108 protein-coding genes, 1 tRNA gene and 1 pseudogene (2 of these 110 only partly in view) are annotated in these 109,478 nt (G+C 72.6%); 62 read left to right on the top strand and 48 right to left on the bottom strand.

Features of this window, described 5'->3' with window-relative positions:
* The 3 genes in view from hda to LUTJ29_RS16845 are tightly spaced (at most 21 nt apart) and all read right to left on the bottom strand, a layout consistent with a single transcriptional unit that may run on beyond the window.
* Positions 1 to 642 carry the 5' portion of a DnaA regulatory inactivator Hda gene (gene hda, locus LUTJ29_RS0108830; RefSeq protein WP_027072205.1) on the bottom strand. It extends 69 nt beyond the left edge of the window, so 642 of the gene's 711 nt are visible here — the first part of the coding sequence; it begins with the start codon at positions 640 to 642; the stop codon falls past the left edge of the window.
* A 4-nt stretch (positions 643 to 646) separates the two neighbouring features.
* A complete protein-coding gene (locus LUTJ29_RS16850) occupies positions 647 to 1,858 on the bottom strand; it encodes an AI-2E family transporter (protein ID WP_051322860.1) in 1,212 nt (403 codons plus the stop codon).
* A gap of 21 nt (positions 1,859 to 1,879) precedes the next feature.
* Positions 1,880 to 2,899: a DUF2066 domain-containing protein gene (locus LUTJ29_RS16845; protein ID WP_343122688.1), complete on the bottom strand. Its 1,020-nt coding sequence runs from the start codon at positions 2,897 to 2,899 to the stop codon at positions 1,880 to 1,882.
* Positions 2,900 to 3,092: 193 nt separating this feature from the next.
* On the opposite strand from LUTJ29_RS16845, the gene purM reads away from it, so the two are divergent.
* The 4 genes from purM to LUTJ29_RS0108800 are packed head-to-tail and all read left to right on the top strand — an operon-like array spanning position 3,093 to position 6,369.
* Positions 3,093 to 4,148, top strand: a complete 1,056-nt coding sequence (purM, locus tag LUTJ29_RS0108815) for a phosphoribosylformylglycinamidine cyclo-ligase (RefSeq protein WP_027072204.1) — start codon at positions 3,093 to 3,095, stop codon at positions 4,146 to 4,148.
* Between the two features lie 11 nt (positions 4,149 to 4,159).
* The gene (gene purN / locus LUTJ29_RS0108810; protein ID WP_027072203.1) at positions 4,160 to 4,819 is read left to right on the top strand and encodes a phosphoribosylglycinamide formyltransferase; all 660 of its coding nucleotides are present in this window, start codon (positions 4,160 to 4,162) and stop codon (positions 4,817 to 4,819) included.
* Positions 4,820 to 4,828: 9 nt separating this feature from the next.
* Complete coding sequence (locus tag LUTJ29_RS0108805; protein WP_027072202.1) at positions 4,829 to 5,647, top strand: DUF3108 domain-containing protein; 819 nt, start codon at positions 4,829 to 4,831, stop codon at positions 5,645 to 5,647.
* 23 nt (positions 5,648 to 5,670) lie between these two features.
* Positions 5,671 to 6,369: a DUF3108 domain-containing protein gene (locus tag LUTJ29_RS0108800; protein ID WP_043740898.1), complete on the top strand. Its 699-nt coding sequence runs from the start codon at positions 5,671 to 5,673 to the stop codon at positions 6,367 to 6,369.
* A gap of 15 nt (positions 6,370 to 6,384) precedes the next feature.
* On the opposite strand, the gene LUTJ29_RS0108795 is transcribed toward LUTJ29_RS0108800, so the two are convergent.
* Genes LUTJ29_RS0108795 through LUTJ29_RS0108785 form a run of 3 tightly spaced genes read right to left on the bottom strand, consistent with a single transcriptional unit; the run spans position 6,385 to position 8,206 of the window.
* Positions 6,385 to 6,708: a hypothetical protein gene (locus LUTJ29_RS0108795; RefSeq protein WP_027072200.1), complete on the bottom strand. Its 324-nt coding sequence runs from the start codon at positions 6,706 to 6,708 to the stop codon at positions 6,385 to 6,387.
* On the bottom strand, positions 6,705 to 7,967 hold the full coding sequence (murA, locus tag LUTJ29_RS0108790; protein WP_027072199.1) for a UDP-N-acetylglucosamine 1-carboxyvinyltransferase: 1,263 nt from the start codon (positions 7,965 to 7,967) through the stop codon (positions 6,705 to 6,707). Before murA ends, LUTJ29_RS0108795 begins: the two co-directional genes overlap by 4 nt.
* Positions 7,967 to 8,206 (bottom strand): BolA/IbaG family iron-sulfur metabolism protein, encoded by a 240-nt coding sequence (locus tag LUTJ29_RS0108785; RefSeq protein WP_027072198.1) that lies wholly within the window; start codon positions 8,204 to 8,206, stop codon positions 7,967 to 7,969. Before LUTJ29_RS0108785 ends, murA begins: the two co-directional genes overlap by 1 nt.
* Before the next feature lie 123 nt (positions 8,207 to 8,329).
* On the opposite strand from LUTJ29_RS0108785, the gene LUTJ29_RS0108780 reads away from it, so the two are divergent.
* The 15 genes from LUTJ29_RS0108780 to LUTJ29_RS0108710 all read left to right on the top strand — a co-directional run bounded on the left by LUTJ29_RS0108780 (position 8,330) and on the right by LUTJ29_RS0108710 (position 20,912).
* Entirely contained in the window at positions 8,330 to 9,337 is a 1,008-nt protein-coding gene (locus tag LUTJ29_RS0108780; protein ID WP_027072197.1) for a KpsF/GutQ family sugar-phosphate isomerase, read from the top strand.
* Between the two features lie 47 nt (positions 9,338 to 9,384).
* Positions 9,385 to 9,930, top strand: coding sequence for an HAD family hydrolase (locus LUTJ29_RS0108775; protein WP_027072196.1), 546 nt, complete (start codon positions 9,385 to 9,387; stop codon positions 9,928 to 9,930).
* Positions 9,927 to 10,487, top strand: coding sequence for an LPS export ABC transporter periplasmic protein LptC (gene lptC, locus LUTJ29_RS0108770; protein WP_027072195.1), 561 nt, complete (start codon positions 9,927 to 9,929; stop codon positions 10,485 to 10,487). The genes LUTJ29_RS0108775 and lptC overlap by 4 nt, the downstream gene beginning before the upstream one ends.
* Positions 10,468 to 11,013, top strand: coding sequence for a lipopolysaccharide transport periplasmic protein LptA (lptA, locus tag LUTJ29_RS0108765; RefSeq protein WP_027072194.1), 546 nt, complete (start codon positions 10,468 to 10,470; stop codon positions 11,011 to 11,013). Before lptC ends, lptA begins: the two co-directional genes overlap by 20 nt.
* On the top strand, positions 11,013 to 11,732 hold the full coding sequence (gene lptB / locus LUTJ29_RS0108760; protein ID WP_027072193.1) for an LPS export ABC transporter ATP-binding protein: 720 nt from the start codon (positions 11,013 to 11,015) through the stop codon (positions 11,730 to 11,732). The genes lptA and lptB overlap by 1 nt, the downstream gene beginning before the upstream one ends.
* A 32-nt stretch (positions 11,733 to 11,764) precedes the next feature.
* A complete protein-coding gene (locus LUTJ29_RS0108755; protein WP_027072192.1) occupies positions 11,765 to 13,213 on the top strand; it encodes an RNA polymerase factor sigma-54 in 1,449 nt (482 codons plus the stop codon).
* A gap of 127 nt (positions 13,214 to 13,340) precedes the next feature.
* The gene (raiA, locus tag LUTJ29_RS0108750; RefSeq protein ID WP_027072191.1) at positions 13,341 to 13,667 is read left to right on the top strand and encodes a ribosome-associated translation inhibitor RaiA; all 327 of its coding nucleotides are present in this window, start codon (positions 13,341 to 13,343) and stop codon (positions 13,665 to 13,667) included.
* 15 nt (positions 13,668 to 13,682) lie between these two features.
* Positions 13,683 to 14,150: a PTS sugar transporter subunit IIA gene (locus LUTJ29_RS0108745; protein ID WP_027072190.1), complete on the top strand. Its 468-nt coding sequence runs from the start codon at positions 13,683 to 13,685 to the stop codon at positions 14,148 to 14,150.
* Positions 14,151 to 14,155: 5 nt separating this feature from the next.
* Positions 14,156 to 15,124, top strand: a complete 969-nt coding sequence (gene hprK / locus LUTJ29_RS0108740) for an HPr(Ser) kinase/phosphatase (RefSeq protein WP_027072189.1) — start codon at positions 14,156 to 14,158, stop codon at positions 15,122 to 15,124.
* Positions 15,121 to 16,020, top strand: coding sequence for an RNase adapter RapZ (gene rapZ / locus LUTJ29_RS0108735; protein ID WP_255327205.1), 900 nt, complete (start codon positions 15,121 to 15,123; stop codon positions 16,018 to 16,020). Before hprK ends, rapZ begins: the two co-directional genes overlap by 4 nt.
* 110 nt (positions 16,021 to 16,130) lie before the next feature.
* Positions 16,131 to 16,526: a PTS fructose IIA component family protein gene (locus LUTJ29_RS0108730; RefSeq protein ID WP_027072187.1), complete on the top strand. Its 396-nt coding sequence runs from the start codon at positions 16,131 to 16,133 to the stop codon at positions 16,524 to 16,526.
* 8 nt (positions 16,527 to 16,534) lie between these two features.
* Complete coding sequence (locus tag LUTJ29_RS0108725) at positions 16,535 to 16,804, top strand: HPr family phosphocarrier protein (RefSeq protein ID WP_027072186.1); 270 nt, start codon at positions 16,535 to 16,537, stop codon at positions 16,802 to 16,804.
* The gene (ptsP, locus tag LUTJ29_RS0108720; protein WP_027072185.1) at positions 16,804 to 18,531 is read left to right on the top strand and encodes a phosphoenolpyruvate--protein phosphotransferase; all 1,728 of its coding nucleotides are present in this window, start codon (positions 16,804 to 16,806) and stop codon (positions 18,529 to 18,531) included. Before LUTJ29_RS0108725 ends, ptsP begins: the two co-directional genes overlap by 1 nt.
* 141 nt (positions 18,532 to 18,672) lie before the next feature.
* The gene (mgtE, locus tag LUTJ29_RS0108715) at positions 18,673 to 20,034 is read left to right on the top strand and encodes a magnesium transporter (RefSeq protein WP_027072184.1); all 1,362 of its coding nucleotides are present in this window, start codon (positions 18,673 to 18,675) and stop codon (positions 20,032 to 20,034) included.
* Between the two features lie 77 nt (positions 20,035 to 20,111).
* Positions 20,112 to 20,912 carry an alpha/beta hydrolase-fold protein gene (locus tag LUTJ29_RS0108710; protein ID WP_027072183.1) on the top strand — a complete coding sequence of 267 codons (801 nt, stop codon included), beginning with the start codon at positions 20,112 to 20,114 and terminating at the stop codon, positions 20,910 to 20,912.
* A 49-nt stretch (positions 20,913 to 20,961) separates the two neighbouring features.
* Here LUTJ29_RS0108710 and LUTJ29_RS0108705 read toward each other — a convergent pair whose 3' ends face one another.
* From LUTJ29_RS0108705 to LUTJ29_RS0108685, 5 genes are all read right to left on the bottom strand, one after another.
* The gene (locus LUTJ29_RS0108705) at positions 20,962 to 21,900 is read right to left on the bottom strand and encodes an aspartate carbamoyltransferase catalytic subunit (RefSeq protein WP_027072182.1); all 939 of its coding nucleotides are present in this window, start codon (positions 21,898 to 21,900) and stop codon (positions 20,962 to 20,964) included.
* A 71-nt stretch (positions 21,901 to 21,971) separates the two neighbouring features.
* Positions 21,972 to 22,433 (bottom strand): Holliday junction resolvase RuvX, encoded by a 462-nt coding sequence (ruvX, locus tag LUTJ29_RS0108700; protein ID WP_027072181.1) that lies wholly within the window; start codon positions 22,431 to 22,433, stop codon positions 21,972 to 21,974.
* Entirely contained in the window at positions 22,430 to 22,987 is a 558-nt protein-coding gene (locus LUTJ29_RS0108695) for a YqgE/AlgH family protein (protein WP_027072180.1), read from the bottom strand. Before LUTJ29_RS0108695 ends, ruvX begins: the two co-directional genes overlap by 4 nt.
* 128 nt (positions 22,988 to 23,115) lie before the next feature.
* Entirely contained in the window at positions 23,116 to 23,742 is a 627-nt protein-coding gene (locus LUTJ29_RS0108690) for a superoxide dismutase (protein ID WP_027072179.1), read from the bottom strand.
* A gap of 109 nt (positions 23,743 to 23,851) precedes the next feature.
* Positions 23,852 to 26,569, bottom strand: coding sequence for a glycosyltransferase family 2 protein (locus tag LUTJ29_RS0108685; RefSeq protein ID WP_232221184.1), 2,718 nt, complete (start codon positions 26,567 to 26,569; stop codon positions 23,852 to 23,854).
* Positions 26,570 to 26,685: 116 nt separating this feature from the next.
* Here LUTJ29_RS0108685 and prmA point away from each other — a divergent pair, with 116 nt between their 5' ends.
* The 7 genes from prmA (at position 26,686) to LUTJ29_RS0108645 (ending at position 33,821) form a co-directional block, all read left to right on the top strand.
* Positions 26,686 to 27,603 carry a 50S ribosomal protein L11 methyltransferase gene (prmA, locus tag LUTJ29_RS0108680; RefSeq protein ID WP_027072177.1) on the top strand — a complete coding sequence of 306 codons (918 nt, stop codon included), beginning with the start codon at positions 26,686 to 26,688 and terminating at the stop codon, positions 27,601 to 27,603.
* Between the two features lie 45 nt (positions 27,604 to 27,648).
* Positions 27,649 to 28,866, top strand: coding sequence for a DUF3426 domain-containing protein (locus tag LUTJ29_RS19175; protein WP_084524791.1), 1,218 nt, complete (start codon positions 27,649 to 27,651; stop codon positions 28,864 to 28,866).
* Between the two features lie 173 nt (positions 28,867 to 29,039).
* Positions 29,040 to 29,312: a DNA-binding transcriptional regulator Fis gene (gene fis / locus LUTJ29_RS0108665; RefSeq protein WP_027072175.1), complete on the top strand. Its 273-nt coding sequence runs from the start codon at positions 29,040 to 29,042 to the stop codon at positions 29,310 to 29,312.
* Positions 29,313 to 29,374: 62 nt separating this feature from the next.
* Positions 29,375 to 30,961, top strand: a complete 1,587-nt coding sequence (purH, locus tag LUTJ29_RS0108660) for a bifunctional phosphoribosylaminoimidazolecarboxamide formyltransferase/IMP cyclohydrolase (RefSeq protein ID WP_027072174.1) — start codon at positions 29,375 to 29,377, stop codon at positions 30,959 to 30,961.
* A 14-nt stretch (positions 30,962 to 30,975) separates the two neighbouring features.
* Complete coding sequence (locus LUTJ29_RS0108655) at positions 30,976 to 31,392, top strand: hypothetical protein (RefSeq protein WP_027072173.1); 417 nt, start codon at positions 30,976 to 30,978, stop codon at positions 31,390 to 31,392.
* Positions 31,389 to 32,678 (top strand): phosphoribosylamine--glycine ligase, encoded by a 1,290-nt coding sequence (gene purD / locus LUTJ29_RS0108650; protein ID WP_027072172.1) that lies wholly within the window; start codon positions 31,389 to 31,391, stop codon positions 32,676 to 32,678. The genes LUTJ29_RS0108655 and purD overlap by 4 nt, the downstream gene beginning before the upstream one ends.
* A 3-nt stretch (positions 32,679 to 32,681) precedes the next feature.
* Positions 32,682 to 33,821, top strand: coding sequence for an aminotransferase class I/II-fold pyridoxal phosphate-dependent enzyme (locus LUTJ29_RS0108645; protein WP_027072171.1), 1,140 nt, complete (start codon positions 32,682 to 32,684; stop codon positions 33,819 to 33,821).
* Positions 33,822 to 33,833: 12 nt separating this feature from the next.
* On the opposite strand, the gene ygiD is transcribed toward LUTJ29_RS0108645, so the two are convergent.
* Positions 33,834 to 34,694, bottom strand: coding sequence for a 4,5-DOPA dioxygenase extradiol (gene ygiD, locus LUTJ29_RS0108640; RefSeq protein WP_232221183.1), 861 nt, complete (start codon positions 34,692 to 34,694; stop codon positions 33,834 to 33,836).
* A gap of 151 nt (positions 34,695 to 34,845) precedes the next feature.
* On the opposite strand from ygiD, the gene LUTJ29_RS0108635 reads away from it, so the two are divergent.
* Positions 34,846 to 36,789 (top strand): MFS transporter, encoded by a 1,944-nt coding sequence (locus tag LUTJ29_RS0108635; protein ID WP_043740895.1) that lies wholly within the window; start codon positions 34,846 to 34,848, stop codon positions 36,787 to 36,789.
* A 15-nt stretch (positions 36,790 to 36,804) separates the two neighbouring features.
* Here LUTJ29_RS0108635 and ampE read toward each other — a convergent pair whose 3' ends face one another.
* From ampE to LUTJ29_RS16840, 4 genes are read right to left on the bottom strand one after another with little or no spacing between them, the layout of a single operon-like run.
* Positions 36,805 to 37,722, bottom strand: a complete 918-nt coding sequence (gene ampE, locus LUTJ29_RS0108630) for a regulatory signaling modulator protein AmpE (RefSeq protein ID WP_027072168.1) — start codon at positions 37,720 to 37,722, stop codon at positions 36,805 to 36,807.
* A gap of 53 nt (positions 37,723 to 37,775) precedes the next feature.
* The gene (nudC, locus tag LUTJ29_RS0108625) at positions 37,776 to 38,669 is read right to left on the bottom strand and encodes an NAD(+) diphosphatase (RefSeq protein ID WP_027072167.1); all 894 of its coding nucleotides are present in this window, start codon (positions 38,667 to 38,669) and stop codon (positions 37,776 to 37,778) included.
* A gap of 5 nt (positions 38,670 to 38,674) precedes the next feature.
* Positions 38,675 to 39,037, bottom strand: coding sequence for an iron-sulfur cluster insertion protein ErpA (erpA, locus tag LUTJ29_RS0108620; RefSeq protein ID WP_043740988.1), 363 nt, complete (start codon positions 39,035 to 39,037; stop codon positions 38,675 to 38,677).
* A gap of 58 nt (positions 39,038 to 39,095) precedes the next feature.
* Complete coding sequence (locus LUTJ29_RS16840) at positions 39,096 to 39,848, bottom strand: DUF6776 family protein (RefSeq protein ID WP_232221182.1); 753 nt, start codon at positions 39,846 to 39,848, stop codon at positions 39,096 to 39,098.
* Between the two features lie 101 nt (positions 39,849 to 39,949).
* Between LUTJ29_RS16840 and LUTJ29_RS0108610 the strand changes: the two genes are divergently transcribed.
* The 3 genes from LUTJ29_RS0108610 (at position 39,950) to LUTJ29_RS16835 (ending at position 45,444) form a co-directional block, all read left to right on the top strand.
* Positions 39,950 to 40,531, top strand: a complete 582-nt coding sequence (locus tag LUTJ29_RS0108610) for a DUF4126 domain-containing protein (RefSeq protein WP_027072165.1) — start codon at positions 39,950 to 39,952, stop codon at positions 40,529 to 40,531.
* A 188-nt stretch (positions 40,532 to 40,719) separates the two neighbouring features.
* A complete protein-coding gene (locus tag LUTJ29_RS0108605) occupies positions 40,720 to 42,564 on the top strand; it encodes an EAL domain-containing protein (RefSeq protein WP_232221181.1) in 1,845 nt (614 codons plus the stop codon).
* An 18-nt stretch (positions 42,565 to 42,582) separates the two neighbouring features.
* Complete coding sequence (locus LUTJ29_RS16835; protein WP_232221180.1) at positions 42,583 to 45,444, top strand: hybrid sensor histidine kinase/response regulator; 2,862 nt, start codon at positions 42,583 to 42,585, stop codon at positions 45,442 to 45,444.
* A gap of 36 nt (positions 45,445 to 45,480) precedes the next feature.
* On the opposite strand, the gene bfr is transcribed toward LUTJ29_RS16835, so the two are convergent.
* The 3 genes and pseudogenes from bfr to LUTJ29_RS0108585 form a co-directional block, all read right to left on the bottom strand.
* A complete protein-coding gene (gene bfr, locus LUTJ29_RS0108595) occupies positions 45,481 to 45,951 on the bottom strand; it encodes a bacterioferritin (RefSeq protein WP_027072163.1) in 471 nt (156 codons plus the stop codon).
* Positions 45,952 to 46,072: 121 nt separating this feature from the next.
* On the bottom strand, positions 46,073 to 46,282 hold the full coding sequence (locus tag LUTJ29_RS0108590) for a (2Fe-2S)-binding protein (protein ID WP_027072162.1): 210 nt from the start codon (positions 46,280 to 46,282) through the stop codon (positions 46,073 to 46,075).
* 245 nt (positions 46,283 to 46,527) lie between these two features.
* Positions 46,528 to 47,025, bottom strand: a pseudogene (locus tag LUTJ29_RS0108585) (RNA pyrophosphohydrolase); the annotation flags it as partial.
* 149 nt (positions 47,026 to 47,174) lie between these two features.
* Here LUTJ29_RS0108585 and LUTJ29_RS0108580 point away from each other — a divergent pair.
* A tRNA-Met gene (locus LUTJ29_RS0108580) sits at positions 47,175 to 47,251 on the top strand.
* A gap of 87 nt (positions 47,252 to 47,338) precedes the next feature.
* On the opposite strand, the gene LUTJ29_RS16830 is transcribed toward LUTJ29_RS0108580, so the two are convergent.
* Entirely contained in the window at positions 47,339 to 48,604 is a 1,266-nt protein-coding gene (locus LUTJ29_RS16830) for a ferredoxin reductase family protein (protein ID WP_051322855.1), read from the bottom strand.
* A gap of 184 nt (positions 48,605 to 48,788) precedes the next feature.
* On the opposite strand from LUTJ29_RS16830, the gene LUTJ29_RS0108570 reads away from it, so the two are divergent.
* Positions 48,789 to 49,391 (top strand): DUF998 domain-containing protein, encoded by a 603-nt coding sequence (locus LUTJ29_RS0108570; RefSeq protein WP_027072160.1) that lies wholly within the window; start codon positions 48,789 to 48,791, stop codon positions 49,389 to 49,391.
* A gap of 281 nt (positions 49,392 to 49,672) precedes the next feature.
* Entirely contained in the window at positions 49,673 to 51,943 is a 2,271-nt protein-coding gene (locus LUTJ29_RS0108565) for a hypothetical protein (protein WP_027072159.1), read from the top strand.
* 54 nt (positions 51,944 to 51,997) lie between these two features.
* Here LUTJ29_RS0108565 and LUTJ29_RS0108560 read toward each other — a convergent pair whose 3' ends face one another.
* Positions 51,998 to 52,396 carry a hypothetical protein gene (locus LUTJ29_RS0108560; RefSeq protein WP_027072158.1) on the bottom strand — a complete coding sequence of 133 codons (399 nt, stop codon included), beginning with the start codon at positions 52,394 to 52,396 and terminating at the stop codon, positions 51,998 to 52,000.
* A gap of 190 nt (positions 52,397 to 52,586) precedes the next feature.
* Between LUTJ29_RS0108560 and LUTJ29_RS16825 the strand changes: the two genes are divergently transcribed.
* The gene (locus tag LUTJ29_RS16825; protein WP_043740890.1) at positions 52,587 to 52,799 is read left to right on the top strand and encodes a hypothetical protein; all 213 of its coding nucleotides are present in this window, start codon (positions 52,587 to 52,589) and stop codon (positions 52,797 to 52,799) included.
* Between the two features lie 33 nt (positions 52,800 to 52,832).
* A complete protein-coding gene (locus tag LUTJ29_RS16820) occupies positions 52,833 to 53,618 on the top strand; it encodes a hypothetical protein (protein WP_051322854.1) in 786 nt (261 codons plus the stop codon).
* Between the two features lie 93 nt (positions 53,619 to 53,711).
* On the opposite strand, the gene LUTJ29_RS0108545 is transcribed toward LUTJ29_RS16820, so the two are convergent.
* Together LUTJ29_RS0108545 and lldD are read right to left on the bottom strand one after the other, a co-directional pair.
* Complete coding sequence (locus LUTJ29_RS0108545) at positions 53,712 to 54,383, bottom strand: SDR family oxidoreductase (protein WP_027072157.1); 672 nt, start codon at positions 54,381 to 54,383, stop codon at positions 53,712 to 53,714.
* A gap of 96 nt (positions 54,384 to 54,479) precedes the next feature.
* On the bottom strand, positions 54,480 to 55,631 hold the full coding sequence (lldD, locus tag LUTJ29_RS0108540; protein ID WP_027072156.1) for an FMN-dependent L-lactate dehydrogenase LldD: 1,152 nt from the start codon (positions 55,629 to 55,631) through the stop codon (positions 54,480 to 54,482).
* A 314-nt stretch (positions 55,632 to 55,945) separates the two neighbouring features.
* Here lldD and LUTJ29_RS0108535 point away from each other — a divergent pair, with 314 nt between their 5' ends.
* The 3 genes from LUTJ29_RS0108535 to LUTJ29_RS18080 are packed head-to-tail and all read left to right on the top strand — an operon-like array spanning position 55,946 to position 57,845.
* On the top strand, positions 55,946 to 56,779 hold the full coding sequence (locus LUTJ29_RS0108535) for a DUF2167 domain-containing protein (protein ID WP_198012661.1): 834 nt from the start codon (positions 55,946 to 55,948) through the stop codon (positions 56,777 to 56,779).
* Positions 56,779 to 57,498 carry a hypothetical protein gene (locus tag LUTJ29_RS0108530; protein ID WP_156911553.1) on the top strand — a complete coding sequence of 240 codons (720 nt, stop codon included), beginning with the start codon at positions 56,779 to 56,781 and terminating at the stop codon, positions 57,496 to 57,498. Before LUTJ29_RS0108535 ends, LUTJ29_RS0108530 begins: the two co-directional genes overlap by 1 nt.
* Entirely contained in the window at positions 57,495 to 57,845 is a 351-nt protein-coding gene (locus tag LUTJ29_RS18080) for a J domain-containing protein (RefSeq protein ID WP_144774324.1), read from the top strand. The genes LUTJ29_RS0108530 and LUTJ29_RS18080 overlap by 4 nt, the downstream gene beginning before the upstream one ends.
* Positions 57,846 to 57,896: 51 nt before the next feature.
* Here the strand turns inward: LUTJ29_RS18080 and LUTJ29_RS0108520 are convergent, their stop codons facing one another.
* The 4 genes from LUTJ29_RS0108520 to LUTJ29_RS0108505 all read right to left on the bottom strand — a co-directional run bounded on the left by LUTJ29_RS0108520 (position 57,897) and on the right by LUTJ29_RS0108505 (position 61,094).
* Positions 57,897 to 58,367, bottom strand: a complete 471-nt coding sequence (locus LUTJ29_RS0108520; RefSeq protein ID WP_027072153.1) for a hypothetical protein — start codon at positions 58,365 to 58,367, stop codon at positions 57,897 to 57,899.
* A 322-nt stretch (positions 58,368 to 58,689) separates the two neighbouring features.
* On the bottom strand, positions 58,690 to 59,259 hold the full coding sequence (locus LUTJ29_RS0108515) for a hypothetical protein (RefSeq protein ID WP_027072152.1): 570 nt from the start codon (positions 59,257 to 59,259) through the stop codon (positions 58,690 to 58,692).
* A 282-nt stretch (positions 59,260 to 59,541) separates the two neighbouring features.
* On the bottom strand, positions 59,542 to 60,000 hold the full coding sequence (locus LUTJ29_RS0108510) for a nuclear transport factor 2 family protein (protein ID WP_144774323.1): 459 nt from the start codon (positions 59,998 to 60,000) through the stop codon (positions 59,542 to 59,544).
* A gap of 74 nt (positions 60,001 to 60,074) precedes the next feature.
* Positions 60,075 to 61,094 (bottom strand): NAD(P)-dependent alcohol dehydrogenase, encoded by a 1,020-nt coding sequence (locus tag LUTJ29_RS0108505; protein ID WP_027072150.1) that lies wholly within the window; start codon positions 61,092 to 61,094, stop codon positions 60,075 to 60,077.
* Positions 61,095 to 61,256: 162 nt separating this feature from the next.
* On the opposite strand from LUTJ29_RS0108505, the gene LUTJ29_RS18810 reads away from it, so the two are divergent.
* From LUTJ29_RS18810 to LUTJ29_RS18640, 4 genes are all read left to right on the top strand, one after another.
* Positions 61,257 to 62,216 (top strand): HNH endonuclease, encoded by a 960-nt coding sequence (locus tag LUTJ29_RS18810; protein WP_051322851.1) that lies wholly within the window; start codon positions 61,257 to 61,259, stop codon positions 62,214 to 62,216.
* A gap of 54 nt (positions 62,217 to 62,270) precedes the next feature.
* On the top strand, positions 62,271 to 63,029 hold the full coding sequence (locus LUTJ29_RS0108490; RefSeq protein WP_027072149.1) for a hypothetical protein: 759 nt from the start codon (positions 62,271 to 62,273) through the stop codon (positions 63,027 to 63,029).
* A 543-nt stretch (positions 63,030 to 63,572) separates the two neighbouring features.
* The gene (locus LUTJ29_RS16800; protein WP_186441954.1) at positions 63,573 to 64,028 is read left to right on the top strand and encodes a type II toxin-antitoxin system antitoxin SocA domain-containing protein; all 456 of its coding nucleotides are present in this window, start codon (positions 63,573 to 63,575) and stop codon (positions 64,026 to 64,028) included.
* Positions 64,025 to 64,540 carry a hypothetical protein gene (locus LUTJ29_RS18640; protein WP_144774321.1) on the top strand — a complete coding sequence of 172 codons (516 nt, stop codon included), beginning with the start codon at positions 64,025 to 64,027 and terminating at the stop codon, positions 64,538 to 64,540. Before LUTJ29_RS16800 ends, LUTJ29_RS18640 begins: the two co-directional genes overlap by 4 nt.
* Positions 64,541 to 64,751: 211 nt before the next feature.
* Here LUTJ29_RS18640 and LUTJ29_RS0108475 read toward each other — a convergent pair whose 3' ends face one another.
* On the bottom strand, positions 64,752 to 65,045 hold the full coding sequence (locus LUTJ29_RS0108475; RefSeq protein WP_027072147.1) for a hypothetical protein: 294 nt from the start codon (positions 65,043 to 65,045) through the stop codon (positions 64,752 to 64,754).
* A gap of 259 nt (positions 65,046 to 65,304) precedes the next feature.
* Positions 65,305 to 67,995 (bottom strand): pyruvate dehydrogenase (acetyl-transferring), homodimeric type, encoded by a 2,691-nt coding sequence (aceE, locus tag LUTJ29_RS0108470; protein WP_027072146.1) that lies wholly within the window; start codon positions 67,993 to 67,995, stop codon positions 65,305 to 65,307.
* Positions 67,996 to 68,705: 710 nt separating this feature from the next.
* On the opposite strand from aceE, the gene LUTJ29_RS0108465 reads away from it, so the two are divergent.
* Genes LUTJ29_RS0108465 through LUTJ29_RS0108455 form a run of 3 tightly spaced genes read left to right on the top strand, consistent with a single transcriptional unit; the run spans position 68,706 to position 71,355 of the window.
* Positions 68,706 to 70,517, top strand: coding sequence for an ATP-binding protein (locus LUTJ29_RS0108465; protein WP_051322849.1), 1,812 nt, complete (start codon positions 68,706 to 68,708; stop codon positions 70,515 to 70,517).
* Positions 70,514 to 70,954, top strand: coding sequence for a response regulator (locus tag LUTJ29_RS0108460; protein WP_027072144.1), 441 nt, complete (start codon positions 70,514 to 70,516; stop codon positions 70,952 to 70,954). The genes LUTJ29_RS0108465 and LUTJ29_RS0108460 overlap by 4 nt, the downstream gene beginning before the upstream one ends.
* Positions 70,951 to 71,355, top strand: coding sequence for a response regulator (locus LUTJ29_RS0108455; RefSeq protein ID WP_027072143.1), 405 nt, complete (start codon positions 70,951 to 70,953; stop codon positions 71,353 to 71,355). Before LUTJ29_RS0108460 ends, LUTJ29_RS0108455 begins: the two co-directional genes overlap by 4 nt.
* A 266-nt stretch (positions 71,356 to 71,621) precedes the next feature.
* Here LUTJ29_RS0108455 and LUTJ29_RS0108450 read toward each other — a convergent pair whose 3' ends face one another.
* From LUTJ29_RS0108450 to rsgA, 4 genes are all read right to left on the bottom strand, one after another.
* The gene (locus LUTJ29_RS0108450; RefSeq protein ID WP_043740882.1) at positions 71,622 to 73,940 is read right to left on the bottom strand and encodes an NADP-dependent malic enzyme; all 2,319 of its coding nucleotides are present in this window, start codon (positions 73,938 to 73,940) and stop codon (positions 71,622 to 71,624) included.
* Positions 73,941 to 74,145: 205 nt separating this feature from the next.
* The gene (locus LUTJ29_RS16795) at positions 74,146 to 75,504 is read right to left on the bottom strand and encodes a dicarboxylate/amino acid:cation symporter (protein WP_043740880.1); all 1,359 of its coding nucleotides are present in this window, start codon (positions 75,502 to 75,504) and stop codon (positions 74,146 to 74,148) included.
* A 55-nt stretch (positions 75,505 to 75,559) separates the two neighbouring features.
* Positions 75,560 to 76,801, bottom strand: a complete 1,242-nt coding sequence (locus LUTJ29_RS0108440) for a flavohemoglobin expression-modulating QEGLA motif protein (RefSeq protein ID WP_027072141.1) — start codon at positions 76,799 to 76,801, stop codon at positions 75,560 to 75,562.
* A gap of 116 nt (positions 76,802 to 76,917) precedes the next feature.
* Entirely contained in the window at positions 76,918 to 78,012 is a 1,095-nt protein-coding gene (gene rsgA / locus LUTJ29_RS0108435) for a ribosome small subunit-dependent GTPase A (protein WP_232221179.1), read from the bottom strand.
* 125 nt (positions 78,013 to 78,137) lie between these two features.
* Here rsgA and LUTJ29_RS0108430 point away from each other — a divergent pair, with 125 nt between their 5' ends.
* Genes LUTJ29_RS0108430 through LUTJ29_RS0108420 form a run of 3 tightly spaced genes read left to right on the top strand, consistent with a single transcriptional unit; the run spans position 78,138 to position 80,730 of the window.
* Positions 78,138 to 79,406, top strand: coding sequence for an aminotransferase class I/II-fold pyridoxal phosphate-dependent enzyme (locus LUTJ29_RS0108430; protein WP_027072139.1), 1,269 nt, complete (start codon positions 78,138 to 78,140; stop codon positions 79,404 to 79,406).
* Positions 79,403 to 80,035 carry an SGNH/GDSL hydrolase family protein gene (locus LUTJ29_RS0108425; protein WP_027072138.1) on the top strand — a complete coding sequence of 211 codons (633 nt, stop codon included), beginning with the start codon at positions 79,403 to 79,405 and terminating at the stop codon, positions 80,033 to 80,035. The genes LUTJ29_RS0108430 and LUTJ29_RS0108425 overlap by 4 nt, the downstream gene beginning before the upstream one ends.
* Positions 80,032 to 80,730, top strand: coding sequence for a class I SAM-dependent methyltransferase (locus LUTJ29_RS0108420; protein ID WP_144774319.1), 699 nt, complete (start codon positions 80,032 to 80,034; stop codon positions 80,728 to 80,730). The genes LUTJ29_RS0108425 and LUTJ29_RS0108420 overlap by 4 nt, the downstream gene beginning before the upstream one ends.
* 3 nt (positions 80,731 to 80,733) lie before the next feature.
* Here the strand turns inward: LUTJ29_RS0108420 and LUTJ29_RS16790 are convergent, their stop codons facing one another.
* On the bottom strand, positions 80,734 to 81,549 hold the full coding sequence (locus LUTJ29_RS16790; protein ID WP_232221178.1) for a polysaccharide deacetylase family protein: 816 nt from the start codon (positions 81,547 to 81,549) through the stop codon (positions 80,734 to 80,736).
* Between the two features lie 98 nt (positions 81,550 to 81,647).
* Between LUTJ29_RS16790 and grxD the strand changes: the two genes are divergently transcribed.
* Positions 81,648 to 82,574, top strand: coding sequence for a Grx4 family monothiol glutaredoxin (grxD, locus tag LUTJ29_RS0108410; RefSeq protein ID WP_027072136.1), 927 nt, complete (start codon positions 81,648 to 81,650; stop codon positions 82,572 to 82,574).
* A 127-nt stretch (positions 82,575 to 82,701) separates the two neighbouring features.
* Here grxD and LUTJ29_RS0108405 read toward each other — a convergent pair whose 3' ends face one another.
* The gene (locus LUTJ29_RS0108405; protein ID WP_027072135.1) at positions 82,702 to 83,250 is read right to left on the bottom strand and encodes a DUF924 family protein; all 549 of its coding nucleotides are present in this window, start codon (positions 83,248 to 83,250) and stop codon (positions 82,702 to 82,704) included.
* Positions 83,251 to 83,466: 216 nt separating this feature from the next.
* Positions 83,467 to 84,243: an AMP nucleosidase gene (locus tag LUTJ29_RS0108395; protein WP_027072133.1), complete on the bottom strand. Its 777-nt coding sequence runs from the start codon at positions 84,241 to 84,243 to the stop codon at positions 83,467 to 83,469.
* Between the two features lie 82 nt (positions 84,244 to 84,325).
* On the opposite strand from LUTJ29_RS0108395, the gene LUTJ29_RS0108390 reads away from it, so the two are divergent.
* The 4 genes from LUTJ29_RS0108390 (at position 84,326) to LUTJ29_RS0108375 (ending at position 88,468) form a co-directional block, all read left to right on the top strand.
* Positions 84,326 to 85,726: an amidohydrolase family protein gene (locus tag LUTJ29_RS0108390; RefSeq protein ID WP_232221177.1), complete on the top strand. Its 1,401-nt coding sequence runs from the start codon at positions 84,326 to 84,328 to the stop codon at positions 85,724 to 85,726.
* A complete protein-coding gene (locus LUTJ29_RS0108385) occupies positions 85,723 to 87,030 on the top strand; it encodes an amidohydrolase family protein (protein WP_027072131.1) in 1,308 nt (435 codons plus the stop codon). Before LUTJ29_RS0108390 ends, LUTJ29_RS0108385 begins: the two co-directional genes overlap by 4 nt.
* Before the next feature lie 97 nt (positions 87,031 to 87,127).
* Positions 87,128 to 88,069: a DegV family protein gene (locus tag LUTJ29_RS0108380; RefSeq protein ID WP_027072130.1), complete on the top strand. Its 942-nt coding sequence runs from the start codon at positions 87,128 to 87,130 to the stop codon at positions 88,067 to 88,069.
* A 66-nt stretch (positions 88,070 to 88,135) separates the two neighbouring features.
* Entirely contained in the window at positions 88,136 to 88,468 is a 333-nt protein-coding gene (locus LUTJ29_RS0108375) for a hypothetical protein (RefSeq protein ID WP_027072129.1), read from the top strand.
* Between the two features lie 9 nt (positions 88,469 to 88,477).
* Here LUTJ29_RS0108375 and LUTJ29_RS0108370 read toward each other — a convergent pair whose 3' ends face one another.
* Together LUTJ29_RS0108370 and LUTJ29_RS19110 are read right to left on the bottom strand one after the other, a co-directional pair.
* Entirely contained in the window at positions 88,478 to 89,359 is an 882-nt protein-coding gene (locus LUTJ29_RS0108370) for a helix-turn-helix domain-containing protein (protein WP_027072128.1), read from the bottom strand.
* Positions 89,360 to 89,384: 25 nt separating this feature from the next.
* Positions 89,385 to 90,395 (bottom strand): discoidin domain-containing protein, encoded by a 1,011-nt coding sequence (locus tag LUTJ29_RS19110; RefSeq protein ID WP_027072127.1) that lies wholly within the window; start codon positions 90,393 to 90,395, stop codon positions 89,385 to 89,387.
* A gap of 1 nt (position 90,396) precedes the next feature.
* On the opposite strand from LUTJ29_RS19110, the gene LUTJ29_RS19105 reads away from it, so the two are divergent.
* The gene (locus LUTJ29_RS19105) at positions 90,397 to 90,936 is read left to right on the top strand and encodes a hypothetical protein (protein ID WP_027072126.1); all 540 of its coding nucleotides are present in this window, start codon (positions 90,397 to 90,399) and stop codon (positions 90,934 to 90,936) included.
* Entirely contained in the window at positions 90,933 to 91,676 is a 744-nt protein-coding gene (locus tag LUTJ29_RS16785) for an ATP-binding protein (protein WP_051322847.1), read from the top strand. Before LUTJ29_RS19105 ends, LUTJ29_RS16785 begins: the two co-directional genes overlap by 4 nt.
* Here LUTJ29_RS16785 and LUTJ29_RS0108350 read toward each other — a convergent pair.
* From LUTJ29_RS0108350 to ppc, 6 genes are all read right to left on the bottom strand, one after another.
* On the bottom strand, positions 91,631 to 92,221 hold the full coding sequence (locus LUTJ29_RS0108350; RefSeq protein WP_051322846.1) for a hypothetical protein: 591 nt from the start codon (positions 92,219 to 92,221) through the stop codon (positions 91,631 to 91,633). The genes LUTJ29_RS16785 and LUTJ29_RS0108350 overlap by 46 nt on opposite strands.
* Before the next feature lie 86 nt (positions 92,222 to 92,307).
* On the bottom strand, positions 92,308 to 94,113 hold the full coding sequence (locus LUTJ29_RS0108345; RefSeq protein WP_027072124.1) for a methyl-accepting chemotaxis protein: 1,806 nt from the start codon (positions 94,111 to 94,113) through the stop codon (positions 92,308 to 92,310).
* A 97-nt stretch (positions 94,114 to 94,210) separates the two neighbouring features.
* Complete coding sequence (gene fghA / locus LUTJ29_RS0108340; RefSeq protein ID WP_027072123.1) at positions 94,211 to 95,044, bottom strand: S-formylglutathione hydrolase; 834 nt, start codon at positions 95,042 to 95,044, stop codon at positions 94,211 to 94,213.
* Positions 95,045 to 95,053: 9 nt separating this feature from the next.
* The gene (locus LUTJ29_RS0108335; RefSeq protein WP_027072122.1) at positions 95,054 to 96,163 is read right to left on the bottom strand and encodes an S-(hydroxymethyl)glutathione dehydrogenase/class III alcohol dehydrogenase; all 1,110 of its coding nucleotides are present in this window, start codon (positions 96,161 to 96,163) and stop codon (positions 95,054 to 95,056) included.
* Positions 96,164 to 96,220: 57 nt separating this feature from the next.
* Positions 96,221 to 96,496: a metal/formaldehyde-sensitive transcriptional repressor gene (locus tag LUTJ29_RS0108330; RefSeq protein WP_027072121.1), complete on the bottom strand. Its 276-nt coding sequence runs from the start codon at positions 96,494 to 96,496 to the stop codon at positions 96,221 to 96,223.
* A gap of 241 nt (positions 96,497 to 96,737) precedes the next feature.
* Positions 96,738 to 99,455, bottom strand: coding sequence for a phosphoenolpyruvate carboxylase (ppc, locus tag LUTJ29_RS0108325; protein WP_043740877.1), 2,718 nt, complete (start codon positions 99,453 to 99,455; stop codon positions 96,738 to 96,740).
* Positions 99,456 to 99,566: 111 nt separating this feature from the next.
* Here ppc and LUTJ29_RS16780 point away from each other — a divergent pair, with 111 nt between their 5' ends.
* Entirely contained in the window at positions 99,567 to 100,244 is a 678-nt protein-coding gene (locus tag LUTJ29_RS16780) for a hypothetical protein (RefSeq protein ID WP_144774315.1), read from the top strand.
* A 51-nt stretch (positions 100,245 to 100,295) separates the two neighbouring features.
* Here the strand turns inward: LUTJ29_RS16780 and LUTJ29_RS0108315 are convergent, their stop codons facing one another.
* Positions 100,296 to 101,660 carry a glutamate--cysteine ligase gene (locus LUTJ29_RS0108315; protein WP_027072119.1) on the bottom strand — a complete coding sequence of 455 codons (1,365 nt, stop codon included), beginning with the start codon at positions 101,658 to 101,660 and terminating at the stop codon, positions 100,296 to 100,298.
* Between the two features lie 226 nt (positions 101,661 to 101,886).
* Between LUTJ29_RS0108315 and LUTJ29_RS0108310 the strand changes: the two genes are divergently transcribed.
* Together LUTJ29_RS0108310 and LUTJ29_RS0108305 are read left to right on the top strand one after the other, a co-directional pair.
* On the top strand, positions 101,887 to 103,740 hold the full coding sequence (locus LUTJ29_RS0108310) for a glycoside hydrolase family 13 protein (RefSeq protein ID WP_027072118.1): 1,854 nt from the start codon (positions 101,887 to 101,889) through the stop codon (positions 103,738 to 103,740).
* A gap of 99 nt (positions 103,741 to 103,839) precedes the next feature.
* Positions 103,840 to 104,535: a VIT family protein gene (locus LUTJ29_RS0108305; RefSeq protein WP_027072117.1), complete on the top strand. Its 696-nt coding sequence runs from the start codon at positions 103,840 to 103,842 to the stop codon at positions 104,533 to 104,535.
* Here the strand turns inward: LUTJ29_RS0108305 and LUTJ29_RS0108300 are convergent, their stop codons facing one another.
* Entirely contained in the window at positions 104,536 to 105,120 is a 585-nt protein-coding gene (locus LUTJ29_RS0108300) for a hypothetical protein (RefSeq protein WP_027072116.1), read from the bottom strand.
* A gap of 146 nt (positions 105,121 to 105,266) precedes the next feature.
* Positions 105,267 to 105,884 carry a ribosome biogenesis GTP-binding protein YihA/YsxC gene (gene yihA / locus LUTJ29_RS0108295; RefSeq protein ID WP_027072115.1) on the bottom strand — a complete coding sequence of 206 codons (618 nt, stop codon included), beginning with the start codon at positions 105,882 to 105,884 and terminating at the stop codon, positions 105,267 to 105,269.
* Positions 105,885 to 106,025: 141 nt separating this feature from the next.
* Here yihA and LUTJ29_RS0108290 point away from each other — a divergent pair, with 141 nt between their 5' ends.
* The 4 genes from LUTJ29_RS0108290 (at position 106,026) to LUTJ29_RS0108275 (ending at position 109,289) form a co-directional block, all read left to right on the top strand.
* Positions 106,026 to 106,901 carry a c-type cytochrome gene (locus LUTJ29_RS0108290; protein WP_027072114.1) on the top strand — a complete coding sequence of 292 codons (876 nt, stop codon included), beginning with the start codon at positions 106,026 to 106,028 and terminating at the stop codon, positions 106,899 to 106,901.
* Positions 106,902 to 106,941: 40 nt separating this feature from the next.
* Positions 106,942 to 107,574 (top strand): thiol:disulfide interchange protein DsbA/DsbL, encoded by a 633-nt coding sequence (locus tag LUTJ29_RS0108285; RefSeq protein ID WP_027072113.1) that lies wholly within the window; start codon positions 106,942 to 106,944, stop codon positions 107,572 to 107,574.
* Between the two features lie 82 nt (positions 107,575 to 107,656).
* Entirely contained in the window at positions 107,657 to 108,520 is an 864-nt protein-coding gene (locus LUTJ29_RS0108280; protein WP_043740871.1) for a thiol:disulfide interchange protein DsbA/DsbL, read from the top strand.
* A gap of 10 nt (positions 108,521 to 108,530) precedes the next feature.
* Positions 108,531 to 109,289 carry an endonuclease/exonuclease/phosphatase family protein gene (locus tag LUTJ29_RS0108275; RefSeq protein ID WP_043740870.1) on the top strand — a complete coding sequence of 253 codons (759 nt, stop codon included), beginning with the start codon at positions 108,531 to 108,533 and terminating at the stop codon, positions 109,287 to 109,289.
* Between the two features lie 45 nt (positions 109,290 to 109,334).
* Here the strand turns inward: LUTJ29_RS0108275 and LUTJ29_RS0108270 are convergent, their stop codons facing one another.
* Positions 109,335 to 109,478, bottom strand: the 3' end of a protein-coding gene (locus LUTJ29_RS0108270; protein ID WP_043740868.1) for a TonB-dependent receptor. 2,745 nt of this gene lie beyond the right edge of the window; the window shows 144 of its 2,889 coding nt (coding positions 2,746–2,889); its start codon lies off the right edge, out of view — the gene reads right to left on this strand; its stop codon occupies positions 109,335 to 109,337.

Genomic DNA, 109,478 nt, shown 5'->3' with positions numbered 1-109,478 from the left:
GAGGTCGAGCTGCTCGAACAGGCGGGTCAGCGACGCGGTGTCGCGCCCGGCGCGGCGCAGCAGCCATTCGATCGCGGCCTCGTCCACCTGCAGTCCGCGGCGCCGCGCGCGCAGCCGCAGCAGGTCGCGGCGGCCGTCGTCGTCGAGCGGTTCGAGCAGCGCGCGCGTGCACTGGCCCAGCCGCGAGCGCAGGTCGGGCAGCCGCAGTCCGAGCGCGGCCGGCGCGACGCGTGCGGTGTACAGCAGGCGCCGGCCGGCGTCGTGCATGCGGTTGTGGAAGTCGAACAGCGCCAGTTCGTCGCCCGCGTCGCCGGCCACCGCGTCGAGGCCGTCGAGCGCCACCAGGTCGAAGGCCTGCAGCGCCTCCACCGCCTCGCGCAGGCGGCCGGGCGCGGACGCCAGCGGCAGGTAGGCCGCGCGCAGTCCCGCGCCCTCGGCCTCGGCGCAGGCGGCCAGGGCGAGATGGGTCTTGCCGCTGCCCGGCGGGCCGACCAGCAGCAGGGTGCGGGTGCCGGCGTCGCCGGCCGCGAACTGCCTGAGCTGGGCTGCCAGCGCGGGGGCGCCGGCGAACGTCTCCAGTCGCTGGTCGGGCGGATAGCGCAGCGCCAGCGGCAGCTGCGGCGTCGGGGGCCGTGCCGCCATCGGATCAGGCGCCGTCGTTGCCGTTGCCGTTGCCGTTGCCGGCCGCGCCGCCGTCGTCCGCGGATGCGGATGCGACCGGAACGGCCTGGGCCTGCACGCCGACCACGATCCTCGGGCCCTCGCCCGCGTACAGCCGGCTCTGGGTGTAGCGCTCGCGGGCGAAGCGCAGCAGCACGTTCCCCACCGCCGCCACCGGCAGCGCGATCAGCATGCCGACGAAGCCGAACAGCTGGCCGCCGGCCATGATCGCGAAGATCACCGCCACCGGATGCAGGCCGATGCGGTCGCCGACGATGCGCGGGGTGAGGATGTAGCTCTCGATCAGCTGGCCGACGGTGAACACCACGCCCACCAGCACCAGCAGCTTCAGGTCGAAGCCCTGCGCCTGCACCAGCGCGGCGAGCACCGCCAGCACGATCCCGGTCGCCGCGCCGAGGTAGGGCACGAAGCTGATCAGGCCCGCGACCATGCCGATCAGCAGCCCGAGCTTGAGCCCCACGAGGGTCAGCCCGATCGCGTAGATCGCGCCGAGCGCCACCATCACGATGAACTGGCCGCGAAGGAACGCGCCCAGCACTTCGTCCGACTCCTTCGCCAGCCGCGACACCGTGGCCAGGTGGTCGCGCGGGATCATCACCTCGACGCGCTCGACGAGCAGGTCCCAGTCGCGCAGGAAGTAGAAGGTCAGGATCGGCAGCAGCACGATGTTGGCGATCCAGGCGAGGAACGCGAAGCCGGAACTGGACAGGTAGCCGAACAGGGTGGTGGCCAGGCCGCCCGCCTGCGCCCAGTGGGTGCGCACCAGCTCGAACAGGCGCTGCGGATCGAGCCAGGTGGTGATCTCGATCCCGGTGCGCTGCTCCACCCACGGCAACGCGGTCTCCATGAACCAGGCCCGGTACTGCGGCAGCGCCTCGACCAGGGTGACCACCTGGCGCTCGACCATCGGCACCAGGATCAGCACCACCAGCACCACCAGCATCAGCATCAGCACGAACACGAGGGTCACCGCGACCGGCCGCGACCGGCCGGCGCGCTCGAGCCGGTCGACCAGCGGGTCGCCCAGCCAGCCCAGCAGGGCGGCGAGCACGAACGGGGTCAGGATCGGCCCGAGCAGCGCCACCAGCCACAGCGCCGCCAGCGCCACCAGCCCCCACTGCAGCCTGCGCAGGAAGCGTGCGATGTCGGCGCTGGCGTCCACCGGTTCCCGGTCCATCGACACGGCGTCTCCTTCGCCTCAGCGCAGGTGGAACACCGGCCGCGCGAGCGCGTCGGCGCCCTCGACTTCCAGCAGCACCGCCCCGTCGAGCATGCGACGGAAGCCCTCCATGCCGGTGAGCAGGTCCAGTTCGGCCTCGAGCCGGTCCCCGGCCGCGCGCTGCGGCCGGATCGCGCGCACCACCGACATGCGCTGCAGCGCCGCGGCCAGGCGCAGGTAGTCCTGGCTGCTGCGCACGCCCGTGAACACGACCGCCTGGGTCACCGGGTCGGGCGGCGCGGTCGCCTTGGCATAGCGCCGGGCAAGGGCGTCGGCCGCGCCGTCGGCGCCGGTGGCCAGCGCGCGGCGGGCGTCGGCGCCGGTCTCCGACCATCGCGAGAGCACCCGGCCGTTGTCGACGAAGATCCAGTCGGCCTTCCAGCCGCCCTCCTGGCGGTAGAGCTTGCCGACCAGCTGCATCGGCGGGCTGTAACGCGCCGACAGGCGCGCGATCGCGGCGGTGTCGCCGCGCCAGATCGCGGCCGCGGCGGCCTGTTCGGCGGCGCTGCCCGAGGGCAGGCCGAGGCGGAAGCCGCGCTCGATCGCACGCTGCAGCAGCGGCCGGGCCACGGTGTTGTGCTGCAGGCCGACCAGGCGCGGACCGTTGCCGTCGTCGATCGCCAGCCACACCACCGGCTTGGGCCGCGGCTGCGGCCATTCCGGCAGGCCCAGCGCATCGGCCAGCGCGTCCACCGATTCGGGCTTGAAGCGCACCACGAGGGTGGTGCGGAAGGTGGGCGTGCCGCTGGCGCTGACCCCTTCGTCCTGGCGGTAGTCGAAGCCTTCGACATGGTCGGCGGCGCGGCGCAGCTCCTGGACCACGCCCGGGCGATCGACCACCGAGCGTTCGCCCGAGCGCTTGGCGAAGACCTGGGCGAGGGCGCGCGCGAAGCCGGCCTGGCGCTCTTCCTCGGACTGGCTGCGCACCGGCACCTCGGCCTCGTAGATTCCCTCGGCGGCGGCGCGGTCGCCCTCGACCCGCTGGGCGAGCGCGGGCATGGCCACCAGCAGCAGCGCCAGTGCCCAGGCCAAGCCTGGCATCCCTCGTACGAACCCGCGCATCCGGTGTCCCTGTGCAGCCACGAACGGAGCCCGAATGGTGCCACAAAGCCCTGCCGCGCATGCCGGTCCGGGGCCGCCGCGCGGCCGCGGCTGCTAGAATCGCGGGCCGCCCGGCCCCTCGTGAACACCCGTGACCACCCCGCCTCCCGGCCCCACCGGCCTGACCTACCGCGACGCCGGCGTCGACATCGACGCGGGCAATGAAGTCGTCGAGCGCATCAAGCCGCTGGTCGCGCGCAGCATGCGCCCGGAGGTGATGGGCGGCCTGGGCGGGTTCGGCGCCCTGTTCGACCTGTCCGGCAAGTACCGCGAGCCGGTCCTGGTCTCGGGCACCGACGGCGTGGGCACCAAGCTCAAGCTGGCCCAGCAGCTCGGCCGCCACGACACCATCGGCATCGACCTGGTGGCGATGTGCGTGAACGACGTGCTGGTGCAGGGCGCCGAGCCGCTGTTCTTCCTCGACTACTTCGCCACCGGCAAGCTCGACGTCGAGACCACCGTCGCGGTGGTCGGCGGGATCGCCAAGGGCTGCGAGCTGTCCGGATGCGCGCTGATCGGCGGCGAGACCGCCGAGATGCCCGACATGTACCCGCCGGGCGAGTACGACCTGGCCGGCTTCTGCGTGGCCGCGGTGGAGAAGTCCGAGCTGCGCGACGGGTCGACCGTGCGCGCCGGCGACGTGCTGGTCGGCATCGCCTCCAGCGGCCCGCACTCCAACGGCTATTCGCTGGTCCGCCGCATCTACGACCGCGCCGGCCGGCCGGCGTCGCTCGACGTCGGCGGCGTGCCGCTGGCCGACGCGCTGATGGCCCCGACCCGGCTGTACGTGAAGCCGGTGCTGGAACTGCTGCGCGGTGCGCACGGCCCGTCGATCCACGGCATGGCCCACGTCACCGGCGGCGGACTGACCGAAAACATCATCCGGGTCGTCCCCGACGGCCTGGGCCTGGACATCGATGCCGGCGCGTGGCCGCTGCCGCCGGTGTTCGACTGGCTGCAGCGCGAGGGCAACGTCGCGCCGCAGGAGATGTGGCGCACCTTCAACTGCGGCATCGGCTTCGTGCTGCTGGTCGACCGCGATGCGGTGGCCGCGCTCGGCGGCGAACTCGCGCGGCTCGGGCTGGCGCACTGGCGCATCGGCGAGGTCGTCGCCGCCGGCGACGGCCCGCGCGTGCGCATCGGCTGACGGGCCGCGCGGTGCGGCGCCTGCGCCTGGCCGTACTGGCCTCCGGCCGCGGCAGCAACCTGCAGGCCATCCTCGACGCGATCGCCTCCGGCCATCTGCAGGCGGAGCTCGCCGGCGTGTTCTCCGACCGCGCCTCGGCGCAGGCGCTCGAGCGCGCGCGCGCCGCGGGCGTGCCGGCGCAGGCGCTGTCGCCGCGCGACTTCGCCGCACGCGCGGACTTCGACCGGGCGCTGTTCGCGCACGTCGACGCCTGCGCGCCGGACCTGGTCGTGTGCGCCGGCTACATGCGCCTGATCGACGCGGCGGCGGTCGCCCCGCGCAGCGGGCGCATGGTCAACATCCATCCTTCGCTGCTGCCCGCGTTCAAGGGCCTGCACACCCATCGCCAGGCGCTGCAGGCCGGCGTGGCCGAGCACGGCGCCAGCGTGCATTTCGTCACCGCCGACCTCGACGGCGGCCCGGTGATCGCGCAGGCGCGGGTGCCGGTGCTGGACGGCGACGACGAGCACGCGCTCGCGTCGCGGGTGCTGGCGCGCGAACATCCGCTGCTGGTGGAAACGCTGCGCCTGTTCGCGGCCGGGCGCGTCGCGTTGCGTGAAGACGGCGTTCACTTCGATGGACGCCCGCTGACCGCGCCGCTTCAGCTGTCGTGCAACGACGCGTTTGCATGATGACCGGCCATGCGCCCTGCCCCCACGCTGACGCTTGCCATCGCCGCCGCCCTCGCCCTGGCCACGGGCGGGCTTGCGCGCGCCCAGGACACAGGGGCGGCTGAGCCTGCGCCGGTGCAGGCGGTCCCGGCCCCCGGGGCGACTGCGGACGAGGCCGGTACCTTCGCATCCCAGCGCACGCTCGAGCCGTTCCTCGCCACCTACGAGGCCTGGTACGGCGGCCGGCACGCGGGCACCGCGACCATGCAGCTGGTGCGCGACGCGGCGCGCTGGCGGATCGACCTGGGCGTGCGCGGCGACCGCGGCTTCGCCGGCATCGTCGGCCTGAACATCGACCAGAGCACCGTGTTCGACCAGGTGGACGGCGAGTACCGCCCGCTGGCGCAGGGCACCACGCGCAAGGCCGCGCTGGTGTTCAACCGCCGCACCACCGGCACCTACGACTGGGCCTCGGGCATCGCGCGCTGGACTGGCGACATCAGCAAGGCCCGGCGCGCGCCGGTGCCGCTGCGGCCCGGCGACATGAGCGGGCTGCTGATCAACCTCGCCGTGGTGCGCGATGCCGCGCCCGGGCGCACGCTGCAGTACCGCTTCGTCGACCGCGGCCGCGCGCGCGACCACGTCTACCGCGCCGCGGACACGACCGAGCCGGTCGAGGTCGCCGGCCTGAGCTACGAGGCGCTGCGCGTGGAACGCACCAACGGCGGCAACGACCAGACCATCCTGTGGGTCGCCGACGGCGTCCCCACCCCGGTGCGCATCCTCCAGCGCGAGGACGGCGAAGACGCCGTGGACCTGCGCCTGGTCGAGTACCGCACCCTGCAATGAACACGAATCCGAGGACCCTGCCCATGACATCCGCACTGCGCTCCATCGCCGCGGCCGCCGTACTCGCGCTGGCGAGCGCATCCGCCGCCGCGGTCGAGCCGTTCACCGCCGACTACGCCGCCCAGTACATGGGCCTGCAGGCCACCGGGCGCATGACCCTGGAGCCGGCCGGCGGCAATCGCTGGAAATACAGCCTCCAGGTCAATGGCGCCGGCGCGCGCCTGGAGCAGAACACCGTGTTCGAGGTCGACGGCGAGCAGTGGCGGCCGGTGTCCAGCCACGATTCGCAGCGCGGCGAATCGGGGCTCGCGGCGATGCTGGTCAAGCCGCGTTCGACCACCGCCACCTACGACTGGTCGCGCGGCCAGGCGACCTGGGAAGGCGACGTGAAGGCCGACCGCCGCGGCCCGGTCCGCCTGCAGCCGGGCGACGTGGACGGGATGCTGATGAACCTGGCCCTGGTGCGCGACTTCAAGGCCGGCAAGCCGCTGTCGTACCGGCTGGTGGAGGACGGGCGCGCGCGCAAGCAGGTGTTCCGTCCCGCCGGCACCGAATCGATCACCGTCGGCGGCAAGACCCACACCGCGACCAAGGTGACGTGGAACAACGACGAGCGCAGCATCACCGCGTGGATCGTCGACGGCCTGCCGGTCCCGGCGCGCATCCTGCAGCAGCGCGGCGGCCGCGACCACATCGACCTCACCCTGCGTTCGCTGCGCTGACCGCGGACGGGTCGGTCAGCGCCCGGCGTCGTCGGCGTCGGGCGCCACCACCACCCGGCATTCGACCCGGAACGGCTCCCCGCCGCGGCCCAGGCGCGCGTAGCGCCGGCAGGTGCGCGGCCCCTCGCGGCTCTCCTCGACGCCGACCACGGTGAAGCCCTGCAGGATCTCGGCGCGCGTCGCGACGCCGTCGTCGTTCCAGTCCATCTCGCGCGGCTGCACGCCGTTGAAGCCGGCCACGCCCATGAACCGCAGCACCAGCATCGCCACCATCGCCAGCAGCACGGTCGCCAGCAGCGCCTTGCGCCGCGGCGACAGCCGCCACCGCAGCGCGTTCACGCGCTGATCCTCCGGATCCGCGCGCCGAGGCCCGAGAGCTTGCGCTCGATGTGCTCGTAGCCGCGATCGAGGTGGTAGATGCGGTCGATCGTGGTCTCCCCTTCGGCCACCAGGCCGGCGAGGATCAGCGAGGCCGAGGCGCGCAGGTCGGTCGCCATCACCGGCGCGCCGGTCAGGCGCTCGACGCCGGTCACCGTGGCGCGGTGGCCGTCGATGTCGATGTCCGCGCCGAGCCGCATCAGCTCGTTCACGTGCATGAAGCGGTTCTCGAAGATCCGCTCGTCGATCGTGCCGGTCCCCTCGGCGACGCAGTCGAGCGCCATCAGCTGCGCCTGCATGTCGGTCGGGAAGCCCGGGTGCGGCTCGGTGACGATGTCGACCGCGCGCGGGCGGCGGCCGCGCATGTCGAGCGCGATCCGGTCGCCGTCGACGTCGATGTCGGCACCCGCCTCGCGCAGCTTGGCCAGCACCGCGTCGAGCGTGTCGGGGCGCGCGTGGGTGGCGACCACGCGGCCGCGGGTGATCGCGCCGGCGACCAGGAACGTGCCGGTCTCGATCCGGTCGGCGATCACCTGGTGCCGCGCCGCGTGCAGCGCATCCACGCCGTGGACCACGATCCGCGACGTGCCCGCGCCTTCGATCCGCGCGCCCATCGCCACCAGGCAAGCGGCCAGGTCCACGATCTCGGGCTCGCGCGCGGCGTTGTCGATGGTGGTCGTGCCCTCGGCCAGGGTCGCGGCCATCAGCACGTTCTCGGTCGCGCCGACGCTGACCATGTCGAATTTCACCTCGCCGCCGCGCAGGCGGCCGGCACGCGCCTTGATGTAGCCGTGCTCGACGGTGATCTCCGCGCCCAGCGCCTCGAGCGCGCGGATGTGCAGGTCGACCGGGCGCGAGCCGATCGCGCAGCCGCCCGGCAGCGACACCTCGGCCGCGCCGTGTCGGGCGAGCAGCGGCCCGAGCACCAGCACCGAGGCGCGCATCGTGCGCACCAGTTCGTAGGGCGCGACGTGGCCGCTGGCCGGACGCGGATCGACCCGGACCGCGGCCGCGTCCGCGGCGTGTTCGACCTCGGCGCCGAGCCCGCGCAGCAGGCGCGCGGTGGTGCGCACGTCGTGCAGGTCGGGCACGTTGCCGATCTCCACCGGCCCGTCGGCCAGCAGGGTGGCGCAGAGGATGGGCAGCACCGCGTTCTTGGCGCCGGAGATGCGGACCTCGCCCTCGAGGGCGACCCCGCCGGTGACGACGATCTTGTCCATCAGGCGGCCGCGGCCTCGTCCGGGGTCTGGGCCCGGACGATCGCCAGGGCGTGGATCTCGCGCCCCATGAGCGCGCCGAGGGTGGCGTAGACCATGCGGTGGCGGGCCAGCAGGGGCTTGCCGGCGAAGGCCTCGCTGACCACTTCGGCCTCGAAGTGGACGCCGTCGTCGCCGGTGACCCGGACCTGGGCGCCGGGCAGGCCCTGCAGGATCAGATCGCGGATGGTGTCTGGGTTCAAGGGAATTCCTGACTGAAGCGCGCATGAGCCGGCAGCGGCCCGCATCGGGTCGGCGGGCGCTTTCACGCCGGGCAAGCGCCTAAAATGAACCACTTAGGTTATCGGAAACCCCGCGCCCCGGATATGGCCATTCCAGACCCCAAGCCCAGCGAGTTCCCCGACCCGAGCACGCTCGCGGCCAGCGGACGGCGCGTGTTCAAGACCGAAGCCGGCGCCCTCGAGGCGGTGGGCGCGCGCCTGGACGGCGCGTTCTCCGAAGCCTGCCGACGGATCCTGGCCTGCAGCGGCCGCGTGGTCTGCACCGGCATGGGCAAGTCCGGGCACGTGGCGCGCAAGATCGCGGCCACGCTCGCCTCCACCGGCACCCCCGCGTTCTACATGCACCCGGGCGAGGCCGGCCACGGCGACCTGGGCATGGTGACCGACGCCGACCTGGTGCTGGCGGTGTCGTACTCGGGCGAGTCCGACGAGATCCTGATGCTGCTGCCGGTGCTCAAGCGCCAGGGCAACGTGCTGCTGGCGATGACCGGCCGCCCCGGATCGACCCTGGCCCGGGCCGCCGACGTGCACCTGGACATCAGCGTGCCCGAGGAAGCCTGCCCGCTGCACCTGGCGCCCACGTCCAGCACCACCGCCTCGATGGCGATGGGCGACGCGCTGGCGGTGGCACTGCTGGAGGCGCGCGGCTTCACCGCCGACGACTTCGCCCGTTCGCACCCGGCCGGCGCGCTCGGCCGCCGGCTGCTGCTGCACATCGCCGACGTGATGCACACCGGCGACGACATCCCGCGCGTGGGCCCCGACGCCTCGCTCGGCGAGGCGCTGCTGGAGATGAGCCGCAAGCGCCTGGGCGTGACCGCCGTGATCGACGGGGAAGGCCGGCTGCTGGGCCTGTTCACCGACGGCGACCTGCGCCGCGCGCTCGGCGACCGCCGCGTGGACGTGCACGCCACCACCATCGGCGAGGTGATGACGCGCGACCCGGTGACGATCGGCAGCGACGCGCTCGCGGTCGAGGCGGCGCGGCTGATGGAAACGCGCAAGATCAACGCGCTGGTGGTGCTCGACGACGCCCGGCGCGTGGTCGGCGCCCTCAACGTCCACGACCTGTTCCGCGCACGGGTGGTCTGAACCTGGCGGCCGGTCCTGCCCGGCGCCGTTGACTGGAGGGTGTGTCCTTGCCGCATTTCCGCCCCGAGTACCCCGACGACCTGGTCGCGCGCGCCGCGAAGGTGCGCCTGGCCTGCTTCGACGTCGACGGCACCCTGACCGACGGCCGGCTCTGGTTCGACAGCATGGGCCGCGAGTCCAAGGCCTTCAGCGTGCTCGACGGCCAGGGCCTGGTGCAGCTGCGCAAGGCCGGGATCACGGTCGCCTTCGTCACCGCGCGCGACAGCCTGGTCGCCGCCAACCGCGCCCGCGAGCTGGGCGCCGAGCCGCACGTGAACGTGAAGGACAAGCTGGCCTGCGTCGAGGAGATCCGCATGCGCCTGGGCCTCGAGCGCGAACAGGTGGCCTTCATGGGCGACGATCTGCCCGACCTGGGCGTGCTGCGGCTGGCCGGCTTCGCGGTCGCGCCGGCCAACGTCCACCACTGGATCCGCGACGAGGTCCACTGGGTCACCCCGTCGCGCGGCGGCGAGGGCGCGGTGCGCGAGTTCTGCGACCTGGTCCTGCATGCCCAGGGCCGGCTCGCCGACCTGCTCGGGGACGGCGCGCGATGAACTGGCGCCTGGCCGTGATCCTGGCCCTGCTCGCCGGCGCGTTGCTCAGCGGCTGGTTCGCCTGGCGCGGCGACGCGCCGGACGAGGACGCCGAGGAGGCCGACCCGCGCTCGGACTTCATCCTGCGCGACTTCGACCTGGTCACGCTCGACTCGGAGGGGCAGGAGTCGTTCTCGCTGCGCGCGCCCGAGCTGCGCCAGACCCCCGGTGCACGCACCCTGGAACTGGTCACGCCGCTGTTCCTGATGCCCGACCAGCACGGCAGCCGCTGGGAAGTGCGGGCCCGGCGCGGCCAGGTCGACGAGAAGAGCACCCTGGTGCAGCTGCGCGGCGACGTCGTGGCCGACAGCCCCGTGGGCGCCAGCCGTCCGACCCGGATGCGCACCGAGTCGCTGGACGTGTACCCGCAGCAGAACCGGGCCACCTCCGACGCCGTCGTGACCATCACCACCCCCGGCACTACAATGCGCGGTACCGGGATGGAGGCCGACCTGGCCGGCAAGCGCATCCAGCTCCTGTCCAAAGTGAGCCTCACCAATGACCCGAACCACCGCTAAGCTGGTCCTCGCGGTCGCCGCCGCGTGCTGCGCGCACGCCGCCGTGGCCAAGTCCTCCGACCGGCAGCAGCCGATGAAGGTGCAGGCCAGCCGCAGCGACTGCACCGTCACCGACGGCGGCCCGTGCGTGCTCACCGGCAACGTCCACATCGTGCAGGGCTCGCTGGTGATCGAGGCCGCGCGCGCCGACATCCGCCAGGGCGACGGCGACATCCAGAGCGCCAAGCTCACCGGCTCGCCGGTCAGGCTGCGCCAGGAAATGGACAACGGCGGCACCATGAACGCGACCGCCGCCCAGGTCGACTACGACCTGCGCCAGGACACCGTGGTGTTCACCGGCGGCGCGGTGGTCCAGCAGCCCGGCCGCGGCAGCATCGCCGGCGAGCGCATCGTCTACAACATGCGCACCGGCCAGGTGCAGGGCGGCGGCGGCAGCGAGGGCGGCCGCGTGACCCTGACCTTCGAGCCGCGCGCCCGCGCCCGGGACGACGCGTCCGACAAGGCCGACAGGGACGGGAACGACTGATGCTCGTCGCCGAGGGCTTGCGCAAGCGCTACCGCCAGCGCGAGGTCGTGCGCGACTTCCAGCTGAGCCTCGACGCCGGCGAGGTCGTGGGCCTGCTCGGCCCGAACGGCGCCGGCAAGACCACCTGCTTCTACATGATCGTCGGCCTGGTCCCGGCCGACGAGGGGCGGATCGTGCTCGACGGCCACGACATCACCGCCGAGCCGATGCACCAGCGCGCGCGCCGCGGCGTCGGCTACCTGCCGCAGGAGCCGTCGGTGTTCCGCAAGCTCAGCGTGGCCGACAACATCATGCTGGTGCTCGAGTTGCGCGAGGACCTGGACCGCGCCGGCCGCGCCCGCGAACTGGAGTCGCTGCTCGACGAACTGCAGATCGGCCACGTCGCCGACCAGATCGGCGCCAGCCTGTCCGGCGGCGAGCGGCGCCGGGTCGAGATCGCCCGGGCCCTGGCCGCCCGGCCGCGGCTGATCCTGCTCGACGAGCCCTTCGCCGGCGTGGACCCGATCTCGGTCGGGGAGATCCAGCGGATCGTCGAACACCTCAAGCACCGCGGGATCGGGGTCCTGATCACGGACCACAACGTCCGCGAAACCTTGGGCATTTGCGACCGGGCGTATATCCTCAACGAGGGAAGCGTGCTCGCGCAGGGGGCTCCGGACGCGCTTCTGGCCAATCCCGACGTGCGCCGGGTCTACCTCGGGGAGTCCTTCCGCCTGTAGCCGTGCACGTCGTCCAGGGGACACCGGGGACGATGAAGCCACGCCTCCAGACATCGCTCGGACAACACCTCGTCCTGACGCCGCAGCTGCGCCAGGCGCTCCACCTGCTGCAGCTGCCGGCGGTGGAACTGGAGGCCGAGATCGCCGCCGCGGTGGAGAGCAACCCCCTGCTGGACTGGGCCGAGGAGGCGCAGTCGCTGCCCGCCGAACCCGTGTCCGGCAGCACGCCCGGCGCGGACGCGGCCGACGCCGGTGCCGACCCCGGCGAACGCACCGACTGGGACGACGGGTCCGACGGCTGGCAGGACGGCGGCGACTTCGACTACGCCGGGTCCGGCGGCGGACGCGGCGGCGAGGACGACGGCAGCGACCCGGCCAGCCGCATGGTCCAGTCCGAGACCCTGCGCGACCACCTGACCTGGCAGCTGAACCTCTCGCACCTGTCCCCGCGCGACCTGCGCATCGGCGCCGCCCTGATCGACGCGATCGAGGACGACGGCTACCTGCGGGTCCCGTTCTCGGAGATCGCCGCGGCGCTGCCGCCCGGCGACGCGCCCGACGACGGCGAGATCCTGGCCGTGCTGCGCCAGATCCAGCGCATGGACCCGGTGGGGGTGGGCGCGCGCGACCTGGGCGAATGCCTGTGGATCCAGCTCGACACCCTGGCCGGGGACACCCCCGGCCGGGCCCTGGCCATGACCCTGGTCCGGACCCTGATCGACCGCCTGCCCAAGCTCGGCGTGCGCGGGGTCTGCGAGCAGCTGGGCTGCACCACGGAGGAGGCCGAGACCGCCCTCGCCCTGCTGCGCTCGCTGGACCCGCGCCCCGGCTCCCAGGTCGGGGAACTGACCTCGGACAGCTACGTGGTGCCGGACGCGGTGATCGTGCGCCGCAACGGCGTCTGGCAGGCGATGCTGGCCCCGCACTCGATGCCGCGGCTGACCATCCACCAGGCCTACGAACGGATGATCCAGACCGCGGCCGGCGACGATGCCGGCTACCTCAAGGGCCGCCTGCAGGAGGCGCGCTGGCTGCTGAAGAACCTCGAGGCGCGCGGCGAGACCCTGCTCAAGGTGGTGCGCTGCCTGATCCGGCAGCAGTCCGGCTTCCTGGAGTTCGGCGCCCGCGCGCTGCGGCCGCTGACCCTGCGCGAGGTCGCGGCCGAGATCGGGATGCACGAATCCACGGTCTCGCGCGCGGTGGCCCGCAAGTACGTCCACACCCCGCGCGGCACCATCGCCCTGCGCGACTTCTTCGCCTCGGGCATCGACACCGAGGGCGGCGGCGAGGCTTCCAGCGTGGCGATCCAGCAGATGATCCGGCGACTGATCGAGGCCGAGGACCCGCGCAAGCCGCTGTCCGACGCCCGCCTGGCCGAGTCGCTCAAGGCATCGGGGGTGCCGGTAGCCCGGCGCACCGTGGCCAAGTACCGCGAGGCCATGCAGATCGCCGCCTCGCACGATCGCGTAAGGATCAATTGAACCGGTTTCCCCGGGGCCTGTCCATGACCGGACCGGTCGCCCGGGGGGTAACGCTGCGTTAACCTGTCCTCAACCCACGGTGGGCCGCTTTGGGCCATGCTGGGGTTCCCGAGACAGGAGGCATCTGATGCAGATCCAGACCTACGGCCATGGCATCGAAGTGACCGCGGCCCTGCGCGATTACGTGGAGAGCAAGCTGGAGCGGCTCGGACGCCATGTCGAACGCCCGCTGGAGGTGCGCGTGCAGCTCAGCCTCGACAAGCCCAACCACAAGGCCGAGGCCACGCTGAACCTGGACGGGAAGGCGCTGCACGCCGACGCCGCCGGCGTGGACATGTACGCGGCGATCGACCTGCTGGTGGACAAGCTCGACCGCCAGCTGCTCAAGCACCACAAGAAGCTCACCGACCACCACCGCGGCGCCAACCCGGCGCGCGACGGCAGCTTCGGCTGACCACGGGACCCCGCCATGCCCTGGACCGACCTGCTCGTCGCCGAGCGCATCGTCGTGCTGGACGACCCCGGCTCGCCGGCGCGCATGCTCGAGGCCGCCGCCGGCCTGCTGGCCGGCGGCCCCGGGCCGCTGGCGGACGCGATCGCGCAGGGACTTCAATCGCGCGAACGCCTCGGCAGCACCGCGATCGGCCACGGCATCGCCATCCCGCACGCGCGCGGCGAGGGCTTCCCGGCCGCGCGCGGCGCGTTCCTGCGGCTCGGACGGGCGCTGGACTTCGGCGCCCGCGACTGCGCGCCGGTCGACCTGGTGCTTGCCCTGTGCGCCCCCGACGACGAGCCCGACCGGCACCTCCAGCACCTGGCCGAGATCGCGGCGCACTTCGCCGACCCCGGTTTCCGCGAGCGTTTGCGGGCGGCGCGCGGCGCGGCCGCGCTGCGGCGGCTGCTGCTGTCGCGCCCCCCTGCCAGCGCCGCCGCCTGATGCCGATGAGCCAGCGCCTCACCGCACTCGACCTGTTCGAGCAGCAGCACGAGCGCCTGGGCCTGCGCTGGGTCGCCGGCCAGCAGGGCCAGTCGCGGGTGCTCGAGGCGGTGGAGACCAACGCCCGCCGGCCGTCGCTGGCCGGCTACCTCAACATCATCTATCCCAACAAGGTACAGATCCTCGGCAGCGAGGAGCTGGCCTGGTTGGACGGGCTCGATTCGCGCCTGCGCTGGGAGACGATCGAGCGGGTGATCGGCTACCGGCCGCTGGCGCTGGTGATCAGCAAGAACCAGGCCTGCCCGGAGGACCTGCGCAGCGCGGCCGAGGAGAGCCAGACCCCGCTGTGGGTCTCGCCGCGCCGCGGCCACGAACTGCTCAACCACCTGCAGTACCACATGGCGCGTGCGCTCGCGCCGCGCGTCACCCTGCACGGCGTGTTCATGGAGGTCTACTCGATCGGCGTGCTGATCACCGGCGAGGCCGGCTCGGGCAAGAGCGAGCTGGCCCTGGAGCTGATCACCCGCGGCCACCGCCTGGTGGCCGACGACGCGCCCGAGTTCACCCAGATCGCGCCGGACGTGCTCGACGGCACCTGCCCCGAACTGCTGCAGGACCTGCTGGAACTGCGCGGCCTGGGCGTGCTCAACATCCGCCAGATGTTCGGCGACACCGCGGTGAAGCGGAACAAGTACCTGCGCCTGATCGTGCACCTGGCCAAGCCCGACGCCGAGCCGCAGCAGCACGAGGACGGCATGGTGCGCCTGACCGGCGACCTCGGCCACCGCCGCGTGCTCGACCTCGACGTGCCGATGATCACCCTGCCGGTCATGCCCGGACGCAACCTCGCGGTGCTGACCGAGGCCGCCACCCGCACCCACATCCTGCGCTCCAAGGGCATCGACCCGGCCGCGGCGTTCCTGGCGCGCCATTCCCATTTCCTGGAAAGCGGCGAGGAGCCAGCGCTGCCGTGACCACGCCCGAGCCCCCCGCCGCCGGCAACGGCCGCGACCCCGCTTCGCTGCTGATCGTCACCGGCATGTCCGGCGGCGGCAAGAGCGTGGCCCTCAACACGTTCGAGGACCTCGGCTTCTACTGCGTGGACAACCTGCCGGCGGAACTGCTGCCCGAGTTCGTCCGCACCGCCACCCACCCCGAGCGCGCCGAGCAGAAGCTCGCGGTCGGCATCGACATGCGCAACCGCGGCGACCTGGCCAACCTGCCCGAATGGCTGTCGGCGGTGGGCGCGATGGGGCTGCAGCCGCAGCTGGTGTTCTTCGACGCCAGCGACGGGACCCTGTTGCGGCGCTATGCCGACACCCGCCGCCGCCACCCGCTGACCCACCTGGGCCTGGCGCTGGCCGATGCGATCGCGCTCGAGCGCCAGGCGCTCAAGCCGCTGCGCGCGCTGGCCGACGTGGTGATGGACACCACCGAACTCAACGTCCACCAGCTGCGCCACCGGGTGCTGACCGAGCTCGGCCTGACCCGGGACTCGTCGCTGTCGCTGCTGTTCGAGTCGTTCGCCTACCGGCGCGGCCTCCCGGCCGACGCCGACTTCGTGTTCGACGCGCGCAGCCTGCCCAACCCGCACTGGGACCCGCGTCTGAAGCCGCTCTCGGGCCGCGACGAAGCCGTGCGCAGCTATCTCGAGGAGCGCCCGGAGGTCCTGGAGTACGTGCAGCAGGTGGCGGCGTTCCTGGACACCTGGCTGCCGCGGATGCAGTCGGGTACGCGCAGCTACGTGACGGTCGCCTTCGGCTGCAGCGGCGGGCGCCACCGCTCGGTGTACCTGGCCGAGACCCTGGCCGAGCACGCCCGCGAGCGCGGCTGGACCGAGGTGGCGACCTTCCACCGCGAGCTGGACTGACGCGCGCGACGCGCCCCGGGCCCACTGCGGGCGACCGCGCCCCCGGGGATCGCGGTGACCGTGGCCTCCGGCGCTTCCGGCGCGTCGCCGGCGTCTGTTAAGTTGCGGGCATGGCCGTCGGCATCCTCCTCGTCACGCATCCCGGCATCGGCACCGCGCTGGCCGCGGTCGCCGCCACCCTGCTGCGCGGCAACCTTCCCCTGCGCCTGGAGACGTTCGAGGTGCCGTTCGACGCCGACCCCGAGTCGGTGCTGCCGCAGGCCAGCGCCGCGATGCGGCGCGCGGACGGCGGCGACGGGGTGCTGATCCTCACCGACCTGTACGGCGCCAGCCCCAGCAACCTCGCCGCCCGGCTGTCGCGACTGGGAACGCCGTCACGCCGCGTGTCGGCGCTCAGCTTGCCGATGCTGCTGCGGGTGATGAATTATCCTGAACTCCCCCTTGAGGAACTTCCCGCCGTCGCCTCCGCAGGCGCGCGCAACGGGGTGGTCCTGGACGACGCCTGAGGCCGACGATGATCGAACGCGAACTGCGCATCGCCAACAAGCTCGGCCTGCACGCGCGCGCGACCGCCAAGCTGGTCCAGGTGCTGTCGGGCTTCCGCAGCAACGCCACCCTGGTGGCCAAGGGCCGCGAGGTCAACGCCAAGAGCATCATGGGGGTGATGCTGCTCGCCGCCGGCTACGGCACCACCGTGCTGCTGCGGCTGGAGGGCGAGGACGAGCAGGAGGCGATGGAGGCCGCGGCCGCCCTGTTCGAACGAAAGTTCGACGAGGGCGGCTGATGCGGCACGTGCTGGCCGGGCACGGCGCGTCGCGGGGCAGCGCCCTGGGCCGCGCGCGGGTCCGCCTTCCGCATGTGCTCGAGGTCGCCGAGGAGCGGATCGCGCCGGAGGCGGTCGAGTCGGAGCTCGAACGGCTGCACGCGGCGATCGACGCGGTGCGGGCCGAGATGCGCGACATGCGCGAGCGCCTGCACGGAGCCCTGGTCCACGAGGTCGGCGAGTTCCTCGACCTGCACACCCTGCTGCTCGACGACCCCGAACTGCTGCAGGGCCTGGACGACCTGGTGCGCCGCGACCTGTACGGCGTCGACTACGCGCTGCGCCTGCAGCGCGACCGGCTGGCGGCGGTGTTCCAGGGCATGGACGACGCCTACTTCCGCAGCCGGGTCGAGGACATCGACCACGTCATGGGCCGGATCCACGCCATGCTGCACATGCGCGACGCCGACCTGCGCGGCGTGGCCGGCGAAATCCTGGTCACCGACACCATCGCCCCGTCGGAACTGAGCCAGCTGCAGTCGCAGGGCGTGCTGGCGGTGGTCACCGCGGGCGGCAGCGCGCTCTCGCACAGCGCGATCCTGGCCCGCAGCCTGCACCTGCCTCTGGTGGTGGGGGCGCCGCAGGCGCTGCAGCAGATCAACGACGGCGACGTGCTGGTGGTGGACGGCGCCAGCGGCGAGATCATCGTCGAGCCCGACGCGGCCGACCTGCGCCGCTACCGCGCCCGCCTGCGCGAGGAGAAGCGCGAGCGCAAGCAGCTCTACCGCCTGCGCCGCGAGCCCTCGCGCACGCTCGACGGCCTGGACGTCAAGCTGTGGGCCAACGCCGAGTCGCGCGAGGACGTCACCGGCGCGCACGCGCTGGGCGCGGCGGGCGTGGGCCTGTACCGCACCGAGTTCCTGTTCCTGCAACGCAGCGAACTGCCGGACGAGGAGGAGCAGTTCCGCGCCTACCGCGACGTGGTGCTGGCCATGACCGGGCGCACGGTGACGATCCGCACCATGGACATCGGCGCCGACAAGGCCGACCGCACCGGGCTGGCCCTGGCCGACGAGCCCAATCCCGCCCTGGGCCTGCGCGGCGTGCGCCTGTCGCTGGCGCGCATGGACGTGTTCCGCACCCAGTTGCGGGCGATGCTGCGCGCCTCCGGCTACGGACCCCTGCGGGTCCTGGTGCCGATGGTCAGCGGCCGCGAGGAGGTGCGGGCGGTGTCGGCGCTGGTGCGCGAGGTCGCCGCGGAGCTGCGCGCGGAGGGGCGGGAGATCGCCGAACGCGTGCCCGTGGGCGCGATGATCGAGGTGCCGGCGGCGGCGATCGCCCTGCCCGGCTTCATCGACGACGTGGACTTCGTCTCGATCGGGACCAACGACCTGACCCAGTACCTGCTCGCCGCCGACCGCGGCAACGATGCCCTGGGCGAGCTGTATTCGCCGCTGCACCCGGGCGTGCTGCGCCTGCTGCAGTCGGTGATCCGCACCGCGCGCGCGCGCGGCAAGCCGGTGGCGGTGTGCGGCGAGATGGCCGGCGACCCCGCGCTCACGCCCCTGCTGCTGGCGCTGGGGCTGGAGGAGTTCAGCCTGCATCCGGGCATGCTGCTGGAGGTTCGGCGCGCGATCCGCGCCCAGGACCGCGGCGCCCTGCGCGCGGCGGCGCCCGCGCTCCTGCGCTGCCGCGACCGCGCCTCGATCGAGCGCTGGCTGCGGCGCCACACCCGCCAGCCCCGGTAGGCCCGCGCGCGCCCTCCTTCCCGCGACGGGTGGCCCGGAGGCTGGGCAACCACGGCGGCCGAAGGGATAATGCGCGCATGAACGCATGACCGGCCGCGCCACCCCGCGCGCCACGCCCTCGCAACGCCGGAGCCGCCGCGCATGGCCGAAGCCGTCCGCCACGACAAGACCGCGCGCCAGCTGCGCCTGCTGTCGGATGCGCTCGACAGCGGCCGCCTGGGCCCGGTGCGGCGGATGGTGCATACCCTGGCCCCGGCCGAGATCGGCAACCTGCTCGAGTCGCTGCCGCCGGACAAGCGGATGGTGGTGTGGGGCCTGGTCGACCCCGCCGACGACGGCGAGGTGCTGGTCCACGTCGGCGACGAGGTGCGCGAGAGCCTGATCGCGGACATGGACCAGGACGAGCTGGTCGCCGCGGTCGAGGACCTCGACATCGACGACCTCGCCGACCTGGTCGAGGACCTGCCCGACGCGGTGATCGACCAGCTCCTCCAGTCGATGGACCGCGACAACCGCGAGCGCCTGGAGAAGGTGCTGTCCTACGCCGAGGACACCGCGGGCCGCCTGATGAACCCCGACGTGGTGACGGTGCGCGCCGACACCACGGTGGACGTGGTGCTGCGCTTTCTGCGCCTGCGCGGCGAGCTGCCCGACCACACCGACCACCTGTACGTGGTCAACCGCCGCCACCAGCTGATCGGCTGGGTGGCGCTGCAGGACCTGGTGACGCGCGATCCGTCCACGCCGATCAACCAGCTCATCGACGACGAGCTCGAATCGCTGCACGTCGACACCCCGGCCGACGAGGTCGCGCGCCGGTTCTCGGACAACGACTGGGTATCGGCGCCGGTGGTCGACGACCACAACGTGCTGCTGGGCCGCATCACCATCGACGACGTGGTCGACATCATCCGCGAGCAGGCCGAGCACCAGGCCCTGGGCGCGGCCGGCCTGGACGAGGACGAGGACCTGTTCTCGCCGATCCGGCGCGCGGTGCGCGGCCGCGTGGTCTGGCTCGGCATCAACCTGCTCACCGCGTTCCTGGCGGCGGCGGTGATCGGCCAGTTCGACGCGACCATCGAGAAGATCGTGGCCCTCGCCGTGCTGATGCCGATCGTCGCCGGCATCGGCGGCAACGCCGCCGTCCAGGTGCTGACCCTGATGGTGCGCGGCCTCGCCCTCGGCCAGGTCGGCCCGAGCAATGCCTCGATCCTGCTGTGGAAGGAACTGCGCGTGGCGCTGATCAACGGCCTGCTGATCGGCCTGCTGGTGGGCGCGGTGGCGTTGCTGTGGTTCGGCTCGTGGGCGCTGTCGGCGGTGATCGCCGCGGCGCTCGTGCTCAACTTCTGCTCGGCGGCGCTGGCCGGCGTGCTGCTGCCGCTGCTGCTCAAGCGCATGCGCATCGACCCGGCCGTGGCCGGCACCGTGGTGGTGACCGCGGTCACCGACGTGATGGGATTCTTCAGCTTCCTGGGCCTGGCCACGGCGATCCTGCTGCACTGAACCCGGCGTGCACCGCGCCATGCGGCCATCGCTGCGGTTGCGGTATGGTGCGGGTCCCCCGTGAACGCGAGGCCCGCATGATCACGTCCCTGCGCCTGCCTGCCATCGCACTGGCGACCATGATGCTCGGCGCCTGCGCCAGCGCCCCGGATCGCGCGGCCAGCGCCACCGGCACGTTCGTGGAGCGCGAACTCGCCCTCGACGGCCGCACCCATCGCTACCAGGTGTTCGTGCCGGCGCGCGCCGACGCGGCCGCGAAGGCCCCGGTGATCCTGTTCCTGCACGGCTCTGGCGAACGCGGCGACGACAACCGTCGCCAGCTGGAGGTCGGCCTCGGGCCGCGGGTCCGCGCCGCGGCCGCGGAGTTCCCCGCGATCGTGGTGTTCCCCCAGGCGCCCGAAGGCGCCGAGTGGAACCAGCTGGCCGACGTCGTTGTCGCCCAGCTCGAAGCCGCCACGCGCGAGTTCGGCGGCGACCCGGACCGCACCTACCTCACCGGACTGTCGATGGGCGGCTACGGCGCCTGGGACCTGGCGCTGCGCGAGCCGGGCCGTTTCGCCGCGCTGGTGCCGGTCTGCGGCGGGCTGCTGCATCCGCGCCGGCCGTCGATGGCGGTCACCGGCCTGGAGGGCGAGGAGGATCCTTACGCGAAGGTGGCGCAGGCGCTGCGCGACACGCCGGTCTGGATCTTCCACGGCGCGCGCGACGACCTGGTCCCGGCCGAGTACTCGCGGCGGCTGGACGCGGCGCTGCGCGAGGCCGGCGCGCGCGATGCGCGTTACACCGAGTTCCCCGACGCCAACCACAACAGCTGGGACCCGGCCTACGCGACGCCGGAACTGTGGGACTGGCTGTTCGCGCAGCGGCGCGCGCGCTGACGACGACCGGGCGCGCCGATCCGGCTCCGCGCGCAAGGACGCCTCGCCGCTAGCGACGCGCCAGCAGCGTCTCCAGCACCGCCATGCGCACCGCGACGCCGTTGGCGACCTGGCGCAGCACCAGCGACTGCGGGCCGTCGGCGACCTCGTCGGTGATCTCCACGCCGCGGTTCATCGGGCCCGGGTGCAGCACCACGGCGCCGCGCGCGGCGCGGCGCAGGCGCGCGGCGGTCAGGCCGTAGTCGCGGTGGTAGTCCTCGAGCGAGCCGACCAGGCCCTCCTCCATCCGCTCGCGCTGCAGGCGCAGCATCATCACCGCGTCCACGCCCTCGAGCGCGGCGTCGAAGTCGTGGAATACCTCGCAGCCGGCGAGCACGTCCTCGCCGGGCAGCAGCTGCCGCGGCCCGCACACCCGGATCCGGCCGGCGCCGAGGGTGCGCAGCGCGTGCAGGTCCGAGCGCGCCACGCGCGAATGCAGGAGGTCGCCTACGATCAGGAAGCTGCGGCCGCCGAAGTCGCCCCCGAACGCCTGGCGCAGGGTGAGCATGTCGAGCAGGCCCTGGGTCGGGTGCGCGTGGCGCCCGTCGCCGGCGTTGACCAGCACCGTGCCGGGCGCCGCGGCCGCGGCGAGCTCCGCCACCGCGCGGTCGCCGGGGTGGCGGACCACGAAGCCGCGCACGCCCATCGCCTCGATGTTGCGCAGGGTGTCGGTGGCGGTCTCGCCCTTGGTGGTCGACGAGGTGGCCGCGTCGAAGCCCAGCACGTCGGCGCCCAGGCGCTGGCTGGCGCGCTGGAAGCTCAGCCGGGTGCGGGTGGAAGGTTCGAAGAACAGGGTGCAGACCGCGGTGCCGGCGAGCGCGCCGCGCGCGTCGGCGCCGTCGGCGAAAGCCTGGGCGCGGTCGAGCAGTGCCAGCAGCACCGGCCGCGGCAGGCCTTCGAGGGTGAGCAGGTGGACGAGGCGGCCGTCGGCATCGGTCTGGAGGGTCATGGCCGCTATTGTCCCGCATCCCGGGCCCGCCCGGAGCGCCCCGTCGCGCCGCAAGCGCGCGGGCCGCGCGCTCACACCGGGGTCGCGTCCCCGGGGGCGGCGAACCAGCGCTCGACGATGACCGCCGCGGCCACCGCGTCCAGCGACGCGGCGTCGCGCCGGCGGCGCCGGCCTTCGGCGCGGTCGGCGGCGAAACGCTGCGCGGCCTCGATCGAGCTCGAGCGCTCGTCCACCATCGCCACCGGCACCCGGTAGCGCGCCTTGAGTTCGGTGGCGAAGGCGCGGGCGCGGGCGCGGATCGGCTGGTCGCCGCCGTCCAGGGTCATCGGGTCGCCGACCACCATCCCGTCCGGGCGCCATTCGCGGTGCAGGCGGTCGACCGCGGCCCAGTCGATGCGGTCGTCGTGCACGTCCACCACCGCCAGCGCGCGCGCGCCGGCGCCGTAGGGACTGCCGATCGCGACCCCGATCCGGCGCGCGCCGACGTCGAAGCCCAGCACGGTGCCGTCGGCGCGGGGCAACGGCGCGCTCATGCGTGGCCCACGTGGCCCGCCATCCGCATCATGTCCACGCCGATCCCGCCGGCAGCGGCCTGCCAGCGCTGGTCGAGCGGCAGCGCGAACAGGATCTCGTGGCGCACCGGCGCGGTCAGCCAGCTGTTCTCGGCCAGTTCGTGCTCGAGCTGGCCGGCGCCCCAGCCGGCGCAGCCCAGCGCGACGGTGGCGCGCTCCGGGCCCTCGCCGCCGGCGATCGCCTCGAGGATGTCGCGCGAGGTGGTCACCCACAGCCCGTCGGCGATCGCGAGCGAGGAATCCCAGCCGTGCGCGCCGTCGTGGACGACGAAGCCGCGCTCGGGATGCACCGGCCCGCCGGCCAGGACCCGCTGCTCGAGCAGCGCGGCGTCGTCGCAGGCGATGTCCATCTGCCGCAGCACCTCGCCCAGGGTGTATTCCGAGGCGCGGTTGATCACCACGCCCATCGCGCCATCGTCGTCGTGCTGGCAGATCAGCGCGACCGTGCGGGCGAAGTTCGGGTCCGCCAGGGTTGGCAGCGCGACCAGCAGCTGGTTGGCGAAGGAAGTCGACATGCGGCCATTCTAGCCCGCGGCCGCCAGGCGGCCCCGCCGGCCACCCCGGGCCGCGCCCCGGCCGGCGGCCGGACACGCGACGGGCCGCTCGCGCGGCCCGTCGGGGATGTCGCCGGGAAGGGCCGGGATCAGCCCTTCACCGCCTCCTGGTAGCGGCGCTCGACCTCGTTCCAGTCGACCACGTTGTAGAACGCGGCGATGTAGTCGGGGCGGCGGTTCTGGTACTTCAGGTAGTAGGCGTGCTCCCACACGTCCAGGCCCAGGATCGGGGTGTTGCCCGAGGCGATGCCCTTCATCAGCGGGCTGTCCTGGTTGGCAGTGCTCTCGACCGCGAGCTTGCCCGAGCCGTCGACGGTCAGCCACGCCCAGCCGCTGCCGAAGCGGGTCAGGGCCGCCTTGGTGAAGGCGTCCTTGAAGGCGTCGAAGCCGCCCAGGTCGCTGTCGATGCGCTTGGCGACCTCGCCGACCGGGTTGCCGCCGCCGTTGGGCGACATCACCGTCCAGAACAGCGAGTGGTTGGCGTGGCCGCCGGCGTTGTTGCGCAGCGGCCCGCGCTTGTCCTCGGGCAGCGCGTCGAGGTTGGCGATGATCTCCTCGGCGCTCTTGTCCGCCCACTGGGTGCCTTCCAGCGCCGCGTTGGCGTTGTTGATGTAGGTCTGGTGGTGCTTGGTGTGGTGGATCTCCATCGTCTGCGCGTCGATGTGCGGCTCGAGCGCGTCGTAGGCGTAGGGGAGCTTCGGGAGGGTAAAGGCCACGGCGTTCTCTCCGGTTCAAGGGGGGTCCCCGCTATTGTGCCAGCGCGGGGTAAAAACGGGATCAACCGGGGTGCAATGCTGCTTCCCGGCGCGGTCCCGGCCACCGGCCTCAGCCGCGCGGCGGGAAGGCGTAGTCGGCGTTGAGGCCGTCCAGCGACAGGTTCGGGTTCCAGGCAGGGTCGGCGCGCAGCAGCGGACCCCAGCGGCGCAGCATGGTTTCGACCTCGCCGGCGAACCGGGCGCGCTTCTCGTCGCTGTCCTCGGCCCCGCGCGAGGCGGACTCGTGGTGGTAGAGCTCGGCGAAGGGCGTCCACAGGTTGCGGTAGCCGGCCTCGCGCACGCGCAGGCAGAAGTCGATGTCGTTGAACGCCACCTGCAGCGACTCGTCCAGGCCGCCGACCCGGTCGAACACCTCGCGCCGCACCACCAGGCAGGCGGCGGTGACCGCCGACAGCCGCTGGGCCACGCGCGCGCGGCCGCCGTGGCCGGGATAGCCGCGCGGCATGCCGCTGTACACGTGCGCGGCCACGCCGTGGATGCCCAGGATCACGCCGGCGTGCTGAATGCGGTCGTCCGGGTAATAGAGCATCGCGCCGACCGCGCCGATCTCCGGCCGCACCGCGTGCGAGACCATCTCGCGCAGCCAGCCTGGCGTGATCACCTCGATGTCGTTGTTGACCAGGCCCAGGATCGCGCCGTCGCACCGGGCCGCCGCCCAGTTGTTGATGGCCGAGTAGTTGAACGGCGCGTCGAAGCGCAGCACGCGCACCCGCTCGCGGCCGGCCAGCGCCTCCAGGCAGGCCAGCGCGTCGGGCTCGCGGGAGCCGTTGTCGATCACCACCACCTCGAAGTCCGGGTAGTCGGTGCGCGTGAGCAGGCTCTCCACGCAGGTACGCAGCAGGTCCGCGCGGTCGCGGGTCGGGACCAGCAGGCTCACGCGCGGCGCCGGGTCGGGCAGCGGCCAGTGCACCCGGTAGTGCCCGTGCGACAGTTCGCTGGCGCGGGCGCCGGGATGGCAGCGGGCGAGGTGTTCGTCCACCGCGCGCGCGCCGGCCGCGCCGGCGTAGTCCTTGGCCTCGCGGGTAAGCGCGGTCGAACCCTCGATCGCCCGCCAGTGGTACAGCACGCGCGGAATGTGGCGGATGCGCGACGGGTCCAGCCCCTCGCTGCAGCGCAGGAACAGGTCGTGGTCCTGGCTGCCTTCGAAGCCGGCGCGGAAGCCGCCCGCCGCGCGCACGCGCGCGGTGCGGATCACGGTCAGGTGGCAGACGTAGTTCTGGCTGCGCAACAGGTCGGGGTCCCAGTCCGGCTTGAAGTACGGGTCGAAGCGGCGCCCGTGCGCATCGAGCTTGTCCTCGTCCGAATACAGCAGCTCCAGGCCGGGATCGGCCACGATCGCCTCGGCCATCTCGAGCAGCGCGTGCGGGCGCAGCTCGTCGTCGTGGTCGAGCAGGGCCACGTAGTCGCCGGTCGCCATTTCCAGGGCGGTGTTGGAGGCGCGCGAGATGTGGCCGTTCTGCTCGCGCCGGACCACGCGGATGCGCGGATCCAGCGCCGCGTACCCGGCCAGCACCCTGGCCACCTGCGGATCGGGCGAGGCGTCGTCGGCGATGCACAGTTCCCAGCGCGGGTAGGCCTGTTCGCGCACGCTCTCGATGCAGCGCCGCAGCCAGTGTTCGGGCGTGTTGTAGACCGGCACCAGCACCGAGAACACCGGCCCGTCGGCGAGCGCGGCCGCGCGCTCGCGCATCCGTTCCAGGTCGGCCTGGCCGGGCGAGTCGTAGCAGCGCACCCAGGCCGCGTAGGGATCGAGGCCGACGTCGTGCAGTGCGTTGTAGCGGCGGCGCAGGGACTCCGCGGCCGCGGCGAGACCGCTGGCCATCGCTTCGCGCAGGAAGCCGGCCACCGTCGCGCGCCAGCAGCCCGTGCGCGCCGCGCAGCCGCGCAGCAGCTCCCACAGCGCGCGCAGGCGACCGACGCGCACCAGCTCGAACCTGCGCGGCTCCAGTTCGACGTCCGGCCGCGCCGCGCGCAGCCACAGCGCCTGCGCCGGGTGGTCGAGCATCAGCAGCAGTCGCCAGCCTCCGTCGCCCGCAGCGTCCGACAGCACGAAGCCGAGGTTGGGCACCGGCCCATGGCCGCGGTCCGGCTGCAGCAGCAGCGCGTGCACCTGGCCGTCGGCGCCGCGGCAGTCCAGGCGCAGCAGGTACCAGCCGGCCGCGATGTCCCGCCACGGCGGCACGCGCTGCAGCTTCAGGCCGTCGCTGGCGGCCGCGCTCGCGGCCAGCACGCCGGCGTCGCGCCCGGCCGGCGCCAGGACCGCGGACTCGGCACCCGCGGGCCACGGCGCGCCGCGGTAGCGCACCACCTGTCCGCCGGGGCGGCGGCTGGCGGCCAGGTACAGCTGACGGTGGTAGGCCTGGACCAGGGCGGCCGCCACGCCCCGCGGTCCGCGCACCAGCCCCGGCAGCAGGCGCAGCGCCGCTGCCAGTCGCGCGACCAGGTTCCCGTCGTCGCCGGTGCCGCGCGCCGCCACGGCCCACATCGCGCGCAGTGCGGTGCCGCGATCGACCGGTTCGCAGTCGATCTCGACGCCGGGCGCCGACGCCGTCAGCGTCCATTGCCCGCCGGGGATCGCCACGATGCCTTCGGCCCGGCCATCGGCGGCCAGCATCGGATAGAGCTGGTCCCGCGCATCCGGCTGGCCGGCGCGCAGCACGAGCGCGGGAGCGGCATCGGCCGCGGACGGCCAGGGGAAGGAGATCCGGTACCAGCCGGCTTCGAACCGGCGCGACTGGGCTGCCGGCATCGTGGCGTCTTCGCGCATCGGGTCGGCTCGTCGTCGGGAGGGCGCGGCACCTGGGCCGGTTCCGACACGTGGCGCGCCAGTATACGGGAAGCGTGCCCACGCTCCGTGGAGCCGCGCGGCGCTAGACTGCCGCGATGCCGTTCCTCGAACTCACCATCCGCTGCCCGCAACCCGAGCAGCCGCGCCGCGAGCACGCGCTCGAGGACGTCGGCGCGCTGTCGGTCACCCTGCTCGACGCCGACGCCGGCACCAGCGAGGAACACGCGATCCTCGAACCCGGCGTGGGCGAGACGCCGCTGTGGGACGAGATCGCGCTCAGCGCGCTGTTCCCGCACGATGCCGACGGCCTGCTGCTGCTCGCCGCGCTGGAGGCGTTCGACCCGGCACTGGACTGGAGCGGCGCCTCGTTCCGCCGCGTCGAGGACCAGGACTGGGAGCGCGCGTGGATGGACCAGTACGCGCCGCTGCGCTTCGGCGAGCGCACCTGGATCGTGCCCTGGAACCACGCGCTGCCCGACGAGGCGCGCACCGCCGACGCCGCGGTGGTGCGCCTGGATCCGGGGCTCGCGTTCGGCTCGGGCACGCATCCGACGACCTCGCTGTGCCTGCAGTGGCTCGACGCCCTGGCCGCGACGGGCCAGCTGCAGGGACGCGACGTGCTCGACTTCGGATGCGGCAGCGGCATCCTCGCGCTCGCCGCCGTGGCGCTGGGCGCGGAGGGCGCCGACGGGGTCGACAACGATCCCCAGGCGCTGCAGGCCACGCAGGACAACGCCGCGCGCAACGGCATGGCCGGCCGCGTGCGCGTGTGGCCGCCGGAGCAGGCGCCGGCGGGCCCCTACCCGGTCGTGGTGGCCAACATCCTGGCCTCGGCGCTCGACGCGCTTGCGCCCGAACTCGCGGCGCGCACCGCGCCCGGTGGCCGGATCGCACTGTCGGGGATCCTCGACGGCCAGCAGGACACGCTCCTGCAGCGCTACGGCGCATGGTTCGACGCGCTGCGCGTCGCCACCGAAGGCGACTGGGTGCGCATCGACGGCATCCGGCGGTGACCCGCGGCGCGCGTCGGCCGCGCGGCGGCGTGGTTGAATAGCGCCATGTTCATCAACTGCCGGCACTGCCACGCGCTGGTTGCCACCGATCCGGCGACCGACCTCCCGCCCGAGCATTGCCCGCGCTGCCGCGGCGTGCTGCGCAGGCCGGACGCGACCCCGGCACCGATCGCGGCGCCGCCACCGGCCGCCGCCGCGCCGCCGCCCGCAACGCTGCCGCCGGAACCCGCGACGGCCGGGACGGCGGGCCGCGGCGCGGTCGCCGGCGACCCGGCATCGGCGGCCGATGCCGCATCCGGGGCCGGGGCCGCACCGGCGGCCGCGCAGGACGCGGGCACGGCCACGGCGCCGGCGCTCGCCGCGGACACGCACGCCGTGGCCCACGCCGCCGCGCCCGCCCCGCCCGCTGCGACGGGGCCAGCGGCAATCTCCGGCGCGGGCGCCGAGTCCGACGCTGCGCCGGTTGCAGGTCACGCATCCGCGCAGCCCGATCGCGATGGGGCCGCCCCTGAGCCCGCGCCATCCGAGGCGAGGGACGCGCCATCGTCCGGCGCTGCGGAGGCGCAGGCCGTGGAGGTCGCGACGACCGCAGCGGCGGTGGACACGCCATCGGAAGCAGTCGCACCTGCAACCATCGCCGATCCGGGGCAGGACCAGGAGCCCTCACCGGCAGTCGTCGACGCGGCGGCATCGAGTGCCCCGCCAGCCGACGAGGCACGCGCCACCGACGCGCCCGCCGGGGTTCCCCCCGCCCCGGCATTCTCCCCCGCGCATCCCGGCACCGTTCGCGCGACCCGGCGCGGACGCCTCGCGGCGGCGGCGGCGATCGTCGCGCTCGTGCTGTTGCTGGCGGTGCAGATCGTCCTCGCCGACCGCGAACGCCTCGCCGCCGATGCCGCATGGCGTCCGCTGGTGGCCACGGCCTGCGGCGTGCTCGGCTGCGAGGTGCCTCCATGGCGCGAGCCCGCGGCGATCACGCTCGTCTCGCGCGAGGTGCGGCCGCATCCCGCGCAGCCGGACGCGCTGCGCGTGCGCGCCAGCTTCCGCAACGACGCGCGCTGGGCCCAGGCCTGGCCGCGGCTGGTGCTGGTGCTGTCCGACGTCAACGGCCGGCCGGTCGCGGCGCGCGCGTTCGAACCGGACGAATACCTGGGCGCCGCGCCCCCCGCGCTGCTCGAGCCGGGGCAGGCCGCGGACATCGAGTTCGACATCGCCGAGCCATCGGTGGCCACGGTGGCCTACGCCTTCGACTTCCGTCCGTAGGCGAAGGCGGGCACGACGGTCGTGGCATGGCCCGCGGCGGTCTCGACGCGGCGCAGCATCGGATCGCGTTGTTCATTGGTCGAATTCGCATTGTCCGATGCGACCGCATGGCGCTAGACTCGTCCGCCCGCGATGGAGCCCCGGTGCGCATCGCACAGGTCGCCGAGCATCCCTTGAACGTCCCCGACCACGCCGAGAGCAACGCCCGCAACGCGCCCCGTGCGCCGCTGCGCGACCACGTCGCCAATTCGGTGCGCCGCTACCTGGGCGACCTCGACGGCCACAGCACCGACAACCTCTACCAGATCGCGCTGCGCGAGCTGGAAATCCCGCTGTTCCAGGAAGTGCTCGAGCACTGCGAGGGCAACCAGAGCCGCGCCGCGACCATGCTCGGCATCCACCGCTCGACGTTGCGGAAGAAACTGCGCGAGTACGGCATCGCCTGAGCCGCGGCCGGGCGGGCGCGGCGGCTATAATTCCCGCCCCCGCTTCCCCGCCGCGAGCCACGATGACCGCCGACCTCCTGCCCGTGCGACGGGCGCTGCTGTCCGTTTCCGACAAGACCGGCCTGGTCGACCTGGCCCGTGCGCTGTCCGCGCGCGGCGTCGAACTGCTGTCCACCGGCGGCACCGCCAGGGCGATCCGCGAGGCCGGGCTTCCGGTCCGCGACGTGTCCGAGGCCACCGGCTTCCCCGAGATGATGGACGGCCGGGTCAAGACCCTGCACCCGGTGGTGCACGGCGGCCTGCTGGGCCGCGCCGGCACCGACGACGCGGTGATGGCCGAGCACGGCATCGCCCCGATCGACCTGCTGGTGCTGAACCTGTATCCGTTCGAACAGGTCACGGCGAACGCCGGCTGCACCCTGGCCGAGGCGGTGGAGAACATCGACATCGGCGGCCCGGCCATGCTGCGCAGCGCGGCCAAGAACTTCGCCCGCGTCGCCGTCGCGACCTCGCCCGACCAGTACGCCGGCCTGCTGGCCGAACTCGAGGCCAACGACGGCCGGCTGTCGGCCGCCACCCGCTTCGCCCTGTCGGTGGCCGCGTTCAACCGCGTGGCCCAGTACGACGCGGCGATCAGCAACTACCTGTCCGCGATCACCGACGCGTCCGGTGACGTCCCGGTGCGCGCGCCGTTCTCCGCCCAGGCCAACGGCAGTTTCGTCAAGGTCATGGACCTGCGCTACGGCGAAAACCCGCACCAGCAGGCCGCGTTCTACCGCGACCTGCATCCCGCGCCGGGGTCGCTGGCGACCTTCACCCAGCTGCAGGGCAAGGAGCTGAGCTACAACAACATCGCCGACAGCGACGCGGCCTGGGAATGCGTGCGCCAGTTCGACGCCCCGGCCTGCGTGATCGTCAAGCACGCCAACCCCTGCGGCGTGGCCGTGGCCGCGGATGTCGGCCAGGCCTACGAACTGGCGTACGCCACCGACCCGACGAGCGCCTTCGGCGGCATCCTCGCCTTCAACCGCACGCTCGACGCGACCACCGCGAAGACCATCCTCGACCGCCAGTTCGTCGAAGTGCTGATCGCGCCCGACTACGACGACGGCGCGCTCGAGTACGCGAAGAAGAAGGCCAACGTGCGCGTGCTGCGGATCCCGATGGCGCCGCCGTCGCCCGGTTTCATCGACGTCAAGCGCGTGGGCTCGGGCCTGCTGATGCAGACCGCCGACGACCGCGTGGTGACCCGCGACGAACTCAGGGTCGTCACGAAGCTGGCGCCGACCGCACAGCAGTTCGACGACCTGCTGTTCGCATGGAGGGTCGCGAAGTTCGTCAAGTCCAACGCGATCGTGTACGCGAAGGACCACCGCACGATCGGCGTGGGCGCCGGGCAGATGAGCCGGGTGTACTCGGCCCGCATCGCCGGCATCAAGGCCGCCGACGCGGGCCTGGTCGTGGAAGGCTCGGTGATGGCGTCCGACGCGTTCTTCCCGTTCCGCGACGGCATCGACGCCGCCGCCGCCGCCGGGATCAAGGCGGTGATCCAGCCGGGCGGTTCGATGCGCGACGCCGAGGTGGTCGCCGCCGCCGACGAGCACGGCATCGCCATGGTGTTCACCGGCGTGCGCCACTTCCGCCACTGATGGGGGCCCCGACGATGCCGCCGGCGCCCCGCATCGCCTGCCTGTCGCTCGCGGCCGCCCTGGCGCTGGCCGGCTGCGGCGACCACCCGATGCAGGACGCGCGCGACGCGATCGCCGCGGAGCTGCCCGCACCCTATTTCGAGGACCTGGTCACCGAGTCGGCCAGCATCGAGGGCCGGCGCCTGGTGTTGCTGGTGCGCAGTCCGGAGGGCGACGCGGACGTGACCCGCGCGAGCCCGCGCTTCGACGAACTGCGCGAGAGCGAGCAGGCGCAGATGCAGGAGCTTTGCCTGCATCCGGCGCTCGCGCCCCTGTTCGGCTCCGACGTGGTGTTCGTGCGCCGCTTCGTCGACCGCCACGACAAGGTGTTCTTCGAATCCACGCTTCCGGCGCGCGACTGCGCGCCCTGGGACCTGAAGGGGACGTCATGAAAGTGCTGGTGATCGGTTCCGGCGGCCGCGAACACGCGCTGGCGTGGAAGCTCGCGCAGTCGCGGCGCGTGTCCGAGGTCATCGTCGCGCCGGGCAATGCCGGCACCGCCGCCGAGCCGCAGTGCCGCAACGCGCCGGTGAAGGCCGACGACCTCGACGGCCTGCTGCGGCTGGCCGAGGACGAGGACGTGGCGCTGACCGTGGTCGGCCCGGAAGTGCCGCTGGTGGCCGGCGTGGTCGACCGCTTCCGCGCCGCGGGCCGCCGCATCTTCGGGCCCAGCGCCGCGGCCGCGAGGCTCGAGGGCAGCAAGGCCTTCGCCAAGGACTTCCTCAAGCGCCATTGCATCCCCACCGCGTTCTACGCCGTGCACACCGAGGTGGACGCGGCGCTCGCCTATGTCCGCGACAAGGGCGCGCCGATCGTGGTCAAGGCCGACGGCCTGGCCGCCGGCAAGGGCGTGGTCGTGGCCATGACCCTGGACGAGGCCGAGGCCGCGGTGCGCGACATGCTCTCGGGCAACGCGTTCGGCGACGCCGGCGCGCGCGTTGTGATCGAGGAATTCCTCGAGGGCGAGGAGGCGAGCTTCATCTCGATGGTCGACGGCCGCACCGCGCTGCCGATGGCCACCAGCCAGGACCACAAGCGCGTGGGCGACGGCGACACCGGCCCCAACACGGGCGGCATGGGTGCGTACTCGCCCGCGCCGGTGGTCACGCCCGAGGTGCACGAGCGGATCATGCGCGAGGTCGTGCAGCCGACCGTGGACGGCATGGCCGCCGACGGCACGCCGTTCACCGGCTTCCTCTACGCCGGGCTGATGATCGGGCCCGACGGCGCGCCCAAGGTGATCGAGTTCAACGTGCGCTTCGGGGACCCGGAGACCCAGCCGGTGATGCTGCGCCTGCAGTCGGACCTGGTGGACCTGGTCGAGGCCGCGCTCGAAGGCCGCCTGGACAGCACCGAGGCGGTCTGGGACACGCGGCCCTCGCTGGGCGTGGTGATGGCCGCGCGTCCGTACCCGGGCACGCCGGTCACCGGCGAGCCGATCTCCGGCCTCGACGAGGTGCCCGACGACGTGAAGGTGTTCCACGCCGGCACCGTGCTCGAGGCCGACGGACGCGTGCTCAGCGCGGGCGGCCGCGTGCTGTGCGTCACCGCGCTCGGCGACACCGTCGCCGACGCGCAGCGCCGCGCCTACGCCGGCGTGGACGCGATCTCGTGGGAGCACGCCTTCTGCCGCCGCGACATCGGCTGGCGCGCGATCGAGCGCGAACGGGGGCACTGAGCCGTGGGCGGTCGCGTCGAACCGTTCCGCGCGATCGCCATCAGCCAGCTGGCGCGCAGGCTGGAAGCCGCCGGGCGCCCGGTAGTGCACATGGAGTTCGGCCAGCCCTCGACGCCCGCACCCGCCGCGGCGCTGGCCGCGGTGCGCGCGGCGCTCGACCGCGACCCGCCCGGCTACTGGGAAAGCGAACCGCTGCGCGCACGCATCGCCCGCCACTACGGCGAACGCTACGGCGTGGACGTCGATCCCGACCGCATCATCCTCACCTGCGGCGCCTCGCCCGCGTTGCTGCTGGCCCTGCTGGCGCGCTTCGAGGCCGGCGACCGCATCGCCTTCGCCCGGCCAGGCTACGTCGCCTACCGCAACACCACACGCGCCGCACGCCTGGAGCCGGTCGAAATCGGCTGCGGGCCCGGGACGCGCTACCAGCTCTCGGCGGCCGCGATCGCGGCGCTGGACCCCGCGCCCGCCGGCGTCATCCTGGCCAGCCCGGCCAATCCCACCGGCACGATCATCCCGGGCGACGAACTCGCGGCGATCGCCGACGTGTGCCGCGAACGCGGCATCGTGCTGCTCTCCGACGAGATCTACCACGGCCTGCATCACACCCAACCGGCGCATTCGATCCTCGAGTACGCGCCCGACGCACTGGTGGTGAACAGCTTCTCCAAGTACTACAGCATGGTGGACTGGCGCCTGGGCTGGCTGCTGGTGCCGCCCGGCCTGGTGGACACCGCGCGCGCCCATGCCGGCAACCTGTTCCTGACCCCGCCCTCGCCCAGCCAGCAGGCGGCGCTGGTGGCGATGGACTGCACGGACGAGCTCGAAGCGCACCGCGCCACGTACGCGCGCAACCGCGCCCTGCTGCTTGATGCATTGCCGGCGCTGGGGCTGGAACGCATCGCGCCGCCCGACGGCGCGTTCTACCTCTGGGCGGACGTCGGCCACCTCACCAGCGACAGCCTCGGCTTCTGCACCCGCATGCTGGAGCAGACCGGCGTGGCACTGGCGCCGGGCGTGGACTTCGATCCCGTCGACGGCCACCGCTACATCCGCTTCAGCTTCGCGCCGGCCACGGCCCACGTCGAGGAGGCGCTGCGCAGGCTCGCGCCCTGGTTCGCCGCCCAACCACGCATCGGCTGAGCGCGCGCGACCTCAGACGTTGGCCGCGTCCGGCGGCAGGCTGGTGGCCAGCGCCGCCGCGCCCCCCGCGTCCTGCGTCGCGCCCGGGCAATGCGCCTGGAGGGTGTACGCCGTCATCGACAGCGAGCCGTAGCTGTAACCCTCGACCAGCGTCTTCGCCGGACGCTCCGCCGCGGCCGCCATCCCGGCCAGGTACAGCAGCGGCAGGAAGTGGTCGGTGACCGGCACCGCGGCGCGATAGTCCGGGTGCGCCGCCAGCGACGCCGCCTCGTGCGGCGTCTCGCGCATCAGCTGGCGCGCGCGCTCGTCGAAGCGGCGGGCCCAGTCGAAGCCATCGTCCGGCCGGTTCCAGTCGATCGCGCGCAGGTTGTGGACGACGTTGCCGCTGCCCACCACCAGGATCCCGCGCTCGCGCAGCGCGGACAGCTTCGCGCCCAGCTCGACGTGCCAGTCGAGCGGCTTGCGGGTGTCGAGCGAGAGCTGCACGACCGGGATATCGGCCTTCGGGAAGGCGTGCACCAGCACCGACCAGGTGCCATGGTCCAGACCCCAGCCATCGAGGTCGGCGCCGACCCGGTCGGGCCTGGCCAGGTCGGCCACCTCCTCCACCAGCTCCGGCAGGCCCGGCGCCGGGTACTGCACGGCGAACAGCTCGGGCGGGAAACCGTAGAAGTCGTGGATCGTGCGCGGGCGCGGCATCGCGGTGACGGCCAGCGCCGGCACGTACCAGTGCGCCGAGATCGCCAGGATCGCGCGCGGCCGCGGCACCGAGGCGCCGAACGCGCGCCAGGCCTGCGTGTAGCGGTTGCGCTCGAGCGCGTTCATCGGGGAGCCGTGGCCGAGGAAGGCGGCCGGCATCAGGGGCGTGGACATGGTGCGCTCCGCCGGGCGTGGTCGCGGCCACTCTAGCAACCGGGCAGGCGCGCGGCGTGGACGGCGGCCGAACGCACCGGCGCGGGCGCCGGACCGCGGTGCGCCGGGTGCCGCCCGCCCGCTACACTCCGGGCCAGCCCTCGGAGGACGCATGGCGCACGAGACCGGGCACGACCGGCCCAACCACCATTCGCAGTTCGACCTGCTGCGCCAGCGCCGCTTCCTGCCGTACTTCACCGTGCAGGCGCTGGGCGCGTTCAACGACAACGTCTACCGCCAGGCGATCATCGGCCTGCTCGGCGCCATGGCCGTCGCCGGCACGATCTCGACCGGGTCGCGCGCGCTCTACACCCAGCTCGCGCCGGCGATCTTCATCCTGCCCTACTTCCTGTTCTCGGCCACCGCCGGCCAGATCGCGGAGAAGCTGGAGAAGCAGCGCCTGATCGTGATCACCACGACGATGGAGATCGCGATCATGTCGCTGGCCGCGGTCGGCTTCGTCCTGCAGAACATGCCGCTGCTGCTGGTGGCGCTGTTCTGCACCGGCCTGCAGTCCACGCTGTTCGGCCCGGTGAAGTATTCGATCCTGCCCTCGGTGCTCGCGCCCGAGGAACTGACCGGCGGCAACGGCCTGGTCGAGATGGGCACCTCGATCTCGATCCTGCTGGGCATGGTCGCGGGCGGTTCGATCTTCCTGCTCGCCGGCGCGTCGGGGCCCTACGTGGCCGCGGCGGCGATCATCCTGCTGGCCGTGGCCGGCAACCTGGTCGCGCGCAGGATCCCGCCCGTGCCGGCCGGCGACCCGGCGCTGCGGATCGACTGGAACGTGGCCCGCCAGTCCTGGCGGATCTGGAAGCTCACCCGGCGCCAGCCGGCGGTGCGCAACGCGGTGCTGGGCGTGTCCTGGTTCTGGTTCATCGGCACCGTGCTCACCGCGCAGCTGCCGATGTACGCCGAGGCCAACCTCGGCGGCACCCAGGCGCTGTACATCTTCGCGCTGGCCCTGTTCTCGATCGGCGTGGGCGTGGGTTCGCTGCTGTGCGAGAAGCTCTCCGGGCGCACGGTGGAGATCGGCCTGGTGCCGCTGGGCGCGCTGGGCGTGAGCGCCTTCATGCTCGACCTGTACTTCGCCCGCCCCGGCGCGGCGCTGGCGGCGGGGCTGTCGGTGCGCGGGTTCCTGGACGCGCCGGGCAGCTGGCGGATCGTCGCCGACCTCACCGGCATCGGCATGTTCACCGGTTTCTTCGTGGTGCCGCTGTTCGCGCTGATCCAGAGCCGCACGCCGCGGGACGAGCTGGCGCGGGTGATCGCCGGCATGAACATCCAGAACTCGCTGTTCATCGTCGCCGCGGCCCTGATCGGCATCGCGGTGCAGCAGCTGCTGGGCTGGAGCATCCCGCAGCTGTTCCTGGCGCTGGCGATCGCCAACGCCCTGGTCGCGATCTGGATCTTCAGCATCGTGCCCGAGTTCGCGATGCGCTTCGTCAGCTGGCTGATGGTGCGCGCGCTGTACCGGCTGGAGCTGCACGGGATCGAGAAGCACGTGCCCGACGAGGGCCCGGCGCTGATCGTGTGCAACCACGTCAGCTACATGGACGCGCTGATCCTCGCCGCGACCATCCCGCGCCCGGTGCGGTTCGTGATGTACCACCGCATCTTCGAGGTGCCGGTGATGCGCTGGATCTTCCGCACCGCCCGCGCGATCCCGATCGCCGGCGCGCGCGAGGACCCGGCGCTGATGGAGCGCGCCTTCGACGCGATCGACGCGGCGCTGGCCGAAGGCGAGATCGTCGGCATCTTCCCCGAAGGCGCGCTGACGAAGGACGGCGACATCGCGCCGTTCAAGCCGGGCGTGGAGCGGATCGTGCGGCGCGCGGCCGAGGCCGGGCGTCCGGTGCCGGTGGTACCGATGGCCCTGTGCGGGATGTGGGCCAGCATGTGGAGCCGGCGCGATTCGCGGCTGGGGCGGATGCGGGTGCCGCGGCGCTTCCGCGCGCACGTGGTGGTGGTCGCGGACGCGCCGGTCACCGACCCGGGCGTCACCGCGCAGCAGCTGGAGGCGAAGGTGCGCGCGCTGCGCGGCGACCGGCCCTAAGCGCGGCGTCCTCGCTCAGCTGACCCACCCGGCGATCACGAACAGCGCGATCACCGCCAGCCACAGCAGCAGGCTGCGCCAGACCAGGCTCATCGCGTCGCGAAGTTCCGGCAGCGGCCCGAGTTCGAGCACCAGCGCGCTGCCGGGCGGCACGCCGGCCTCGGCATATTCCTCGGCCTCGTCGGCGATCTCGCTGCGCACGCTGGCGCGCACGGCGGCGGCGACGAAGCCGGTGTCCAGGCGCAGGTCGGCGCCGCCGGCCTCCTTCCAGGCCCCGAGTACCACGTCGAAGTTGCCCACCAGCGCCAGCGACAGGGTGACCAGCTGCGCCGCAGGCCAGTCCAGCGCCGCCAGCAGCGCGCGCGCGCCATGCACCATCGGCGGCGGCAGGCGGGTCGATACGCGGTCCTCGGCCGCGACCGCGACCAGGCGGTACAGCAACGCCCCGACCGCGCCCAGCACCAGGAACCACAGCAGCACGCCGAACCAGCGCCGCAGCGCCGCATCCGCCACCGCGCCCACCAGCGCCGGGGGGTGCAGGCTGGCCTGGTCGCGCCGGTGCTCCGGCCACAGCGCGGCGGCGGCGGCGCGGCGACCGTCGCCGTCCGCGGCCTCGACGATATCGTCGACGTCGCGATCCAGGTCGCGCGGCCCCCAGGCATGGAACAGCACGACCACCGCGAACAGCAGCCCCGGCAGCCCGAACAGCACGCTGTCCAGCAGCCATTGCAGCAGCGCCACCAGCAGCAGCGGCGGGAGCAGGGCCAGGGCGATGCCCCAGCGACTGCCGAACGCGCCATCCTCGCCCAGTCGCGCGTGCAGCCAGTCCAGCCAGCCCTCGAACCAGCCGTAATGGCGCAGGGTGGCGGTCAGGTCGCGGGCCAGGTGTCCCAGCACCAGCGCCACGACGACCGCGAGCAGGGTGGCGAACATGGGCCGATTCTAGGGCCCGCGGGGCGCCGGCGGCGAACCGGGCGTTGCCGGACTCAGGCGGACGCGCCGCCGCGGTACCAGGCCTCGACCAGCCAGCGCGAGATCGACAGCCGCGGCGACAGCAGCAACCCCTGTCCGCCGGTGCGTCCTTCGAGCGCATCGCCCACCTCCTCGCGGGTGAACCAGCGCGCGTCCTCCAGCTCCTCGTCGCTCGGGCGCGGCACGTCCGGCTCGGCGTCGGCGATGAAGCCCAGCATCAGCGAGGACGGGAACGGCCACGGCTGCGAGGCGAGATAACGGCAGCGGCGCACCCGCACCGCGGATTCCTCGAACACCTCGCGCACCACGGTCTGCTCGAGGGTTTCGCCGGGCTCGACGAAACCGGCCAGGGTCGAATAGCGGCGCGGCGGCCAGTCCGCCTGGCGGCCGAGCAGCAGGCGCTCGCCGTCGGTGACCGCGACGATCACCGCCGGATCGGTGCGCGGATAGTGCTCGCTGGCGCAGCCGTCGCAGCGGCCGAGCCAGCCCGCGCGCTCGAAGCGGAGCTGCGTGCCGCAGGCGCCGCAGTAACGATGCCGCGCGCGCCAGTGCAGCACCGCGCGCGCCTGGGCGAAGGCCGTCGCCTCGCGCACCGGCCAGCTGGCGGCGGCGGTACGCAGGTCCACGCGCGGCGTCCCGGGATCCGTGCCCGGGTCGGGTGCGGCGAACCAGGCCCGGCCGCCGTCCATGCCCAGCAGCACGGCCTCGGCCCGCAGCGCCGGATGGTCGCCGCCGCGTTCGTCCACGGGCGTGCCGCCGTCGCCGCACAGCGCGCGGCCCTCGGCATCGAGCCGCAGCAGGCGCGCGTCCGGCCACAGCGCGGCCAGGCGGTCGGATTGCGTGCGCAGGAACTCGACGCGGTCGAGCGCGCCTTCGACGAAGGCGAAGCCCGGCGGTGCGTCGGCCATGGCGGTCAGACGGTGAACGACGACCCGCAGCCGCAGGTCGAGCGGGCGTTCGGGTTGCGGATCGTGAACTGGGCGCCGTGCAGGCTCTCGGTGTAGTCCACCGTCGCGCCCATCAGGTACTGCAGGCTGAGCGGATCGACCACCAGGGTGACGCCGTCGGTGGTCACGGCCAGGTCGTCCTCGGCCTGCTGCTCGTCGAACTCGAAGCCGTACTGGAAGCCCGAGCAGCCGCCGCCCTGGATGTAGACGCGCAGCTTGAGCGCCGGATTGCCTTCCTCGGCGATCAGTTCACGGACCTTGCCGGCCGCCGCCGGGGTGAACTCCAGCGGGCGCTGCAGCGAAAGGTAGTCTGGTGCGGGCGAGGACATGTCGATCAGGATGGGGCGCGGGCGGCGCGACTTCAAGCGCCGCGCCGGCACGCTGCGTTCATTCCCCCGCCTGCGCCGGCGCCCTGGCGGCCTCGTCCCAGGCCAGGGTCTTCTCCACCGGCGCGCCCGAGGACGGCGCGAGTCGCGCCACCACCCGCAGCGGCTTGAAGCCCGGCGGCAGCACCACCTCGCCCTCGAGCTGCTGGAAGTACTTGAACGAGTACTCCACGCCCTCGGCATCGGGCTGCTGGCGCAGGGCGGCCCAGTCCAGCCGCTCCAGGCGGCCGTCGCGGGTGCCTTCCACGGCCAGGGTCAGCCGGCCGCTGCTCACCGAACCGCGGTTCAGGTTCTGGGTCAGGGTCACGGTGTACTGCCAGGCCTGGCCGCCGCGCGGGACCAGTGCCAGCTCGTGCACGGCCAGGCCGCGCCGCTGCGCGGTCGAGCCGACGAAGCGCTCGTAGAACGCAATGTCCGCGCGCAGCGCCGAGATCTCCTCCTCCCGCTCGGCCAGGGCGCCCTGCAGGTCGCGGTTGGCGTCGCGGCTGATCTGGTCCGAGCGCGACAGGGTGGCGACTTCCTGCTCGAGCGCCTCGATCCGCGCCTGCGCGCTGGCCAGGTCGGTGACGCCGCCCGGGGACGGCCTGGCGACCGTGGCCCACACGCCCCACAGGCCGAACCCGAGCGCGGCCACGAACACCGCCACCACCGCATAGCCCGCCGGCGAGGACGGCACCATCTCGGCGGGCGCGGGGGACTGCGCGGCGGGGCCAGTGGGCTGGTCGCCCTCCTGGCTGGGAGTCGGCTCCGTCATCGTTCCCGTATAGCGACGCCCGCGCACCTGCGTCAAGGCGCACCCTGCTCCTATACTCGGGCGCAGACGCGACCGCCGGCTGCGGTCCGCGAGGAGTCCCGATGACCGATGCCCACCTGTTCGCCATCGGCGTGCTGCTCGCCTGGCTGGCGGGCATCCGCGCCTACCTGACCGTGTTCGGGGTCGGCCTGGCCGGGGTGCTGGGCTGGCTGGACCTGCCGCCGGCGCTGGAGGCGACCACCTCGCCCTGGGTCCTGGGCGTGTCCGGCGCGCTGGCGCTGGCCGAGTTCCTCGCCGACAAGATCCCGGGCGTGGACTCGGCCTGGGACCTGCTGCAGACCCTGGCCCGGATCCCGGCCGGCGCCTTCCTCGCCGCCGCCGCGCTCTCGCCCGACGGCGAACTCGGGGCCGGCATGCTGGCGACCGGCGCCGGCGTGGCGCTGGCCAGCCACGCGGTCAAGGCCGGCTCGCGCGCCCTGCTCAACACCTCGCCCGAGCCGGTGAGCAACTGGACCGCCTCGGCCACCGAGGACGTGGTGGTGGTCGGCGCGCTGGGCCTGATGTGGACCTGGCCGTGGCTGGTGCTGGGCGTGGTGGTCACCCTGGGCGTCGGCCTGCTGCTACTGCTCTGGTGGGCCTGGCGGCGCCTGTTCCGGCGCGCGCCGCGACCGGCGTCCACCTGAGCCGGCGGTCACAGTTCAGGCCCAGCGCGCGGACCAGTGGCGCGCTGGCGGCGCCGACCTGCCGTGGCCACCGCGCCGGGTTCGGCGATAATGCGAGGCTCCAGGGGGAAACGCAGGTATGAATCGCGTGGCTGCGCAGGCAGGCTCACCGCCCGATCGTCCGCCGTGCCACGCGCGCGCGGTTGCCCGTGTTCGTGCTTTCCGGCAAGGTTCCCGCGGTGTCTGACGCCGACAATCGCCAACGCGCGGAATTCCCGCCCGCCGGATACTGGCGCCGCTGGTGCGGGGATGCCGCGCCGCCGGAGCTGCCGTGCGTGGAGAGCCCCGACGCGTCCGCCGCCCCGCCGCCCCAGCCTGCCGCAAGGCCGGCCCCCGAGGCCGGGCCGTGGCGGGTCCTGGTCGTCGAGGACGACCCCAGCCAGGCCCTGTTCGCCGAGAGCGTGCTGACCGGCGCCGGCATGCAGGTCCAGGTGGTGTCGGTCACCAGCGAGGTGATGGGCGCGCTCGAGCAGCTGCGCCCCGACCTGGTGCTGATGGACCTGCACATGCCCGGCCTGGACGGCGCCGAACTGACCTCGCTGATCCGCGCCCGGCCCGATTTCGCCTCCACCCCGATCGTGTTCCTGACCGGCGACGAGGATCCCGAGCGCCGCTTCGAGGCGCTGGAACTGGGCGCCGACGACTTCCTGCGCAAGCCGGTGCGGCCCAAGCACCTGGTCTCGGCGGTGCAGACCCGGATCGTGCGCGCGCGCGCCCTGCAGGCGCCGGCGGGCGCCACCCAGCGGCATCCGGCCACCGGCCTGCACACCCGGCCGCAGATGCTGCAGCTGCTCAACGCCAGCGTGCCCGGCGCCACCGACGGTGCGGTGTTCTTCGTCGAGATCGCGGGCGTGGCCGCGCTGCGCGACCGGTTCGGCTACGCCTCGCTGGAAACCCTGCTGACCGACGCCGGCCGGCGCGTGGGCGAGATCGCCGGCGGGCATCCGGCCGCGCGGCTCAACGACAACACCTTCCTGGTGCTGGCGTCCGGGCTCGCGTCCGGCCAGCTGGCGCCTTTCGCCCGCCAGCTGCGCGACGGACTGGGGGGGCACACGTTCAACGTCGGCGAGGAGAAGCTGCGCCTGCGCGCGGTCGTCGGCTTCGCCGACCTCGCCCTGGGCTTCGACGATCCCGGCGACGCGCTGGCCGCGGCCGAGGAGGCGCTGCGCGGCGCGCGCAGCCACGCCCACGGCATCGCCGCCTGGGAGCGGCCGGTGCCGGTCGAGGACCAGGCCCTGGCGGCCCTGGCCCAGGAGCTGCGCGACGCGCTCGCCTCGGGCCGGCTGCAGACCGCGTTCCAGCCGATCGTCGCCGTCGCCGGCGGCAACGAGGCCCAGTTCCAGGTGCTGCTGCGGATGCGCGACGGCAAGGGCACCGAGCACACCGCCGGCCAGGTGCTGGCCGCCGCCGCGCGCATCGGCGCCACCGCCGACGTCGACCGCCGGGTACTGGAGATCGCGATCGGCGCCCTGCACCGGCAGAAGCAGGAGAACCGCGCGCTGCGCCTGTTCGTGACCCAGGCCCCGACCACGCTCGCCCAGCAGGGTCACGCGCAGTGGCTGCTGCATTCGCTGGCCGAAGCCGGCGTCGACGGCAACTCGCTGGTGATCGACGTGCGCCAGGAGGACGCGCTGGTGCACGCGCTGTCGCTGCAGGAGTTCTGCCGCGAGATGGTCGCGGCCGGCGTCCAGCTGTGCCTGAGCCAGTACAGCTACAGCCCCGAATCCAACGCCCTGCTCGGCCAGCTCCCGCTCGGCTACGTGCGCCTGTCGGCGCGCTACTCCAGCCAGCTGCACGAGGCGGCGGTGCGCGACGAGATGCGCAGCGCGATCGACCATGCGCACCGGCTCGGGCTGCAGGTCATCGGCCAGCAGGTGGAGGACGCGCAGTCGGCGGCCACGCTGTGGATGACCGGCGTCGACTTCATCCAGGGCAACCTGGTGCAGCGGCCCGCGGGCGAGCTCGAATTCGACTTCCACAACTCGGTCCTGTAGGGACGCACGCTGATGGGGATGATCAGCACCAGACAGCCATCCAGCGCGATGCTGCGATGGTTCACCCTCGGTGCCGCCGGCGGCGCCGTGGTGACCATGGCGCTGCATGCGCTGGGCATGGACGGCCCGTGGCTCGNCATCGCCCTGGTGATGGCGCTGCTGGCGGCCTTCGCCGCGCTCGCGGTCTTCTACAACATCCGGGTCCGCGAACGGGAACTGGCCGAGGCGCAGGAGCGCGCGCTGCGCGACGAGCAGCTGCTGGGCGAGCTGCAGCGCGAGCTCGAGCGCCACGCCCAGCTCGAGCAGGAGCTGCGCCTGGCCAAGCAGGCGGCGGAGTCGGCGGTGATGGCCAAGGGCGAGTTCCTGGCCACGATGAGCCACGAGATCCGCACCCCGCTCAACGGCATCGTGCCGATGCTCGACCTGCTGATGCACGCCAGGCTGGCGCCGGACCACGCCGAGCTGGTGCGCACCGCCTACATGTCGTCGCAGCAGATGCTGCGGATCGTCGACGACATCCTCGACTATTCCAAGCTCGAGGCCGACAAGCTCGAGCTCGAGACCACCGCGTTCAACCTGCGCGAGCTGCTCGAGGGCGTGATGCAGCTGATGGAGCGCCCCGCGCAGAGCAAGGGCCTGCGCCTGCACATGCAGATCGACCCGGGCGTGCGCCTGCCGGTGCGCGGCGACCCGGTGCGCCTGCGCCAGGTGCTGGGCAACCTGGTCAGCAACGCGGTCAAGTTCACCGAGCGCGGCTCGGTCACGGTGTCGCTGCGCAAGTTCGGCGAGACGCCCTCCCAGCACCAGCTGCGCTTCGAGGTCCGCGACACCGGCATCGGCATCTCCCAGGCCGCGCAGTCGCGCCTGTTCCAGGCCTTCAGCCAGGCCGACGCCTCGACCACGCGCCTGTACGGCGGCACCGGCCTGGGGCTGGCGATCTCCAAGCGCATCGTCGACCTGATGGGCGGACGCATCGGGGTCGAGTCCGAACCGGGCCACGGCGCGACCTTCTGGTTCGAGATCCCGCTGCTCAAGGTCCAGGGCGACATGCAGGTCGAGGACCGCACCGTGCAGCAGGGCGGGCGCCTGCTGCTGCTCAGCGCCGACCCGCGCCTGCGCCTGCGCCTGAGCATGCTGCTGCCCAACTGGGGCCTGCGCGTGACCTCGGTGGAGACCACCCAGGAAGCGCTCGACCGCCTGCGCAACGCCGCCAACCAGGGGCCGCCGTGGGCCTATTCGATCGTGCTCGCCGACCTGGCCGGGATGCGCAACACCGCGCTCGCGCTGTACCGCAACATCGGCCGCCAGAGCGTGTACGGCGACCTGCGCCTGGTGTGCCTCTACGGGGATGATCCGGTGCCAGACGAGCTCCAGCGCAGCGTGACCCTGCTCAGCCGCCAGGCGCCCGATCCCGACCTGCGCGCAGCCCTGTTCGAATCCTCCGGCGACGCGTCCGGCGACGAACCGGCGGCCGGCGACGAGGCGCCCGCCGAGGCCGCGCCGGCCGCCGCACCCGCGCCGCAGCCGGAAGGCTTCAGCGCGCGCAAGCCGCGGGTGCTGCTGGTCGAGGACAACCCGGTCAACCTGATGGTGGGCCAGCGCCTGCTCGGCGTGCTCGGCATCACCTGCGACACCGCCAGCAACGGCGAGGCCGCGCTGCTGCGCATGTCGGCCTCGCGCTACGACATCGTGCTGATGGACTGCCAGATGCCGGTGATGGACGGCTACACGGCCACCCAGCGCTGGCGCGAGACCGAGGCGGCCAACGGCGACGGGCGCCGCCTGCCGATCATCGCCATGACCGCCAACGCCATGGCCGGCGACCGCCAGAAGTGCCTGGACGCGGGCATGGACGACTACCTGCCCAAGCCGGTCACCCGCAGCGAACTCGAACGCTGCCTGCACCGCTGGTGGGATCCGGACCAGATCCCGGTGCCACCGGAGTTCGCCGACCTGGCCGGACGGCCGGCCGGTGCGGACGCCATCGACGCGCCGACCTCGACCTCGCTCGACCCGCAGCTGCTGGGCCTGCCGACCGCGGAGGCCAGAAGCGATGCGCCGGACCGCGACGCAGCCCCCGCCGCGGCCACTGCGGCAGCCGTCGCGCCGGCGCCACCACCCACCCCCGCCATGCCACCCGATACCGCGGCGCCCGACGCCGCCCCGCCCGCACCCGCTGTCGCCCGACCCACGCCGGCGCCACGGCCCGCCCGCACCGGCACGGCCCAGCCCGCGGGCGCCGACGGCCGGATCGAGCCGGTGGTGCCGGCGTCGTGGGCCGGCGCGCCGAAGCCGGCGCCGGCCCCGGCCGCGCCTGCCGCCCCCGCGCCGCGCCCGGCCATCCTGCCGGCCACGCCCGCCCGGGCGCCTGGCGGGTCCCCATCCAATGCGCCCGCCGCGCCCGTGCGCGCGGCCGCGCCACCGGTTCCCCCGACACCACCACCACCGGCGTCCCCGCCCCCGGCGCCTGCTTCCGGAGCCGCCACCATGCAGCCTGCCGCACCATCGGAGCCGCCCAGGCGTCCGCTGGCCCCGGTGCTCGACGCCAGCGTCCTCGACGACCTGGAATCGATGCTGGGGGAAGAAGTGGACCGCCTCGTCGATGTCTTCCTCGAAGACAGCCCGCGCCTGATCCGGGCGCTCGAACGCGCCGCCGCCGGTCCCGACTACGACGCCCTGCGCGACGCCGCGCACTCGCTCAAGTCGTCGAGCGCCAACCTCGGGGCGCTGTCGCTGTCGGCGGCGGCCAAGCGCGTGGAGCTGGCCGCGCGCGAGCGTTCGCTCGAACGCCCGGCGGTGGCGGTGGCGCTGATCTCCAACGAGTTCGCCCGCGCCCGCCAGCAGCTGCTGGCCCGCCGCGACGCGCGCGCGCGCGGATGAGCCGGGGCGCGCCCGCGTGCGCGGGCGCGTCGCGGCTCAGTCGTCGAGCTTGCTCTGCAGGTAGTTCTGCACGCCGATGCGTTCGACCAGGTCGAGCTGGGTCTCCAGCCAGTCCACGTGCTCTTCCTCGTTCTCGAGGATGTCGGCGAAGAGCTTGCGGCTGACGTAGTCGCCGACCGATTCGCAGTGCGCGATCGCCTCGCGCAACGGCGGGATGCCTTCGAGCTCCAGGGCCAGGTCGCAACGCAGGATCTCGACCGGGTCCTCGCCGATCTTCAGCTTGCCCAGGGCCTGGAAGTTGGGCAGTCCCTCGAGGAACAGGATGCGCTCGGACAGCATGTCCGCGTGCTTCATCTCGTCGATCGATTCCTCGTATTCGTGCTTGGCCAGCTCCTCCAGGCCCCAGTTCTTCAGCATCTTGGCGTGCAGGAAGTACTGGTTGATCGCGGTCAGCTCGTTGTAGAGCGCCTTGTTGAGATAGCGGATGACCTCGGCGTCGCCCTTCATGGCCTGGCTCCGTGCGTGGAACGGGGACGCACCACTCTAGCGCCACGCCCGTGGACATGGCGGAACACGAATCGGGTGCATTTGTATCCGCGCCCGGGGAGGCCCGGAACGGGACGCAGGATCAGGCGGCGCGCTGGAGGACCGGAAGCGCGACCACGCCGGCGGCGGCCGGCCGGTAGGCCTCGAGCAGGGCGCCGGCGGTCTCCATGCAGGTGCCGCAGCAGGCACCGACGCCGGTGCGCATGGTCAGTTCGGACAACGACCCGCAGCCTGCCTCGGCGGCAGCACGGATGTCGTGGTCGGTGATCCCGTTGCAGATGCAGACGTACAAGGGGCGGGTCCGGTCTCGGTGCGGGCGGCTATTGCGCCACAACATGAGAATGAGTGTCAACAAGACCTTTTGTCCCATTCGGCCGGTCGGGCCGTGCGGGACGGGTCGGGCTTGTGGATCAACGACTTGCGGCGTTCAGCCGGTTCAGGCGTTCACTCGGCCTGGTCGCGGGCAGGCGACGGGCGCCGCCCGCTCCCGCCCCGGCGTCGGCGCCGGTGGCCGCGCTCGAGCAGTTCGGCGCTGGCCGCCGGGATCGCCTGCGGACCGGCGATCTGGCGCGCGAACGGCGCCAGGTGCCGCAGCGCACTGGCGTAGACGCCACGCTTGAACGTCACCACGTGGTTCACCGGATACCAGAAGTCCACCCAGCGCCAGTGGTCGAACTCCGGCTTGGGGGTGAGGTCGAGGCGCAGGTCGCTTTCCTGGCCGGTGAACTGGAGCAGGTACCAGACCTGCTTCTGGCCGATGCACACCACCTTGTCGTTGCGGCGGATGGCGTTGCGCGGCAGCCGGTAGCGCAGCCAGCCCGGGGTCACGCCGAGCACGGCCACGTGTTCGGGCAGCAGGCCGGTTTCCTCGCGCAGCTCGCGGTACATCGCCTCGAGCGGCGTCTCGTCGCTGTTCATCCCGCCCTGCGGGAACTGCCAGCCGTCGCGGCGCACCCGTCGCGCCCAGAACACGCGTCCGTCCGGATGCATCAGCACGATGCCCACGTTGGGGCGGTATCCGTCCGGATCGATCACGATGCGGACTCCAGAAATGCACTGCGTCCGACTCTGCCACGGCCGCGCGCAAAGTGCCAACCCGGTCGCGCGCGCCGCGGCCGGCGTTGACGCGAGGGGGGCTCGTGCCGACAATAGCCGGCTCGCCGCCATGCGCGCGCGACCGACCTGGCTATGTAGCTCAGCCGGTTAGAGCACAGCACTCATAATGCTGGGGTCGGTGGTTCGAGTCCACCCATAGCCACCAGATTCCTCGCGGAATCAGGATCTTGCCAGGATCCCCGCAAGAACCCGCCGGAAGGCGGGTTCCCGCTGTCCGGGCCCGGCGACGCGCTCAACGGAACTCGAACAGTTCGTGCTGGAGCCGGTTCTCCGGCACGCCCGACTCGCGCATCACGGCGCGCACCGCGCCCAGCAGCCCCCTCGGCCCGCAGAACCGGACCCGGACCCCCGCCGGACCCGCGTTCGCCACCAGCTGCGCGAACCGGTGGCGGAAACGGGTGTCGCCCGGTCCGCCCGCCACCTCGACCAGTTCGACGCCGCGGCTGCGCGCCAGCCCGGGCAGGTCGACGCCCGCCGGGAGTTCGCGGCCGGGGGTGAAGAAGTGGAAGAAGGTCACCCGCTCGAGCCCACGCGCGTCGGGATCCTGGAGCCAGGCGAGGAAGGGCGTCACCCCGACCCCGCCGGCGATCCAGATGTCCGTCCCGTCCTCCGGTGCGCGCGTGAAGCGGCCGAACGGCGCGTACACCCGGGCCACCAGGCCGGGGCGCGCCTCGGCGACCAGCCGTGCGGTGTAGTCGCCCGAGGCGCGCACCATGAACGCGATGCTGCCGTCGGACTGCTGGGCGCTGGCGATGGTGAACGGATGCGGCTCGCGCAGTCCCTCGTGCTCGAACGACAGGAACGCGAACTGGCCGGGCCGGAACGGGAGCGGCCGCCGCTCCGGCGCGAGCCGCAGGTACACGGCGGTCCCGCTCGAGGCCACGGCGAGCAGCCGGTACGTGGCATGCCGCGACAGCGCCGGGTACAGCAACAGCTTCCAGGCCGCAGCCACCACCGCCAGGCCTGACAGCCCCGCCAGCCAGCCGCCGGCCGGGCTGGCCAGCGCCACCGGCGACTTGATGCTGAGCCAGTGCGCGACCACCACCAGGAACAGCGGCCCGGACAGCTTGTGCCACCAGCGCCAGGTGCGGTACGGGATCTTCCGGTCGAGCGCCAGCAGCACGATCACCATCAGCGCCACGAATGCCGCCTGGCGCACGAACCGCGTCGCCGGCCCGGGCAGCTGCACGATGGGCGCGACCTCCCAGCCCGGTGCGCCCGCCTTGAACAGCAGGTGCACCGAAGCGAAGACCAGGGCCCACACGCCCAGCCACTTGTGGGTCTCGTACACGCGGTCGAGCCCGCCGAACAGCGACTCGACCGGCTTCCAGCGCGCGCCCAGCACCGCGGCCAGCGCCATCAGCGACACCGCGACCATGCCCGAGCCCAGACTGAGCAGCGCGGTGGTCGGCCAGCCGTCCGCAGGCACCGTCGAGGCGGCGAGCACGAATCCCGCGAGGGCCACGGGCACGATCAGGGACAGCGGACCAAGTCGCACGACGCCTCCACCGGGCGGGACGGACGCGCGCATCCTCGTCCCGCGCCTGCCGGCGCCGCCATGATCCGGATCAACGCCGCGGGTGCGACGCCGGCGGCGGAGCCGCTAGTCTGGCCGCCCCGCCACGCCGCTGGTCCGACCGACGCCCATGCCCGTTCCGCCGCCCCCGACGCCCTGGTCCCGCTTGACACTGGCGGGGATCGGCCTCTTCCTCGCCACGGCCGTGGGCCTGCACCTGCTGCGCCCCGACCTCGACCCGGTCCGGCACCCGCTGAGCTTCTACCTGGTCGGCCCCTGGGGCGGCGTGCTGCAGGCGGCCTACGTCGCCCTGGCCCTGTCGATGCTGGCGCTGGCCTGGGGCGTGTACCGCGCGCTGCCGGCGACGGCGCGCAGCGCGGCGCCGCTGCTGGCGTTCTGCCTCGCCGGCGCGTCGCTGTGCGTGACCGCGTTCGCGCACACCGACCCGCCCGGCGGCGAGCGCACGCTGGAGGGGCTGGTCCACGGCATCAGCGCCCAGGGCGCGTTCCTGTTCGCCACGACCGGACTGGTCCTGCAGGCCCTGCGGCTGCGCCTGGACCCACGCTGGCGGGCGGCCGCGCGCTGGCTGCTGCCCTGGGCCCTGGCCTGCTTCGCGGCGGTGTGGGTGCTGGCCGCGTGGCGGGACCTGCCGCGTGGCCTCGCCCAGAAGACGGTGGTCGCGATGATCGTCGCCTGGCTGGGCAGCGTGGCATGGCTGGCGCCTGCGCAATCGCGCGCGCGCAACGCCGCAACGCGACGAGAACATTAAGACCGCGTGATGACGCGGATGCGATCGTCCACAGACCAAACCAGCGGTTTTTCGCGCATTGCAAGCGGTTTTTTGTGGACCGCATCACTGTCCGACGGATGAACCGGGCACCAAAACGGGCGATTCAGCTTGCAGTTACCTCGGCGCGATCAAGAATCCTCGCCGGGGGATCCAAGGAAAAAAGACGTCCAGGACGCCGACTCTCGGGTGGCGGGGCCAGCCCTGTCCCGTGGCCGGACTCCTGTCCCTGTTCCGACACCATCCCCCGGTAGCCCCTGTCCATGACCCCAGTTCCCGCTTCCCCTGCCCGGAATGGATTCCGGTCGGGCCTTGCTTTCATCGCCGCCCTGCTCCTGTCCGCATGCGGCGCCCAGCTGCCGGCCTCCCAGGCCGAGCTGGAAAAGGCCGCCGGGGAGGCGTCCGACGCCATCCCCGCCGCCCAGGCTCCCCGCGCCACCGCCGCCGCCACGACCAAGGCGGTGACCGTGCAGAACCCGATCCTGTTCGTGACCCAGGTGCCGCTCGCCGGCGACCCCTTCTCCAGCCGCATCTCGACCTTCGCCAACCACCTCCCGGAAGTCGACCTGGCTCCGCGCGGCGGCGACCTGATGATCCGCTACCCCGACGGCACCCTGCGCAACCTGACCAGGGAGGCGGGCTACGGGATGGACGGCCAGCAGACCGCGAATGCCATCGCCGTGCGTGAACCGACGGTGCACTGGAGCGGGACCAAGGCGGTCTTCAGCATGGTGGTCGGCGCGCCGACCTCGGTGTACGGCACCGACAACTCCAAGTGGCAGCTGTACGAGGTGACCGGCCTGGGCAAGGGCGAGACCGCGCGCATTACCAAGGTCCCGCACCAGCCGACCGGCTACAACAATCTCTCGCCGCTGTACGCGAGCGACGACCGGATCCTGTTCACCTCCGACCGCCCGCGCAACGGCCAGTCGCACCTGTATCCGCAGCTGGACGAGTACGAGAGCACGCCGACCACCACCGGTATCTACAGCCTCGATCCGGCCACCGGCGAGCTGCGCGTGCTCAATCATTCGCCCAGCGGCGTGTTCTCGCCGATCATCGACAGCTACGGCCGCGTGATCTTCACCCGCTGGGACCACCTGCAGCGCGACCAGCAGAACTACTCCAAGTTCGAGCCGGTGACCTACGCGAGCGAGACTGCCAATGCGTCGCGGGCGTCCGACAATACCGAAACCTTCCCTGAGCCGCGCGAACGCTCGAACACGAACGCCTACGGCCAGGTCAACGGCTTCACCTACAACCTGTTCACGCCCTGGCAGATGAACCAGGACGGCACCGACGAGCTGACCCTCAACCACATCGGCCGCCACGAACTGTCGTTCAATTACCTGCAGCGCTCGTTCGCCGGCGACCGCGCCCTGGCGGATACCGTCAACACCTCGCTGATCGCGAACCGCACCGAAATCAACATCGACTCGGGGCTGTTCCACGTGCGCGAGGATCCGCGCAATCCGGGCATCTACTACGCCGTCCACGCGCGCGAGTTCGGCGAAGGCACCTCGGGCCGGATCGTGCGGATCACCGGTGCGCCGAACCTGACCGCGGACAAGATGACCATCACCGTGGTCTCCGCCGGCAGCGGCCGCTTCCGCAACCCGCTGCCGCTGTCCTCCGGCCAGTTCGTCGCGGCCTACACGCCGAGTTCGCAGTTCCAGCGAGGCATCGAGCTGCGCCTGCACCAGCTCGATACGGACAGCAGCGGCCGCTTCGTCGCCGGGGATCCGCTGACCCCGGGCATCCGCAAGTCGGTCCGCTGGTGGAACGGCAGCGGCAGCACGCAGTCGTACGACGGCCTGCTCTGGGAACTCGACCCCGTGGAAGTGGTTGCGCGCCAGCGCCCGCCAGCGCCCACGGCACAGCTTGCCGCCCCCGAACGCGCGGTGCTGGGCGAGGAGCAGGTCAACGAGGCCGCCCTGCGCGAATGGATGAAGGCGCGCAACCTGGCGCTGGTGGTGGTGCGCAACCAGACCAGCCGCGACCGGACCGACCGCCAGCAGCCGTTCAACCTGCAGGTCCCGGGCGGCGTGAAGACCACCAACGGCACCGGCCAGCTGTATTCGATCTCGCACTTCCAGATCTTCCAGGGCAACCAGGTCCGGGCCTACAACGCGCACAAGCGCGGCCGCCGGGTGCTGGCGCAGCCGATGGCGGTGGACGCGAACCCGGCCAATCCGGGCGGGCCGAGGGGCAGCGTGGTGATCGCGCGCGACGGGTCCTCGGCCGCGTTCGTGCCGGCCAGCCAGGCGCTGACCTGGCAGACCACCGACCCCGGCGGCGAGGCGGTCGTGCGCGAGCGCGTGTGGGTGACGATGCAGCCGGGCGAGATCCGCACCTGCACCGGCTGCCACGGCGAGAACTCGGCCAACCAGGCCGGCAACGCGCCTTCGCAGAACAAGCCCGAGGCGCTGCGCGAGCTGCTGCGCCACTGGAAGCAGGGCGGGGGCGGCGACGGCGGCGGGAGCTCGGTGGCACGGCGTCGCAACGGGTCGAACCCGCTGTCGCCCGGCAAGTAACCGCGCGGCGCGGCGCGGCGCGCGACGCCGCGCCCCGCCACACCGCAGCGCGATTCAGGGCGCCGGCGACTCCGTCCCGGCGCCCTCGCCGTAACTGAGCCACAGGCTCGCGCTCTTGCGGTCGGAGAACACCTGCGCCTGCAGGCCCGAATCGATCGCCTGCAGCACGCAGTACTCGACGGTATCGAGCCCGTGCGGCCTGACGTGGGCGATGCGCAGCGCGCCCAGCCGCGGCCCGACTTCCCCCACCAGCCGCCGCCACTGGTCGGCGTCCAGCCCCTGCCCGACCAGTTCGTCGATCAGCAGCAGTTCGCGCGCCGGCTGCCGCTCCAGCGCATCGGCGATCGCGCGCCAGTACGCCAGGGTATTGGCAAACGTGCTGCGTCCGGTGACGTGCGCGCACAGACGTCCACCCGCCTCGCGGCGCAGCCTGGTGTGGACTTCGCCATCCATTCCCTGCTCCCCCCTTCTCCTGCATGGGCGCCGCACGGATTCCGGCGGGCCGGGCGCTGGCCCGGGGTGCCCATGACTGCCGCGATGCTAGCCCAATTGTCCGATCCCGACCGTGCGCCGTTGCACGGTCACGCCCGTATCACCGCGCCGTCGCCATGCTGCCGGCCGGATCCCGCCACAGGAGAACGCGATGTCGATCCTCAAGCTGCTCGCCATCGGTGCCGTGGGCGTCGTGGCCTGGCGCGCCTGGCAACACCACCAGGCCGGCCGCCTGCGCCCGCTCGAGGACGACGGCGGCCGCACCGCGCCGCACGGCGATCCGATCCTCGCCGGCGAACGCATCGACGTCTCGGCGCCGCCGCGCGCCGCCGCGCATTCCAGCCGCGGCTTCGGCGAGGCCTGAGCCACACGTCCAGCCACGCCTGCGGTCATTGCCATGCGCCTGCTCGTCCTGCCCGCCGCCATCGCCATGCCGCTCGTGGCATGGCTGTCGAACGCGGGGGCGTTCGGGCCCGACAACGGCACCGTGTCCGCCCGCCATCCGACGCTGCTGGTCGCGGCCGGTTACGCGTTCTCGATCTGGGGCCTGGTGTTCCTGCTCGACCTGGCCTACGCCGCCTGGCAGGCGACGGGCTGGCGCAGGCGCGACGCCACCCTCGGCCGCGTCGCGCCCTGGGCGGCGGCCGGCTTCCTCCTTACCACGGCGTGGATGCCGCTGTTCTCGCAGGGGTGGTTCTGGCTCTGCCTGGCGGTGATCTTCGGCGCGACGGCGTGCCTGGCGCGCTGTGCGCTGCTGCTGTCACGCGAACGCCTGGCCGGCGGGCGTCCGCTGGGCTGGGCCTGGGCGCCGCTGTCGCTGCACGCGGGCTGGCTCACGCTGGCGGCGTTCCTCAACCTCGCCCAGGTGATCGTGGCCTACGAACTGCTGCCGGCCGACCGCCAGCTGCCGTGGTCGGCGGGCCTGTGGGCCGCGGCGGCGACCGTGCTGCTGGGGCTCAACCATCGCATGCGCGGCAACCTGGCCTTCGTCGCCGCGGTCCTGTGGGGCCTGGTCGCGGTCTGCGTGCGGCAGTCCGGGCATGCACTTGCGGGCGCGGACGTCTCGGCCTGGATCGCCGCGGCGCTGGCCGTCGCGATCGCGCTGCAGACGGTCATGCTGCGACGGGACAGCCGCAACCGGCGCACGCTGGGGTCGCGCCCGCTGTCGTCCATCGGGCCGTAGGCGGACCGTGGCGCGGTGCGCCCCCGCGCCTTGGCCGTCGACGCGGCCCCCCCTGCCTCGCCGCGGCGCCAGGCGTCCTCGGCAGGGCCTCGCCTACCAGGGCAAGGGCGTGCCGTTGGCGTGCCAGAACGTGCCGGTGTCGGCCAGAGTCAGGCGGTCCATGCGCTCGATGAGGTTGGCGGCGGCCTCGTCGGGACCGATGTCGCCATGGCCGCCCAGCATGTCGGTGGCCACGCGACCGGGATGCAGCAGGAACACGGCGATGCCGCGCGGGGCGAGGTCGACGGCGAGCGACTTGCCGATCGCGTTCACCGCGGCCTTCGAGGCGCGGTAGCCGTAGTACGCGCCCGAGCCGTTGTCGGCGATCGAGCCCATGCGGCTGGTGACGATGCCGATCCTGGCGCCGTCGGCCAGGCGGTCCTGCAGCGCCGCGGCCACGCGCAGCGGGCCGAGGGTGTTGACCTCGAACTGGCGCTGGATGCGCGCGAACGCGTCGGCATCGAGCGCGTCCAGGGTCTCGTTGGTGAAGATGCCCGCGTTGAGCATGAGGCCGTCGATGCGCACGTCGCCGATCCGGCCCGGCAGCGACGCCACCGCCCCGGCGTCCGACACGTCCACGCCATCGACCACGGTGGCCCCGGTGGCGGCGAGCACGGTGCCGGCCTTGCGGCACACGCCGATGACCGTATCGCCCCGGGCGGCGAGCTGCTTCGTCAGCGACAGTCCGATGCCGCGGTTGGCGCCGGTCACGAGCCAGGTGGCCATGGGTGTCCTCCAGGATGCGACGGGGGCCTTCATTCTAGGCCGCGCGGCACGCCGGGGTGGCCGCGCGGACGGCACGCGCCATTCCGCGCGGCGACGCTAGCGCGCCGCCGGACCGGGCTCGGCCAGGATCCCGCGGTCGACCCCGGCGATCGAACGCGTGCCGGTCAGCGTCATCGCGACGCGCAGTTCCCGGTCGATCAGTTCCAGCACGTGCTCCACGCCCCTGCGGCCCGCCGCCGCCAGCGCGTAGACGTAGGCGCGGCCGAGCAGGACTGCGTCCGCACCCAGGGCGAGCATCCGAAGCACGTCCATCCCGGTGCGGACGCCGGAGTCGGCGAGGATCGCGATCTCGCCCTTCACCGCGTCGGCGATCGCCGGCAGCGCGCGCGCGGTCGACACGGTGCCATCGAGCTGGCGGCCACCGTGGTTGGACACCACGATCCCGTCCGCCCCGAACTTCACCGCGTCGCGCGCATCCCCGGGCTCGAGGATGCCCTTGACCACCATCGGGCCGTCCCAGAATTCGCGGATCCATTCCAGGTCGCGCCAGGCGATGGACGGGTCGAAATTGGCGGCGAGCCAGCCGATGTAGTCCTCCAGCCCGGTCGGCTTGCCGAGGTAGCGCGAGACGTTGCCGAGGTCGTGCGGGCGGCCCAGCAGGCCCACGTCCCAGGCCCAGCGCGGATGCGCCACGGCCTGCGCGTAGCGGCGCCACGCCGCCCACGGCCCGCTCATGCCCGAGTGCGCGTCGCGGTAACGCGAGCCCGGCACCGGCATGTCGACGGTGAAGACCAGGGTGGTGCAGCCTGCCGCTTTCGCCCGTTCGAGGGCATTGCGCATGAATCCCCTGTCGCGCAGCACGTAGAGCTGGAACCAGATCGGGCGGTCCACCGCGGGGGCGACCTCCTCGATCGCGCACACCGACACCGTGGACAGCGTGTACGCAATGCCCCGGGCCGCGGCCGCCTGCGCGGCCTGCACCTCGCCGCGGCGCGCGTACATGCCGGTCAGCCCCACCGGGCCGAGCGCCACCGGCATCGACAGCCGCTCGCCGAACAGCCGGGTGGACAGGTCGAGCCCCGACATGTCGCGCAGCACCCGCTGGCGCAGCGCCACCGCGGCCAAGTCGGCGACGTTGCGCGCCAGCGTGTCCTCTGCCCCGGCGCCGCCGTCGATGTAGTGGAACAGGAATGGAGGCAGGCGCCGCCGGGCGGCGGCGCGGTAGTCGGTGGGCGCCGAGACGATCATGCGGCGGCCCCGTGCGACCGGGTGGGAACGGCTCCTGGCGTCATCCTCGCTCCTCCTCGTTGACCGGCGGAACCATGCCGCGCGTCGCCACGCACGGCGTGCCCCAATCCTACTCCCGCGCGCGCGTCGGCCGGGTCGCGATGGCAGGCCGCCTGGGCGGCGGGGCCGCCTGCGCTGCTATGATCGGGCCGCGCTCCGGATGGATCCGGCCCGGACGCGAGCGCCGCCAGGGGGACACCGGCGGCCATCGGGGAGCCGGCTCGCCAACCTCCAGGGACTCCATCCTCATGAAGCGCCTCATGCTTGCGGCCTGCATGGCCGTTGCCGCGTGCCTGCTGCCCATGGCCAACGCCTTGGCCCAGGAAGACCGCAATCCCGTCGCCGAGCTGCCGTGGCAGCACGGGCCCACGACCGGGAAGATCGGAACGCATGCCACGATCCGGGTCCCGGAGGGCTATTCGTTCCTCGACGCGGCCGCCACGCGCCGGTTCAACGAACTGCTCGAGAACCCTCCGACCAGCTATGACGAGTACGTCATCGCGCCCGAAAACCTCGACTGGATCGCGTTCTTCAACTTCAACGAGATCGGCTACGTCAAGGACGACGAATCCATCGACGCCGACGACGTGCTCGACAGCGTCCGCGAAGGCCTCAAGCATGGGAACAGGGAACGCTCCAGCCGCGGCTGGGACACGCTGCGGCTGGTCGGCTGGTCGGCCGAGCCGCGCTACGACCAGGAGCTGCGCGCGCTCGCCTGGGCGATTCTGCTCGAGAGCGAGAACTCCGGCGCGCAGGTCGTGAACTACAACACGCGCCTGCTCGGCCGGCGCGGCGTGATGGAAGTGACCGTCGCCGCCGATCCGGAATCGCTGCAGGGCGCGATCGCGGACTTCAAGGGCCTGGTGCCGGGCTACTCGTACGTGGCCGGAGAAGGCTACGGCGACTTCCGCCCGGGCGACCACGTGGCCGAAATCGGCCTGGCCGCCCTGATCACCGGTGGCGCGGTGGCGGTGGCGTCGAAGAAGGGCTGGCTGGCCGCCATCGGCGTGGCGATCGCCAAGTTCTGGAAGCTGCTGCTGGTGGGCCTGGCCGGCATCGCCGTCGCGATCCGCAAGCTGTTCGGCGGCAAGGGCAAGGCCGCAGAGTGATGGCGGCGTCCGCCGAGATCCTGCTCGTACTTGCGCTCGTGGCGCTGTACCTGCAGGACTCGGCCGTTTTGCTGCACTTCGACGAGGTCCTGGTGGAGCGCGCCGGCCGTGGCTGGCGCGTCTCGACCGGTTCCGGTTTCGAGGCCCGGGGACGGTTCCTGTCCCTGCCCAACCCGCTTCTGCCGATGCGCACCCGGCTGCGCGCGAGCTGGCTGCATCCGTCCGGTGCCCAGGTGGATACGCCGGCGGACCTGGTGCGCTTCGGCCGACTGCTCTTGCCGGTCCGTTTCGGCGCCACCGTGGTGGGCATCGTGCTGCTGGGCGTGGTGCCGTGGCTGCTGCTGGGTCCGCGCGATCCGGTGCTGCTGCTGGCGGCTCTGTGCGGCACCTGGCTGCTGGTGCTGGCGATGGCCGGATGGATCGCGCTGCAGCGCGCGGCGCTCGGCCTGCCCTTGCGGAAGGTGCTGGCGCTCGCGCTCGAGGGCCTGCTCTGTCCCCCGCACGCGATCAACCTCTACCGGCGCCTGTGCGCGCTGCGCGGCTTCCGCGGCGATCCGCTCGCGTTCGCCGCGGCGCACCTGGACGACGCCGCGCGCCGGCGCCTGCGCGCGGAGGTTGCATCGCGCCTGGACCTGTTCGCCCTGGCCGACGATGCAAGCGGCGGACGCAGCGCGCGCCTGGCCGAGGCGCGCGCCCGCGCCGGAGATCTGTTGCGATGATGCTGGAAGTGCTGGTGGCCGTGAGCGGGGTCGCCGTCGGCTACTGGCTGGTCAGCGTGTTCCTGTCCCGGTCCGACGCAGGAGACGACGACGCGGGGCGCAATGGCTCGGCCGATCCCGACGCCTCGGTCACCGTCGACATCGGCACCCGCCACTGGTCGGAGGTGCTCGGCGTCGCCATCGACGCGGACCGCCAGCAGATCACCGCGGCCTGGCGGCGGCGGATCGCCGAGTACCACCCGGACCGCGTCGCGACCATGGCCGCGGAGATCCGCGCACTCGCCGGCCAGCGGACGGCCGAGATCAACGCAGCATACGAGCAGGCGCTGCGCGAACGCGGCGACTGAGCGGGCCGGGTCCAGGACGTTGCCGCGCGGCGTACGCAATGGCGCCGCGCCTCAGGTTGCCGGCGGCTCCGGCACCTCCACGGTGACGGTCACGCGGCGCCGGACATGGTCGTCGATGCCGTTGCCCGGCAGCGGCTGCTCCGACCAGTGCACGTCGAGCAGGTCGGGCGGCACGCCCAGTTCGACCAGGATGCGCCGGATCCGCATGGCGCGCCGCTCGGCGATGCCGGCCGGCTCGACCAGGTCCTCGCCGTTGCTCAGCCGCGACACGCCGCGGGTGGCCTCGACCCGCACCCGCGACGGCTTCGCCAGTTCGATGTAGCGCACCGCGTCCTCGACCTTGCGCGTGTTGCGGCGGACGAGGAACTCGCTGTCGAACTGGAACCCGATGTCGAACTCGCGCGTGTCGTAGGGGGCTCCGGATTGACGCGCGGCGCCGGCGGATGCGGCCGCACGGCCGGACCCGGCCCGCGCTCGTACGCCGGCGGCGAGAAGCCTTCGGCCGGCAGGATCGTCTGGCACGACAGGTCGATCTCCGGCATCACCGACACCTGCACCTCCGCGAGCGGGATGCCGCCGCAGACGCGCCCTCCGTCCGCGACCCGCGCCTCGATGAGCGCCTTGTGCTTGAACTGGGGCGAATAGAAGCTCGACGCGCTGTCGCCCTGCAGTCCGAGGAAGTACAGCTCGCCCTCGTGCTCCACCAGCCAGCACGGCAACCCGGTGTCGCGGATCACCGGGCAGGCGACGAAGCTCAGGTGCCGGCCGGGCTCCGGCGGCGCGCCGGCGGCCGGGATGGACGAACACGCCAGGGCCAGGAGGATCCACCACGCGCGCCTTGCCATCACAGCGTACTCATGAAGTTGACCAGGTCCTGCTTCTCCTGCGCGCTCAGCTGCATTTCGAAGCGGCGATCGTAGAACTCGACGACTTCCATCAGGTCGGCCGCCACGCCGTTGGCGAAGTACGGCGCGCGCTCGGCGAGGCCGCGCATCTGCTGGAAGTTGACCGCGCCCACGTCCACGCACTTGCCGGTGACCAGCGCCCGGCCCGGGTCGGTGGTGAGGATGGTGTGGCCGAGGTAGGGATGCGGGCGCGCGGTGGGCGCGCAGGTCACCTTGAACAGCGGCAGGTCTTCGGTCTTCTCCGCGTATGGCAGGGTGTTGGTGCCGAGGTCCATCCATCCGGGCGCACCATCGATGCCGACGTGCTGCATGTTGTGGCACGTGGCGCAGGTGCGCTTGATCGGATTGCCCATGCCGATGATCGTGTTCAGGTGGGTCACGTCCCGGATGTAGAACGGCCGCATCATGAAGATCTCCTCGCCGCGCGCGACCGACTCGCGGAACGCGCGCTCCGCGGGCGTGGCGCCCTCGCCGGCCGAGGTCTTCCAGGCATCGAAGTACGGGAACACGCGGCGCTCGATGAAATCGCCGAGCAGCGGCCCGGATCGAAGTACTCGCGCTCGATGACGTCGGCCACGCGGCCGGCCACCTCGCGCGGCTCGACCGCGGACACCGGCGACAGGCACAGGGCGAAGAGGAGGAACAGGCAGGCGCGATGCATGGCGGCCACCTCGGCAAGGGTCTCCATGGAGGGATGCCGGAGGAGGCCAGAGGGTCGCAGTCGAGGCGGCCCGGTCGCGCGAGTGGACTGCCGTCGGCGTGCATCCGCCGGACCGGTCCGGCGCGACGGGCTACCCGTCGTTCGGCTCCAGCGGGCTGCCCTTGTCGAAGACCACCTTCCACACGCCGGGCGCTTCCTGGCGCCAGATGGAGTTGAAGCGGCCGATCGCCTTGCCCTGCGGGTCGCGGACCAGGCCCGTGCTCAGGGCCAGCGTGCCCGACGGCAGCACTTCCACCTGGTCGGGCTCCCACGAGAACGGGGGCGCGTCGCCTTCGAAGAAGCGGGCCCAGCCGGCGATCACCTCCTCCTTCCCGCGCAGCGTCTGGCCCTCGACGAACGTGGCCTCGTCGGACAGATGGCTGGCGAAGCCGTCGAGGTCGCGTTCGGCCATCGTCCTGGCGAACGCGCGTTCGGCGGCGAACACCTGCGCCTGCAGGTCGGGGTCCGGCCCGGCGGCGCAGGCCGGGGACAGGACAACGGCCAGCGCCAGCAGCACGGGATGCCAGGGGCTGGATTGGCGGATGCTCATGCGCTTGCTCCCCATCGGGAATGGCCTCGTCGCGTGCAATGGAGGCGTCCGGCATGGCCGGACGCCTGCCGCGTTCAGAAGTCAGCGTCCAGCACGATCCGGTAGCGCGCCTTGCCGGCGCGCAGGTGGTCGAGCGCCTCGTTGACCCGGCTCATCGGGAAGTGCTCGGTCTGCGGCGCCACGCCATGGCGGGCGGCGAAGCCGAGCATGCTGTCGATCGCGCCGCGCGAGCCGGTGGGCGAACCGGACAGCGACTTCTGCCCGCCGATCAGCCCGAACGCCGGCACCGCGATCGGCTCCAGCGGCACGCCCACCACGTGCAGGCGGCCCTTCGGCGCCAGCGCGTTGAGCAGGCCGGGCCAGTCCAGCGACACGTTGACCGTGTCGATGATCAGGTCGAAGGCCCCGGTGAGCTGCTTGAGCGCCGCGGCGTCGCCGGTGGTCACCACGCGGTGCGCGCCGAACGCACGCGCTTCCTCCTCCTTCGAGGCGCTGGTGGTGAACGCGGTGACCTCGCAGCCCCAGGCCCGGCAGAACTTCAGCGCCATGTGGCCCAGGCCGCCGATCCCGATCACGCCAACCCGCGCGGTCGGCGAGATCCCCAGCTCGCGCAGCGGCGCGAACACGGTGATGCCGCCGCACAGGAGCGGTCCGGACTCGGCCGCGTCCAGCCCGTCGGGCAGGGGCGCCACCCACACCCAGTGCGCGCGTACCTTCTCGGCGAAACCGCCATGGCGTCCGCCGATGGTCGCCTGCACCTCGCGGCACAGGTGCTGGTCGCCGGCCAGGCAGGCGTCGCAGTGCAGGCAGCTGCGCGCGTTCCAGCCCAGGCCCACGCGCTGCCCCAGCGCCACGCCCCTGGCGTTCGGTCCCAGCGCGGTCACCCGCCCCACCACCTCGTGGCCGGGCACGAACGGGTAGGCGGTGAAGCCCCATTCGTTGTCCAGCATCGACAGGTCGGAGTGGCACAGCCCGCAGTGCTCGACGGTGATCTCCACCTCCTCGTCGCCCAGCGGGCCGGGGTCGTACTCGAACGGTTCCAGCGGGGCGCCGGCCTTCGGCGCCGCCCAGGCGCGGTAGGGGGTCGTGGTCATGGTGGGTACCTCCTGCAACGTAGGCCGACAAGATACTCCGCCGCGGGGCCGCGCAGCTCCAGCGGGGGCTCGCCCCACTCCCCATATCCCACGGCGCCTGCCGTGCCGAAGCGCCCCACGGCAGGGCTTCCCTTCGCCTGGCCGCCGGCTATCCTGGAGCGCATGCCGCGGCTCCAGCTGCCCACGGACCTGCCCTTTGAAGTCGGCGCCCTCTACCACCGCCGGCAGCAGATCCATGGGCTCCTGGGCGGGCAGCAGCAGGGTGGCATCTCCACCCCGGGCAACGCGCCGTTCGTCATCCTCTTCACCGGCGAGGCCGGCTCCCAGCACAGCTACTGGGACCACTGGGAGATCGAGGACGGGCAGAACGTCTTCCACTACTACGGCGAGGGCCAGTCCGGCGACATGCAGGACACGCGCGGCAACCGCGCGATCCGGGAACACCTGCGGCACGGCCGCAGGCTGCTCATGTTCCAGAGCCTGGGCAAGGGCCAGCCGTACCGGTTCTGGGGCGAGTTCCGCTGCATCGGCACCTACGAGCACCACGGTGTCCCCGACACCTCGGGTGCGTTGCGCAAGGCCATCGTCTTCAGGCTCAAACCGGTCGAGGACGACTTCGACCCGTTCCAGAACAAGGTTGCGGACAGCATCGCCCCGGCGATCGACCTGTCCGCGACGGTCTCCCAGCAGGTCCAGGAGATCCGCGTCAAGCAATCGCTGTTCAAGCGCAGGCTGCTCCTGGTCGAGAAGCAGTGCCGGCTCACCGGCGTCGCCGACCTGCGCTTCCTGCGCGCCAGCCACATCAAGCCCTGGTCGAAGTGCGTCAGTGGCGACGAGCGCGTGGACGGGGCAAACGGACTGCTGCTGACGCCGCATGCCGACCTGCTGTTCGACCGCGGGTGGATCACGTTCGAGGACAACGGCACGCTGGTGCGCTCATCGCACCTGCCGTCCGAAGTCGCCGAGAGAATCGGCCTCGACCTGACCAGTGGCCGGCGCTGCGGCGCCTTCGACCAGAAGCAGAAGACCTATCTCGAGTACCACCGGAATGCGGTGTTCGAGACGGCGTTCAAGAAGTTCGATGACCCGTTCTCAGAGCTAGTCACGCCAGCGGGCTATTGAGTGCTAATGCGAGGGAAATGAACCTGACCCCATTCTCCTCAGGGGCAAGAGGCCATGTTCCGGGCCGGCTACTTCGCGATCTCCCGCGTGCAGGCAATGGTGGACGTGACCACCTGGATTGCCGCGGAAAAGGTCGGGCTCGAGCGGTTCGGCGGCGACCTGGCCAAGGCCCGCGCGTTCGCCGATGACATCGTGTCCCGGACGCAGGGCTCTGGCGAGTTCGTCGACAAGACCGCCATCCAGCGCGGCACGCTGTCGGAAGGGATCCGCCAGACCGAGTACATCCGCGGCACCACCATGCTGATGGGCTACCTGCTAACCAAGCAGAACGCGATGGTGGGGATCACCCGGCGCACGGACTTCCGCAAGCCCAAGGAGGCGCTGCTGTGGTTCGCCAACATGCTGAACCTGTACGTCTGGGAGGGCATGGCGGCGATGCTGATCCGCGGCGGCTGGCCGTCGAACGAGGACGACGACGGGTCCACGGTGGACGAGTGGATCGCGGCCGCGGCCACGGAGGCGGCGGGCACGCTGTTCGGCGCCATCCCCGGTGTCTCGATGGGCGTCTCTGAGCTGCGCGGCTACGACGCCAAGGGCGTGGTCGCCGACGCCTGGGAGAGCGTGGGGCGCGCCCTGCAGCAGATCCGGCAGGGCGAGCTGGACACGGCGTTCTTCAAGGCGCACATCTCGCTCGCCGGCTTCGCCCTCGGGGTGCCGTCCAGCCAGATCAACAAGACCTTGGACGCCATCGCGGCCGCCGACGACGGCAAGGACGTGAGCCCGATAGAGTACCTGACCGGGCCGCAGGACTGAGGCGTAGCCCCGGCGACTGGCCGGGGCGAGCCGTGCGCTCCGTTCGCTCGGAGGAAGGCGGGAGGGTTAGCGATGGCACCGGACAAGCAGGCACCGCAGGCGGACGAGCCGCGCCAGCAAGACGAGCCCACCTAGCCCTCGGGAGATCGCCCATGCCGTGGACGGTGAAGCGCCTGGGCCGTCTCGACGCGCACGCCGATCTGTCGCCGCCGGGACGATAGTGGCGGCGCGGATCCGCAATAGGCGGCCAGAGGATCGCTGACCTACCGCCGTACCTAAGATGTGATCAGGGTCCGTGATTATTAACAAGCCGTTCAGATACCTTACTGCCCATTACGCACACTCCTTGTAGGCCGTTCAGGGTGGCCGCACGTTCTCCTCATCCATGCAACTTATCCACAAGTTGTTCTGCTAAGATGCCAACTGAGAGTTGGCTAGATGTATCGCGATAGAGCGATAAAGGAGGGCCAGATGTACTCGCCGTCCACCGTTGCCAATTACTTCCTTCGCAGGGCTAATGCTGAGGGGCGTGCGCTGACGCCCATGCAGCTGCTGAAGCTCGTCTACATCGCGCATGGTTGGCACTTGGGTTACTTCGGGCAACCGCTCATTAATGAGACGGTTCAGGCTTGGAAGTACGGGCCGGTCATCAAGTCTTTGTACGACAACCTTCGCAAGTACGGGGGAGGCCCGGTCACGAGCCTAGTCGCCACTGGTCCGTTCGCGTGGCAGCGCGATATGGATCTATCGGGTGATAGCCAACGGCTAGTGGATGCCGTTTGGGAAAACTATTCTTCGTTTAGTGGCATTCAGCTGTCGCAGATGACTCACCAGGTGGGCACGCCATGGGACATTGTATGGCGCGTGCGCGGCGGGTCTCGTCAGTACTTTGCCGAGATCGATGACGGACTAATCGAGGCTCATTACAAGGGCAAGATCAGCACGAACGCTTCTGCCACCGAGAAACCAGCCACAGAAGAGCAGGCTTCAATTGCGTGACTGAGGAGACGGCAAGCCCGGCCGACGACGAACCGCGCAAGGAGTTTGCGGAGATGGCCGTCTCCGCACAGGAGGCGGCCTCGGCTCCCGTTAATTCTTCACTGGGAACGGAAATTCCACCAAGCATTGCTGATCGCTATGCGACCGAGCTGCATTCGAACATGCAGGCTCATCGCATTATGCGATGGGTAGCCTTTGGCGGAATCGGCTTCATTTCGCTTATCTTTGTCCTGTGCCTGCTGGTGGTAATGAGCAGGATTCTCCACTGGGAGGCGGAGTCGGTTCCGCGCATCTTGCGTGATGCGAAAGATTGGCACGCGTGGGCGTTTGTAGGCGCCTGCCTCGTGATCTTCGCTGCCATCCCTCTATCGTTGATGATGGCTCTGATCAGAATGATCAGCGTCGATCAGGAGGATCCGGGCGCCGCAGAGATCCGCACCCCTGCAACGGAACTTGGCAAAGTGCTCATCGAACTGTTCAAGGCGATAACCGCCAAGCTCTCCCCACCCTAACTCGTCCGACCGCCTGTTGGAGGGCTCTTCCCTCGACAGTAGCCAGCAGCGCCCCCATCCCTAGGGGCGTCGGCGCGGCCGGATGGCCCTACAGGTCCGGGGAAAGTGTGCAGCCCCAGGGGAGGATGGCTGCGGACGATCCGTGTCCCGTCCTGCGCGCACCGCGCGTTGCTGGCGAGGGTAGGGTGCCTGTCTCCGGAGGCGGGCCGGATCAGGGACCGTCTTGGGGCGAAGTAGGGGAACCCTGAATCCTCAGCAGCTCATGGAGGACGCGGAGCCACGAGCGCATAGACGGAGAGGTGATCGACAACACCTCCAGCCGGCGGGCCTCGTCATCATCGATCGGCGGCACGTCCGGATCGCTAACGGCGAGCTTGGCGTAGGCAGCGAGGCGACGCACGGCCTCTGCAGACTCGCTGATGTCGTCCTCGTCCGGCATGAAGCACTGGGCGTCCGAGGGACTACCTGCGGCGATCATCTCGGCAATGTGGGCGTACTTGTTCATCGGGTTCTCCTGGATGCGGGGACCGCCTCAACGAGGCGGCTTGCCAGAGACGATGGACCAACGCGCGCAGCGGTCAACCGCGGTTCTCGAACGCGCGAGAGGGCGGGCGGTCCGGAGTTACCGATGCGTTACCGAAAAAGACTTAGGGCCGCCTCTCGGCAGCCCTAAGTGCTTGAAAAAGTTGGCGTCCCCACGGGGATTCGAACCCCGGTCGCTACCGTGAAAGAGTAGCGACCCGCGGCGCTACGTAGGAGGCGAATCAAACCCCCAACGGATTCGGCTTCTCCTGATCGATCTTGTACAGCTTGATCGCCCTGGCCGCATCCTTCGCCGTCATCTTCCCGTCCTTGGCCAGGGCATCGATCGCCGCGTGGGCGATGTAGTAGCGGTCCACCTCGAAGTGGCGGCGCAGGTTGGCGCGGGTGTCGGAGCGGCCGAAGCCGTCGGTGCCGAGCACGGTATAGGTGCGCGGGACGAAGGCGCGGATCTGGTCGGTGAAGCTGCGCACGTAGTCGGAGGCCGCGACCACCGGGCCGGCGGGGCGGGACTCGATGCACTCGGTGACGTAGGCCTTGCGCGGCTTGGCCTCGGGGTGCAGGCGGTTCCAGCGCTCGGCGTCGTAGCCGTCGCGGCGCAGTTCGGTGAAGCTGGGGCAGGACCAGATGTCGGCGGTGACGCCGAAGTCCTTGTCCAGCAGCTCGGCCGCGGCGATGGCCTCGCGCAGGATGGTGCCGCTGCCCAGCAACTGCACGCGCAGCTCGCCCTTCTTCGGCTTGCCCGCGTCCTTGAGCAGGTACATGCCCTTGATGACGCCCTCGGCCGCGCCTTCCGGCAGGTCGGGGTGGGGGTAGTTCTCGTTCATCAGGGTCAGGTAGTAGTACTCGTCCACCTGGTCCTCGATCATCCGCTTCATGCCGTGCTGGATGATCACCGCGACCTCGCCGGCGAAGGTGGGGTCGTAGCTGCGGCAGTTGGGGATCGCGCCCGACAGCAGGTGGCTGTGGCCGTCCTCGTGCTGCAGGCCCTCGCCGTTGAGCGTGGTGCGGCCGGCGGTGCCGCCGAGCAGGAAGCCGCGGGCGCGCATGTCGGCCGCCTGCCAGGCGGCGTCGCCCACGCGCTGGAAGCCGAACATCGAGTAGTAGATGTAGAACGGCAGCAGCTGCAGGTTGTTGGTGCTGTAGCTGGTGGCGGCGGCCATCCACGAGGCCATGGCGCCGGCCTCGGTGATGCCTTCCTGCAGCACCTGGCCGGCGGCGTCCTCGCGGTAGTACATCAGCTGGTCGCGGTCGACCGGCTTGTACTTCTGGCCGGTGGGCGCGTAGATGCCGATCTGGCGGAACAGGCCCTCCATGCCGAAGGTGCGGGCCTCGTCGCAGACGATCGGCACCACGCGCGGGCCGACCTGCTTGTCGCGCAGGATGATGTTGAGCGACTGCACGAACGCCATCGTGGTCGACATCTCGCGCTCGCCGGTGCTCTTGAGCAGGCGTTCGAACGACTCCAGCTTCGGCACGGTGAGGCGCTCGTCGGCCTTGCGGCGGCGCTTGGGCACGAAGCCGCCCAGCGCGCGGCGGCGCTCGAGCAGGTACTGCACCTCGTCCGACTTCTCGCCCGGGTGGTAGAACGGCACGTTGCCGTCCTTGAGCTGGTCGTCGTCGATCGGGATCTTGAAGCGGTCGCGGAACGCGCGCACCGCGTCGTCGTCCAGCTTCTTGGTCTGGTGGGTGGGGTTGAGCGCCTCGCCGGCCGAGCCCATGCCGTAGCCCTTGACCGTCTTGGCCAGGATCACGGTCGGCTGGCCGGTGGTCTTCATCGCCAGGTCGTAGGCGGCGTACACCTTGTGCGGGTCGTGGCCGCCGCGGTTGAGGCGCCAGATGTCGTCGTCCGACAGGCTGGCGACCATGGCCGCGGTCTCGGGGTACTTGCCGAAGAAGTGCTCGCGCGTGTACGCGCCGCCGAAGGCCTTGCAGTTCTGGTACTCGCCGTCGACGGTCTCCATCATCAGCTTCTTGAGGATGCCCTGCTTGTCGTTGGCGAGCAGCGGATCCCAGTAGCTGCCCCAGATGGTCTTGATCACGTTCCAGCCGGCGCCGCGGAACTGGCTCTCCAGCTCCTGGATGATCTTGCCGTTGCCGCGCACCGGGCCGTCGAGGCGCTGCAGGTTGCAGTTCACCACGAAGATCAGGTTGTCCAGGCCCTCGCGGCCGGCGATCGACAGCGCGCCCAGGCTCTCGGGCTCGTCGGTCTCGCCGTCGCCGAGGAAGCACCAGACCTTGCGGTCGGTCTTGGGCATCAGGCCGCGCGACTCGAGGTACTTCCAGTTGCGCGCCTGGTAGATCGCGGCGATCGGGCCCAGGCCCATCGAGACCGTGGGCACCTGCCAGAAGTCGGGCATCAGCCAGGGGTGCGGGTAGGACGAGACGCCGCGGCCGTCGACCTCCATGCGGAAGTGGTCGAGCTGCGACTCGGTGATGCGGCCCTCGAGGAAGGCGCGGGCGTAGATGCCCGGCGAGCTGTGGCCCTGGGTGGCGACCAGGTCGCCGGGGTGCTCGCCGTCGGAGCCGCGGAAGAAGTGGTTGAAGCCGACGTCGTAGAGCGTGGCCGAGCTGGCGAAGCTGGCGATGTGGCCGCCGAGGTCGCCGGGCTTGCGGTTGGCCCGCACCACCATCGCCATCGCGTTCCAGCGGATGATCGAGCGGATGCGCCATTCCAGGGTCTGGTCGCCCGGCATGCGGGGTTCCAGGTGCGGCGGGATGGTGTTGATGTACTCGGTGGTCGGCGAGAACGGCAGGTGGGCGCCGGCGCGGCGGGCCAGCTCGACCATGTTCTCGAGCAGCTGGTGGGCGCGCTCGGCACCGCTGTGGTCGATCACCGCCTTGAGCGATTCGATCCACTCCCGGGTCTCGGTCGGGTCCGGGTCGTTGTGCAGCACGTCGGTCAGCCAGTTCATCGCTTGCTCCGCCGCGGCCCGCGGGCCGCATCCTTGTTGTTGTTCGGGGGAAATACGCCTGATTCTAGCAGGCGGCCCGAGCGCGCCCGCGCGGCCCCGGACAGCGCGCATGCGGCGCGGCACCATGCGCTGGCGCACTGCGGCGCGCGGGTGCAACACAGCGTCGCGGGGCCGGCGGCCACGCTGGAAGTTGCAGGCGGTACGGACCGTCGGCGGGTGGCGGTGGCGGGGATGGACGCGGTCGATTGCGGGTGCACGGCGGCGTGCGCGGGGCGTGCGGCCTGGGGGGCGGCTTGGGTCGCGGCTGAAGCGGCTCCTACGGTGTGCCTGGCGGTGGTAGGAGCGGCTTCAGCCGCGACCACCGCTCCTCCGGCTCCAGCACCCGATCGCCCGGCCGCTTCGCCGCCCGCCTTCGTCCCGGCCCCTGCCAGACTGCGTCCCGCCCGCGTCGCGGACCCACGCGCCCGGGGCGCATCCGGTCGCGCAACGCGGCATCCCTGCCGTCCGCCGATCCCGCGTGGCGAGCCGTCTTCGCGCGGCGTGCACACCTGCCCGGTCAGGATGCGCCACCTTCCGGGTGGGGCGAATGCGCCCGCACCGCCTCGGGCGATTGCCCGCCGGGACCGGGTCGGCAATGATCGCCATCGCAGGGGAGTGAGGCGCCGTGGCCGGCGGCCGGTTTCCCGTGTCCGACCGGTCCTGACTGCACGATGCCTTACTCCGCCTTGCCCCAACCGCTGTCGAACTGGCGCCTGCCTGCGCTCGGCCTGGCGGTGGTGCTGATCGTGGTCACCCCGTTCCTGCTGCTGCGCCAGGCCGCGCACAACACCAACGCGGCCTGGTCGATGGTGGCCCATACCCACGAGACCGCCTCCACGGTGCATTCGATCGCCGCCGACATGCGCAACATGGAGTCGGGGGCGCTGTCGATCGCCTCGGGCGTGGACAACCAGCTGCTGCGCGAGCGCATGAGCGAAAGCCGCGCGCGCCTGCTGCCGGCGCTGGAGCGGCTGCAGGAGCTGACCCGCGACAACCCCGCGCAGCAGGTGCGCATCGGTTCGCTGCAGACCAACATCCTGCTGCGCAAGGCCCACGCCGACCGCATCGTCGAGTCCGCGGCCGCCGACGTGACTGTGGCCGACATCGACGCGATGGTCGCGCGCTATCCGATCCACAACCTGGTCGACGAGATCGTGTCCGAGGAGGAGCGGCTGCTCGGCGAGCGCTTGGAACGCGCCCAGCGCCTGGAGCGGCGGGCGCGGGTGGCGACCTGGGCGGCGATGATCGGACAGCTGCTGCTGCTCGGCGGCCTGCTCGTCTACGCGGCGCGGCAGATGTCGCACCGGCTGCGCGCCGAGGACGACGCCCAGCGCGCCAGCATGCGCTCGCGCGTGGTGCTCGACACGGTGCGCGAACCGATCGTGCTGCTCGACGCGGACCAGCGGGTGGTGATGCACAACGCCGCGTTCGCCGAGCTCTACGGCGTGGACGACGACGATGCGCGCGGCCGGCCGCTGCGCGAGATCGGCGGCGGCGCCTGGGACGACGAGCTGATCCTGCGCCGGCTGGCCGACGTGCTGGCGCGCGGGCGCGAGCTGTGGGACCACGAGCAGGTGCAGCGCACGGCCGACGGCGTCGAGCGCACCATGGTGATCAACGCCAGGCGCATGCCGTTGCCGGACTCGGCCACGAGCGTGGCCCTGGTCACCGCCAGCGACATCAGCGTGCAGAAGGCCAGCGACCGCCAGATCCGCGAGCTCAACCGCCAGCTGGAGGGCAAGATCGAGCAGGTCTCGGACGTGAACCGCGAGCTGGAGGCCTTCAGCTATTCGGTCTCGCACGACCTGCGCGCGCCCCTGCGCCACATCGCCGGCTTCGGCGACAAGCTCTCGCGCCACCTGGGCGACGGGCTCGACGACAAGGGCCGCCACTACCTCGGCGTCATGGTGTCGTCGGCGCAGCGGATGTCGGCGCTGATCGACGACCTGCTGGTGTACTCGCGCCTGGGCCGCAGCGCGCTGCGGCTGCAGGTGGTGGACATGCAGTCGCTGGTGGCCGAGACCCGGGCCATGCTCGACGCCAACAACGCCAGCGAGTCGCCCGGGCACGTCATCGACTGGAGGATCGCGCCGCTGCCGGTGGTGGTGGGCGACGAGAACATGCTCCGCCAGGTGTGGCTGAACCTGCTCGGCAACGCGGTCAAGTACAGCCGCGGCAGCGAGCCGGCGAGGATCGAGGTCGACTACCACCAGCTGGCCGACGGCTCGCACCAGTTCGAGGTGCGCGACAACGGCGCCGGCTTCGACATGCAGTACGCCGGCAAGCTGTTCGGCGTGTTCCAGCGCCTGCACCCGGCCAGCGAGTTCCCCGGTACCGGCATCGGCCTGGCCAGCGTGCGCCGGGTGCTGACCCGCCACGGCGGCCGGATCGAGGCCCATGCCCGGCCCGGCGAGGGCGCCACCTTCCGCTTCACCCTTCCCGCCGCGGGCGAGACCGCGGCCGCCAACGAGAACAAGCAATGAGCGAGCTGCGCACCATCCTGCTGGCCGAGGACAGTCCCCACGATGCCGAGATGGCGATCGACGCGCTGCGCGAGGCCCATCTCGCCAACCCGATCGTGCATGTCGAGGACGGGGTCGAGGCCCTCGACTACCTGCTGCGCCGCGGGCGCTGGAAGGACCGGCCCGACGAAGACCTCGCGGTGCTGCTGCTCGACATCAAGATGCCGCGCATGGACGGGCTCGAGGTGCTGACCGAGCTGCGCAGGAACGACCGCTTCAAGTCGCTGCCGATCGTGGTGCTCTCGTCCTCGCGCGAGGAGAGCGACCTGGCCCGCAGCTGGGACCTGGGCGTGAACGCCTACGTGGTCAAGCCGGTGGACGTGGACCAGTTCTTCGACGCGGTGCGCACGCTCGGGCGCTTCTGGGCGGTGCTCAACGAACCGCCGAAGAAGGGATGAACGCCGTCGTGGCCGCCGCCACTCCCCTCGCCTTCTCCGCGCCCGGCCTGCGCGTGCTGCTGGTGGAGGATTCGCCGGACGACGCCGAGCTGGCGGAGTGGGCGCTGCGCAAGGCCGGGATCGACGTGCGCTGCGTGCGCGCCTGCACCGCGATCGAGGTGGCGGCCGCGCTGGCCGGCTTCGCGCCGCAGGTGGTGGTATCGGACCTGAACCTGCCCGGGTTCTCCGGCGCGCAGGCGCTGACGCAGGTGCGGGCGCACGATCCGTCGCTGCCGTTCGTGTTCCTCACCGGCGGCCTGGCGCCCGGCGACAGCGTGCCGGTGGCGGACGGGCTGCTGTCGAAGGATGCGCTGGACGAGCTGCCGCCGTTGCTGCTGCGGCTGGTGGCGCAGCGGGGCTAGCGCGGGAGGGAGCGGGGCCGGGTCGGGGGTGGTGGCCCGGCTGGTGGAAGCGGGCCTGCCCCCACCCCGGCCCTCCCCCGCAAGCGGGGGAGGGAGGAGCCTGGATGTCCTGAAGGCTCTTGCCCTCTCCCTGGCCCTGCCCCGCGGGCGGGGGAGGGAGTGGGGCGTGGCGGGTGGATCCGATCGCGAAGCGGTCGCCCTGCTCCTTCCCCCGCTTGCGGGGGAAGGCCGGGATGGGGGCCTCGACGCGCCGCCGGAACCCCCGCTCAGCCCCCGCGCCCCGCCAGTCGCTGCTTGCGGATCTGGGCCTCGACCGCGGCGATCGCGGTCATGTTCACCACCCGGCGCGGCCGCGAGGCGGTGGTCAGCACGTGCGCGGGCTTGCTCACGCCCATCAGGATCGGGCCCAGCGCCACGCCGTCGGTCAGCACCCGCACCATGTTGTAGGCGATGTTGGCCGAGTCCAGGTTCGGGAACACGAACAGGTTCGCGCGACCGTCCAGGGTGGTGTTGGGGAAGATCTTGCGGCGGAAGTCGGCGTCGAGCGCGGTGTCGGCCATCATCTCGCCGTCCACCTCGAGCTTGGGCGCGCGCTTGCGCAGGATCTGCAGCGCCTGGCGCATCTTGCGCGCGCTGGCATCGTCGTGGCTGCCGAAGTTCGAGTGCGACAGCAGCGCGACCTTGGGCTCGATGCCGAACAGCTTGAGCCGGTAGGCCGCCTGCACGGTGCTTTCGGCGATCTGCTCCGGGGTCGGGTCCGGCTGGACGTGGGTGTCGACGAAGAACCACAGGCCGCGGTCGTTGACCACGCCGGTCATGGCCGAGGTGCTCTGCACGCCCGGGTCGAGGTCGAACACGCTGCGGATGTAGCCGAGCTTCTTGTGGTAGCGGCCGACCAGGCCGGTGATCATCGCGTCGGCCTCGCCGCGGTCGACCATCACCGCCGCGATCAGGGTCGGGCGCGAGCGCATCAGGGTCTTGGCGGTCTCCGGGGTCACGCCTCGGCGCTCGGTGAGCGCGTGGTAGTGGCGCCAGTAGTCGTTGTAGCGCGGATCGTCGTCCTGGTTGGTCAGCTCGAAGTCGACGCCCGGGCGCAGGCGCAGGCCCAGGCGCTTGATCCGCGACTCGATCACGTCCGGGCGCCCGATCAGGATCGGGAACGCCAGGCCCTCGTCGACCACGGTCTGCACGCCGCGCAGGACGGTCTCGTTCTCGCCCTCGGCGTAGACCACGCGCTGGCGGTCGGCGCGGGCGCGGTCGTAGATCGGCCGCATCACCAGCGCGGTGCGGTGGTGGAACTGGGACAGCTTCTCGCGGTAGGCGGCCTCGTCCGGCAGCGGACGGGTGGCGACGCCCGTCTCCATCGCGGCCTTCGCCACGGCGGTGGCGACGATGGTCAGCAGGCGCGGGTCGAACGGGCGCGGGATGATGTAGTCGCGGCCGAAGCTCGGCACTTCCTCGCCGTAGGCGGTGGCCAGGTCGCTCGACTCCATCTTGGCCAGCGCCGCGATCGCGTGCACGCAGGCCAGCTTCATCTCCTCGTTGATCGTGGTCGCGCCCACGTCCAGCGCGCCGCGGAAGATGTACGGGAAGCAGAGCGCGTTGTTGACCTGGTTGGGGTAGTCGGAGCGGCCGGTGGCGATGATCGCGTCCGGGCGCACTTCGCGCGCCACCTCGGGCAGGATCTCGGGGTAGGGGTTGGCCAGGGCGAGGATGATCGGGTTGTCCGCCATCGTCGCCACCATCTCCGGCTTGAGGATGCCGCCGGCCGACAGGCCGAGGAAGATGTCGGTGCCGGCCACGATCTCGGCCAGGGTGCGGTGCGGCGTGTCGCGCGCGTAGCGGCGCTTGGCCTCGTCGAGGTCGTCGCGCCCGGCATGGATCACCCCGCCTCGGTCGTAGGCGGTGATGTTCTCGGGCTTCAGGCCCAGCGCCACCAGCATGTCCAGGCAGGCGATGCCGGCCGCGCCGGCGCCGGTGGTGGCGAGCCGGACGTCCTCGATCTTCTTGCCCGCGATCTCCAGCGCGTTGACCACGGCCGCGCCGACGATGATCGCGGTGCCGTGCTGGTCGTCGTGGAACACCGGGATGTTGAGCCGCTCGCGCAGCTTGCGCTCGACGATGAAGCACTCGGGCGCCTTGATGTCCTCGAGGTTGATGCCGCCGAAGGTCGGCTCGAGGCTGGCGATGATGTCGACGAGCTTGTCGGGGTCCTTCTCGTCGATCTCGATGTCGAACACGTCGATGCCGGCGAACTTCTGGAACAGCACGCCCTTGCCTTCCATCACCGGCTTGCCCGCCAGCGGGCCGATGTCGCCCAGGCCCAGCACCGCGGTGCCGTTGGAGATCACCGCCACCAGGTTGCCGCGCGCGGTGTAGTCGCTGGCCCGGGTCGGATCGGCCGCGATCTCCTCGCAGGCATAGGCCACGCCGGGCGAATAGGCCAGCGCCAGGTCGCGCTGGGTCAGCATCGGCTTGGTCGCGGTGACCTTGATCTTCCCGCGTGGCTCCAGCCGGTGGTAGTCCAGGGCGGCGTTGCGGAAGTGTTCCGCGCTTTCGGTGCTGTTCGGGGATTCGTCGGACATGGTCGGCGGGCGGGAAGCGGAACCCGGATTCTAGCCCCTCCCCTCCGGGGCTTCCTGCACGATCGGAGCAGCCGGGCCGCCGATTGCGGCACGACGCGGGCAGGCCCGCGGCGGCGGCGCGGCGGGCCGCGGGCCGCGACGCGACGCGGACGGCACGCACCCGGATGCCGAGGCGCCCGCCGCGGCGCGCCGGCGCCGGCGCGGGTCAGTCGGTGTCCAGGGCGCGCGGGTCGCCGCGGCCGGCCGCCGGGTCCGGCGCGGCGGCGAGCGGCATCGAACCTTCCGACAGCGCTGCCTCCAGCGCCGCGCGGTCGAGCGCGTTCTCCCAGCGCGCGACCACCACGCTGGCCACCGCGTTGCCCATGAAGTTGGTGAGCGAGCGGCATTCGCTCATGAAGCGGTCGACGCCCAGCACCAGCGCCATGCCCGCCACCGGGATGGTCGGCACCACCGACAGCGTCGCCGCCAGGGTGATGAAGCCCGCGCCGGTCACCCCGGCCGCGCCCTTGGAGCTGACCATCGCCACCAGCAGCAGGGTCAGCTGCTGCCAGGCGGTGAGCTCGGTGTTGGTGGCCTGGGCGATGAACAGGGCAGCCAGGGTCATGTAGATGTTGGTGCCGTCGAGGTTGAACGAATAGCCGGTGGGCACCACCAGCCCGACCACCGACTTGCCGCAGCCGGCGCGCTCCATCTTCTCCATCAGCGAGGGCAGCGCCGACTCCGAGGAGGAGGTGCCCAGCACCAGCAGCAGCTCCGCGCGCAGGTAGCGGGCCAGCTTCAGGATCGAGAACCCGCACAGCCGGCACACCGCGCCCAGCACCACCAGCACGAACAGCAGCGAGGTCAGGTAGAAGGTGCCGACCAGCCAGGCCAGGTTGGCCAGCGAGGCCAGGCCGAACTTGCCGATGGTGAAGGCGATCGCGCCGAACGCGCCGACCGGCGCGGCCTTCATCAGCAGGTGCACCAGCCGGAACACCGGCGCGGTCAGCGCCTCCAGCAGCGCCTGCACTGGGCGTCCGCGCTCGCCGGTCAGCGCCAGGGCGATGCCGAACAGCACCGCCACGAACAGCACCTGCAGGATGTTGCCGCCGGTGAAGGCGCCCAGCAGGGTGTCGGGGATCACGTCGAGCAGGAACCCGACCAGGGTCATCTCGTGCGACTTCTGCACGTAGCCCTGGATCGCGGGGGCGTCCAGCGTCGCCGGATCGATGTCCATGCCCGCGCCCGGCCGCACCACGTGCGCCACCAGCAGGCCCACCACCAGCGCCAGGGTGGAGAAGAACAGGAAGTAGGCCATCGCCTTGCCGAACACCCGGCCCACCGTGCGCAGCTGCGGCATGCCGGCGATGCCGGTGGCGATGGTGAGGAAGACCACCGGCGCGATGATCATCTTGACCAGCTTGATGAAGCCGTCGCCGAGCGGCTTGAACTGCTCGGCCAGCGCCGGATGGAAATGGCCGAGCAGGGCGCCGGCCGCGATCGCCAGCAGCACCTGCACGTACAGCTGCCGGTACCAGGGTAGGCGCGGCACGGCCGGGGCGGCGACGGACGACGGGGCGGGCATCGGATGCGGATCCTCGTGGGCTGCGGCGCACTGTAGCGGCGGTGCCGCGCGTGCGTCAGGCCCCGCCGTCGGAGAGCCGGTCGAGGCGGATGCGGTTGGCGAACAGCGAGAACGCGAGCAGGCCGGCCAGCCCGTTCGCGCGCGCCGTCCACGGCGGCAGCCAGCGCGGCGGGGCCAGCACCCCGGCCTCGAACAGCGGCTCGAAGCGTTCCACGTCGTGCAGGGTCATCTTGCCCGCGAACAGGCGCCGGCACTGGCGCAGGCGGCCTTCGCGCAGGGCGTGGCGGAAGAAGGTGTGCACCTCGACCAGGCCGCGCAGGTACACGGTGTCCTTGGCGAATGCCGTGCCGCCCTCCACCGGCACGCCGCGGAACACGCGCTGGGCCGAGGAGAAACTCTCGGCCGCGTCCTGGCCGGCGTCCATGAAGTGCCGGAACACCTGCAGGAAGTCGGCGCCCTCCAGCGCCATCGCGATCGCCTCGGTGCGCAGGCTGACCCGCTTCATGCGCTCGATGTCGAGGCTGCCGGTGATCTGCTCGGCCAGCACCGCCAGGCCCTCCTGGGTCGCGGTGACCCGCGGCGAGGACATGGCCAGGCTCGGCAGGACCTGCTGCTCGCGGCCATTGAGCGCGGTGAGCGAATGCACCAGCGCCTCGTGGTGCAGCAGCTGGGCCTGGTCGTAGTCGCTGAAGGCCGCGCCGCCGCGCAGGCGGATCCGGAACGCGCCGGCGGCGGCCTTGGCGATCAGGTCGGGGTCGAGTTCGACCGCCACCACGCGCCCGCCGAAGAAGGCGTCGAGCTGGTTCTGCAGCTGCAGCTGGAGCGCGGTCGCGGAGATCTTCACCTGCTCCTCGGGCGCGACCAGTTCGCGGTCGAGCTCGTCGGCGATGCCGATGAAGTGCGCCGCGGCCTCGCGCGCGCTCGGCCCGCCGCCGGGCAGCGGGTCGCGCGGATGGCCGTAGAGCATCACCGACAGCGCGCCGGCCTCGCGCGTGCCCAGCGCCTCGAGCATGCGCGCGGCCAGGTCCCAGTCGCGCGCCGACTCCACCAGGTAGGCCCCGAGCGGGTGGCCCGGGTCGGCCTCGGCGGCGATCGCCTCGAGTTCGCGCCGCTGGGGGCCGAAGTCGCGGCGCGGGTATGCGTGGGCCGGCAGCCGGGCCCGGCCGCGCGCGTAGTCCGCGAGGAAGCGCTCCTGCACCGCGGCCGGCCAGCTGGCCAGCGACAGCACCCGCAGCTCGCGCGCGGCGCGGACCATGCGCGCGTCGAGCGCGGCGTGGTGGGCGATGGGATCGGTCATCCGCGCGTCCTGTCGGCCTGGGCCCCGCCATGCTGGGCAATGTCGGCGCGGATGTCATCGCCCGGCGGCACGGGCGCGAGCGCGGCCGGTGCGTGCGCCGGGCCCCGCGGGTCCGCTCAGCGCCGCGCCGGCCCCCGGCCGGGCCCGCGCGCACCGGGCCTGTGCCCCAGCCGCGAGGCGAGCCGGTCGGCGGCGCCGGCGACTTCGCCGCGCAGCTTGTGGTAGTTCGCCAGCCGCCCCGGGTCCAGTTCGCCGGCCTCGACCGCGGCGCGCACCGCGCAGCCCGGTTCGGCCTGGTGGCGGCAGTCGCGGAAGCGGCAGCCGGCGGCCAGGGCCTCGATGTCGGCGAAGCCGTCGCCCAGGTCTTCCTCGCCGGTCGGCTTGAGTTCGCGCATGCCCGGGGTGTCGATCAGGCACGCGCCCGAGGGCAGCGGGATCAGGGCGCGGTGGGTGGTGGTGTGGCGCCCGCGCGCGTCGCGCCCGCGCACCGCGCCGGTCTTCATCCGCTCATGGCCGAGCAGGGTGTTGGTGAGGGTGGACTTGCCGGCGCCGGACGAGCCGACCAGCACCGCGGTCACGCCCGGCCCGAGCCACGGCGCCAGCGCCTGCGCGGTCGCCGGGTCGCGTGCGTTGACCGCCAGCACCGGCACGTCGCCGCCGAGCACGTCGGCCAGCGCGGCGCGCGCGGCATCGGGATCGGCGCCGGGCAGGTCGGCCTTGGTCAGCACCACCACCGGCCGCACGTCCTCGGCCCGGGCCAGCAGCAGGTAGCGCTCGATCCGGCGCGGATTGAAGTCGCCGTCGAGCCCGCAGGCGATGATGGCGACATCGACGTTGGCGGCGATCAGCTGCTGGCGGTAGTGCTCGCCGGCGGCGGCGCGCTTGAGCGCGTTGCGCCGGGGCAGCAGGGCGACGATGCGCCCGTCCTCGACCAGCACCCAGTCGCCGACCACCGCGCGCTCCCCGGGCGCCACCTTGCCGCGGCGGTAGCCCGGCGGACGCTGCCACTGCGGCGGCGATTCGACGCTCGCGGCCGGCTCGGTTGCATCGGCAACCACGTAACCGGCGCGATGCTGTTCGACCACGCGCGCGGGACGGGCCCGCGGATGCGCGGCCATCAGCTCGGCCCAGGGCCCGGGGCCGGGCGCGCCCGGCCAGGGCCAGCCGATGCCGCGCAGGGCGTCGAAGTCGGGATTCAAGCGTTCGTGCACGGCGTTTGCATGGAGCGATTCTAGGCCCTGTCCCGGGGCCGCCGCCGCGCAGGCCGTGGAGGCCCGGGACAGGCGTATGATCAGCCCTTTCCGCGGCCATCCGCCGCCCCTGCCCCGCCACGCCGATGTCCGCTCCCAGCCTGCCCGTCCGCCAACGCCTGTCCGAAGTCCGCTACGAGATCCGCGGCGAGCTGGCCCGGCGGGCCCGCGAGCTCGAGACCCGGGGCCGGCAGCTGATCAAGCTCAACATCGGCAACCCCGGCGCGTTCGGCTTCCGCGCGCCCGAGCACCTGCAGCGGGCGATCGCCGACCACATCCACCGCACCGATCCCTACACCCACCAGCAGGGCCTGCCCGAGGCGCGCGAGGCGATCGCCGCCCACCACGTCGCCCGCGGCACGCCGTACGCCTCGCCCGAGCGGGTGTTCGTCGGCAACGGCGTGAGCGAGCTGATCGACATCTCGCTGCGCGCCCTGCTCAACCCCGGCGACGAGGTGCTCGTGCCCTCGCCCGACTACCCGCTGTGGTCGGCGGCGACGATCCTCAACGAGGGCCGCCCCGTGTTCTACCAGTGCCACGCGGAGAACGGCTTCCTGCCCGACCCGGTGGAGATCGAGGCGCTGGTGTCGGCGCGCACGCGCGCGATCGTGCTGATCAACCCGAACAACCCGACCGGCGCCAACTATCCGCGCGAGCTGCTCGAGCGCATCGCCGCCATCGCCAGCCGCCACAACCTGCTGCTGCTGTGCGACGAGATCTACGACAGCATCCTCTACGACGGCAACGCGTTCGTGCCGGTGGCGCCGATCGCCGGCGACGCGCCGTGCCTGTCGTTCGGCGGCCTGTCCAAGGTGCACCGCGCCTGCGGCTGGCGCGTGGGCTGGGCGGTGCTGTCGGGCGACCCGAAGCGCAGCACCGAGTTCTGCCACGCCATGGACCTGCTCGGCGCGCTGCGCCTGTGCTCGAACGTGCCCGGCCAGTTTGCGATCGCGGCCGCGCTCGACGGGACCGACACCATCACCCCGCTGTGCAGCCCGGGCGGCCGCCTGTACGAGACCCGGCGCGCGGTGGTCGAGGCCTGCGAGGCCAGCCCGCACCTGTCGCTGACGGCGCCGGCGGGCGCGCTCTACGCCTTCCCGGGCGTGGTCGGCGCGGCGGCCGAGGGCTTCGACGACCACGCCTTCGCCCTGGAACTGCTGGAAACCGAACACGTGCTGATCGTGCCCGGCACCAGCTTCAACGTGCCCTACCGCAACCACTTCCGCGTGACCCTGCTGCCGCAGCCGGACGTGGTGCGCGAGGTGTTCGCGCGCATCGAGCGCGTGCTCGAGCGGCGCGCCCAGGCGCACACCAGGGTCGTGCCGCTGAAGAAGAAGGCGCGACCGGCCGCGTGACCGGCGACGCCGGCCCCACCCGGCGCTTCCTGGCGCTGGGCGACAGCTACACCATCGGCGAGGGCGTCGATCCGGCCGGCCGCTGGCCGGTGCTGCTGGCGCGCGCGCTGCGCGGGGAAGGGCTCGCGCTCGAGGATCCGCAGATCGTCGCCACCACCGGCTGGACCACCGACGAACTGCGGGCCGGCATCGAGGCCGCCGCGCCGATGGGGCCGTTCGCGCTGGTGAGCCTGCTCATCGGGGTCAACAACCAGTACCGCGGCCGGCCTCTGGAGGAGTACCGCGAGCAGTTCGCCGGCCTGCTCGAACGCGCGACCGGGTTCGCCGGCGGGCGCGCGGACCGGGTGCTGGTGCTGTCGATCCCCGACTGGGGCGTGACCCCGTTCGCGCGCCAGTCCGGGCGCGACCTGGACCAGGTCGCGCGCGAGCTCGACGCCTTCAACGCCGTCGCGCGGGACACCTGCGACGGCCGCGGCGTCGCCTTCGTCGATGTGACCGCGCACAGCCGCGCCCACGGCGCGAAGCCCGCGATGCTGGCCGACGACGGCCTGCATCCCTCCGCGGCGATGTACACGGCCTGGGCGCAGCTGGCGCTTCCGGTCGCGCGTGGGCTACTGTCGCGGCCATGAACCGGTCCGTCCCGCGGCCCATGGATGCGGAAGCCGCCCGGGGCATCGCCCGCGCCTTCCTGCCCGAGCGCCCGCTCGGCAACCGCTACCACTACTACTACGCGCTGTCGAAGCTGCGCACCGACCCGCTGTACCCGGGCGTGCTCGACCTGCTGCGCGGGCACGCCGCGCCGCTGATCGACCTGGGCTGCGGGCTCGGCCTGCTGGCGCACGCGCTGCGCCGCGACGGCCAGGCCATGCCCTACCTGGGCGTGGACATCGACGCGCCGAAGATCGAGCGCGCGCGCCGCATCGCCGGACGCGCCGGGCTCGAAGGCGTGCGCTTCGAGGTCATGGACCTGGGCGCGGGCTGGCCGGCGCACCACGGCAGCGTGGCGATCCTCGACGTGCTCCAGTTCCTCACCCGCGACCAGCAGGCGGCGCTGCTCGACGCGGCGATCGCGATGCTGGCGCCGGGCGGGCTGCTGGTGATGCGCGCCGCGCTCGACGATGGCGGCGCGCGGATCCGGCGCACGCGCGCCGGCGACCGCTTCGCCGCGCTCACCGGCTGGATGCCGGACCGGCCGCGGCACTACCCCACCGGCGACGAACTGCGCGCGCGCTTCGATGCGGCCGGCCTCGACGTGGACATCGCGCCGTGGTTCGGCAACACCCCGTTCAACAACTGGATGGTGGTGGCCAGGCGTCCGGGCTGAGCCTCAGGCGCGCGTCGCCGGCGCGATGCCCGCGCCGGGCACGGGCCCGTCCCCGTCCGGCAGCACGGCCCGCAGACCCTGTTCCTCCAGCCGCCGCAGCACGCCGGCGATGATCTCCACGCAGCGCCCGTGCGCGGCGCCCTCGTGCAGCAGCACGATCGCGCCCGGCGCCAGGTCGCGGCCGATCCGCGCCAGCACCCTGTCCACGTCGCCGTGCACCGCGTCGAAGCCGCGCGCGCTCCACGCCACGCGCGCCAGGCCGAGGTCGCGCAGCGGCGCGTGCACGAAGGGATTGGCGTGGCCGACCACCGCGCGGAACCACCGCGGCGCCCGGCCGGCGATGGCCGCGAGCTGGCGCTGGGCGCCGGCGATCTCCTCGCGCATCCGCCTCGGCCCCAGCGCCCAGAACCGGGCCTGGGGATGGGTCCTGCTGTGGTTGCCGATGCCGTGCCCGCGCGCCACGATCGCGCGCACCAGCTCCGGGCGCGCGGCGGCGCGCTCGCCGACCAGGAAGAACGTGGCGCGCGCGTCGTGCGCGTCGAGCAGGTCGAGGATCGCGGCGGTGTCGTCCGACGGGCCGTCGTCGATCGTCAGCCAGACCGTCGGCACCCGCGCGGGCAGCCGGGTGAGCACCGGGCCGTACAGCGCCGAGTTCGGCGCCAGCACGCCCCACCAGGCCACGGCGTGGCTGGCCAGCATCAGCGCAAGGCCGACGCCCCAGCCCCACTGCCACCACGCCAGCGCCACCAGCGCCTGCGAGGCCAGCAGCAGCGGCAGCCAGGCGTGCGGGCGGCGGGGCGGGCGATGCAACGGTTCCATGACCTGGATCATGCCACCCGCGGCCCCGCAACACCGCGTTTCAGGCCGCGAAGACGGCTTCGCGCTACCATGGTCGGCCCGCTCCAAGGATCGCCGCCATGTCCCTCGACCCCGCCGTGCGCGCCCGCATCGACGCCCTGCTCAAGGCCAACCGCGCCGTGCTGTTCATGAAGGGCGTGCCGTCCATGCCGCAGTGCGGTTTCTCGGCCCGCGCGGTGTCGGCGCTCGACGCGATCGGCGCCGAGTACGCGCACGTGGACGTGCTGGCCGACCCGGAGATCCGCGAGGGCATCAAGGTCTACGGCGACTGGCCGACGATCCCGCAGCTGTACATCGACGGCGAGCTCGTCGGCGGCAGCGACATCATCGCCCAGATGCTCAACGCCGGCGAACTGCACGCCGCGCTTGGCCTGCCGCCGCCCGACCGCACGCCGCCGTCGGTGACGATCACGCCGGCGGCGCTGAAGATGATCCGCCAGGCGATCGAGGACGCCGGCGGCGAAGTCGCGCTGCTGGTCGACATCGACCGCAACTTCCGCACCCGGCTCAACCTCGGCCCCGTCGACCCGGACGCGATCGCGGTGGACGTGGACGGGGTGCGGGTGCAGTTCGACCTCGCCGGCGCGCGCCGCGCCGACGGCATGACCATCGATTTCGCCGACGACATCCGCGGCCGCGGGCTGGTGATCGAGAACCCGAACGCCCCGAAGCCGGTCCAGGGCATCAGCCCCGCCGAGGCCGACGCGCGCGTGCGTCGCGGCGAACTGGTGCTGGTGGACGTGCGTCCGCCGGAGGAACGCGCGATCGCCGCGGTGCCGGTGCCGTTCCGCACCTTCGACGAGGGTCGCGGCGCGATCGAGGCGCTGCCGAAGGACACCGCGCTGGCGTTCCTGTGCCATGGCGGCGGCCGCTCGGGCCAGGCGGCGCAGGAGTTCCGCGCGCTGGGCTTCAGCAACGTCTACAACGTCGAGGGCGGGATCCAGGCCTGGTCGGAGACGGTGGATCCGTCGATCCCGAAGTACTGAGCCACGACCCCGCGCAATCCCGCAGGAGCGGCTTCAGCCGCGACCAGACTGGCGCAGGCTTGCGGTCATTCCGCGAGGGCCGGATGGCCGGGTCGCGGCTGAAGCCGCTCCTGCGGGCGACCGGCAGTCAGAAGCCGCCGCCGGCGTCGAGCCAGGCCTGCTCCTCCGGCGTGCTGTCGCGGCCCAGCGCGCGGTTGCGGTGCGGGAAGCGGCCGAAGCGTTCGATCACCTCCAGGTGCGCCCGCGCGTAGCGGGCGTAGCCCGCGTTGCCGAGCGCGTCGAACAGCGCGACCGAGCGGTGCTGGTCGGCGAGGTCCTCCGAATGCTCGAACGGCAGGTAGGCGAAGGCGCGCAATTCCGCGTCGATGGCCTGGTCCAGGCCCGCGTCCACCATGCGCCGCGCGTAGTGCAGCGCCAGCGGGTCGGTGGCGAAGGCGTGGCCGCTGCCGCGGAAGATGTTGCGCGGGATCTGGTCGAGCAGGATGAGCAGCGCCAGCGCGCCCTGCGCACTGCCCATCCAGTGCTCGCATTCGCGCCGCGCGGCGGCGAAGTGCGCCTCGGCGAAGCGCTCGCGGCACAGCGCGTCGAAATGCTCGCCGCCGTTGAACCAGCTGGCGTAGCCGGCCTCGCGCCAGAACCCGACCACCGCCCCGGGGGACGCGTCGCGCGCGCTCACGGGATCGCCCTCGCCGCTTCCGGCGACCCCCACGCCGGCCGGGTACGGGCCCTGCGGCCGATCGTGCACTGGCACTGGCCGCCGCCCGCAGGGGCGAGGTCGACCTCGAACGCCCCCTGGCCGCAGCGGCGGCTGTTCCGACGGATGCCGATCGCCATGGCGCCTCCTCGCGCGTCACCGGCGGCCAGCATACGCCCCCGCCGGCGGGCGACGGCGCTACTCGTCGAAGCGCAGGTGCCGCACCGACTTGCCGCGGCGCCGGATCAGCCGCAGCGCCTCGATCCCGATCTGGATATGGCGCTCGACGAACTCGGCGCTGACCTTCGCGTCGGAGACGTCGGTCTTCACCCCCTCGGGCACCATCGGCTGGTCGCTCACCAGCAGCAGCGCGCCGGACGGGATGCGGTTGGCGAAGCCGGCCGCGAACAGGGTCGCGGTCTCCATGTCGATGGCCATGCAGCGCATCGCCCGCAGCCGCGCCTTGAACGCGTCGTCGTGCTCCCAGACCCGGCGGTTGGTGGTGTAGACGGTGCCGGTCCAGTAGTCGTGGCCGAGGTCGCGGATCATGGTCGAGACCGCGCGCTGCAGGGCGAAGGCCGGCAGCGCCGGCACTTCCGGCGGCAGGTAATCGTTGGAGGTGCCCTCGCCGCGGATCGCGGCGATCGGCAGCACCAGGTCGCCGAGCCGGTTCTTGCGCTTGAGCCCGCCGCACTTGCCGAGGAACAGCATCGCGGCCGGCTCGATCGCCGACAGCAGGTCCATGACCGTGGCGGCGTTGGGGCTGCCCATGCCGAAGTTGATCATGGTGATGCCGTCGGCGGTGGCGCTGGGCATCGGCCGGTCGGCGCCGACGACCGTGGCGCCGGCCAGGCGCGCGAAATGTCCAAGGTAGCCGCAGAAATTGGTCAACAGCACGTACTTGCCGAACTGGTCCAGCGGCACCCCGGTGTAACGGGGCAGCCAGTTGGCGACGATCTCGTGTTTGTCCTTCATCACGCCTCCGTCGCCGCATTCTGGCACGACCATGACCTTTGGCGGCTGGCCGGCCCGGCGGCGACCGGCTAACGTCGCCCGGATGCCCCGGGAGGCCAACATGCTTCGACCACTCACCGCCGCGCTGTGCGCGGTCCTGTTCGCCGGGTGCGCCAGCACCGGCACCGGCGGACGCGCCGACGCGCCCGCCGCCCCGTCCGGCGAGGCCGCCACGGCCTTCACCAGCACCTACCGTCCGATCGCGGCGCCGCCGGTGCTGATCACCGGCGCCACCGTGCTCACCGGCGACGGCCGCCGGCTCGAGCACGCCGACGTGCTGCTCGAGGGCGGCAAGGTCGCCGCGGTCGGCACCGGCCTGGCCGCGGGCGCCGACGCGGTGCGCGTGGACGGTACCGGCAAGTGGGTGACCCCCGGCCTGATCGACGTGCACTCGCACCTGGGCGTGTATCCGAGCCCGGGCGCCAGCGCCCACAGCGACGGCAACGAGGCGACCGCGCCGGTCACCTCCCAGGTCTGGGCCGAACATTCGGTGTGGCCGCAGGACCCGGGCTTCGGCGCGGCCCTGGCCGGCGGCATCACCTCGCTGCAGATCCTGCCCGGCTCGGCCAACCTGGTCGGCGGGCGCGGGGTGACGCTCAAGAACGTGGCCGCCACCACGGTCCAGGACATGAAGTTCCCGGGCGCGCCGCACGGCCTGAAGATGGCCTGCGGCGAGAACCCCAAGCGCGTGTACGGCCAGAAGGGCGGCCCCTCCACGCGCATGGGCAACCTCGCCGGCTACCGCGCCGCGTTCATCGAGGCCCAGGACTACGCGCGCAAGCGCGAGAAGGACGCCTCGACCAGGCGCGACCTCAAGCTCGAGACCCTCGCCGCAGCGATGGACGGCGACATCCTCGTCCACATCCACTGCTACCGCGCCGACGAAATGGCGCAGATGATCGACCTCTCGCGCGAGTTCGGCTTCCGCATCGCCGCCTTCCACCACGGCGTCGAGGCCTACAAGATCGCCGACCGCCTCGCCCGCGAGCGGATCTGCGGCGCCCTGTGGGCCGACTGGTGGGGCTTCAAGATGGAGGCCTTCGACGGCATCCAGGAGAACCTCGCCATCGTCGACCGCGCGCCGGGCGGCTGCGCGATCGTGCATTCGGATTCGGAGGAAGGCATCCAGCGGCTCAACCAGGAGGCGGCCAAGGTGATCGCGAACGCGCGCCGGGTGGGGATCGAGATCGCGCCCGAGCACGCGATCACCTGGCTCACCCGCAACGCGGCCCGCGCGCTCGGCGTGGGCGACGTCACCGGCACCCTGGAGCCGGGCAAGATGGCCGACGTGGTGCTGTGGAACGGCAACCCGTTCAGCGTCTACGCCCAGGCCGAGAAGGTCTGGATCGACGGCGCCCAGCTCTACGACCGCCACGACCCGTCGCGCCAGCCGGTGACCGACTTCATGCTCGGCCAGCCGACCGCGCAGGGAGGTGTGCGATGAGCCGCCGCCCCGCATTGCGCCGCGCCGCGCTGCTGCTCGCCGCGCTGCTGCCGCTGTCGGCCGCCGCCCAGGACGTGCTGATCCGCAACGCCACCGTGCACACCGCCACCGCGCGCGGCACCCTGCAGGACACCGACGTGCTGGTGCAGGGCGGCCGCATCGCCGCGATCGGCACCGGCCTGTCGGCCGGGTCGGCGCAGGTGGTCGACGCGCAGGGCCAGCCGCTGACGCCGGCCTTCTTCGGCGGCATCACCACGATCGGCATCGAGGAGGTCTCGGGCGAGGCCTCGACCCGCGACGGCGCGCTCGCGCTCGGCCAGAACGCCAAGGACATCACCGTCCGCCCCGAGTTCGACGTCACCCTCGCCTACAACCCCGAATCGATCCTGCTGCCGGTGGCGCGCGTGGAAGGCATCGGCTTCACCCTGCTCAACGCCGGCACCACCGCGGGCGGTTCGATCATCGGCGGCCAGGGCGCGACGGTGCGCCTGGACGGCAGCCCGGACCCGATCGGGCCGAAGGTGCTGTTCGTGTCGCTGGGCGCGCGCGCCTCGGGCCTCAGCGGCTCGTCGCGCGCCGGCCAGTGGATGCTGCTCGACCAGCTGGTGGACGAGGTCCGCGGCCGCATCCCGGCCGATTCGCACTTCGCCCTGCTCACCCCCGCCGGCCGCGCCACGCTCGCCCGCTACCTCGACGGCGGCGGCCGGGTGGTGGTGGCGGTGGACCGCGCCGCGGACATCCGCCAGCTGCTGCGCTGGGCGCAGAAGCACAAGCTGAAGATCGCGATCGCCGGCGGCGCCGAGGCCTGGAAGCTGGCGCCCGAGCTGGCGCGCGCGGGCGTGCCGGTGTTCGTCGACACCCTCGCCAACCTGCCGGGCGACTTCGACCGCCTCGGCGCCACGCTCGAGAACGCGGCGCGCCTGCACGCGGCCGGCGTCGAAGTCGGCTTCAGCCAGTCCGACGACGCGGCGCACAATGCGCGCAAGGTGCGCCAGCTGGCCGGCAACGCGGTGGCCAACGGCCTGCCCTGGGACGCGGCGCTCGCGGGCCTGACCCGGGTGCCGGCGCAGGCGTTCGGCGTGTCCGACCGGATCGGCACCATTGCCGTGGGACAGTCGGCCGACCTGGTGCTGTGGAGCGGCGATCCGCTCGACGTGGCCCACACCGCGCGCCAGGTGTGGCTGGGCGGACGCGCGATCCCGATGCGTTCGCGCCAGACCGACCTGCGCGACCGCTACCTGCGCCCCGCGCCGCAACCTGAATCGGGCGCCCTGCCCCGCGCCTACCCGGCGCGCGTAGACTGAGCGCCGCCGCCCGCGTCCCGCGCGGGCGCGGGCCGGCCGCCGGCGCGGCCGCATGCAGGGGCCGGCCCCGGTGGCCGGCCCGCGAAGGAGTGGCGCCATGCGCATCGGAATCGTCGTCGACTCGACCTGCGACCTGCCGGTCGATTACCTCCGCGAACACCAGGTGGAGATCCTGCCGATCTCGGTCCGGATCGGCGACGAGCTGCGCGTCGACTACCGCGACGAGGCCGAGACCCTGGCCTACCTGCGCTCGCACATCGCCGAGCGCGGGGCCAGCGCCGAGACCATCCCGTTCAGCGTCGAGCAGATCCGCGACCTGTTCCTGAAGAAGCTCGTGGTCGACTACGACCACGTGTTCTGCATCACGGTCACCAGCACCCGCAGCCCGATCTTCGACCACGCCACCCAGGCCAGCTACGCGATCCTCAACGAGTACCGCCCGATCCGCGCGGCCGCGGGCCACAACACCCCGTTCGCGCTGCGCGTGGTCGATACCCGCAACCTGTTCTCGGCCCAGGGCGTGCTGCCGGTCGAGGCGATCCGGCTGCGCGCGGCCGGCGACGAGCCGGGCCGGATCCGGCAGCGGCTCGAGGAACTGGCGGTGCAGACCTGGGGCTACCTGGTGCCGCGCGACCTCTACTACATCCGCAACCGCGCCCGCCACAAGGGCGACCGCAGCGTGGGCCTGTTCAGCGCCGCGCTCGGCACCGCCCTCGACATCAAGCCGGTGCTGGCCTGCAACCGCGGCGAAACCGGGCCGGTGGCCAAGATCCGCGGCTTCGACCCGGCGGTGCGGGCGATGTTCGAGTTCGCCGCGCGCCGCGTCGAGGCCGGGCTGCTCACCCCGACCGTGTGCCTGTGCTACGGCGGCGACCTGTCCGAGATGCGCGCGATGCCGGGCTACGAGGCGCTGCGCAGCGCCTGCGCCGACCGCGGCGTCGAGGTCTTCGAGAGCATCATGAGCCTGACCGGCATGGTCAATGTCGGCAGCGGCGCGGTGTGCGTCGGCTTCGCCGCGCCCGACCACGCGTTCGGCTGAGGCTCGACGGCACGTCCACGACCCGGCTGCCAGGCTGGTGGCCCATCCCCGCTCCCGAGCACGACCATGCCCCGTTACCTGATCCGCCTGCCCGACCCGGAACGTGCCCGCGCCGCCGGCGAGTTCGCGTTCCGCTCCCAGGGCGCGGACGGCCTGGCGGGCGAACTGCAGGAGGCACTGCGCGGCGACGCGCTGTTCCAGCGCTGGCGCGCCGCGCAGGAAGACCCGGACGCGGTCGATCCGGCGCTCGGCGCCACCGATCCGTCGGCGACGGTCGAGGGCGCGCAGTCCGACCTGCACATCGAGCTGGTGGCGAACACCTCGATCCCCGGTTCCGTGTTCAAGCACCGCATGCGCCTGCTGGCCGGCAGCGCGTGGGAACTGCGCGACGTGCGCTGAAGACGGCGCTCAGGCCGGCGCGCCCGCGCCGCACAGCCAGGCGCGGCTGGACGGATCGAGGAACCAGCGGTTGAGCGGCGCGCCGCTGCGCTTCCACTGCGAGGGCGACATGCCGGCGTAGTGGCGGAACTCGCGGTTGAAGTGGGCCTGGTCGTAGTAGCCGCAGGCCAGCGCCAGCTGCGCGTACGGCACGCCCGCCTGCAGCCCGCCGAAGCACGACTGGAACCGCACCATCCCGCGCAGCTGGCGCGGGCTGAGACCGGTGGTCTCGCGGAACGCGCCCTGCAGCCGGCGAAGGCCCACCCCGGCCTCGGCGATGGCCCGGTCGAGCGCACTGCCGTCGGGGTGGGCGAACAACGCGCGCACCACGTGCTCCACGGCGCGGAACGCCCGGGCCTGGGCACGCCGTTCGCACAGCAGGCCGCCCAGCCAGGCTTCCATCGCGGCGACGAACACCCCGAAATCGCGCGCCGTCGCCACGCGCTCGTGGACCGCGTCGAAGCCGGGACCGAACAGCAGGCGCAGGTCGATCGACTGGTCGCGCAGGCTGTCCACCGGTTCGCGGGTGAACACGGCGAAGCCGTGCGGATGGAACTTGACGCCGAAGTACAGCTGCTCGCTCTCGGCGAGCACGTCGTAGGGCCGGGTCATCTGCCCGACCAGCTCGGCCGGCGGGTTGCGCGACCAGTGGCGACCGTCGTCGCAGCGCAGCACCCGGGCGCCGATGTTGAAGATCAGTTCCTGGCAGCCGTCGGGGAAGGTGCGGTCGCGCAGCCGCATCGCCTCCGGCGAGCGCAGCATCCAGTAGCAGGCCACGTACGGCCGCAGCCGCGGGCCGGGCAACAGCTCGCGGTACTCCAGGCGGGTGGCCGGGTCGTCGTGGGGAAGCACCGTGCACCGCCGGTCACGGAAGGCTTCAGCGATTGTAGACCTCGATCTCGTGGAGGGAATGGCCCCAGCGCGGATCGGCCCGGCGCAGCCCCAGCACCCGCAGCCAGCGCGCCTGGACGGGCGCGAAGCGGAGTTCGTCGCGGCCGCCGTCGCCGGCGTCCTCGCGCAGCACGGTGCGCCAGCCGGCGGCCGGGTCCTCGGACACCTGCAGCTCGTACACCGACGAGTAGGCCTCGTCCCAGTGCAGGACCACGCGCGAGATGCGGTCGGTCCGGCCGAGGTCGACCATGGCCCAGGCCTCGTCGACCCAGGCGCTGCTCCAGCGCGTGCGCAGGTCGCCGTCGACCAGGTGCGCGGGATCCATCACGTCGCGACGCGGCTCCGCCGACGACACGCTGGCGCGCACCCCGCGGTAGCCGGCGAGGTTGCCGCCGCGTTCGCGGTCGATGTCCACCACCGCCTCGGCCGTGGTGGCGAGGCCGCCGGGCGCCGTGATCCTGAATCGCAGGCGGGCGCTGCCCGACCCCCCGCCCAGGCGCAGCGCCACGGTCCCGTCGGCGGCGACCGAGGCCTCGACCAGGCCCGGGTTGTCGTTGCCGTCCAGCGCGTAGGTCAGCGGCGCGCCGCCGCGGACGCGGGCGTGGTCCGCCAGGTCCAGGAAGTCCACGACGACCGGTTCGCTGCCGTCCAGGCGCGCGCCCGGCAGCGGCCGCACCAGCGGATAGCCCGCCAGCCAGCGGATGCCCGCGCGCAGCAGCGCGCGGTAGCCAGGGTTGTCCTTGGCGCGGCGGTCGTGGCCCAGGGTCAGGCTCATCACCCGGCCCGCGCCCCACGGGCGCTCCCACATCACCGGATGGTTCTCGGCGCGCGCGATCACCTCGATCGCCCGGTCGTTGGGCTGGAAGTGGTAGAGCTCGTCGGTGGTCGTGAACGGCTCGACCACGGTCGCGACCGGATGCGGCGCGTCGGGGCGGAAGGCGTAGCCGTAGTACCAGAACTCGCGGTTCCCCGGTACGACCTCGAAGGTCTCCGGCACCGTGGCCGGGGCCGCCGATGAACAGCCCGCCCATCATCTCCTCGTAGAACGGCGCGTTGAGGAAGCTCAGCAGGCCGCAGTGCAGGGTCATGAGCGCCTTGCCGCCGGTGACAAAGCGGCGCAGGGCCTGGAGCTGCGCCTCGTCCGGGGTGAGGAACAGCGAGTTGGACACCAGCACGTCGTAACGCGCGAGCGTCGCGTCGTCGAGCACGGACAGGTCGTCGCTGACGTCGACCTGCACGCTGTCGGCCAGCACCTCGGCCACCACGTCGTTCTGGAACTCGTGCACCCAGGGCGGGTACTGCTGGCCGTGCTCGCGGGTCGGCCCGTTGCCGGTGAGCACCAGCACCCGCGGCAGGTCGGCCGCCGCGGCGGGCGCGGCCAGGCCCAGCACCAGCAGCAGCAGGGCCAGCACGGGCTTGATCGCGGTCATCGCTTCGCGGATAAGGGGCGGATGGACGAGCACCCTCGCATGCCGATGCCGCGCCTGGATTGGACGAATGCAAAACCCCGGCGGCCGGCGCGGGGCCGGGCGGCGTGAGCGCCGGACGGACACCGCTGCTGCTGGCCTGGAGCGGCGGCAAGGACGCGGCCTGGACCCTGCACGCGCTGCGGCAGCGGGGCGAGGTCGAGGTCGTGGGCCTGCTGAGCACGGTGGGGCGCGAGGACGGACGCACCACCCTGCAGGAGGTGGCGCGCGAGGTGCTGCGCGCCCAGGCGCGCGCCGCCGGACTGCCGCTGCTGGAGGTGCCGCTGCGCGCCGGCAGCGGCAACGACGCCTACGTCGGGGCCATGGCCGACGCGCTGCGGGCGGCGGCCACGCGCTGGCCCGAACTGCGCACGGTGGCGTTCGGCGACCTGTTCCTGGCCGACATCCGCGAGTGGCGCGTCGCCCAGATGGCGCGCATCGGCTGGACGGTGGAGACGCCGCTGTTCGGGCTCGACACCGCCCTGCTCGCGCGCGAGATGCTGCGCGGCGGCCTGCGCGCGCGGCTGAGCTGCGTCGACACCGACCAGCTCGACGGCGACTTCGCCGGCCGCGAGTTCGACGCGGACCTGCTCGACGCCCTCCCCGCCGGCGTGGACCCCTGCGGCGAGAACGGCGAGTTCCACACCTGCGTCCACGCCGGGCCGATGTTCGACGCCCCGCTGGCGCTGGCGCCGGCGGGGCGGCGGCTGCGCGACGGGCGCTTCGCGATCGCCGACTTCACGCTCGCCCCGCCGGGCGGGGCGGCTCAGAACCCGGTCGCGGCCGCCGCGTCGCAGCGACGCCGCAGGTAGTCGAAGGCCTCGTACACGCGTCCGGCGATCTCCTCGCCCTCCATGTGCACCACGGCATCGAGCTGCTCGCCGGCGAAGCGCAGGTGCACGCGCGGGCCGGCGCGGTGCAGCGCGCGGATGCTGCCGAAGTCGAACCCGTCCGGGCTGCCGACCAGGCCATCGTTGACCAGGTCGGCGAGGTTGCTGACCGCGCCGTCGCCGGTGGCGCGGTCGCGCACCACGAAATCGGTGCCCTCGATGTCGGCCAGCAGCATCGAGCGGCACTCGGCCACCGGGTTGGCGTCGACGATCGCCGGCAGCGGTTCGAAGCTGCCGCGCAGGCCTTCGCGCCGCGCCTTCTCGAGCAGCCCGGCCATGAACGTGGAGACGTAGCGGTTGCCGGGCAGCACCTGGCGCAGGAACTCCTGCGCGCTGGCGATGCTGCGTTGCGGCGCCCCGGCGCCGGCCCCGTCGGGTGCCTCGCCGTACGCAGGCGCGCCGGCCGCGGCCAGCGCCAGCAGGGCGAGGAGCCAGGCGCAGGCGCGCCCGTCGGTCTTGCCTGTCATCGAATCCCCCTGTCCGCGCGATGGACTGCGCCGGCCCGATGGTACATGCGGCCGCCACGCCCGGGCGGGGCGTGGCCACCGGCCGTTCAGTCGAGGGTATAGCCGACGCGGAACCCGCCCCAGTGGCGGCCGTCGACGTGGATTGGCACCGACAGGTCGAACATGATCTGCCCGGTGTCGCGGCGGTACACCTGCAGGCGGTAGCGGTCGGTGTGCGCGCCCACGCTGCGGCCGACGCGGTCGTCGAAGATGCGCTTGGTGCGGTTGCCGACCAGGTCGCGCTTCGGGTCGCCGGTAAGCGGCTGGCGGAAGCGGTCGTTGTGGGTCGGCACGTAGCCGTCGGGATTGGCGCAGATCGCGAACACGATCCACGGGTGCGCGGTCGCCACCGGCTCCTGCAGCGGCGGCAGCAGCTCGTCGCACAGGGCGTCGAAGCCGGTCTCGTAGCGCGGCGGCTCGATGCCCTCGATCCGGGTGTAGTCGCGCGAGAACAGCGCGTCCTCATCGATCCAGCCCTGCGCCAGCGCGTGTTCGAACGCGGCCCCGACCTTGCCCGCGGTCTCGCTGGCCAGTTCGTACACGCGGGCGTGGCGCGCCTCGCGCAGCGGATCGGCGGGCAGGCGGAACAGGCCGACGCAGTCGCGCAGCTCGCCGGCGCCGGCGCCCAGCGCTTCGCTGCGCTCGGCCACGCGCGCGGCGTGCTCGAGGTTGCTGCGGCCGAGCTCGGCCACCCGGGTCACCGCGCGGTCGATGCCGATGATGGCCTCGCCCTGCTGCTCGACGCCGCGGGCCACGGCTTCGACCGCGGCGCTGGCGCGGCCGAGCAGGCTGCCGATGCCGCCGAGCACCTCCTCGGTGCGGCGCGCGGACTCGGCGCCCTCGCCCAGCGCCACGCCGTTCTCCTCGATGATCCGGCGCACGTCGCGCGCGGCGTCGGCGGCGCGCTCGGCCAGGCGCCGGATCTCGCTCGCGACCACGGCGAAGCCGCGCCCGGCGGGACCGGCGTGCGCGGCCTCGATGCTGGCGTTGATCGACAGGATATTGGTCTGGAAGGCGACCATGTCGATCACCTCGATGACCTCGTTGGCACGCGCCGAGCTTTCCTGCACCGCGGCCATCGCCGCGGCGAGGGCGCGCGCGGCGGCGGTGCCTTCGCGCACGCTGTCGTCGGCGCTGGCCGCGACCTCGTTGACCGCGCGCAGGTCGTGGCCGATGCCGTCGAGGCCGGCCAGCAGTTCGCGGGTGGCCTCCTCGACCGTGGCCAGGGCGTCCACCTGGGCCTGCGACTGGCGCACCATCTCGTCGTTCTCGGCCACCACGTGCGGGACCTCGGACGCGACCTGCACCGACAGCGCCACGGCCTGGCGGATCGCCTCGGCGAGGTTGCCGAAGCCTGCGGCCAGGCGCCGCGCCTGCGGCTGCGCGGCGAGTTCGGGGTCCAGCGCGAGGTCGAGTTCGCAGGCCGCCAGGCGATCGCCGACCAGCGACAGCAGCCGCTGGGCGTCGTCGGCCTGCGCGGGCGCGGGCAGGGACGCGGGCGGGGCGACCGGGGCGGCGCGTTCGCGCCAGAGCGCGGCGGTTTCGGCGTCGGGCAGCGACAGCAGCCAGCCGCCGCAGTCGCGGTCGTGCTGGTAGCAGACCCGGCGTGCGGGGTCGGCGCCGGAGGCCACCCACACGCCTTCCTCGCCCTGCAGGTCGGCCGCGGACAGGCCCCAGATGCAGCGGCTGTCCAGCGCGCCGGGGTCGGCGAGCGCGCCGCCGAGGTCGAGCAGGTCGACCGCGGCCCGGTTGACCGCCAGCACCCTGCCCTCCGCGTCCAGCCGGATCAGCGCCACCGGCGCGTCCGGCAGCGGGCTCAGGCCGGTCGCGGCCTGCTCCTGCGATATCGCCATGGCGTCTCCCCCCGAGCCCTCATGGGGGCTTTAACGGCGCGGGCGGGCCCGGGTTGAGGCCGTCCGCACCCGGGCCGGGACGCGGACGGGCCGCGCCTCAGGCCGACAGCGCGGCCGCGTGGTGGGCGATGTGGCGGCCGATGAAGCTGGCGATGAAGTAGTAGCTGTGGTCGTAACCGGGGTGGATGCGCAGCTCCAGCGGATGCCCGGCGGCCTCGCAGGCCGCCTGCAGCAGATGCGGGCGCAACTGGCCGTCGAGGAACTCGTCGTCGCCCCCCTGGTCGACCAGCAGCGGCAGCCGCTCCGTGGCCGTCGCCACCAGCTCGGTGGCGTCGTACCGCTTCCACGCCTCGCGGTCCGGACCGAGGTAGGCGCCAAAGGCCTTCTCGCCCCACGGCACCCGCGAGGGCGCGACGATCGGCGCGAACGCCGACACGCTGCGGTAGCGGCCCGGATTGCGCAGCGCCAGCGCCAGCGCGCCGTGCCCGCCCATCGAGTGGCCGCTGATCGCGCGCGCGTCGCTGGCGGGGAAGTGCGCCTCGACCCAGGCCGGCAGTTCGCGCACCACGTAGTCGTCCATGCGGTAGTGCCGCGCCCACGGGTCCTGCGTGGCGTTGACGTAGAAGCCGGCGCCCTTGCCCAGGTCGTAGCCCTCGGCGTCGGGGACGTCGTCGCCGCGCGGGCTGGTGTCGGGCGCCACCAGGATGATCCCGTGCTCGGCGGCGTAGCGCTGCGCGCCGGCCTTGGTGATGAAGTTCTGCTCGGTACAGGTCAGGCCGGAGAGCCAGTACAGCACCGGCAGGCGGGTGCCGCCCGCGGCCTGCGGCGGCAGGTACACGCCCACCGTCATGTCGCAGCCCAGCACGTCCGAGCGGTGGCGGTACACGTCCTGCCAGCCGCCGAAGCAGGCGCGGTGTTCGAGCCGTTCCATGTCGCGACCTCAGTAGTGGATGACGGTGCGGATCGACTTGCCCTCGTGCATCAGGTCGAAGGCCTCGTTGATCCGGTCCAGCGGCAGGGTGTGGGTGACGAAGGGCGCGAGCTCGATCTTCCCCGCCATCGCGTCCTCGACCATGCCCGGCAGCTGGCTGCGGCCCTTCACCCCGCCGAAGGCGGTGCCCATCCACTTGCGTCCGGTCACCAGCTGGAACGGCCGCGTGCGGATCTCCTGGCCGGCGCCGGCCACGCCGATGATCACGCTCTGGCCCCAGCCGCGGTGCGCGCATTCGAGCGCCGCGCGCATCACCTCGACGTTGCCGATGCACTCGAAGCTGTGGTCCACGCCCCAGCCGGTCATCTCCACGATCACCTGCTGGATCGGCTTGTCGTGGTCCTTCGGGTTGACGCACTCGGTGGCGCCCATCCGCCGCGCCAGTTCGAACTTGGCGGGGTTGGTGTCGATGGCGATGATGCGGCCGGCCCTGGCCTGCTTCGCGCCCTGGATCACGGCCAGGCCGATGGCGCCGAGTCCGAACACGGCCACCGAATCGCCTTCCTGCACCTTGGCCGTGTTGTGCACCGCGCCGATGCCGGTGGTCACGCCGCAGCCGAGCAGGCAGGTGTGCTCGGGATTGGCTTCGGGGTTCACCTTCGCCAGCGAGACCTCGGCGACCACGGTGTACTCGGAGAAGGTCGAGCAGCCCATGTAGTGATAGACGGGCTGGCCGTTGTAGCTGAAGCGGGTGGTGCCGTCGGGCATCAGGCCCTTGCCCTGGGTCGCGCGCACGGCCACGCACAGGTTGGTCTTGCCGCTCTTGCAGAACAGGCACTCGCCGCACTCGGCGGTATAGAGCGGGATCACGTGGTCGCCCGGCTTCACGCTGGTCACGCCCTCGCCGACCTCGACCACGACGCCCGCGCCCTCGTGGCCCAGCACGCAGGGGAACACGCCCTCGGGATCCTCGCCGGACAGGGTGAAGGCGTCGGTGTGGCACAGCGCGGTGTGGGTGATCTTCACCAGCACCTCGCCCTTCCTCGGCCCCTCCAGGTCGAGCTCGACGATCTGCAGCGGCTTTCCGGGTTCGAACGCGACGGCGGCACGGGTTTTCATGGTCTGCTCCTGGGCACGTTGGGGGCCGGCCGCCGCGCGAGGCGGCCGGCCCGGGATTCACTTGAGGTACGAGCGGATCAGCCCGGTCATCTCCGCCACGCGGGCGGCGCGCTCGGCGTCGCTGGCCGCGGCGTGCCCGAACTGCTCGCGCAGGTGCGACTCGAGCACCTCGCTCATCAGCCCGTTCACCGCGCCGCGGATGGCGGCGATCTGCTGCAGCACCGGACCGCAGTCGGCGCCCGACTCCAGCGCGCGCTCCAGGCCTTCGCACTGGCCGCGGATGCGACGGATGCGGGCCAGGACCTTGCGCTTCTCGGCGGGCGAATGCGGCATCGCTGGCACTCGTCAATATAGTGGGGGGCAGTATACAGGCCGGCGCCGCGGAAGTCCCGGGCCGGCCGGCGCGTGCGCAGCGGTTGCGGCGCGCGGACAAGGCCGCAGCGTCCCGGGTGCGCTGCGCTTACCCGGGCTACGTGGCAAGTGGCGTAGCCCGGATAAGGCCGCAGGCCGCATCCGGGACACAGGGGTCGCGTCGGCTCCGCGCCGCCGGTCCCGGGCGCGCGGCGGCGGACGCTCAGCCGGTGTTCTGGACGCCGGCCGAGATGCCGTTGACGGTCGAGACCAGGGCGCGGAGCAGGTCGTCGTCCTCGCGGCCGCCGGCGCGCCAGCGTCGCAGCAGGTCCACCTGCAGCAGGCTGAGCGGATCGACGTAGGGATTGCGCAGGCGGATCGACAGCCGCAGCCGGTAGTCGTCGGCCAGGATCCGGTCGCGCTGCTTGAGCAGCAGGATCGCGTCGCAGGTGCGCAGAAACTCCTCGGCGATGCGCGGGTAGAACACGTCGTGCAGCGGGCCGGCCAGCTGCGAGTAGCGCTCGAAGATCGCCAGGTCGGACTTGGCCAGCAGCATCTCGACGTCGTCGAGCATGGCGGCGAAGAACGGCCACTCGCGGGCCATCTCCGACATCGCCTCCTGGCCGTAGGCCTGCACGCCGGCCTGCAGCGCATGGCCGATGCCGTACCAGCCGGTGAGCCCGGAGCGGTTCTGCGACCAGGCGAACACCCACGGGATCGCGCGCAGGTTGGCGATCCCGCCGTCGCGCCGCCGCGACGGGCGCGAGCCGATCTGCAGGCGTTCGATCACGTCCACCGGCGTGGCGGCGCGGAAGTAGTCGGGGAAGTCGGGATGGTCGTGGACCAGCGCGCGGTAGTGCCGGCGCGATTCCTCGGCCAGGTGCCGGGTCATCTCCTTCCAGCGCACCTCGCGCGCGTCGCGGGGACGCGGGCGCAGGGTGGCGCGCAGCACCGCGCCGGTGGTCTGTTCGAGGTTGCGCAGCGCCAGCGCGCGGATCCCGTACTTGCGGTGGATCACCTCGCCCTGCTCGGTGACCCGCAGCGAGCCGTTCACCGACCCGCGCGGCGCGGCGATGATCGCGCGCTCGGTCTTGCCGCCGCCGCGGCTGACCGACCCGCCGCGGCCGTGGAAGAACATGATCCGCACGCCGTACCGGTCGGCCAGCGCGGTCAGCGCCACCTGGGTGCTCTGCAGCGCCCAGCGCGAGGCGAACAGGCCGCCGTCCTTGGCGCTGTCCGAGTAGCCGAGCATCACCGTCTGCTCGTTGCCGCGCGCGGCCAGGTGCGCGCGGTAGACGGGGTCCTCGAACAGCGACCGCATCACGTCCGCCGCGGCCTCGAGGTCGTCGACGGTCTCGAACAGCGGGGTGATGTCCAGCGGCACCGCGCCGTCCTCGACGCAGCCGGCCACGCGGGCGAGCGCCAGCACCGCCAGCGCGTCGGCGGCGCTGCGGCTCATGCTGATGATGTACAGGCCGATCGCCTCGACGCCGTGGCTGCGGCGCATGTCGAGCACGGTGCGGAACACGTCCAGCGTCGAGGCGAGCACGCCATCGGCGGCGGACAGCGCGGCCGGCGGCGACGCCAGCAGCGCCTGCAGCCGCGCGGTGCGGTCGCCGGCCTCGCGCGCGCTCCAGCCCTCGTCGCCGAGCAGCGCGGCGAGCGCGGCGTCGTGCACCGCCGAATCCTGGCGCAGGTCGAGAGCGGCGAGGTGGAAGCCGAAGGTCCGCGCGCGCCACAGCACGCGCTGCAGGGCGAAGCGGCCCGCGTGCTCGCCACGGTTGGCGGCGAGGCTGGCGTCGATCAGCTCGAGGTCGGAGATGAACTCGCGCGCGGACGCGTAGCCCTTCGCATCGCCCTGCCCGGCCAGCGCCAGGCGCACCTTCATCATGTCCAGCAGCCGCCGGTAGGGCATGTCCGCCAGGCGCGGGCGCAGCCTGGCGCCGGCCTCGGGCAGCAGCCGGATGTACTCGTCGGTGCGCGCGACCACCGCCGGGTCCACCCCCACCCGGCCCAGCGACTGGGTCAGCATGTTGCTCAGCGCGCGCAGGTCGGCCCGGTACTGGGCGATCGCCTGGGCGCGCTGCGCGTGGAGCGCGGCGCGGATGGTGTCGGCGTTGACGTTCGGGTTGCCGTCCATGTCGCCGCCGACCCAGGTGCCGAAGCGCAGCACCTGCGGCAGCTGGATGCGGCGCCCGTACACCGCCTCGACCGCGTCGGCGAAGGCCTCGTAGTACACCGGCACCACCCGGTACAGCACGGTGGCGAGGTAGTAGCTGACGTGCTCGACCTCGTCGGCGACGGTGGGCTTCTCGGCCGGCGTGTCGCTGGTCTGCCAGGCGGCGGTGAGCGAGAGCCGGATCCGTTCGAGGCCGACGCGGCGCTCGACCGGCGTGCGCGCGCGGTCGATGTCCTCGACCAGGCGCTCGACGATCTCGCGCTCCTTCTCCAGCAGCACGCGGCGCACCGCCTCGGTGGGATGCGCGGTGAACACCGGCTCGACCCACAGCCGCGGCAGCGTGGCCTCGAGTTCCTCGAAGGTCACGCCGTCCTCGCGCAGGTCGCGCAGCACCGCCTCGAAGCCGCCGGGCTGCGGCAGGTCGCTGATGCGTTCGTAGTCGCGGCGGCGGCGGATGCGGTGCACGCGCTCGGCGACGTTGATCGCGCTGAAGTAGGTGGAGAACGCGCGCACGACGAGTTCGGCGTCCTCCAGCGGCACGCGCGCCATCTCCCCGGCCAGCGCGTCGACCGGCAGGCCCTGCTCGCGGCGCGCGATCGCGGCGCGGCGGATCCTCTCGACCTCTTCGAGCAGCGCCGGCGATCCCTGCTCGGCCAGGACTTCGCCGACCAGCGTGCCGAGGCGACGCACGTCGTCGCGCAGCAGCGCATCGGTTTCGGCGAACTCAAGGTGTTCGCGCAGCGGGCCGTCGGGGATGTTCATCGGGAAAACGTTAGCGCGTTTGCTGACGCAGCGCAGCATCGGTTGCCGGCGCAACCTTGGCGACGTCTATAGTGCGCGCCGATCCACCCCCTGGCATTCAAAGGAATGAGCATGCGCAAGATCCCCCTGTTCCATCTCGGCCTCGCGGCCACCCTCTCCCTCGCCCTGTCCGCCTGCGGCGACAAGTCGCCGGGTGCCGATGCCCAGGCGCCCGGCACCGCGGGCGCCCCCCCTGCCACGGCTGCACCCGAAGCCGCCGCGCCGGCCCGGGCGCCGAGCCTGGCCGACGGCCCGGACGTGTGCTTCCGCGCCATCGCCGCGCACCTGGGTCCCGACGTCCCGGTCTCCGAGATCAACTCGCGCTTCGACGCGGACGGCACGATGTCCGTGTGCACGGTCGACTACCAGAACCCGGACGATGCGCGGAAGCTGGTCGGCACGCGCTGGAACCAGCACACCGGACAGTTCTCCGAACCGCACGACATCGAGATCAGCGTGTCGGGCAATGCCGCCGATTTCCGCCTCGACGATTACCTGGTCCCGCTGTCGCAGGTCGACGCCGCCGCGCTTGCCGGCGTGCAGGAATCGCTCAAGGCCCAGCTCGAGGGCGTGTACGGAAGCTACGCGTGGACCGGGGTGCGGCTGTCGCCGCCGGATGCCTTCAGCGATGTGCACACGCTGCGCCTGGACCTCGAGGGCCGGATCGCCGCCAACGACATCAAGCACAACGGCTACGCCTCGGTGAGCGTGGACGGCAGGACCGTCGTCCGCAACCACCTGCTGCCGTAAGCCGCCGGCCGGGCCGGCGTCGCGATGGCGCCGGCCACGGCAACCGCGCGGTCAGTAGGCGAACTCGCGGAACACCCGGTCGATGTCGCCCTGCCAGGGCCCGTGGTACAGCGCCAGCTTGCGCTCGGCCGGGGTCTCGCCGGCGTCCACCACTTCCAGCAGCGGGGCGAGGAACTCGCGCTCGTCGTCGCCGGCATCGTTCCGGCGGTTGCGCCGCGCCAGGCCCGCGGCCGCGATCTCCAGCGCCCGGCGCGCCAGCTCGCGCACGGTGCCGCCGCGGAACGGCAGCCCCAGCGCGTGCCTCGGCACGCCGTCGCGCAGCGCGTGCCGCTCCTCGCGGCTGAAATCCTTCACCAGGTCCCAGGCCGCGTCGAGCGCGGCATCGTCGTAGAGCAGGCCGACCCAGAACGCCGGCAGCGCGCACAGCCGGTTCCAGGGACCGCCGTCGGCGCCGCGCATCTCCAGGTACTTCTTCAGCCGCACCTCGGGGAACGCGGTGGTCATGTGGTCGTTCCAGTCGCGCAGCGTGGGCAGCTCCCCGGGCAGCACGTCGAGGCGGCCGTCGAGGAAATCCCGGAACGACTTGCCGGCCGCGTCGATGTAGCGGCCGTCGCGGTAGACGAAGTACATCGGCACGTCGAGCAGGTACTCGACGTAGCGCTCGTAGCCGAAGCCGTCCTCGAACACGAAGTCCAGCATGCCGGTGCGGTCCGGATCGGTGTCGGTCCAGATGTGCGAGCGGTAGCTGAGGAAGCCGTTGGGCCGTCCCTCGGTGAACGGCGAGTCGGCGAACAGCGCGGTGGCGACCGGCTGCAGCGCCAGCGCGACGCGGAACTTGCGCACCATGTCGGCCTCGTCCGCGTAGTCGAGGTTGACCTGCACGGTGCAGGTGCGGGTCATCATGTCGAGGCCGAGGTTGCCCACCTTCGGCATGTAGTCGCGCATGATCCTGTAGCGGCCCTTGGGCATCCACGGCATGTCCTCGCGCCGCCACTTGGGCTGGAAGCCCATGCCGAGGAAGCCGAGGCCGATCTCGTCGGCCACGGCGCGGACCTCGCGCAGGTGGCTGCCCACCTCGCGACAGGTCTGGTGGATGTGCTCGAGCGGCGCGCCCGACAGCTCGAGCTGCCCCGCCGGCTCGAGGGTCACCGAGGCGCCGTCCTTGTACAGGGCGATGGTCCGTCCGCCTTCCTCGACCGCTTCCCAGCCGAAGCGGACCAGGCCCTTGAGCAGCGCCTCGATGCCGCGCTCGCCGTCGAATGGCGGCGGGCGCAGGTCGTCGGTGCGGAAGCCGAACTTCTCGTGCTCGGTCCCGATGCGCCACGCCTCGCGCGGCTTCTCGCCGGAGGCCAGCACGCCGGCCAGCTGGTCGCGACGGGTGATCGGGGTATCGCCTGCGTGGCTGGGGCTGGACATGCGCTGGCTCGGAAGGGGGACGCCATGGGTGCGGCCACGGCCGCAGCGCATTATGCGGGGCCGCGGGGCCGGCGGGCATTCCGGCGCTGGAACGCGGGCGTGCCACCGGCGCGCGCGACGCGGGCGCCGCCCGGGCGCCATGCATACGAATTCATCGCCGCGCGCATTGCCCCCGCGGCGACCGCGCCGCTAGCCTCGGGCCAACCTGGACGAAGGGGACTGGACGATGGGAACGCACGCCACGAGGCCGGTCGCACTGCTCGCCTGCCTGCTGCTGGCCTGGCTGGCCCCGCTGCACGCGGCCACGCTGTCGCGGGTCGAGCCCGCGAACTGGTGGGTGGGCATGCGCCACGCCGAAGTCGAACTGATGCTGCATGGACGCGACATCGCGGCGCTGCAGGCGCGCATCCGCCACCCGGGCGTGCGCGTGCTCGGGACCGCGGCGCTGGAAAGCCCCAACTACCTGTTCGTGACGGTGGCGATCGACGACGACGCCACCCCGGGCGGGATGGCGATCGAACTGCTCGACGGCGACGCCGTCGTGGCCTCCCATCCCTGGCGCCTGGACGCGCGCGAGCCCGCGCCGCCGCGCGGCTTCGACGCGCGCGATGCGATCTACCTCGTCACCCCGGACCGCTTCGCCAACGCCGACCCGTCCAACGACAGCGTGCCCGGGATGCGCGAGGCGGCCAACCGCGCCGAACCCTACGGACGCCACGGTGGCGACATCGCCGGGCTGCGCCGCCACCTCGACTACGTCGCCTCGCTCGGCTTCACCCGCATCTGGCCGACCCCGCTGCTGGAGAACGACCAGCCCGAGCAGAGCTACCACGGCTACGCGATCACCGACCTGTACCGGATCGACCCGCGCTTCGGCAGCAACGAGGACTTCCGCGCCTTCGCCCGCGAGGCGCGCGCACGCGGCCTCGGCATCGTCATGGACGTGGTCCTCAACCACATCGGCTCCGAGCACTGGTGGATGCGCGACCTGCCCAGCCGCGACTGGATCAACCACGGCGGCCGCTTCGTCCCCACCAACCACCGCCGCTCCACGGTGCAGGATCCGCACGCCGCGCCGGGCGACCGCGCCGGCTTCACCGATGGCTGGTTCGTCGAAGCCATGCCCGACCTCAACCAGCGCAACCCGTACCTGGCGCGCTACCTGGTCCAGAACACGCTGTGGTGGATCGAGTACGCCGGCCTGGCCGGCATCCGCGAGGACACCTTCGGCTACGCCGACGCGGATTTCCTCAGCGCCTGGGCCAGGGCGGTGATGGACGAGTACCCGGACTTCGCCATGGTCGGCGAGGAATGGAGCGACAACCCGGCCATCGTCGCCCACTGGCAGCGCGGCAAGGCCAACGCCAGCGGCCACGTGCCGCACATGACCAGCATGATGGACTTCCCGGTGCACACCGCGCTGCGCGAGGCCTTGCTGCGGCCAGACACCTGGGAGAGCGGCTGGATGCCGGTGTACGAGGCGCTGGCCAACGACTTCCTGTACCCGGATCCCGACGCGCTGGTGGTGTTCGCGGAGAACCACGACACCACGCGCCTGCTCGCCCATGTCGACGGCGACCTCGGGCTGTGGAAGCTCGCCATCGCGTTCGTCGCCACCACCCGCGGCATCCCGCAGTTCTACTACGGCTCGGAGGTGCTGCTGCGTGGGCCGAAGGAGCGCCACGACGGGCTGTTGCGCGCGGACATGCCGGGCGGCTGGGACGGCGACCCGGCCAGCGCCTTCACCGGCGAGGGCCTGTCGCCGGAGCAGCGGGAGATCCAGGACTTCGTGCGCCGCCTGTTCAACTGGCGCAAGGGCGCGGCGGCAGTGCACCACGGCCGGCTGGTGCACTACGCGCCGGAGGACGGCGTCTACGTGTACTTCCGCGAGCACGAGGGCCAGCGGGTCATGGTCGCGCTCAACCGCAACGACGCGGCCACGCCCCTGGCGCTTGCCCGCTTTGCCGGCGCGCTCGGCAGCGCGCGGGGCGGGCGCGACGTGCTCACCGGGCAACGGCTCGGGCTCGGCGACGTCCTGACCCTGCCGCCGCGCGCGCCCCTGGTGCTCGAGCTCGAATAGGGCCGCGCCGGGGCGGCACCTGCGAACGGGTCGCGTTCCGCCACGGGTCCGCACGCTGGCCCACAATGCGCCCGACGCCACCTGGGACCCGCGCATCCCATGACCAGCCGCAACCCCGGACTCCACCGCAGCCACCGCGCCGGCTGGCTGCGCGCGGCCGTGCTCGGCGCCAACGACGGCATCGTCTCGGTGGCCGGCGTGGTGGTGGGCATCGCCGCCGCCGGCGCGACCCACGAGACCATCCTGGTGACCGGCGTGGCCGCCACCGTCGCCGGCGCGTTCTCGATGGCCGCGGGCGAGTACGTCTCGGTCAAGTCGCAGGCGGACACCGAGGCCGCCGACCTCGACGTGGAGCGGCGCGAACTGCGCGAGGATCCGGAGGCCGAACTCGACGAGCTGGCCGCGATCTACCGCCGGCGCGGGCTCGACCCGGCGCTGGCGCGGACGGTCGCCGAACAGCTCACCCGCCACGACGCCCTCGCCGCCCATGCCCGCGACGAACTCGGGATCACCGACGAGCTGCGGGCGCGGCCGGTGCAGGCGGCGGTGTCCTCCGCCGCCGCGTTCTGCGCCGGCGCCGCCCTGCCGGTACTCGCGGCCCTGCTGGCGCCCCGCGCGCACGTGGAAGCCGTGGTCGCCGCCGCCACCGTGGCCGGACTGCTGCTCTCGGGTTCGGCCGCCGCCGCCCTCGGCGGCGCGCCGGTGCTGCGAGGCGCGCTGCGCGTCGGCTTCTGGGGCGTGTTCGCGATGCTGGCCGCTTCCGCGGTCGGGCGCCTGTTCGACGTGGCCGCCTGACTACAGCGGCCGCACGTAGACCTGGAAGGCGAGCTCGTGGGTGCCCTCGCCGGAGAACAGCTCGATCCACTCTGGCGGATTGGGCAGGGCGATGAACCAGCCTTTCCCGCCCGAGTACCAGTCGCCGGGCGGACTGGCCACCACCGCGCACGAGTGCTTGCCCTTGACCCGCACCACCAGCGCGTAGGTCCCCGGGACCACCAGCGGCGGGTTGCCGAACTCGATCATCCGCATGCCGACGGCGGGCGTCGGCGCCGACGTGAACAGGTGTCCCGGCAGTTCCTCGTAGGCGATCACGCTGCCGTTGGGCCGCCCCGCCGGGTCGGTCTTCTCGACCGTGACGCGCACGTCGGCCCTGGGCTGGCAGCTCATCGGCAGCATGGCGTGGCTGAGGTAGGCCTTGCGACCCACGGTGAACGACTGCGCCAGCTGCTGCCCGGCCGGGCCGCCCACCGCGGTCCAGGCCGCGGCCGGGTGCAGGTTCACCTGCTCGGCCTCGAGTTCGGGGTGGGGGGCCGCGCCGGCGGACGCCGCAGCCAGCAGCAGTGCCGGCAGCGCGGCCAGCGCCCTGTTTCGAACCTTCATCGCATGTCTCCCACGGCGGCGACCGGCCGCCTGTTCCCGGACACACGCAATCCGGGGCCGGGCAATGCCATGCGGCGCGACCGGACGCAGCTGCGTCCCGGTCCCGACCCGGGATGGCGGGAGCGCAGGCCCCCGCGATCCCGCCGTCAGTCCCCGGGCGCGATGTCCAGCCAGCCGGCCACCACCGCCCGCAGTTCGTCCACGCCCGCCCTGGTTTCGGCCGAGAACGCCTGCACGCCGACGGTGTCGCCGAAGGCGGACGACAGCTGGCGGCGCACCGCCTGCACGGCATTGCCCGCCGCACCGCGCGAGAGCTTGTCGGCCTTGGTCAGCAGCGCGTGCGCGGGCAGTCCGCGGCGCACCGCGTAGCCCAGCATCTGCAGATCGTAGTCCTTGAGCGGATGGCGGATGTCCATCACCACCACCAGGCCGCGCAGGGCGAAGCGGTTCTGGAACCATTCGTCGATGAACGCCTGCCAGTGCTCGCGCAGGGCCATCGGCACCTTGGCGTAGCCGTAGCCGGGCAGGTCCACCAGGTACTTGCCCTCGTGCGGCGGCAGGGCGAAGTACACCAGCTGCTGGGTCCGGCCCGGGGTCTTGGACACCCGCGCCAGCGCGTTCTGCTGGCACAGCGCGTTGAGCGCGCTGGACTTGCCGGCGTTCGAGCGGCCGGCGAACGCCACCTCGGCCCCGCCGTCGGGCGGCAGCTGCCTGGCGGTGTGGGCGGCGAGCAGGTAGCTGGCGCGCGCGAACGGGTTCGACATCGGGTTCCTGGGGGCGTGGGGCCGGCGCCTAGCTTCTCACGGGCGGTGCGGGTGTTTGACCGTCCCGGTGGGGCGCCGCGATAATCCCGGTCTTGCGACCGCGCCCCAGCGGCCGCGTTACCGTTTTCCCGGAGCCAAGCAATGCGCCACGCCCGCGCCATCGGTTTCGCCGGTCTCGTTGCCCTCGTGGCCGGCGCCGTCGCGTTCGCCCAGTCCACCGTCGAGCCGCTGCCGGAGTCCCCGCCGGTCGAGGTCGCGCCCCTGGACAGCAGCGCGCTGGCCGCCCTGGCCGACACCCAGGCCGGCGACCCCGAGCGCGGCGCCAGCCTCGCCTCGACCTGCGCCGCCTGCCACGGCCTCGACGGCAACCCGGCCGACGGCCTGCCGTATCCCCGCATCGCCGGCCAGAGCGAGCGCTACATCGCCCAGCAGCTGGCCCTGTTCAAGAGCGGCGAGCGCAACAGCGGCCAGGCCCCGGTGATGGTGCCATTCGCCGCCCCGCTGTCGCCGCAGGACATGCGCGACCTGGGCGCGTACTTCGCCACCAAGGCCGCCGGTGCCGGCCTGGCCGACGACACCGTGGTCGAGGGCGGCCCGTACGACGGGATGAAGTTCTACGAGATCGGCCAGCAGCTGTTCCGCTCCGGCGACGCCGGCCGCGGGATCCCGGCCTGCATGGCCTGCCACGGCCCCGCCGGCGCCGGCAACCCGGGCCCGGCCTATCCGGCCGTGGCCGGCCAGGAAGCGGCCTACGTGGAGCGCCGCCTGCAGGAGTACCGCGACGGCACCACCAGCGTGCAGGACCGCAAGCTGTTCGACATCATGGCCGACATCGCCGCGCCGCTGAGCGACCAGGAGATCCAGGCCCTGGCCAGCTACCTGCAGGGCCTGCACGAGCGCCCCGACGCCGCCACCCTGGCGGCGATGGAAGCGGCGGCGGCGGCCCCGGCCGCTCCGGCCGAGCCCGCTGAGCCGGCCGCCGAGGCCGCGCCCGACGCCGGGGCCCAGGGCACCTGACCCGCCGGGCCGGCCCCCGGCCCGCCCCAGTGCGCCGCCGATGTCCGTCCGCCTGGCCCTGCTGCTGTGCGTGCTGACCCTGCTGCCGGCCCTGCCGGCGGCGGCGCAGCCGGCGGTGGAAGGCGTGGACTACGTCCGGATCGCGGATGGCCAGCCCTGGCGCCCCGAGCCCGGCACGGTCGAGGTGGTCGAGGTGTTCGCCTACACCTGCGGCCACTGCGACCAGTTCCGGCCGATGTTCGACCGGTGGAAGCGGCGCGCCGCGGCCGACGTCCGGGTGCACCACGTCCCCGCGGCGTACGACCCCGGCAACGCCTACGCCCGCGCGTACTTCGTGCTCGAGGCCCTCGGCCGGGAACGCGAGTTCCATCCGCGCCTGTTCGACGCCGTGCACCGCGAGCACACCCTGCCGGGCCACAACGCCACGCGCGGCGAGATGGTGGCCTTCCTCGCCGGCGAGGGCCTGGACGCGGCGCAGGTCGCCGCGCTCATGGACGACCCGGCGACTGACGAAAAGATGAACGCGGCCTACGCTTTCGCCGCACGCAGCGGGATCCAGGGCACCCCCACCCTCATCATCAACGGCAGATACCGCGTGCTGGGCCGCACGCTGGAGGACAGCCTGCGCATCGCCGACGCCCTGATCGCGATGGAGCGCGCAGTTCCGCGCTGATCCTCCGGGCCGGTCACCGGCCCGTGCGCCGGCCCGCGGTAGGCTTTGTCCCTTACGTCTTACGTGCCAGGAATCCTTGCCGATGAACCTCCGTGCCGCTTCCCGTTTCGTCCTGATGCCCGCCGCCCTGGCGCTGCTGCTGGCCGCCTGCCAGCAGGCCGCGCCCGAACCGGCCGCCCCCGCGCCCGCCGCCGCGCCCACGGCCGCGGCCGGGCCGGCGCCCGCGGAGGAGATCGAAGGCGAGCCGGCCGTCGATCCGGCCGCGCCGGCCGATGCCGGCGCCCCGGCCGATGCCGCGGAAGCCGGCGAGCCGGCGACCGCCGACGCCGCGGACGCCACCGCCGCGCCCGCGGCGGCCGCGAACCCGGCCGTGACCTTCGCCATCGAGGGGCAGCATTACGACCTGATCGCCGGCGGCCAGCCGTTCGAGCCGCTCGACGGCAAGATCGAGGTGGTCGAGGTGTTCAACTACGTCTGCCCGGCCTGCGCCATGTTCCAGCCGCTGGTGAACAGCTGGAAGGCGCGGCTGCCGGCCGACGTGCGCTTCACCTACGTGCCGGCCGCCTTCGGCGGCAACTGGGACCCCTACGTGCGCGCCTACTACGCCGCCGAGGCGATGGGCATCGCCGACAAGGCGCACGACGGCATCTTCCAGGCCATCCACGTCGAGCGCAGCCTGCGCGGCGAGCGCGGCCAGGACTCGCCCGAGGACATCGCCCGCGCCTACGCGAAGTTCGGCGCCGACCCGGCCCAGTTCGTGAGCACCATGGCCAGCTTCACGGTCAACGCCAAGTTCGGGCGCGCCAAGCAGTACATCGCCCAGCAGCGCGCCAACTCCACCCCGACGGTGATCGTCAACGGGCGCTACCGGATCAAGGGGCGCAGCTTCGAGGAGATGATCGAGAACACCGACCGGGTGATCGCGCAGGTGCGCGCCGGCGGCTGACGCGACCGGCATGTCCACGCAACGCCTGCGGCTGCTCAGCGCGAACATCCAGGCGGGATCGAGCACCCGGCGCTACAGCGACTACGCCACCCGCAGCTGGTCGCACGTGCTGCCGGTGGGCAAGCGGGTGTCGCTGGACGCGATCGCCCAGCTCGCCGGCCAGCACGACATCGTCGGGCTGCAGGAAAGCGATCCGGGGAGCTGGCGCTCGGGCTTCACCAACCAGACCCACTACCTGGCCGAGCGGGCCGGCTTCGACTACTGGACCCACCAGCCGAACCGGCGCGTGGGCGCGGTGGCGTCCAGCGCCAACGGCCTGCTGAGCCGCTTCGAACCGGTCGAGGTGAGCGACCACCCGCTGCCGGGGCGCATCTCCGGCCGCGGCGTGCTGCTGGGCCACTTCGGCGCCGGCCGCGAGGGGCTCACGGTCGCGGTCGCGCACCTGTCGCTGGGCGCGCAGTCGCGGCGGATGCAGCTCGACTTCATCGCCGAGCTGCTGCAGGACTTCCCCAACGCGGTGCTGATGGGCGACTTCAACTGCGTGGTCGACTGCCCGGAGATGGGCAACCTGTTCCGCAAGACCCGCCTGCAGCCGCCCGAATGCGCGGTCCACACCTTCCCGTCGTGGAAGCCGCAGCGCGCGATCGACCACATCCTGGTCACCGACAGCCTGCGCTGCGAGGGCCTGCGCGCGGTCCCGGCCGCGTTCTCCGACCACCTCGCGCTGTCGCTCAACCTCGACGTCCCCGAGTCGGCGCTGCAGCGCTGAGCACGTCCCTTCCCGGGCGCGGGAAGGGACGTGGCGGCAGGTCCGCTAGAAGCCGAAGCCGACGCGCGCGTACCAGAACCGGCCCGGCAGGTCGTAGGTCGAGGCGTCGTAGCCGTTGAGCGTGCACGACAGGCAGATCGGCGGGTCCTTGGCGAAGACGTTGTTGACGCCGAGGGTGACGCGGAAGTC

The sequence above is a fragment of the Luteimonas sp. J29 genome (assembly GCF_000472505.1).
GTDB lineage: Bacteria > Pseudomonadota > Gammaproteobacteria > Xanthomonadales > Xanthomonadaceae > Luteimonas.
Note: the sequence above shows the minus strand (reverse complement) of the source record. Positions and strands in the feature narration are given on the sequence as shown.

Excerpts from the sequence above, each read along its gene's own strand:
- LUTJ29_RS16850 (WP_051322860.1), bottom strand. The coding sequence starts at position 1,858 with ATGGACCGGGAACCGGTGGACGCCAGCGCCGACATCGCACGCTTCCTG.
- LUTJ29_RS16845 (WP_343122688.1), bottom strand. The coding sequence starts at position 2,899 with ATGCCCGCGCTCGCCCAGCGGGTCGAGGGCGACCGCGCCGCCGCCGAG.
- LUTJ29_RS0108805 (WP_027072202.1), top strand. The coding sequence starts at position 4,829 with ATGCGCCCTGCCCCCACGCTGACGCTTGCCATCGCCGCCGCCCTCGCC.
- LUTJ29_RS0108800 (WP_043740898.1), top strand. The coding sequence starts at position 5,671 with ATGACATCCGCACTGCGCTCCATCGCCGCGGCCGCCGTACTCGCGCTG.
- murA (WP_027072199.1), bottom strand. The coding sequence starts at position 7,967 with ATGGACAAGATCGTCGTCACCGGCGGGGTCGCCCTCGAGGGCGAGGTC.
- LUTJ29_RS0108780 (WP_027072197.1), top strand. The coding sequence starts at position 8,330 with ATGGCCATTCCAGACCCCAAGCCCAGCGAGTTCCCCGACCCGAGCACG.
- lptC (WP_027072195.1), top strand. The coding sequence starts at position 9,927 with ATGAACTGGCGCCTGGCCGTGATCCTGGCCCTGCTCGCCGGCGCGTTG.
- lptA (WP_027072194.1), top strand. The coding sequence starts at position 10,468 with ATGACCCGAACCACCGCTAAGCTGGTCCTCGCGGTCGCCGCCGCGTGC.
- lptB (WP_027072193.1), top strand. The coding sequence starts at position 11,013 with ATGCTCGTCGCCGAGGGCTTGCGCAAGCGCTACCGCCAGCGCGAGGTC.
- LUTJ29_RS0108755 (WP_027072192.1), top strand. The coding sequence starts at position 11,765 with ATGAAGCCACGCCTCCAGACATCGCTCGGACAACACCTCGTCCTGACG.
- raiA (WP_027072191.1), top strand. The coding sequence starts at position 13,341 with ATGCAGATCCAGACCTACGGCCATGGCATCGAAGTGACCGCGGCCCTG.
- LUTJ29_RS0108745 (WP_027072190.1), top strand. The coding sequence starts at position 13,683 with ATGCCCTGGACCGACCTGCTCGTCGCCGAGCGCATCGTCGTGCTGGAC.
- hprK (WP_027072189.1), top strand. The coding sequence starts at position 14,156 with ATGAGCCAGCGCCTCACCGCACTCGACCTGTTCGAGCAGCAGCACGAG.
- LUTJ29_RS0108730 (WP_027072187.1), top strand. The coding sequence starts at position 16,131 with ATGGCCGTCGGCATCCTCCTCGTCACGCATCCCGGCATCGGCACCGCG.
- LUTJ29_RS0108725 (WP_027072186.1), top strand. The coding sequence starts at position 16,535 with ATGATCGAACGCGAACTGCGCATCGCCAACAAGCTCGGCCTGCACGCG.
- ptsP (WP_027072185.1), top strand. The coding sequence starts at position 16,804 with ATGCGGCACGTGCTGGCCGGGCACGGCGCGTCGCGGGGCAGCGCCCTG.
- mgtE (WP_027072184.1), top strand. The coding sequence starts at position 18,673 with ATGGCCGAAGCCGTCCGCCACGACAAGACCGCGCGCCAGCTGCGCCTG.
- LUTJ29_RS0108710 (WP_027072183.1), top strand. The coding sequence starts at position 20,112 with ATGATCACGTCCCTGCGCCTGCCTGCCATCGCACTGGCGACCATGATG.
- LUTJ29_RS0108705 (WP_027072182.1), bottom strand. The coding sequence starts at position 21,900 with ATGACCCTCCAGACCGATGCCGACGGCCGCCTCGTCCACCTGCTCACC.
- ruvX (WP_027072181.1), bottom strand. The coding sequence starts at position 22,433 with ATGAGCGCGCCGTTGCCCCGCGCCGACGGCACCGTGCTGGGCTTCGAC.
- LUTJ29_RS0108695 (WP_027072180.1), bottom strand. The coding sequence starts at position 22,987 with ATGTCGACTTCCTTCGCCAACCAGCTGCTGGTCGCGCTGCCAACCCTG.
- LUTJ29_RS0108685 (WP_232221184.1), bottom strand. The coding sequence starts at position 26,569 with ATGCGCGAAGACGCCACGATGCCGGCAGCCCAGTCGCGCCGGTTCGAA.
- prmA (WP_027072177.1), top strand. The coding sequence starts at position 26,686 with ATGCCGTTCCTCGAACTCACCATCCGCTGCCCGCAACCCGAGCAGCCG.
- LUTJ29_RS19175 (WP_084524791.1), top strand. The coding sequence starts at position 27,649 with ATGTTCATCAACTGCCGGCACTGCCACGCGCTGGTTGCCACCGATCCG.
- purH (WP_027072174.1), top strand. The coding sequence starts at position 29,375 with ATGACCGCCGACCTCCTGCCCGTGCGACGGGCGCTGCTGTCCGTTTCC.
- LUTJ29_RS0108655 (WP_027072173.1), top strand. The coding sequence starts at position 30,976 with ATGCCGCCGGCGCCCCGCATCGCCTGCCTGTCGCTCGCGGCCGCCCTG.
- purD (WP_027072172.1), top strand. The coding sequence starts at position 31,389 with ATGAAAGTGCTGGTGATCGGTTCCGGCGGCCGCGAACACGCGCTGGCG.
- ygiD (WP_232221183.1), bottom strand. The coding sequence starts at position 34,694 with ATGTCCACGCCCCTGATGCCGGCCGCCTTCCTCGGCCACGGCTCCCCG.
- LUTJ29_RS0108635 (WP_043740895.1), top strand. The coding sequence starts at position 34,846 with ATGGCGCACGAGACCGGGCACGACCGGCCCAACCACCATTCGCAGTTC.
- ampE (WP_027072168.1), bottom strand. The coding sequence starts at position 37,722 with ATGTTCGCCACCCTGCTCGCGGTCGTCGTGGCGCTGGTGCTGGGACAC.
- nudC (WP_027072167.1), bottom strand. The coding sequence starts at position 38,669 with ATGGCCGACGCACCGCCGGGCTTCGCCTTCGTCGAAGGCGCGCTCGAC.
- erpA (WP_043740988.1), bottom strand. The coding sequence starts at position 39,037 with ATGTCCTCGCCCGCACCAGACTACCTTTCGCTGCAGCGCCCGCTGGAG.
- LUTJ29_RS16840 (WP_232221182.1), bottom strand. The coding sequence starts at position 39,848 with ATGACGGAGCCGACTCCCAGCCAGGAGGGCGACCAGCCCACTGGCCCC.
- LUTJ29_RS0108610 (WP_027072165.1), top strand. The coding sequence starts at position 39,950 with ATGACCGATGCCCACCTGTTCGCCATCGGCGTGCTGCTCGCCTGGCTG.
- bfr (WP_027072163.1), bottom strand. The coding sequence starts at position 45,951 with ATGAAGGGCGACGCCGAGGTCATCCGCTATCTCAACAAGGCGCTCTAC.
- LUTJ29_RS0108565 (WP_027072159.1), top strand. The coding sequence starts at position 49,673 with ATGACCCCAGTTCCCGCTTCCCCTGCCCGGAATGGATTCCGGTCGGGC.
- LUTJ29_RS0108560 (WP_027072158.1), bottom strand. The coding sequence starts at position 52,396 with ATGGATGGCGAAGTCCACACCAGGCTGCGCCGCGAGGCGGGTGGACGT.
- LUTJ29_RS16825 (WP_043740890.1), top strand. The coding sequence starts at position 52,587 with ATGTCGATCCTCAAGCTGCTCGCCATCGGTGCCGTGGGCGTCGTGGCC.
- LUTJ29_RS16820 (WP_051322854.1), top strand. The coding sequence starts at position 52,833 with ATGCGCCTGCTCGTCCTGCCCGCCGCCATCGCCATGCCGCTCGTGGCA.
- LUTJ29_RS0108545 (WP_027072157.1), bottom strand. The coding sequence starts at position 54,383 with ATGGCCACCTGGCTCGTGACCGGCGCCAACCGCGGCATCGGACTGTCG.
- lldD (WP_027072156.1), bottom strand. The coding sequence starts at position 55,631 with ATGATCGTCTCGGCGCCCACCGACTACCGCGCCGCCGCCCGGCGGCGC.
- LUTJ29_RS0108535 (WP_198012661.1), top strand. The coding sequence starts at position 55,946 with ATGGCCGTTGCCGCGTGCCTGCTGCCCATGGCCAACGCCTTGGCCCAG.
- LUTJ29_RS0108530 (WP_156911553.1), top strand. The coding sequence starts at position 56,779 with ATGGCGGCGTCCGCCGAGATCCTGCTCGTACTTGCGCTCGTGGCGCTG.
- LUTJ29_RS18080 (WP_144774324.1), top strand. The coding sequence starts at position 57,495 with ATGATGCTGGAAGTGCTGGTGGCCGTGAGCGGGGTCGCCGTCGGCTAC.
- LUTJ29_RS0108510 (WP_144774323.1), bottom strand. The coding sequence starts at position 60,000 with ATGAGCATCCGCCAATCCAGCCCCTGGCATCCCGTGCTGCTGGCGCTG.
- LUTJ29_RS0108505 (WP_027072150.1), bottom strand. The coding sequence starts at position 61,094 with ATGACCACGACCCCCTACCGCGCCTGGGCGGCGCCGAAGGCCGGCGCC.
- LUTJ29_RS18810 (WP_051322851.1), top strand. The coding sequence starts at position 61,257 with ATGCCGCGGCTCCAGCTGCCCACGGACCTGCCCTTTGAAGTCGGCGCC.
- LUTJ29_RS0108490 (WP_027072149.1), top strand. The coding sequence starts at position 62,271 with ATGTTCCGGGCCGGCTACTTCGCGATCTCCCGCGTGCAGGCAATGGTG.
- LUTJ29_RS16800 (WP_186441954.1), top strand. The coding sequence starts at position 63,573 with ATGCAGCTGCTGAAGCTCGTCTACATCGCGCATGGTTGGCACTTGGGT.
- LUTJ29_RS0108475 (WP_027072147.1), bottom strand. The coding sequence starts at position 65,045 with ATGAACAAGTACGCCCACATTGCCGAGATGATCGCCGCAGGTAGTCCC.
- aceE (WP_027072146.1), bottom strand. The coding sequence starts at position 67,995 with ATGAACTGGCTGACCGACGTGCTGCACAACGACCCGGACCCGACCGAG.
- LUTJ29_RS0108465 (WP_051322849.1), top strand. The coding sequence starts at position 68,706 with ATGCCTTACTCCGCCTTGCCCCAACCGCTGTCGAACTGGCGCCTGCCT.
- LUTJ29_RS0108460 (WP_027072144.1), top strand. The coding sequence starts at position 70,514 with ATGAGCGAGCTGCGCACCATCCTGCTGGCCGAGGACAGTCCCCACGAT.
- LUTJ29_RS0108455 (WP_027072143.1), top strand. The coding sequence starts at position 70,951 with ATGAACGCCGTCGTGGCCGCCGCCACTCCCCTCGCCTTCTCCGCGCCC.
- LUTJ29_RS0108450 (WP_043740882.1), bottom strand. The coding sequence starts at position 73,940 with ATGTCCGACGAATCCCCGAACAGCACCGAAAGCGCGGAACACTTCCGC.
- LUTJ29_RS16795 (WP_043740880.1), bottom strand. The coding sequence starts at position 75,504 with ATGCCCGCCCCGTCGTCCGTCGCCGCCCCGGCCGTGCCGCGCCTACCC.
- LUTJ29_RS0108440 (WP_027072141.1), bottom strand. The coding sequence starts at position 76,801 with ATGACCGATCCCATCGCCCACCACGCCGCGCTCGACGCGCGCATGGTC.
- LUTJ29_RS0108430 (WP_027072139.1), top strand. The coding sequence starts at position 78,138 with ATGTCCGCTCCCAGCCTGCCCGTCCGCCAACGCCTGTCCGAAGTCCGC.
- LUTJ29_RS0108420 (WP_144774319.1), top strand. The coding sequence starts at position 80,032 with ATGAACCGGTCCGTCCCGCGGCCCATGGATGCGGAAGCCGCCCGGGGC.
- LUTJ29_RS16790 (WP_232221178.1), bottom strand. The coding sequence starts at position 81,549 with ATGGAACCGTTGCATCGCCCGCCCCGCCGCCCGCACGCCTGGCTGCCG.
- grxD (WP_027072136.1), top strand. The coding sequence starts at position 81,648 with ATGTCCCTCGACCCCGCCGTGCGCGCCCGCATCGACGCCCTGCTCAAG.
- LUTJ29_RS0108395 (WP_027072133.1), bottom strand. The coding sequence starts at position 84,243 with ATGAAGGACAAACACGAGATCGTCGCCAACTGGCTGCCCCGTTACACC.
- LUTJ29_RS0108390 (WP_232221177.1), top strand. The coding sequence starts at position 84,326 with ATGCCCCGGGAGGCCAACATGCTTCGACCACTCACCGCCGCGCTGTGC.
- LUTJ29_RS0108385 (WP_027072131.1), top strand. The coding sequence starts at position 85,723 with ATGAGCCGCCGCCCCGCATTGCGCCGCGCCGCGCTGCTGCTCGCCGCG.
- LUTJ29_RS0108380 (WP_027072130.1), top strand. The coding sequence starts at position 87,128 with ATGCGCATCGGAATCGTCGTCGACTCGACCTGCGACCTGCCGGTCGAT.
- LUTJ29_RS0108375 (WP_027072129.1), top strand. The coding sequence starts at position 88,136 with ATGCCCCGTTACCTGATCCGCCTGCCCGACCCGGAACGTGCCCGCGCC.
- LUTJ29_RS0108350 (WP_051322846.1), bottom strand. The coding sequence starts at position 92,221 with ATGACAGGCAAGACCGACGGGCGCGCCTGCGCCTGGCTCCTCGCCCTG.
- LUTJ29_RS0108345 (WP_027072124.1), bottom strand. The coding sequence starts at position 94,113 with ATGGCGATATCGCAGGAGCAGGCCGCGACCGGCCTGAGCCCGCTGCCG.
- fghA (WP_027072123.1), bottom strand. The coding sequence starts at position 95,044 with ATGGAACGGCTCGAACACCGCGCCTGCTTCGGCGGCTGGCAGGACGTG.
- LUTJ29_RS0108335 (WP_027072122.1), bottom strand. The coding sequence starts at position 96,163 with ATGAAAACCCGTGCCGCCGTCGCGTTCGAACCCGGAAAGCCGCTGCAG.
- LUTJ29_RS0108330 (WP_027072121.1), bottom strand. The coding sequence starts at position 96,496 with ATGCCGCATTCGCCCGCCGAGAAGCGCAAGGTCCTGGCCCGCATCCGT.
- ppc (WP_043740877.1), bottom strand. The coding sequence starts at position 99,455 with ATGAACATCCCCGACGGCCCGCTGCGCGAACACCTTGAGTTCGCCGAA.
- LUTJ29_RS16780 (WP_144774315.1), top strand. The coding sequence starts at position 99,567 with ATGCGCAAGATCCCCCTGTTCCATCTCGGCCTCGCGGCCACCCTCTCC.
- LUTJ29_RS0108315 (WP_027072119.1), bottom strand. The coding sequence starts at position 101,660 with ATGTCCAGCCCCAGCCACGCAGGCGATACCCCGATCACCCGTCGCGAC.
- LUTJ29_RS0108310 (WP_027072118.1), top strand. The coding sequence starts at position 101,887 with ATGGGAACGCACGCCACGAGGCCGGTCGCACTGCTCGCCTGCCTGCTG.
- LUTJ29_RS0108305 (WP_027072117.1), top strand. The coding sequence starts at position 103,840 with ATGACCAGCCGCAACCCCGGACTCCACCGCAGCCACCGCGCCGGCTGG.
- LUTJ29_RS0108300 (WP_027072116.1), bottom strand. The coding sequence starts at position 105,120 with ATGAAGGTTCGAAACAGGGCGCTGGCCGCGCTGCCGGCACTGCTGCTG.
- yihA (WP_027072115.1), bottom strand. The coding sequence starts at position 105,884 with ATGTCGAACCCGTTCGCGCGCGCCAGCTACCTGCTCGCCGCCCACACC.
- LUTJ29_RS0108290 (WP_027072114.1), top strand. The coding sequence starts at position 106,026 with ATGCGCCACGCCCGCGCCATCGGTTTCGCCGGTCTCGTTGCCCTCGTG.
- LUTJ29_RS0108285 (WP_027072113.1), top strand. The coding sequence starts at position 106,942 with ATGTCCGTCCGCCTGGCCCTGCTGCTGTGCGTGCTGACCCTGCTGCCG.
- LUTJ29_RS0108280 (WP_043740871.1), top strand. The coding sequence starts at position 107,657 with ATGAACCTCCGTGCCGCTTCCCGTTTCGTCCTGATGCCCGCCGCCCTG.
- LUTJ29_RS0108275 (WP_043740870.1), top strand. The coding sequence starts at position 108,531 with ATGTCCACGCAACGCCTGCGGCTGCTCAGCGCGAACATCCAGGCGGGA.